71 protein-coding genes are annotated in these 104,625 nt (G+C 51.4%); 41 read left to right on the forward strand and 30 right to left on the reverse strand.

What is annotated here, in order from left to right; translation table 11 throughout:
* Positions 1–276: 276 nt before the first annotated feature.
* Positions 277–1,521 carry a hypothetical protein gene (locus VGN67_RS01280; protein ID WP_327484947.1) on the reverse strand — a complete coding sequence of 415 codons (1,245 nt, stop codon included), beginning with the start codon at positions 1,519–1,521 and terminating at the stop codon, positions 277–279.
* Positions 1,522–2,179: 658 nt separating this feature from the next.
* Between VGN67_RS01280 and VGN67_RS01285 the strand changes: the two genes are divergently transcribed.
* The 9 genes from VGN67_RS01285 (at position 2,180) to VGN67_RS01320 (ending at position 7,412) form a co-directional block, all read left to right on the forward strand.
* A complete protein-coding gene (locus VGN67_RS01285) occupies positions 2,180–2,659 on the forward strand; it encodes a hypothetical protein (protein ID WP_327484948.1) in 480 nt (159 codons plus the stop codon).
* A gap of 22 nt (positions 2,660–2,681) precedes the next feature.
* Positions 2,682–3,401 carry a hypothetical protein gene (locus VGN67_RS01290; protein WP_327484949.1) on the forward strand — a complete coding sequence of 240 codons (720 nt, stop codon included), beginning with the start codon at positions 2,682–2,684 and terminating at the stop codon, positions 3,399–3,401.
* Positions 3,402–3,438: 37 nt separating this feature from the next.
* Positions 3,439–4,032 (forward strand): hypothetical protein, encoded by a 594-nt coding sequence (locus VGN67_RS01295; RefSeq protein WP_327484950.1) that lies wholly within the window; start codon positions 3,439–3,441, stop codon positions 4,030–4,032.
* A gap of 47 nt (positions 4,033–4,079) precedes the next feature.
* A complete protein-coding gene (locus VGN67_RS01300) occupies positions 4,080–4,865 on the forward strand; it encodes a phosphodiester glycosidase family protein (RefSeq protein ID WP_327484951.1) in 786 nt (261 codons plus the stop codon).
* A 191-nt stretch (positions 4,866–5,056) separates the two neighbouring features.
* On the forward strand, positions 5,057–5,533 hold the full coding sequence (locus VGN67_RS01305) for a helix-turn-helix domain-containing protein (RefSeq protein ID WP_327484952.1): 477 nt from the start codon (positions 5,057–5,059) through the stop codon (positions 5,531–5,533).
* A 49-nt stretch (positions 5,534–5,582) separates the two neighbouring features.
* Entirely contained in the window at positions 5,583–5,828 is a 246-nt protein-coding gene (locus VGN67_RS24460) for a transposase (protein WP_414717278.1), read from the forward strand.
* A 141-nt stretch (positions 5,829–5,969) separates the two neighbouring features.
* Positions 5,970–6,155, forward strand: coding sequence for a hypothetical protein (locus VGN67_RS01310; RefSeq protein ID WP_327485016.1), 186 nt, complete (start codon positions 5,970–5,972; stop codon positions 6,153–6,155).
* The gene (locus VGN67_RS01315) at positions 6,082–7,077 is read left to right on the forward strand and encodes an IS110 family transposase (protein WP_327484953.1); all 996 of its coding nucleotides are present in this window, start codon (positions 6,082–6,084) and stop codon (positions 7,075–7,077) included. Before VGN67_RS01310 ends, VGN67_RS01315 begins: the two co-directional genes overlap by 74 nt.
* 23 nt (positions 7,078–7,100) lie before the next feature.
* Positions 7,101–7,412, forward strand: a complete 312-nt coding sequence (locus VGN67_RS01320) for a transposase (RefSeq protein WP_327484954.1) — start codon at positions 7,101–7,103, stop codon at positions 7,410–7,412.
* A 49-nt stretch (positions 7,413–7,461) separates the two neighbouring features.
* On the opposite strand, the gene VGN67_RS01325 is transcribed toward VGN67_RS01320, so the two are convergent.
* A complete protein-coding gene (locus VGN67_RS01325; RefSeq protein ID WP_327484955.1) occupies positions 7,462–7,836 on the reverse strand; it encodes a hypothetical protein in 375 nt (124 codons plus the stop codon).
* A gap of 598 nt (positions 7,837–8,434) precedes the next feature.
* Here VGN67_RS01325 and VGN67_RS01330 point away from each other — a divergent pair.
* The 22 genes from VGN67_RS01330 (at position 8,435) to VGN67_RS01435 (ending at position 40,625) form a co-directional block, all read left to right on the forward strand.
* On the forward strand, positions 8,435–8,845 hold the full coding sequence (locus tag VGN67_RS01330; RefSeq protein ID WP_327484956.1) for a hypothetical protein: 411 nt from the start codon (positions 8,435–8,437) through the stop codon (positions 8,843–8,845).
* A 760-nt stretch (positions 8,846–9,605) separates the two neighbouring features.
* Positions 9,606–12,647, forward strand: coding sequence for a TonB-dependent receptor (locus tag VGN67_RS01335; protein WP_327485012.1), 3,042 nt, complete (start codon positions 9,606–9,608; stop codon positions 12,645–12,647).
* A gap of 54 nt (positions 12,648–12,701) precedes the next feature.
* The gene (locus tag VGN67_RS01340) at positions 12,702–14,210 is read left to right on the forward strand and encodes a RagB/SusD family nutrient uptake outer membrane protein (protein WP_327484957.1); all 1,509 of its coding nucleotides are present in this window, start codon (positions 12,702–12,704) and stop codon (positions 14,208–14,210) included.
* A 260-nt stretch (positions 14,211–14,470) separates the two neighbouring features.
* A complete protein-coding gene (locus tag VGN67_RS01345) occupies positions 14,471–17,188 on the forward strand; it encodes a c-type cytochrome (protein ID WP_327484958.1) in 2,718 nt (905 codons plus the stop codon).
* A gap of 168 nt (positions 17,189–17,356) precedes the next feature.
* Entirely contained in the window at positions 17,357–18,073 is a 717-nt protein-coding gene (locus tag VGN67_RS01350) for a DUF1080 domain-containing protein (RefSeq protein ID WP_327485013.1), read from the forward strand.
* A 112-nt stretch (positions 18,074–18,185) separates the two neighbouring features.
* Positions 18,186–19,040: a sugar phosphate isomerase/epimerase family protein gene (locus VGN67_RS01355; protein ID WP_327484959.1), complete on the forward strand. Its 855-nt coding sequence runs from the start codon at positions 18,186–18,188 to the stop codon at positions 19,038–19,040.
* A gap of 94 nt (positions 19,041–19,134) precedes the next feature.
* Positions 19,135–19,962, forward strand: coding sequence for a sugar phosphate isomerase/epimerase family protein (locus VGN67_RS01360; protein WP_327484960.1), 828 nt, complete (start codon positions 19,135–19,137; stop codon positions 19,960–19,962).
* A gap of 134 nt (positions 19,963–20,096) precedes the next feature.
* Entirely contained in the window at positions 20,097–20,894 is a 798-nt protein-coding gene (locus tag VGN67_RS01365; RefSeq protein WP_327484961.1) for an alpha/beta hydrolase, read from the forward strand.
* Between the two features lie 15 nt (positions 20,895–20,909).
* Entirely contained in the window at positions 20,910–21,989 is a 1,080-nt protein-coding gene (locus VGN67_RS01370; protein WP_327484962.1) for an aldose 1-epimerase family protein, read from the forward strand.
* Between the two features lie 137 nt (positions 21,990–22,126).
* Positions 22,127–23,350, forward strand: coding sequence for a hypothetical protein (locus VGN67_RS01375; RefSeq protein ID WP_327484963.1), 1,224 nt, complete (start codon positions 22,127–22,129; stop codon positions 23,348–23,350).
* Between the two features lie 162 nt (positions 23,351–23,512).
* Positions 23,513–24,568, forward strand: coding sequence for a sugar phosphate isomerase/epimerase family protein (locus VGN67_RS01380; protein WP_327484964.1), 1,056 nt, complete (start codon positions 23,513–23,515; stop codon positions 24,566–24,568).
* Between the two features lie 83 nt (positions 24,569–24,651).
* Entirely contained in the window at positions 24,652–25,815 is a 1,164-nt protein-coding gene (locus VGN67_RS01385; protein WP_327484965.1) for a Gfo/Idh/MocA family oxidoreductase, read from the forward strand.
* 254 nt (positions 25,816–26,069) lie between these two features.
* Complete coding sequence (locus tag VGN67_RS01390; RefSeq protein ID WP_327484966.1) at positions 26,070–27,608, forward strand: sugar ABC transporter ATP-binding protein; 1,539 nt, start codon at positions 26,070–26,072, stop codon at positions 27,606–27,608.
* Positions 27,605–28,588, forward strand: a complete 984-nt coding sequence (locus VGN67_RS01395; RefSeq protein ID WP_327484967.1) for an ABC transporter permease — start codon at positions 27,605–27,607, stop codon at positions 28,586–28,588. The genes VGN67_RS01390 and VGN67_RS01395 overlap by 4 nt, the downstream gene beginning before the upstream one ends.
* A 239-nt stretch (positions 28,589–28,827) precedes the next feature.
* Positions 28,828–30,009, forward strand: coding sequence for a sensor histidine kinase (locus tag VGN67_RS01400; protein WP_327484968.1), 1,182 nt, complete (start codon positions 28,828–28,830; stop codon positions 30,007–30,009).
* A gap of 207 nt (positions 30,010–30,216) precedes the next feature.
* Positions 30,217–31,158 carry a sugar ABC transporter substrate-binding protein gene (locus VGN67_RS01405; RefSeq protein WP_327484969.1) on the forward strand — a complete coding sequence of 314 codons (942 nt, stop codon included), beginning with the start codon at positions 30,217–30,219 and terminating at the stop codon, positions 31,156–31,158.
* A gap of 101 nt (positions 31,159–31,259) precedes the next feature.
* Positions 31,260–31,808, forward strand: a complete 549-nt coding sequence (locus VGN67_RS01410; RefSeq protein WP_327484970.1) for an REP-associated tyrosine transposase — start codon at positions 31,260–31,262, stop codon at positions 31,806–31,808.
* 238 nt (positions 31,809–32,046) lie between these two features.
* The gene (locus VGN67_RS01415) at positions 32,047–32,634 is read left to right on the forward strand and encodes a hypothetical protein (RefSeq protein ID WP_327484971.1); all 588 of its coding nucleotides are present in this window, start codon (positions 32,047–32,049) and stop codon (positions 32,632–32,634) included.
* 221 nt (positions 32,635–32,855) lie between these two features.
* Positions 32,856–34,184: a rhamnogalacturonidase gene (locus VGN67_RS01420; protein WP_327484972.1), complete on the forward strand. Its 1,329-nt coding sequence runs from the start codon at positions 32,856–32,858 to the stop codon at positions 34,182–34,184.
* 203 nt (positions 34,185–34,387) lie between these two features.
* Positions 34,388–36,715 carry a PSD1 and planctomycete cytochrome C domain-containing protein gene (locus VGN67_RS01425; protein ID WP_327484973.1) on the forward strand — a complete coding sequence of 776 codons (2,328 nt, stop codon included), beginning with the start codon at positions 34,388–34,390 and terminating at the stop codon, positions 36,713–36,715.
* Positions 36,716–36,720: 5 nt separating this feature from the next.
* Complete coding sequence (locus tag VGN67_RS01430; protein WP_327484974.1) at positions 36,721–38,175, forward strand: DUF1501 domain-containing protein; 1,455 nt, start codon at positions 36,721–36,723, stop codon at positions 38,173–38,175.
* Between the two features lie 275 nt (positions 38,176–38,450).
* Positions 38,451–40,625: a c-type cytochrome domain-containing protein gene (locus VGN67_RS01435; RefSeq protein WP_327484975.1), complete on the forward strand. Its 2,175-nt coding sequence runs from the start codon at positions 38,451–38,453 to the stop codon at positions 40,623–40,625.
* A 51-nt stretch (positions 40,626–40,676) separates the two neighbouring features.
* Here VGN67_RS01435 and VGN67_RS01440 read toward each other — a convergent pair whose 3' ends face one another.
* Positions 40,677–41,357 carry an arylesterase gene (locus tag VGN67_RS01440; protein ID WP_327484976.1) on the reverse strand — a complete coding sequence of 227 codons (681 nt, stop codon included), beginning with the start codon at positions 41,355–41,357 and terminating at the stop codon, positions 40,677–40,679.
* 111 nt (positions 41,358–41,468) lie between these two features.
* Between VGN67_RS01440 and VGN67_RS01445 the strand changes: the two genes are divergently transcribed.
* From VGN67_RS01445 to VGN67_RS01455, 3 genes are all read left to right on the forward strand, one after another.
* Positions 41,469–42,152, forward strand: a complete 684-nt coding sequence (locus tag VGN67_RS01445; RefSeq protein ID WP_327484977.1) for an ABC transporter ATP-binding protein — start codon at positions 41,469–41,471, stop codon at positions 42,150–42,152.
* Positions 42,136–44,706: an ABC transporter permease gene (locus VGN67_RS01450; RefSeq protein WP_327484978.1), complete on the forward strand. Its 2,571-nt coding sequence runs from the start codon at positions 42,136–42,138 to the stop codon at positions 44,704–44,706. Before VGN67_RS01445 ends, VGN67_RS01450 begins: the two co-directional genes overlap by 17 nt.
* Positions 44,707–44,879: 173 nt before the next feature.
* Positions 44,880–45,644, forward strand: coding sequence for a GntR family transcriptional regulator (locus tag VGN67_RS01455; protein WP_327484979.1), 765 nt, complete (start codon positions 44,880–44,882; stop codon positions 45,642–45,644).
* A 7-nt stretch (positions 45,645–45,651) separates the two neighbouring features.
* Here the strand turns inward: VGN67_RS01455 and VGN67_RS01460 are convergent, their stop codons facing one another.
* The 12 genes from VGN67_RS01460 to VGN67_RS01515 all read right to left on the reverse strand — a co-directional run bounded on the left by VGN67_RS01460 (position 45,652) and on the right by VGN67_RS01515 (position 64,595).
* A complete protein-coding gene (locus VGN67_RS01460) occupies positions 45,652–46,362 on the reverse strand; it encodes an SGNH/GDSL hydrolase family protein (RefSeq protein ID WP_327484980.1) in 711 nt (236 codons plus the stop codon).
* A gap of 48 nt (positions 46,363–46,410) precedes the next feature.
* Positions 46,411–46,530 carry a hypothetical protein gene (locus tag VGN67_RS01465; RefSeq protein WP_327485014.1) on the reverse strand — a complete coding sequence of 40 codons (120 nt, stop codon included), beginning with the start codon at positions 46,528–46,530 and terminating at the stop codon, positions 46,411–46,413.
* Positions 46,515–46,739 (reverse strand): hypothetical protein, encoded by a 225-nt coding sequence (locus VGN67_RS01470; RefSeq protein WP_327484981.1) that lies wholly within the window; start codon positions 46,737–46,739, stop codon positions 46,515–46,517. Before VGN67_RS01470 ends, VGN67_RS01465 begins: the two co-directional genes overlap by 16 nt.
* Positions 46,729–46,935 carry a hypothetical protein gene (locus VGN67_RS01475; RefSeq protein ID WP_327484982.1) on the reverse strand — a complete coding sequence of 69 codons (207 nt, stop codon included), beginning with the start codon at positions 46,933–46,935 and terminating at the stop codon, positions 46,729–46,731. Before VGN67_RS01475 ends, VGN67_RS01470 begins: the two co-directional genes overlap by 11 nt.
* Positions 46,936–47,034: 99 nt before the next feature.
* Positions 47,035–50,025 carry a glycosyl hydrolase gene (locus VGN67_RS01480; RefSeq protein ID WP_327484983.1) on the reverse strand — a complete coding sequence of 997 codons (2,991 nt, stop codon included), beginning with the start codon at positions 50,023–50,025 and terminating at the stop codon, positions 47,035–47,037.
* Positions 50,026–50,033: 8 nt separating this feature from the next.
* Positions 50,034–52,976 (reverse strand): glycosyl hydrolase, encoded by a 2,943-nt coding sequence (locus tag VGN67_RS01485; protein ID WP_327484984.1) that lies wholly within the window; start codon positions 52,974–52,976, stop codon positions 50,034–50,036.
* A gap of 34 nt (positions 52,977–53,010) precedes the next feature.
* Positions 53,011–54,417 carry a sulfatase family protein gene (locus tag VGN67_RS01490; RefSeq protein ID WP_327484985.1) on the reverse strand — a complete coding sequence of 469 codons (1,407 nt, stop codon included), beginning with the start codon at positions 54,415–54,417 and terminating at the stop codon, positions 53,011–53,013.
* Positions 54,418–54,472: 55 nt separating this feature from the next.
* Positions 54,473–57,016, reverse strand: coding sequence for a hypothetical protein (locus tag VGN67_RS01495; protein WP_327484986.1), 2,544 nt, complete (start codon positions 57,014–57,016; stop codon positions 54,473–54,475).
* 35 nt (positions 57,017–57,051) lie between these two features.
* Entirely contained in the window at positions 57,052–58,485 is a 1,434-nt protein-coding gene (locus tag VGN67_RS01500) for a RagB/SusD family nutrient uptake outer membrane protein (protein WP_327484987.1), read from the reverse strand.
* A gap of 11 nt (positions 58,486–58,496) precedes the next feature.
* Positions 58,497–61,688 (reverse strand): TonB-dependent receptor, encoded by a 3,192-nt coding sequence (locus VGN67_RS01505; protein ID WP_327484988.1) that lies wholly within the window; start codon positions 61,686–61,688, stop codon positions 58,497–58,499.
* 70 nt (positions 61,689–61,758) lie between these two features.
* Positions 61,759–63,255, reverse strand: a complete 1,497-nt coding sequence (locus tag VGN67_RS01510; protein ID WP_327484989.1) for an L-fucose/L-arabinose isomerase family protein — start codon at positions 63,253–63,255, stop codon at positions 61,759–61,761.
* An 80-nt stretch (positions 63,256–63,335) separates the two neighbouring features.
* Positions 63,336–64,595, reverse strand: a complete 1,260-nt coding sequence (locus VGN67_RS01515) for an MFS transporter (RefSeq protein ID WP_327484990.1) — start codon at positions 64,593–64,595, stop codon at positions 63,336–63,338.
* Positions 64,596–65,009: 414 nt separating this feature from the next.
* Here VGN67_RS01515 and VGN67_RS01520 point away from each other — a divergent pair, with 414 nt between their 5' ends.
* On the forward strand, positions 65,010–68,522 hold the full coding sequence (locus tag VGN67_RS01520) for a PAS domain S-box protein (RefSeq protein WP_327484991.1): 3,513 nt from the start codon (positions 65,010–65,012) through the stop codon (positions 68,520–68,522).
* A gap of 3 nt (positions 68,523–68,525) precedes the next feature.
* Here VGN67_RS01520 and VGN67_RS01525 read toward each other — a convergent pair whose 3' ends face one another.
* Entirely contained in the window at positions 68,526–69,332 is an 807-nt protein-coding gene (locus tag VGN67_RS01525) for an NUDIX hydrolase (RefSeq protein WP_327484992.1), read from the reverse strand.
* Between the two features lie 105 nt (positions 69,333–69,437).
* Here VGN67_RS01525 and VGN67_RS01530 point away from each other — a divergent pair, with 105 nt between their 5' ends.
* Both VGN67_RS01530 and VGN67_RS01535 read left to right on the forward strand, forming a co-directional pair.
* Positions 69,438–70,415, forward strand: a complete 978-nt coding sequence (locus VGN67_RS01530) for a sugar phosphate isomerase/epimerase (protein WP_327484993.1) — start codon at positions 69,438–69,440, stop codon at positions 70,413–70,415.
* Positions 70,416–70,469: 54 nt separating this feature from the next.
* Complete coding sequence (locus VGN67_RS01535) at positions 70,470–71,243, forward strand: alpha/beta hydrolase (RefSeq protein ID WP_327484994.1); 774 nt, start codon at positions 70,470–70,472, stop codon at positions 71,241–71,243.
* A gap of 526 nt (positions 71,244–71,769) precedes the next feature.
* Here VGN67_RS01535 and VGN67_RS01540 read toward each other — a convergent pair.
* The 12 genes from VGN67_RS01540 to VGN67_RS01595 form a co-directional block, all read right to left on the reverse strand.
* Entirely contained in the window at positions 71,770–72,642 is an 873-nt protein-coding gene (locus VGN67_RS01540) for an alpha/beta hydrolase family protein (RefSeq protein ID WP_327484995.1), read from the reverse strand.
* Positions 72,643–72,923: 281 nt separating this feature from the next.
* A complete protein-coding gene (locus tag VGN67_RS01545) occupies positions 72,924–74,093 on the reverse strand; it encodes an esterase (protein WP_327484996.1) in 1,170 nt (389 codons plus the stop codon).
* 136 nt (positions 74,094–74,229) lie between these two features.
* Entirely contained in the window at positions 74,230–75,420 is a 1,191-nt protein-coding gene (locus tag VGN67_RS01550) for an alpha/beta hydrolase-fold protein (RefSeq protein WP_327484997.1), read from the reverse strand.
* A gap of 332 nt (positions 75,421–75,752) precedes the next feature.
* Entirely contained in the window at positions 75,753–77,141 is a 1,389-nt protein-coding gene (locus VGN67_RS01555; RefSeq protein WP_327484998.1) for a putative oxidoreductase C-terminal domain-containing protein, read from the reverse strand.
* A gap of 85 nt (positions 77,142–77,226) precedes the next feature.
* A complete protein-coding gene (locus tag VGN67_RS01560; protein ID WP_327484999.1) occupies positions 77,227–78,027 on the reverse strand; it encodes a glucosamine-6-phosphate deaminase in 801 nt (266 codons plus the stop codon).
* A gap of 55 nt (positions 78,028–78,082) precedes the next feature.
* Positions 78,083–79,312, reverse strand: coding sequence for an N-acetylglucosamine-6-phosphate deacetylase (gene nagA, locus VGN67_RS01565; protein ID WP_327485000.1), 1,230 nt, complete (start codon positions 79,310–79,312; stop codon positions 78,083–78,085).
* A gap of 13 nt (positions 79,313–79,325) precedes the next feature.
* Positions 79,326–80,084, reverse strand: coding sequence for a glucosamine-6-phosphate deaminase (locus VGN67_RS01570; protein ID WP_327485001.1), 759 nt, complete (start codon positions 80,082–80,084; stop codon positions 79,326–79,328).
* 9 nt (positions 80,085–80,093) lie between these two features.
* Positions 80,094–81,464 carry a sugar MFS transporter gene (locus VGN67_RS01575; RefSeq protein WP_327485002.1) on the reverse strand — a complete coding sequence of 457 codons (1,371 nt, stop codon included), beginning with the start codon at positions 81,462–81,464 and terminating at the stop codon, positions 80,094–80,096.
* 10 nt (positions 81,465–81,474) lie between these two features.
* Positions 81,475–82,827, reverse strand: coding sequence for a Gfo/Idh/MocA family oxidoreductase (locus VGN67_RS01580; RefSeq protein ID WP_327485003.1), 1,353 nt, complete (start codon positions 82,825–82,827; stop codon positions 81,475–81,477).
* Between the two features lie 81 nt (positions 82,828–82,908).
* The gene (locus tag VGN67_RS01585; RefSeq protein WP_327485004.1) at positions 82,909–83,913 is read right to left on the reverse strand and encodes a Gfo/Idh/MocA family protein; all 1,005 of its coding nucleotides are present in this window, start codon (positions 83,911–83,913) and stop codon (positions 82,909–82,911) included.
* A 177-nt stretch (positions 83,914–84,090) separates the two neighbouring features.
* A complete protein-coding gene (locus tag VGN67_RS01590; RefSeq protein WP_327485005.1) occupies positions 84,091–85,152 on the reverse strand; it encodes a substrate-binding domain-containing protein in 1,062 nt (353 codons plus the stop codon).
* Between the two features lie 221 nt (positions 85,153–85,373).
* Complete coding sequence (locus tag VGN67_RS01595) at positions 85,374–87,941, reverse strand: TonB-dependent receptor domain-containing protein (protein ID WP_327485006.1); 2,568 nt, start codon at positions 87,939–87,941, stop codon at positions 85,374–85,376.
* 306 nt (positions 87,942–88,247) lie between these two features.
* Between VGN67_RS01595 and VGN67_RS01600 the strand changes: the two genes are divergently transcribed.
* Positions 88,248–89,318 (forward strand): sensor histidine kinase, encoded by a 1,071-nt coding sequence (locus VGN67_RS01600; protein WP_327485007.1) that lies wholly within the window; start codon positions 88,248–88,250, stop codon positions 89,316–89,318.
* A complete protein-coding gene (locus VGN67_RS01605) occupies positions 89,315–90,055 on the forward strand; it encodes a LytTR family DNA-binding domain-containing protein (protein ID WP_327485015.1) in 741 nt (246 codons plus the stop codon). Before VGN67_RS01600 ends, VGN67_RS01605 begins: the two co-directional genes overlap by 4 nt.
* A gap of 112 nt (positions 90,056–90,167) precedes the next feature.
* On the opposite strand, the gene VGN67_RS01610 is transcribed toward VGN67_RS01605, so the two are convergent.
* Both VGN67_RS01610 and uvrA read right to left on the reverse strand, forming a co-directional pair.
* Complete coding sequence (locus VGN67_RS01610; protein WP_327485008.1) at positions 90,168–95,891, reverse strand: LamG domain-containing protein; 5,724 nt, start codon at positions 95,889–95,891, stop codon at positions 90,168–90,170.
* A gap of 296 nt (positions 95,892–96,187) precedes the next feature.
* Complete coding sequence (gene uvrA / locus VGN67_RS01615; protein ID WP_327485009.1) at positions 96,188–99,028, reverse strand: excinuclease ABC subunit UvrA; 2,841 nt, start codon at positions 99,026–99,028, stop codon at positions 96,188–96,190.
* A gap of 537 nt (positions 99,029–99,565) precedes the next feature.
* Between uvrA and VGN67_RS01620 the strand changes: the two genes are divergently transcribed.
* Positions 99,566–102,835, forward strand: a complete 3,270-nt coding sequence (locus VGN67_RS01620; protein WP_327485010.1) for a TonB-dependent receptor — start codon at positions 99,566–99,568, stop codon at positions 102,833–102,835.
* Between the two features lie 32 nt (positions 102,836–102,867).
* On the forward strand, positions 102,868–104,592 hold the full coding sequence (locus tag VGN67_RS01625) for a RagB/SusD family nutrient uptake outer membrane protein (protein WP_327485011.1): 1,725 nt from the start codon (positions 102,868–102,870) through the stop codon (positions 104,590–104,592).
* Positions 104,593–104,625: the final 33 nt, after the last annotated feature.

A 104,625-nucleotide genomic window follows, 5' to 3' on the forward strand; every position in this document is an offset into this window, starting at 1 on the left:
GTGGCTGCGCCCTCAGGATTTTGAAAGTAAAGCGGCGCTGCATTCGAGAGTAAACCATATTCTTGAAAATTATGGAAACCAGGTGTTTTCCATCCTGTTCTCAATCAAATAAATGTATGACTAAATATGACCCACTACTTAGTAATGTATAATTCTCCCATTACCGCCTTGTCCTCACTCTACTACCACCTCACAGCCACAGTTGGAAAAAATATTTACAGCAATACCTTAACAGGTAATGTTACTATACTGAAAATTTTGTTTTTTTTGATGTCCTTAATTGCCATTTCTGATTCCCTTTAAAGCTGTTTTATCGGTTCTACTCATTCTGAATGGGAAAGGGGGAAGCGGCCAATTCAAAGGAGATAGCTGAATATTTTCTGAAATTATGATTTTCTCTGGTGCAAGTTCGATTGCTAACGCCCTCCCTTTTTTATCTTCCTCAGCCGGAGCTACGTCTTTGATTAAATAAGCTTGTGCCAGGTTTTCTCCAATATTTTTCTCGAATGCATCTTTGATACGAGATTTCTTTTCATTAAAACTATTATTAACCGTACTAATAAGTTCATCGATTCTTTCAAGCATTTCTTTTAAGGGCAAATGTTCATTACTGATAAATTGGGTATGTCTTTCATGACCACTTACTACTAAATAAATTTTTAAAAGTTCCTCTCGATAATTCAGAAGTTCTGTTCGACTTACTCCTCTTTTATTATTTTTTCTTTGTAAAAGGTAAAAGAGATACAAAGTCTTCATTAAAGGATTCATAGGAATTTCCAAATTATCCAACTCTGGAAAAATGATCTGCCTGCGGCTATTCACCTTTATTATCCCTTCCCAATTGGCCCAGTCAAAACTTTCAAGATACTTCATTCTTTTCCTTAATCCTTCAAATGCTTCTGAGGCAGCATTTACAATATGTCTTTGTACTCCGCAATCCATTAATCGTTGCATACAGTCCTTACAGATATCAGCTGTCCTCATTTTCATTGCTATATCAGGTTTATGGCCGCAAAAATCATTCATACAGCCTCTCGTTATCATGTGTATACATTTTTCAGTACGCATATTGGCTATATTTAAATTCATAGCCTGCTGAAGACAATTAGCAATGATTTCATGAGCAACCGGAAATTTGTGATGGCAATTTTTGAAATAAGGCTCCCAATCGTCTGTATCAATAAAAATATTGCGGCTCTTATCAAATGAACTAAACCAATTTAGCTCATTCTTTTTAGTAGTTAGCAGCACTACTACCTCATTATCAGGTATGTTATTTTGTTTGCGGTAGTGCTTGCAAAGACCAAAAAGAATATCCCAGGGCACCATGGTTTTATATTCCTGTGTATCGGGTTCCTCTCTATCCTGAGACCAGAAATAAAAAAGGACTTCATCCGGGAATTGGTAGGGTTCTACCCTCTTAAAATTCCAGCCAGGCATTTGGAAAGAATCCAGGAGATCGGCAACTGCACCAAAATGTTCTTCTCTATAATCAGGGGCCCGAAGGAGATGTACGTTCATAATTTTTATAAATTAAGTGAGTAAAGTACAATAAAGCCGGAAAAAGCCGGACGACCAAAAAAATTTATCTAACGGTCGTTTTTAGGCCAAAAGCCTCAAATGCTATATTTAATCAATAGTGCAGACTGCCTTTTCTATAGTACAATAATTTTCCAGCTTCACCTCCTCAATCTGCCCAAACAAATCCTGCACAAATCCATTAATCGGGGTTTAAGTCTCAGTCGCCAGCATAGGAGCGAAGCTCACCACTCCATTTATTTTCCTAAGCCAGAAGAAGGTCAATCCTTTTTCTACAACCAGCTTAACCCTGGCCTCGGATGTGTCTTACCTAAGCACCCCCAGTAGGGTCCAGGTAGAGCGTCAAAATCTTAAAAAATGCCGTTGATGATACCCTCTTGACCGACCGGGTGGTGTCGCTGTTCGCAGGATTATAAAGGTTGTAAACAGGAATCTGGTGAATATTCATAAAGTGGGCTCCTTTGGTGAACAAGATATTTTTGACTTGACAAAGGTGCCAAATTGTATCTATTCCACTACCCTCCTTGCAAGCTTGCAGTTTGTAGTTCTTAAACCAGCTATTTGCTTGTTTTGTCACATCCTTATCCCCCAATAAGCCTTTATAAAATAGACAATTAAAATCTTAAATCAAACCCATGCTATGGAAAAAAAGATGCAGGAAGCAATCGAAGGTACCGTAGATATAAGGTATCTGTGCACGTATGATCACATAGATGCTGGCGAGTATGTGGCCATACTCTACAATCAGCGGAATCGGCAGGTCCCCTGTCAGTTCGTCAATGGAGAAACAGGAGCGGCTGATACTGTTCAATTTCTGTTTTCGTATCCCTGGTATAGAATCAAATCTCAGATTAGGATTGACTTTCAGCAGAAGGGGATAGTTTTCGACTGGCCGGGAATGAATTACTATGAAGTTAAACGCAGTGCTCTGGCGGACGGAGGTTTTGAAGTACGGGCTAATCTATATGTGCAAAAGAATCCGGATGCCTACATGGATATGTTTTCTATTACAATAACAATTCCCGGTCACCGTCCACCAGAATTTGAGGAGTTCGACCTGGAAAAGCTTCGCGATGAACTCCAAAAGAAATTTTTAGAAGATCACCCTGAATATGTTTAAAACTTTAAAACGACCAACTACTATGGACTTTCTTGAAAAATTAACTAAAGACGACATCCTGCACGGCCAATTCCCGCTACTGGAGATTTTAGATAATTCCTTCTACTACCCGGCTTGCGGTCTGGACGGCAGAGTAGTCAAATGGTACGCCCGGCATATTCAAAGCTTTATTTACTGCGATTATGCCATTAGCAAGGAGCGGTTTCTGTTAGAAATGGAAAATTTCATGGGCTACACTGTTTTCGGGCACCGTTCTGTACAGCAGCAGGAACTGGTCCCTAATGGCTGGTACCCAGTGCTACCCAGAGGGGCTGGTAACTTCAGGAAGTATGAGCATGTATGGGAAAAGCCTTTTTGCCATTGGGTAGTCTATGAGCGCAATGCTGAATTGGGTGAGGAGCATGGTCCTAAGCGATTTAGCCTGCTATTTATTTGTGGGGAGGGTGTAGCAACTTACCAGGCACTGTATCATACAAATCGAACATCTGCTAAAGCAGTAGCGATTATTCGGCCTGGGACGGGCTTTGGCTTTAACTGGACTAATTTCTACGAAGCTGAAAAGCCTCTTTACCAGGTAATGATGGAAAATCCATATGGCAGGCCAGATCTTGTCTTAGCAAGCACAGCTAATTTAAGGTGGCCGATGTATTCCTATTATGATGTAATCAGGACCCACGATAGGTTCACCGGGAACGTCACATTGTGGAAAAGTCAACATCAGGAAGAATATCATCTGGACTAGAAAGGTGCCTTTAAAATTACATCTAAACTGTACTACTATGAACTTCGCCCATTTTTTTTACCAGCAGATGCCGTCTTTACTACATCAGTATAGGGTCTTAACCAAGATTCGGGAGCGGCAGCCCGGCGATTGTAAGCATCACCATATACCGGCTAACCGCGCCTGTGAGCTGTGGTTTCCGGATAGTGATATATTTAGAAATAAGTACTTCTGGTATGCCTGGTACTTTGTGGATATTCTGGATCAGAATATCCATTCAAATTTCCCTCAAAATTACCCTCAGTATATTCAGAATATTGGCAGCCACTACCCAATTCCTATGAAAGGCGATGCTGGTTTTGGATGCTGGCGCAGGGTACCTCCTGCTTTTATTCTCTCAAAAGTTTTATTTGATGGGGAAGAGTGGACGAATGCCTGCCAGTTCTTCATTCAGGAGTGCGAGAACAGACTTCCAGGTATAGCTCATATTGAGTCTGCTGAATTCTTTGGGGCTTTATTGCAGGATAAAGAGTTTAACTCCCCCGGCATATATGGATTACCCCATGTTTCATTGCGACACGAAGAGAGGTTCGCTGAACTCATCAGCGCCCGCTACTTCAGCGAATCAATACGTGCTTTTGCACATGAGTAGTACGTTTTAGAATTTCCAACCCATTCACTTACACTAAATACACACTTATGAAAAAGACTATTATGCTCTGTGCCGTTGCTTTTTTATCAATCGGCAATACAGTACTGATGGATGGCCTGGGATGGGCCATTCAGCAAAAACATCATTATGCAGCAATCCGCGTTGGAAAAAAAGTATCCAGAGTATATGAGTCAGAGCGTTGCAAAATTGAAAAGATCGAGATCCGAAATAAATATTTGCTGGATGGTAGTGTAGGGATAATTACTATCAAAAAGGGGGCTATGGATTTTGAGGTAACCCGAAAGGTACCTCCAGGTGCCGACTTTTATGTTAACACCAACTTCTTCACCAATCAGGGCCCTATTGGTGAGGTTATCATAGACGGTGAACGTATCAGTAAAAAAGTCACCCGCGGAGGCTTTTTCTACGTAAAAAAGGGACTGGTAAATGTTCGTAAAACGCGCCCGGAGGGTGTAAAATATGCCTGTCAATCCATTATGATGGGAATAAAAGGTGGTGCTATTAATACAGCCATAATAAAATCAAAGAGAAGCAGGGAAAAGATATGGCGCGGTATGCTGGGTGTAAACAAGAAGGGCGATTTGGTTGTCATTCACTCTATGAACATGGGGATGATTAGTATGAAGCAACTATGCGATATTGGTGTTAAAGCGGGCATAGTCAATGGTATCGTATTAGAAGGTGGGTCTTCTTTGGAACTGCGAATACACGATAGAGGGTATATGTATGAGTATCAACCCGTACCTACCCTGGTCAAAGCCATAGCCGGTATACATAAGCCTTTCGTATTTGTGGCAGGTAGCTATAGATAATGGATACTGAGAAATTTAAGGATATGTTCAAATAAGTGTGTGATTCTCTCAAACCTTTAAATTGAAATGTATTACAATATCAGCCGTAAACATTTAAGCCTGAATTACCTCAGTCCAATGCAGTAAGAGAATCACTATTTTTGTCCTTTATTGATGAGTGAATAGAGGTGTAAAGTTTGTAAATTGCCATCATGAATGCAAAATACAAACCATCTGACTACGAAATACTACGCCGCCGCTGCGTAGAGTTAAAGGAATCGGGCTGGAAGCAGAAGGACATCGCCTCGGCTCTTGGGATGACTGAGGGCTGGGTGAGCCAGACTTTGAAAAAGTACCTAGAGTTGGGGCCGAATGGCCTGCTGGCCCGAAAGCCACCAGGCTCCCAACCCAAGCTGACACCGGAACAACTCTTAAAGCTTGTCGAGGAGTTAAATCTTGGTGCGGCCCACCATGGCTTCCCAGGCCACATCTGGACGCGTTCCCGCGTCAATGAACTGATTGGCAGGTTTTTTGGCGTCACCTATGACCCAACGCAGGTGGGACGCATTCTGAAAAAGGTGGGGTGGAGCTTGCAGAAGCCCACCAAAAAGGCCCGCCAGCAAAGCGAGCAGAAAGTCCAGCAGTGGCGGGAAGAGACGGTGCCGGAATTAAAAAAAAGCCGAGGATGAGAACCGTGTTATCGCCTATGTCGATGAATCGGGCTTCTACCTCCTCCCCCTGGTCAGCCGCACGTGGGCACCCAGGGGTCAAACGCCCATCATTGAGGAGAAGGCAGGCAAAGAACACCTTAGTTTGATCGCCGCCATGACCCCTAATGGAAGGCTGTACGTCGGCGGGCAAGACAAGGCATACAATAGTGAGGGGGTGATCGGCTTTTTGGAGTACCTGTGCCGCAGGTACCGCAGCAAGGACCTGATTGTGATCTGGCGGGGCCGCCCTTTAGATTCGCAGAACAAAAGTTAACTATAAAAAGTACAGTACCAAAGAGCCGAAGGTATGAGCGGTGAACTATGGGGCCGCCTATTAAGTAGACTTATCGCCGGAATTAGTCCCTCATACCTTTTCATTGATTGGTTGCTATTTAGAATATTAAGCATTGGGCTTATGAAAGGGATTAGCATTTCAATGAGTTCGGTTATTGATGTTTCACCTGAACCAGAGATAAATATGAAAAAGCAATGGTTTGTTGGTATTGATATTTCTAAGGCCACGTTAGATGCTGCGGTCTGTCAGAACGATAATCCGGACCAGTTCCTCCACCGCGACGGCGGCCCGGCAGCAATTTTCTAACACCACCTCGGGTTTTAAGAATCTACTTTCGTGGCTCAAAAAGCTGGGGGCTAACCAAAACAACAGCTTTGTGGGCATGGAACATACAGGTCATTACACGCTGGCCCTATGCTTTTTCTTACAGGAGAGGGAAATAACCTACACGCTGATCAGTCCGCTGCAGCTCAAAAAGAGCCTGGGCTTGGTAAGGGGCAAAAGCGACCAAGTGGATTCAAAAAGGATCGCCCAATTCATTTGCCTACACCAACGTCTGCTTAGGCCTGTGCGACTAGCTTCGGACTGTCTGTTAAAACTGAAGAACCTGATGGCCTTCCGTGAGCGGTTAGTCAAGAGCAACGCCAGCCTCAAAAAGACTCTTCAGGACTTGAAAGACACATCCGATCTAATTGATAATACGTTCATTATCAAACTATCAGAGAAGCAAAGAGAGCTCGTTGAGCAGCAGATTAGCTACACTGATAAGCAAATTGAAGTGACCCTACAGCAGGATGAGCAGGTCTGGAAGCACTTCGAGTTGGTTAACTCCGTAGTAGGCATTGGTCTAGTCACGGCCGTGGCCTTCTTAATTCATACCCAAGACTTCACTGCCTTCGATAATGGCCGACAGTTCGCCTGTTACGCCGGGGTGGCTCCTTTTGAGCATATATCGGGCATTAGCGTCAAAGGCAAGACCAGAGTCAGCCCCTTAGCCAACAAAAAAATGAAAGCGCTGCTAAGCAATTGTGCCGCTGCAGCTGTTCAGCACGACCCGCAACTGAAAGCATACCGCAGCGGCGGCCGCTATCAAAGAAAATTAAATGAAGGAAAACCTAAAATGACCGTATTAAACGCGGTCAGAGCAAAGTTGATTAACCGGGTATTCGCCACCGTCGACCGCGGTACACCCTATGTTACTATTAAACACTATCCCCAAGCAGCCTAAATGTAAATCTTAAAAAAATAATATTGCCTATTACTTGTTTTGATCTTAGAATTCCGGCGGACGGCGCGACCATTCCTCGCAGTCAAGCTATCAAGGACTTTTTGGTGCGCAAGAAGGGGCGCGTACACCTAGTGGCCCTGCCCGGATACAGCCCGGAATTGAATCCAGTAGAGTTGCTTTGGAGTCAGTTGAAAAGAGAGCTCAAAAACCGTGTGTTCCTTAACCTGGAAGATTTGGCCGAAGCATTGAAAGAAAAAATTGAGGAGGTCAGAAGAGACACTGAATTGTTGGTTTCATTCTCTCAAAAGAAGGAGGTGGCTTTCTTTAAAGGCTAATTCACTTATCAATAAAAAGGCTCTCATACATTTATGAGGCCTTTTTAGGTTACTTTTTTTCGAATATTATAAAATTTCCAGAGTATTCAACTCTTAATTTAAATCTTCTAGTGCTTCTCTCTACTATTTTATATGTTTCTTTTTCGGGTAGATAGAATGTAAGCTCTTCATTATTTTGGTCATATGACCAAAATAACTCTGGCCACTGTTGACCTTCTACTTTAACATTATGAGTAAGGCCTCCATTTTCTGAAAATGTAATATAGGACGGAAAGGATCTGACGGGTTTGGTATTCACTACCTTACTTAACTCCCAAGTGCCGATGAAATAATCTGAAACATTAGGCATAGGTATCTCACTTTGCCGTGTACATGAAGTGAGAAAGCAAGAAACTGATAGAATTACATAAAATAATGTTTTCATGTTATATTAAAGGATGATGTGACCGATGGCAAATTATTCATAAATCGCTGTATTGTTGATACCGTTTGATAAATTTATCTTGTACTCAGCAGTTCACTTTTCGTTTGTGGTTCTGTAGGACATTATTGTTTATTAGTAAGTTGTTTTACTTTATGACTCCAATTCAATTCCCGGAAAGCCTGTTAGTGTGCCAGGTCCTCCATGTTAATTATTCTCATATCCTTTCCTCAACAGGTGGCATTTTTAACTAATATAGGACTGTCTTCTCCTCGCAAATACACGCTGGCATCTGCTCAGATGCGGTTTCAATGCAACAATAGATGATATTACCTGATAAAAAGGGAGGCGCTCGCAAGAGCAAACGGAACACTTAAAGTGAATAGTTGCATATGGTTCAGAGATATTGAACCCCATTAGACTCAATTATGATTAAAGCGACCTTCTCAGTATTACAAAGACTTCATTTAAAAATTAGGGACGGGGCGAAAAGTAGGTAGCCTTCATCATAGAGCTTTAGAGAATAGTAAGGGTTCTTTACTGTACAATTGGTAAATTGTAACCTGTTCTTCCTGTGCACTGTACCCTATCCGTTAGCCTTATGAAGCTACTATATATTCTTCCCCTGTTGCTGTTAGGATGCACCAGGCCGACAGTGGAGCCGGAAAGGCCGATTTCGGTTATAACCAGCTACAAAGGCGAGATAACCGAGTACCTGGATGGAGTACGCACCAATACTTACAAAGATGAAATTTTAACTTTTGAGCCTTACGGTGAAAATAAGGTTAGGGTTCAGAATGGCTTCTCGCAGTACCCTACCGAAGGGGTACTAAATGGTCATAAAGTCACCTTTCCCAAAATCACGCACGGGCAGGTGGTGGAATACGGCTCCTGCCTTTTCTCGGGTAATGATCACTTGAACGTGACAATTGAGTACTTCATTGAACGCCCCACTTCTTATTCGCAAAACCTGCAGGTCGTAAAACTCGCGGGTACACTTACTAAACTATAAAGCGCCGGCCTTTAAAGTTCATTAGTCCGGGTACCGCTCCATGGACCGCTAACCAGAGAAGTACTACTTCAAGCCGGATTTGGATGACATGGAGTAAGGGAAAGAGGTACCCCTCGCCGCTTGTATTTAATCAACTATATGAAGGCGAAAGATAGTCCGGAAGCAGGCTAAGTAGCCCGACTGGTAAAATAAGCTTCAGCACCTGACACTACAGGATAGTAAAAGTAAGTATCGGTTGTAAATAGCACTTATTATTGCAAAAATGTAACTTTAAGAATGATGCCCCGAGCTGCTGTTTTGAAAAAAAATCAGGAAAGGCCCAAGAAGTAAAAAAGGCTGATTAGGAGCAGCAGACTCACTAAATCAGAGGGAGCAGGAGGAATACCTTCCACCGTTTACATATCTTAGTAAGCTACTGATAAGTAAAAACAGGCACAAGAATATCTTCTTTTGAAAAATCCGGTTGCAATTAATCGAGACACTTATAAGCTTTACAAACTAGCCTATGACATAACTTAACTTTATAAAAAGAACAACCGGCAGTGAGCCACCACAGCCGGTTGAGATTCCCCGCCCGTATCCCGTATCAGAGATTCATCCAAAAGATGAAGCAGGGCTTTATTGTCTTATTTTTTACAAAACAAAACCTGTCAAAATTATGAACGAATTGCGACAATTACAATTTTATGGTACCAGGTACCACTTCACCAGAATACTCCTTTGTGCAGTTTTAGCGGTTATCATACCCGTAACGGGTGCCATGGCCGGTACAGCTCTTCCGGCTACAACCGTAGTGGCCATGACAGTAAGGGGAACCGTGACCGACGAAGCCGGACAAGGACTTCCCGGCGTGAGTGTAGTACTAAAAGGAACCAATGCCGGTACCACCACCAATGCTAGCGGTGAGTACTCACTGACCGTACCCGACAACGGCGGGACGCTGGTGTTTTCGTACGTGGGTTTTCTGACGCAGGAATTAAACATCGGTAGTCAGACCACGCTTAACGTACAGATGAGTACCGATACCAAGGCCTTGTCGGAGGTAGTGGTAGTGGGGTACGGTAGCCAGGTAAAACGAGAGGTAACGGGAGCGGTACAGTCTATTGCGGGCAAAGAACTCATGGATATACCCGTGTCGCAGGTAACGCAGAAGCTCCAGGGGCGTTTGGCGGGTGTTCAGATCAACCAGACTACCGGAAAACCCGGTCAGGGTATGAACGTCCGGATCCGGGGGCAATTGTCGGTATCCGGGGGTAGTGATCCACTGTACGTTATTGATGGTTTCCCGATTACGGGTAACATCGGGGCGTTAAACCCCGACGAGATTGAGGATATTACCATATTGAAAGATGCGGCTTCAACCTCATTGTACGGTTCACGGGCGGCCAACGGGGTAGTACTTATTACGACCAAAAGGGGCAAAAGCGGCCAGACCAACGTGAGCTTCAACAGCTTTGTGGGTACCCAGGTAGTACCCATGAAGGGGCGTCTGCAGATGATGGATGCGGTGGAGTTTGCTCAGTTCAAGAAAGAGTACTACGAAGACGCAGGCCAGCCAGTACCGGCTGAGTTTCAGAACCCTGCCATGTACGAAGGGAAAAACAACGACTGGTACGACGCCCTGCTCCGCCGCGCCCCGATCCAGAGCTACAACCTGACCCTGACCTCCAATAAAGACCGGCTCAATACCGCGGTAGTAGCCGGGGTGTTTAATCAGCAGGGGGTTGTATTAAATAATGAGTACAAGCGGTACTCGCTGCGTATGAACTCAGAGTATAAAGTATCGGATAAAGTTACCATTGGATTCAATATTGCTCCGAACTACGTATACGATAATACGCCAAGAACCGACGGTGATCGTGGTACAGGTATTCTTTTTAACGCCCTGCACACCTGGCCGGTCATGCCGATTTACGACGATAACGGTGAATTGACGAAATTTAACCGTTTTCCGTCCAGCACCGGTAACATATTTGCCTACGCCAACTGGGTCCGGGCCGCTGATGAACTGATCAACGAGACCACGAGCACCAACCTGCTCTCCAATGGTTATATGGAGTACCGCCCCCTTCCGGGCCTGGTACTTAAGTCGACCATTAACGCCGAGCTTCTCAATTCCAAGTTCTTTTTCTTTAACCCGTCTACGGCGACCAGTGCCATCAATACGCCGGTACCTACCACGGCGGTGTCGATCCGGGAATATGTACAGGACTTTGGCTGGCTGAACGAAAACCTGGCTACCTACTCGAGGAGTTTTAACAACCATAATTTTGAAATACTGGCCGGCTATACCAACCAGCGCTTCAGCCGCGAATCAAGCCGTATTCAGGCCGACACCTACTCGGACGACCGTCTTCCTACGATTCAGGGTGCTATCAATGTTAACCGCGGTGGTACCAACAGCGGCGTGCAGGAGTGGGCGCTGACCTCGCTGCTGTCCCGCCTGACCTATAACTTCAAAGGCAAGTACCTGTTTACGGCTTCTATCCGTCGGGATGGCTCCTCGCGCTTTGGCTCCGACAACCGCTGGGGTACCTTCCCTTCGGTTTCGGCGGGTTGGGTGGTCTCGGACGAAGACTTCATGAAGAGCTTTCAGCAGATATCGTTTGCCAAGCTGAGAGGCAGCATTGGCGTAACCGGAAACAACAACATTGGTAACTACACCCAGTACGCGCTGATCAATAACACCGTCAACGCCGTATTTGGTAACAACGTAGCCGCCGGTGCCGTAGTAACCTCACTGGCCAACGCCAACCTCGGCTGGGAAACCACCCGGCAGCTGGATCTGGGCTTGGATTTGGGCTTACTGAACGATCGCATCCAGCTTACCTACGACTTCTACACCAAAAATACCACCAACCTGTTGTACGCCGTACAAATCCCGCAGGAGTCCGGATTCGGTAACTTCAATGATAACATTGGGGAAATTAAGTTCTGGGGACACGAGTTTGCGCTGACCACCCGTAACACCACCGGTAAGCTGCAGTGGACCACCAACGCCAACATTTCCTTTAACCGCAACCGGGTGATTGCCCTGGCCGAAGGTATTGACCGTGTGTACGGCCAACATCACATAACCCGGGTTGGATACCCGTTCGCGCAGTTTTACGGACACCTGGCAGACGGAGTGTACATGAACGCCGAAGACCTGAAAAATTCACCGGTGGTTCCGGGACGTTCTACCGTGGGTAGTATCAAACTGGTCGATGTGAACGGCGATGGAGTACTTACCAACGGAGGAAACAACGATGACCGTACTATTCTGGGTACTCCATTCCCTAAATTCATTTACGGAATTACCAACAACTTCCAGTACGGCAAATTTGACCTGAGCATTGTGGGCTCCGGCTCGTACGGCAACCAGATTTGGGTACGACACCTGTACAGCACCACTAACCTGGATGGTGTGTTCAACCTGATGAAAGAAGTGAAACACCGCTTCCGTTCCGAACAAAATCCCGGAAAAGGATTCTTCGGAACCACAGTGGGAGGTGGTACCGTAACAGGTATCGAGCGCGACTGGCAAAATAGCCGTTTCGTGGCTGATGCTTCCTTCTTTACCATTAAGAACATTACGCTGGGCTATAATATAGGTCTTCAGAATAAGTTCTTCCGGTCGGCGCGGCTCTATGCTTCTATTCAGCAGGCTGTGGTATTTACCAAGTACTGGGGAGGCCCCAACCCTGAAACCAGTGCCCAGGGCAATGGACAAGGCGATGGGGGTAACCTGAGCCCCGGAATTGATTTGTCCAACTACCCGGTACCGCGTACCTCGAGTATTGGCATCAACCTGAATTTCTAGGCTACAGCCTGAGTACTTACCTATTTACTTTCCTAATTCTAAATAATAGATAGAATGAAAAAAGCACTCTTGTTTACCTGTTTTCTGAGCTTGGGGCTGGTCGGTTGCGGCGAAGACTTCCTGACCGTAGTTCCCGAAACGGCGCTCAGTTCGGCGACTTTCTTTAAGTCCGAAGCTGACTTTCAGCAAGCTGTCAATGGAGCCTACGTACCTCTGCGGGGGATCCACAACGGGGCCTCCCTGCTACTGAGCGAGCAGCACTCCGACAACGCCCGCTACGTCCGTAACATCCTGTTTGGGGCTACCGAGAACCAGGGTAACCTGGCCGATTTCAACGTGCCTACGGCTAATGGTATCACAACCAACTCTAACGTCCTGAACGTATACCGTCAGAATTTTCAAATCATAGCCCGTACCAATCAGATACTGGCGGTTATTGATAATGTGGAAATACCGACGGCTTCTAAAAGTAACCTCAAGGGCCAGGCGCTTTTTCTGAGAGCATTGGCCTACTTCGACTTAGCGCGTTATTTTAACACGGCCCCTCTTCATCTTACTCCCGTTTCGGAGCGTAGTGAAGCGGCGCAACCGCTAGCTACCGGCGAGCAGCTGTATGCACAGATCATCAAAGATGCCCAGGAGGCAGTGACCCTGTTGCCGCCAAAATCAACGCAGGAAGCGGGCAGAGCTACCTCCGGTGCGGCAAGAGCCTTGTTGGCCAACGTGTACATGATTCAGAAAAAGTGGACCGAAGCCGAAACGGTACTTAAAGCCATTGTGACCAGCAATGAGTATAGTTTAATGCCTGAATACGAAAATGCTTTCTCCACCACTGCCGGCAATAAGAACAACAAGGAGTCGGTATTTGAAGTACAGTTTTTAGAGGGATCACAGGGCCTCAACGGAAGCTTTGTGTACAGTATGCTGCCTGCTCCCATGGCCCCCAATGAGCTGGTAACCATTACGGGTACCTCTAACCCGCAGCCCATTACCGGCGAAGGAAATAATGTCCCAACACCGGATATCATCGCGGCCTACGAGCCGGGCGATAAGCGCAAAGATGCCTCCATTGGTTTCATTACCCTCTCGGGCGCTTTGCACAAGGACAAGGTATTTCCTTATATTAAAAAGTACGCCAAACCCCACTCGTTGCACGGTAACCACGGCATGAACTGGCCTATCTACCGCTATTCGGAGGTACTGCTGTTCCTGGCCGAAGCCCTGATGGAGCAAGGTAAAGCAGGCGAAGCTAGTACCTACCTGAACCAGGTACGTAACCGGGCGGGACTGGCCAACACCACCGCCTCTTCGCAGGCGGACCTGCGCGCGGCTATCTACCAGGAGCGAAGAGTTGAACTGGCTTTTGAATCAAAACGACTGCATGACCTGGTAAGAACCGGTCGGCTCACCGAAGTAATTCAGGCCTACGGAAACCGGGTAAAAGCGGATAAGGCGAAGTACTATTATCCGGAGGCCGGCTTTGTGCCGGGTGATGCCTTCACCAACCTGAGTCCCTACTACGGACTTCCGGCCGCTGAGGCGGATCTGAGCCCCCATTTCTGAAATTTGAAACAAAAAAATACAGATAGGTACTTTGAATTCGGAAGAGGAGCCGTTTCTCTTCCGAATTCATTAAAAAGGTAGAGTTTTGCCTCATTACGTAAATACCCGGCAGCAAGTATGTTCGGGATAGAAAAAGCTTTTATAGATACAACCGATTTGCCAGAAAATAACCCGCTGAAAACGTAAGGGTAGTAACACCTGAAAGCTGTCATTAAACGCAAGTAGGTACCAGTACCTGAATTTCCTAAAATCCAACCTATATGTTTAACAAGAAATCATCCACCAGCGCGACCGCCATCAAGTCCATGCTGGGTCTGGGAGTAGTATTGATCATGGGGGCTGCCTATACCCAGATCAACAAAACCCAGCCTGCTCATACCGGGATTGATGATCCGAAGGTAGAGAAGCTCAAACTCCAGCCCGGCTTCAAGGCTGAGCATTTGTACAGTCCGTCCGAGAATAAGCAAGGGTCGTGGGTATCCATGGCTTTTGATGACAAGGGCCGCATGATCGTGTCTGATCAGTACGGCGCTTTGTACCGCCTAAAGATACCTGCTATGGGCTCTGGTACAACTAAGCCTGAAGTAGAGAAGCTCAAAATTGGTAACGCCACCGACACCCTCGGTATGGGTACTGCTCAGGGGCTACTGTATGCCTTCAACAGCCTGTACGTGATGGTCAATAACCGCGTCACCGAATCCCTGCCCCGCACCAGCGGCTTGTACCGCCTGCAGGACACCAACGGCGACGACCAGTTTGACAAGGTAACTATGCTGAAGGAGCTGGTCGGTAACGGCGAGCACGGTCCGCACAGTATTATCCTGTCGCCCAATGGAAAATCACTGTACGTCATTGCCGGTAACCATACCGACGTACCCCCGATGGACTGGTACCGTCTGCCCAAAAACTGGCAGGAAGACAATATTTTTCCGCTTATTAAAGACCCCCGCGGCCACGCCAACGACCGCATGGCCCCCGGTGGATGGATCGCCAACGTAGACCCCGAGGGCAAGCGCTGGGAGTTGATCAGCGCGGGCTATCGCAACGCCTTCGACATGGCCTTTGACGCCAACGGTGACCTGTTTGTGTACGATGCCGACATGGAGTGGGACTTTGGTATGCCCTGGTACCGCCCCACCCGCATTGTGCACGCCACCAGCGCCAGCGAGTTTGGCTGGCGGACCGGTAACAGCAAGTGGTCCGCTACCTACCCCGACAACCTGCCTCCGGTTATGAACATCGGACAAGGCTCGCCTACAAACCTTTTGCATACCCGCGACGCCAAGTTTCCGGCCAAATACAAGAACGCGCTGCTGGCCTTTGACTGGAGCTTTGGTATTGTACATACCATCCTGCTGAAGCCCTCGGGCTCAACCTTTACGGCCGACCACGAAGAGTTCCTATCGGGCATACCCCTGCCGCTGACGGATGGCGCAATCGGGCCTGATGGTGCTCTGTACTTCCTGACCGGAGGCCGTCGCCTTGAGTCGGACCTGTACCGCGTGTATTATGACGGTAAGGAACCCCTGAATAGCTCAGTAGCTACTACCCCGATCAACGAAGCCAACGCCCTGCGCCGGACCCTCGAAAAGTACCACACAGGTGGTCCCGACAAAGACGCCATTGCAGCCGCCTGGCCGCACCTCAACCATCCTGACCGCTTTATTCGCTATGCGGCACGTCTGGCCGTAGAGCACCAGCCGGTAGCCGAGTGGCAGGCCAGAGCCCTGGCCGAAAAAGACCCAGTGCGCCTGACTAATGCCATGATTGCCCTGGCCCGTCAGGGAACGCCTGAGCAGAAAAACGCGATGCTGAAAGCGTTGACTACCATCAACTACGCTTCCTTAAGCGAGCCCCAGCAGGTAGATGTTTTGCGGGCGTTTGAACTGGTGTTTGTCCGCATGGGCCAGCCCGACGCGGCCACCAAATCGCAGATAATTGCGTACCTGAACCCCAAGTACCCCGCCAAATCAGCCGAGTTGAACCGTTTGTTCAGTAAGGTACTGGTGTTTGTAGAAGCCCCCGGCGTGATTCCTAAAACCCTGGCGCTGCTCGAGAGTAAAGAACAACCCGGTGCCGCTACCTCCGGAGGCGTTACCGCTACTTCTTCCGCTGAACTAATCATGCGTAACCCGCAGTACGGACTGGATATCGCTGGTATGCTCGAGAAGATGCCTCCGGCCCAGCAAACCTACCTGGCTACCTCCCTGAGCGCCGCCAAAACCGGCTGGACACCGGAGCTGCACGATCGCTACTTCAAGTGGTACCGCAAGGCGTTCAACTACCAAGGAGGGCGCAGCTACATCGGGTTTATTGATAAAGCCCGCAAAATGGCGCTGAAGAATGTACCTGAAGCCAAACTGGCTCAATACGACAAGCTATCGGGGGGTGATCTGCTGACCCAAAATGGTAACGACCTGGCAAAAGCTGTGTACCCCAAAGGCCCCGGCCGGAGATGGGAGCTGGAGACGGCAGTGGCCGCGGTGGACGGAAAGCTGACGGGGCGCAACTTTGAGCAGGGTAAAGCCATGTACAACGCCATTACCTGCGGTCGCTGCCACGCGATTGGGGGCGAAGGTGGGAACATAGGTCCGGAGCTTTCTCAACTGGCTACCCGCTTTACTACGAAGGATATTCTGGAAGCAATCATTGATCCGCACAAAGCTGTTTCGGATCAGTACGCCGCTACCCAGCTGGTACTTAAAAACGGAGAAAGTATTGTAGGCCGCGTGACTAACGAAGACAAAACCACCTACTACGTATCACAAAATCCGTTTGCGCCGGATATGATCATGAAGGTACCTAAGAAGGATGTAGTTTCGAGCAAGTACTCGGCCGTGTCGATCATGCTGCCCGGCCTGATCAACAGCCTGAACGAAGAAGAGCTCAAAGACCTGATGGCTTACCTTACTTCCGGAGGAAACGAAAAGCACCCGGCTTTCTCGGCCGCCGCCGCTAAGCCACAGGGCGGAAGATAGTAACGCAAAAAAGGACAGAACTTCCAGCGAGTTCTGTCCTTTTTTTTTATTTTGAAGAGCTAAAATTTACTGCTTCTCAGTATTCACCAGGTATTCAACGATAGTATAATGTCCAGAAAAAATAACGTACGGTCTTTAGTGGGAGGAATTGCATTGGGTGTAATTCTCATGGGCAGCTGTGTCCCCCCGGCTACGAGCCAGAACAATGAAAAGGGCTTTAAATCCATATTTGACGGAAAGTCGCTCAAAGGATGGGAGGGCGATCCGGCTTACTGGCGGGTCGAGAACGGGAGTCTGATAGGGGAGATTACCCCCGACAAGCCTCTTAAGACCAATTCCTTTATCATTTGGCAGGGCGGACAGCCGGCCGATTTTGAGCTGAAAGGAGAATTTAAAATAACTGAAAGCGGTAACTCCGGTATCAACTACCGCAGCGAGCGCCTCACCGATATTCCGTACGCGCTACGCGGCTACCAGGCCGACATTGACGGTAAAAACCGCTACACCGGTCAAAACTACGAAGAGCGCAAGCGGACTACCCTGGCTTACCGGGGCGAAGTAGCCCGCATCAATCCCTATGAGGGGGAAGCTACTCCCGAGGCTGTAAGATCCAAAACAGCCAGAAATGCCTGGACGGGCAGGACGGTAACCGGCTCACTCGGTACATCAGAAGAACTGCAGACTAAGATTAAGCCGGAGGAATGGAACGAGTTTCACCTGGTCGCAAAAGGAAACCGCCTGCAGCACTACGTCAACGGAGTATTGATGAGTGATGTCACGGACGAAGATACCGTTAACGGAATGAAAAAGGGGCTGCTGGGCGTGCAGGTACACGTAGGACCTCCCATGAAGGTCGAGTACCGCAATTTGCGTATCAAGCAGTAAGTAGTGTTGATCCCCGATTTTGGGTCTAAATTTCCAACTGTGTTGCATCGGTAGTACTTTACTGCTAACTTTTCGGAGCTATAGTAAAGTACTACCTGATTTTTTGACCTCTATGAATAAAATTGGTTTTAATGTACTTGCCTGGTCGGCGGTGGTTTCGGATGATCTATTCCCCATCGTGGACCGTCTTAAAGAAATTGGCTACGATGGTGTAGAGTGTTTTGTGGGAGCGGCCGACGATCCGGCGGCTTACCAGCGTTTCGGAAAGCATGTCAGCGATCTGGGCCTGGGCATGACCGCCGTCACGGTAGTAGGGCCCGACACCAGCCCCATCAACGAATCGGCCGCCGTACGGGCCAGCGCCCTTGACCGCATCAAGTGGAGTATTGACCGCACGCACGACCTCGGGTCGCGGGTCTTGTGCGGTCCTTTTCATTCAGCGCACGCCTTTTTTGCCCAGCACCCCCCGCTCGAAGACGAATATAAATGGGCCGGCGAGGTACTTCACGCCGCCGGTGAGCACGCCGCCCAAGCCAATGTGGTACTGGCGCTGGAAGCCCTCAACCGCTTCGAATGTTACCTTTGTAATACCATGGAGCAGCTAACCCACCTGATCAGGTACGCTGACCACCCCCAGGTGCGGGCCATGTTCGACACCCATCACGCCAATATCGAGGAAAAGAACTACCAGAAAGCGCTGAGTACCATCGCGCCCGTACTGGCCCACGTACACATCAGCGAAAACGATCGAGGTACCCCCGGCGACGGACATATTCCCTGGGACGACGCCTTCGGTGGCTTAGCCGCCATCAACTACCGGGGCTGGCTGACCATTGAAGCCTTTTCCCGCAATGACCCTGATTTTGCTAATTCTATCGGGGTGTGGCGTGAGTATAACGATCCCTGGCATATCGCCGAAAACGGCCTGAGCTTTATCAGGCAAATGAGCGCGAGGCACGGTCTGTAAACGCCCGGCCCGTAACAACAAGTTGTTTCCCGGCTAAGGAGTGGTTCCCCATTTCTTCCGGAAATAGTACCTACCATTCAACCACAAATATAGAATGAGTGCAAATCTTCCCTTTCGTTTTGGTTCAGAGGTATATACCTGGTATATGAGCGGGAACGGAAAAACCCACCAGGGCCGTCTGGGCCACATGATTGAGATCATTGCGCAGGCGGGCTTTACGGGTATTCAACCTATTTTTTCCTGGATGGGCGAACTGCGCGACCCCCAACGGCTGGCCAATAAGCTGAAAGAGCAGGGCCTGGAGCTGGCCGCCCTGTCGCTGGCGCTGGAATGGAACGGGGCGGAGGAAACCGAAGCGGAACGCGCCGAAGCCGACGAGGCCATTGAGCTGCTGCGGCACTTTCCGGGGGCTATTCTGTGTACCGTACAAATCCCGACGGGTCGCCATGACCTGGAAAACCGCCAGCGCAATCTAGTCAATATTGTGAATGCAGTGTCGGCGCGGGCTACGGCTCAGGGTATTCCGTGCAGCTTTCACCCTAATTCCCCCCATACCTCCATCATCCGGACCGAAGAAGATTACCGGGTAGTACTGGAAGGCCTGGACACCTCTGTAACCGGCTGGACGCCCGACGTCGGACATATTATAAACGGGGGAATGGACCCGCTCGAAAAAATGAAAGAATACGCTTCCCTGATCAATCACATGCACTACAAAGACTGGGACGGTGCGCCGGAGTTTGCGCTGATGGGCCAGGGAAAAGTAGACTTGCTGTCTATTACCCAATGGCTCAAGGACCAGAACTATACCGGCTGGATCGTGTGTGAGGACGAAGGAAAAGAAGCCCTGGAAGATCCCGACTACGTTACCCTGCACGATGGCCGCTGGATCAATAATGAGCTTGTTCCGGCGCTTAAGTAGATTTTTGATTGCTGTAAGCTATAGGCTGTAAGCTTTCAGGTTTAAAAAGTACCTTAGTTTACATCGAAATTGAGTATAAATTAAATAACAGCCTAAGGCTTAAAGCATACAGCCTACAGCAGAATAGAATAAACATGCCATTTGTACAAACCAACGGAATACAACTTTACTACGAAGAACGCGGCTCGGGTGAACCGCTCCTGCTGATCATGGGCATTACCGCCGACGGATCAGTATGGGAGCCCCACGTGTCCGACTGGGAGAAGTACTACCGTTGTCTGCTTCCCGACAACCGGGGAGTAGGGAAGAGCGACAAACCTTCGGGCTCTTATACCACCGCCGAAATGGCCGATGACCACGCGGGCCTGCTGGATCAGCTGGGACTGGCGAAAGTCCGTGTAGTGGGGGTATCAATGGGAGGGGCTATCGCGCTGCAACTGGCGCTGCGACATCCCGATAAGGTAAGTTCGATGGTACTGATGTGCCCCTGGGCCCGCTGTGACGCTATGGCTAAAGGCATTTTTGAACACATGGTAGACTGTAAGGCGCGGTTTACGCCCGAAGAATTCAGCCTGTATATTCAACTCCTGATTTTCTCAAAGCAGAGCTGGGACAACGATGAGAAACGCGCCGGGCTGGAAGAGGGCCGCAAACAGGACCCACCTTACCCGCAACCCTTACATGGCCTGGCCGGGCAGGCCGCGGCCTGTATCAATCACCAGGTACTGGACCAGCTGGGTACTATACAGGTACCTACCCTGGTTATTGGCGGTCAGGAAGATATTTTCACGCCGCCCTGGATGGGGCAGGAAATAGCCGAAGCCATACCCGGTGCGGAGCTATTCCTGTACGAGAAATTAGGCCACGCTTTTCATTTTGAAGCAACCGAAGACTTTAACGCCAGAGTGAAGGACTGGCTGCAAAAGCATTAATCTGAAAAAGAATTGATGAACTATACAGAGTTAAGTACCCAAAACTGGCAGGATAAAATAGGTAACCCGGTTCAGCTGGGCGGCATAGAAACCTCGGTTCTGGACAACGGCTCCGGCCGGGGTACCCGCGTCGCCTGGATCAACACCGGTACGGGCCTGCGCTATAAGGTACTGCTGGACCGGGCCATGGATATTTATGAGGCCTTTTACAATCAGCATAGTCTGGCCTGGCTGAGCCACGTAGGTACCACCGCACCCCAGCCGTTTTCGGATGGCGGCATTGACTGGTTACGTACCTTCGGCGGCGGCTTGCTGGTTACCTGTGGCCTATCGCACGTGGGCGGACCCGAGTCGGATGAATACGGCGAACGCGGCATTCACGGCCTGATCAGTAATCTTCCGGCCGAGCTGGAATCCATTATTCAGCCCGACCCGACCCGGGGCCGGATGGAGATGAGCATTACCGGCATCATACGCGAAACCAAAGTGTTTGGGCCAAGTTTGGAGCTGAGGCGGACTATATCGGGTACCCTGGGACAGCCGCAGATACGCATCCACGATGAGGTCATAAACCGGGGTAACGCCCCGGCTCCGCACATGCTGCTGTACCACTTCAACCTGGGCTGGCCCCTGGCCGACGAGGGTACCGATATCCTGTGGAAAGGCTCCTGGCAACCGCGCCACGACCCGAGCCAGCACCGAATCTTTCGGGAAGGGGGTAATTTTCGGAAATGTCCGGCTCCTATGGAAGAGCACTCGGGTGCGGGTGAAGAAGTAGCCTTTATTGAACCCGAAGCTAACCAGTCCGGTGAGTGCGTGTGCGGCCTCTACAATAGTACGTTGGGTCTGGCGCTGACAATAAAGTTTCAGAAAGAGCAGCTCCCCTGGCTCACCAACTGGCAACACTGGGGAAGGGGCGAGTATGTGACGGGCCTCGAGCCGGGTACTCATCCGCCCATCGGGCAGGCCAAAGCCCGGGAGCAGGGAACCTTAATACAGCTCGAACCCGGCGAAAGCCGTAGCTACGATGTCGTACTGGAAGTGCTGGAGCAAACGGAAAGAATACAGGAATTTGTGGGTCAATTTTCAGCATAAACCGGTAGAAATGTAGCGGTAGCTGTTTATTTTATCAACTACCTGTTATTTAGTTTTTTGTTTTTTATAATTATTTATAAGTCAATTAGTTGAAATAGGCTGATGCCTAAGTACCTACTACCTAAAACCTATTTTTAATGGAAACAATGAGTAACGTGAGTGTAGCAGCAAAAGCACTGGAACAGGGCAAGGGTATTCTGCGCCTGGCTCCCACCTGGGTACCCCGGTCATTTTGTGTGCCGGGTCGCAGAATAAAACTACACCCCGACGACTACTACGTACTGGGCGGCGTGCGGGGCGGGATCGACGAGCGCTGGCTTTCTTCTACTACGCCCGCCAAAAACGGCCCCCTGACTGGTGAAAACGAGGGACTGAGTATGGTTGTGTTCAACGATGGTTCGCAGGAAATAAAAATGCTGCTCAAAGATGTAATCGACGAACTGAAGGGCGAGATTATCGGCGACCGCCTCTGGGATGAGTACCAGAGCTGGCCTATGTACTCCAAGTTTTTTGACAACATGGGGCCCCTGCCGCACCACATCCACCACAACGACGAGGAAGCAGCCAAAATAGGCCAGCTGGGCAAGCCGGAAGCCTACTACTTTCCCCCGCAGCTCAACAACCACGGCGGCGATTTCCCCTATACCTTTTTTGGCATAGCGCCGGGTACTACTAAGGAGGAGATTAAGGAGTGCCTGATGAACTTCACCAAAGGCGATAACAAAATTACGATGTACTCGCAGGCCTTCCCGCTCGTGCCGGGTACCGGCTGGGATGTACCTCCCGGTATGCTGCACGCTCCCGGTAGCTTATGTACCTACGAGCCACAGAAAGCCTCCGATGTTTTTGCCATGTACCAGTCGCTGGTCAACGAGGCCATTATTCCGGAAGAGCTACTCTGGAATGGTACCCCCGAAGACCGTAAGGGCGACTACGACCAGCTGATGGAGGTAATCGACTGGGAATTGAATACCAATCCCAACTTGCTGGAAACCCGCTTTATGCGCCCGATACCCGTGCGTGACCAGGCTGAAATGGAAGCCGAAGGCTACTCCGAAAGTTGGGTATGCTACCGCTCCGACGCGTTCAGCGCCAAGGAACTGACCGTAGCGCCCGGTGCCACTGTAACCATTACAGACAGCGCCGCCTACGGCCTGATCATGATGCAGGGCCACGGTACCATGGGTGTATGGGATATCGAAACGCCCGCCCTGATTCGCTACGGCCAACTGACAAATGACGAGTTTTTTGTGACCGAAAAAGCGGCCCGTGCAGGAGTGAAGATCGTGAACAAGTCTACCACCGACCCCATCGTGATGCTAAAGCACTTTGGCCCCGCTAATCCTGATTTAAAATTGTAAATACCTCACCGCAGCGGCGGGCCGCCCCCCTGCCCTTCTCCTGATAGGAGAAGGGAGATATTTCCCTCTCCTTAAAGGAGAGGGACTAAGGACGGTCCGCCGCCGCGGTGAGGTAAAACAACCAAAAGTTAATAAATTTTAAAACCTAAATTCCTACCTACCATGCCTGAAAATAACTATCCTAAATTACACAACGCTACCTGGCCCGGCATAGTGGGCAAAGGCGAAGGCTCCCAGCCGGTAATACCGTTTGATACCATGCTGGAAATGACCGCTAAGGCGGAAGTAGAGGGCAACAAGTTCGACGGCGTAGACCTGGGTTTATTGGGCCCCCACGTTGATATCGACAGCTCAGATGATGACATAAAGCGCCTGGCCGACAAGATTACCGGCTACGGCCTTAACGTAGGCAGCCTGGTGGCGCCCATCTGGGGTGGCCCCACGCTGGGCAGCGACGACGACCGCCGGACTTTTGTTGAAATGGTACGTAAAGCGTGCAACTTTGGCAAGATATTCCGCGAAGCGGGTATCCGTCCGTACGGCGTAATCCGGATTGACTCCGCTACTAATCCTGAAAGCTGGGCCGCTGATCCGGTTAATAATACCAAACTGATCGCCAAAACTTTCCGCGAAGCCTGCGACGTAGCCGCCGACTATAACGAAAAACTGGCTGCCGAGGGTGAAATCTGCTGGGGTGGAATGCACAGCTGGAAAACCATGATTGACACGCTGGAAGCAGTAGACCGCCCCAATATCGGCTTCCAGGCTGATATGTCGCACACGCTGCTGTACACCATGGGTTATAACCGTCCGGAAGACCGCATCCTGCCCGAAAACTTCGACTGGAACGACCGCGAAACGCTGACCGCCGCGCTGAAAAAGCTCACCAACGCCCTGCGCCCCTGGACGCTGGATTTCCACGTAGCCCAGAACGACGGCACCGTCCACGGTACCGGCTCCCACGATAAGACCGGCCGTCACTGCCTCGCCACCGACCCCAATGGGAAGCTGGATGTAGTACAGGACGCGGGTTTCTGGCTGCGCGACGAAAACGGCGAGCTCACCAAACGGCTGAAGCACATCTGCTGGGACGGCTGTATGTTCGATAATGAAGTGATGATGCAGCAGCAAACCTGGAACGACATTCTGGCTACGCTGGTGAAGGTACGTCAGAAGCACGGCTGGTACGAGCCTGAGCGGGAGAATGTAGCCTTGTAAATAGTATTTGCCTCCGGCCGGAAGTTCGCTGCTGGCCGGAGCACCTTTTCTATCCATTCCTTTAACCTTACTTTTCTTTACCAATGAGTGATAAAAAAGAAATCAGAATTGGATTGATTGGCTGCGGACTCATGGGCCGTACACACACAAACGGCTACAAACGCCTGGGCGACTTCTTTTCGGAATACGAGTACCGCCCCGTCCTGCAGGCGGCCTGTTCGCGCAGTGAGGACAAGGTAAAAGCCTTCGCCGAGCAGTGGGGGTATGCCTCCTACGAAACCGACTGGCGGGCCCTGGTAGCCCGCGACGACATTGACGCCATCGATATTTGTACCCCCAACGACACCCACGCCGAAATCGCCATCGCCGCCGCCGAAGCGGGCAAGATGATCTTGTGCGAAAAACCGTTGGCCCGTACGCTGGCCGAAGCGCAGACCATGGTGGATGCCATTGAAAGAACCGGCGTTAAAAATACCGTATGGTACAACTACCGCCGGGTACCCGCCGTAACGCTGGCCAAACAAATTGTGGATTCGGGTAAGCTCGGCAAGATATTTCACTACCGCGCCAACTTCCTGCAGGACTGGACCATCAGTCCCGACCTGCCGCAGGGAGGTACCGCCCTATGGCGTCTGGACTCGGATGCGGCCGGTTCGGGTGTGACCGGTGACCTGCTGGCGCACTGTATTGATACCGCTATGTGGATTAACGGGGGCATTACCGATGTATCGGCGGTCACTGAGACTTTCATTAAGGAGCGCGTGCATCAGGAGAGCGGTAAGGTACAGAAAGTAGGTATCGACGATGCCTGTATTTTCCACTGCCACTTCGACAACGGCTCGCTGGGCTTATTTGAATCTACGCGTTACGCCCGCGGTCACAAGGCGCTTTATACCTTTGAAATCAACGGCGAGCACGCGTCTATCCGCTGGGATCTGCACGACATGAACCGCCTGGAGTACTTCGACCACGACGACGACGGTATCGTACGCGGCTGGCGTTCTATTTTGGTGACCGACAGCGATCAGCCGTACATGGGTCGCTGGTGGATACCCGGTACCAGCATCGGCTACGAGCATTCCTTCGTGCATCAGGTAGCTGATTTCTTCAAGAGTCTGGAAACGGGCGAGCCTTGCCACCCCACGTTCCAGGATGCGCTGGAAACGCAGAAAGTATGCGAGGCCGTGCTGAATTCCGCCGCTGAAAAGAGCTGGAAGGATACCGGCGTAGCCTGGACGGAAAAATAAGCTGATTTGTTCTGCCTTATGCGGTGGTGGCGGGTACCTGAGGGTACCGGGCCGCCACCGCATTTATTGCAGCCTTAGTACCACCTTCTTTTAAGTACCTGTGTACCTATCCAATAGGAGATTAGGTACTTGTTCTACCAGTTTTCAGTGCAGTAAAAATAGGGTTCAGGGTACTTTGGACTCTGGTGCGTCGAATAATTTAGGTACCCGTTCTTTTTTGAAAAAGACATTTATAACTTCCTCTGCCACCGTCTATGAGCCACAGCCCGGACTACCTACTCAGCGTGCAGGGACTTTCCAAGTCCTTTGCCGGGGTGCGGGCGCTGGACCAGGTGCAGTTTCAGCTGAGGAGGGGAGAGGTACACGCGCTGATGGGCGAAAACGGCGCGGGCAAGTCTACCTTTATGCGGATACTGGTTGGGCTGGAAACCGCCGACGCCGGGGAGGTACTCTTCGAAGGCCGCCCATTGAAAATGGACCGGCAGTCGCTGCGGAAGGAGATTTCCATGATTCACCAGGAGATGCTGGTGGTACCTGAGTTGACGGTTGCGCAGAATATTTTTCTGGGTAAAGAGAAAAAGCGGTCTTTATTCGGCTTTCTGCCGGGGTTTACCAATGACCGTACCATGTCCGCCGAAGCGGAGGTACTGTTACAAAGACTGGGTCTGGAGCTGCACCCGGACACGCCCATGAAGTACCTCAGCGTGGCCCAGATGCAGATGGTCGAAATCGCCAAAGCCATCTCCAACGACGCCAAGGTACTCATCATGGATGAGCCCACCTCCGCCCTTTCCGACCGCGAAGTAGCCGCTTTGTTTACCGTCATCGAAGACCTCCGGCAGAAGGGCGTCGCGATCATCTACATCTCCCACAAGATGGAGGAGATATACCAGCTTTGCGATACCATCACTGTCCTGCGCGACGGCCGGTATATAGGTACCCGGCCCGCCGCCGAACTGGACAAAAACCAGCTGATTCAGATGATGGTCGGGCGGGAAATCAATGACCTTTTTCCGGCCTCCTCCGCCCGGCCGGGCGAGGTACTGCTGTCCGTCCGGGGGCTGAGCCGCAGCGGGAAATTCATCAACATTACTTTTGAAGTACATAGGGGAGAGGTACTCGGTATAGCCGGACTGATGGGAGCGGGCCGCACCGAAATAGCCCGGGCGCTGGTGGGGCTGGACAAGCCTACGGCGGGCGAGGTGTACTTCAAAGGAGTGCTTACCCCAATTGATTCTCCCCGCGAGGCCATCCGGCGGGGCATCGGGTACGTCAGCGAAGACCGCAAAGGTTTTGGTTTCATTCCCGCGCTTTCCGTAGTACATAACCTGACGCTTTCCAGCCTGCCGCGCCACCGCCGGGGGCTTTTTATAAGTACCCCAAGCGAAACGAGCGCGGCGGAGGCCATGATCCGGGAGCTACGCATAAAAGTAGCCGGACCGGACCAGAAGGTACTTGAGCTGAGCGGCGGCAACCAGCAGAAAGTAGTACTTGGTAAGGTACTGCTGACGGACCCGGAGCTGATTATCCTGGACGAGCCTACCCGGGGAATTGACATTGGGGCCAAGCAGGAAATTTACAAGCTCATTACCCGGCTGACCGAAGCGGGTATGGCCGTAATCCTGATTTCGTCCGAGCTTCCCGAACTACTCGGTCTGTGCGACCGCGTACTGGTGGTGTCCAAAGGAAGACAAACCGCGCTGCTTTCCAAAGAAGAAATAACCCAGGAAACCATCATGAAGCACGCGATGGAATTTTCTAAACCCGCTGACCTACTACTAAACGAGGAATGAAAAATACAGTCACTGCCTATTTCAACCGCTCCGCGGAGCGCACCGTCGTCCAGCGGCGAAGTATCGGCAAGTACGGGCTGCTGCTGGCCTTTATCCTGCTCTGCGTGCTGCTGTCGCTGCTGACGCCCCGCTTCCTGACCGTCGCCAATCTGACCATTATCGTCACGCAGGTATCTATCAACGCCCTGCTGGCTTTTGGCGTCACGTTTGTGATCCTGACCGGCGGCATTGACCTGTCTCTGGGCTCTATGGTGGCCGTAACGGGCGTAGTGGCAGCTACCTTCGCCCATCCGGATACCTACCCGCTTGTAGTACCTATCGGGGTAGGCTTACTGGCGGGGGTACTTTTCGGGGCGCTTAACGGCTTCGTCATTACCCGCAGCCGGGTTGCTCCCTTTATCGTCACGCTGGGTACCATGACCATCGGCCGCGGCCTGGCTCTCATCATCAGCAAGGGCCGGCCCATCTCCAACCTCTCCGATGGGTTCAACTTCATCGGGGGCGGGCACTTATTCGGTATCCCTTTCCCAATCATTATCCTGCTAATCGCCTTTGGTGTCTGTTCGCTGATTTTGAATAAAACAGTCCTGGGCCGCTACATCTACGCCATCGGGGGCAACGAGCAGGCCGCCCGCGCGTCGGGAATTCAGGTAAGCCGGGTCAAAATGTGGGTCTACACCATCAGCGGGCTGCTGGCCGCCGTGGCCGGTATCGTACTTACTTCCCGCATTACCACCGGCCAGCCTAATGCCGGCGTTGGGTTTGAACTCAGTGCCATTGCGGCGGCTATCATAGGCGGTACCAGTACTTCGGGGGGCAGCGGTACCATGGCGGGTACCTTCATCGGCGCTCTGCTCATCGGGGTCATCAGCAACGGCCTCGACCTGCTCAACGTCACCTCCTACTACCAGCAGGTAGTTATGGGTGCTATCATCATCGGAGCCGTGGTATTGGATGGCCTGAACCGGAAACGGTTATAGACTTTGCCTGACACATAATTTAAAAAAGTACCTTTGCGTTGCTGATTTATTTTGAGGCGATGAATTAAAAAGTAACTCCATTACGCCAAAGCGGCAACAAAAGGACCCTTCCCAAAGTTAAGTGGGAGCACTTGACGTATACAAGCCACAGGAAGCAGTAGAAAGTACCCGGGTACTACAAAACTTTGGAAATCATTAGCAATTAACTTTCACTTAACTTTTCTATTGAAAATCTTTACATGAGCGAAGAAGAAGAAATGGACAATGCTGCAGCACGACCCATTGCCATCGAAGAACAGTTTCGCATCATGGCTGATACGGCCCCGGTGATGATATGGATTTCCGGAACGGATAAACTATGCTATTTCTTTAATCAGGGGTGGCTGAATTTTACCGGACGCAGTATGCAGGAGGAATACGGAAATGGATGGGCCGAAGGCGTTCATCCTGATGATTTTGATCGCTGCCTGCATATTTACATCAGCCATTTTGATCAGCAAAAAGAATTTAAAATGGATTACCGCCTCCGCAGGTACGATGGGACTTACCGCTGGATTCTGGACCACGGGGTACCGCGCTACACCGCTACCGGCGAGTTTGCGGGATTTATTGGCTCCTGTGTGGACATAGAAGAGAAAAAGCAGGTTGAGGAGAATCTGGAAAAGATAGTACTCCAAAGGACCAGGGAACTCCAGCAGGCTATTAACGAACTGCAACGATCGAATAAAGAACTGGAACAGTTTGCCTACGCAGCTTCTCATGACCTGAAAGAGCCAGTGCGGAAAATACTGATTTACAGCGAATCTATCCTTTCCGGCCCCAATACTTCGGAAAAGTCGGTGGCTAAAATTCAGGATGCGGCCCGGAGAATGACAGCCTTAATGGACAATCTTCTGGATCTTTCCAAAGTGGTACGGGATGAGAAATTATTCCGGGAGGTGGATCTGAACGAAGTACTTAGTGAGGTGAAAAATGATCTGGAACTATCTATCGCTGAAAAAGGGGCCCTGGTAACCAATGATAAGCTCCCCACCATCAAGGCCATTCCGGCGCAGATGCGGCAGCTTTTTCTAAACTTAATGAGCAACGCCCTCAAATACAGCAAAGAAAGTATTTCTCCGAAGGTCCATATTTCAGCAGACATAGTTCAAAGCCCGAATCGGAATGTTTCATACACGTTTGATCCAGGGAAAAGATACGTGGAAATAAAAGTGGCGGATAATGGTATTGGCTTTGAGCCTCAGTTTTCAGAAAAAATCTTCGCTATTTTTCAGCGGCTCCATTCAGCAGAAAAGTTTCCGGGAACGGGCATTGGGCTGGCTCTATGCAAAAAAGTGGTGCAAAACCACGAAGGAGAAATCTTTGCTGAATCAAGTGTGGGCAAAGGGGCTACTTTCCGGATTATATTGCCGCAGGTGTAGCAGTACTCCCGCTTCCTGATACCCCGGTTTTTAAAATCCATTATGCTCTCTGATTTGTAAAAAATACTCCCGGCTGCCCCAGTCAACTCCTTTGCGAAAACAGGGGTAAATCGTATAAAACTTTATCTTTGGCTTGTATACCGGCTACCTGGTCGGGAATAGGTGCCATTTTGCCTTTTTTATCTAAATTAACCCGTATCTCGTACCATGAAAAGTACCCCTTCTATTCTTCTTCAGATTAGCATTCTGTTCCTGGGCCTTGCCATAGCAGGCTGCAACCAATCCGGCGACACGGGCGGACAAGACAAAGTTGTAGTAGGCGTATCCATGCTGAGTATGCAGAATGAATTTATCGTGAACGTGGCCGATGAAATAGAAAAGAAGGCGGAAGAAATGGGCGTGGAACTGATCACGGTCGACGCCGAGCGCTCGGCGCTGAAGCAGATCGAACAGGTCGAAAGCTTCATTGCCCAGGGCGTGGACGCCATCATCATGAATCCCTGCGAGGTAGAGGCCAGTTCACCGGCGGTTGCCAAAGCTTTGGCCGCCAAGGTACCTATCATCAACGTCAACTCCGCCACCAGCGCCACACCTACCGCCTTCATCGGCTCCGACGACGTGGAGTCGGGCCGGATAGCCATGGAGTACATTGCTCAACGGCTGGGTGGTAAAGGCAATGTTATCATGATTCACGGGTACATGGGCCAGGCCGCCCAAATTCAGCGGGAGCAGGGCGCGCGCGAAGTACTCAGCAAGTACCCCGGTCTGAAACTCATTGCCCACCAGACCGGCGAATGGGACCGCGCCAAGGCCATGTCGCTCACCGAAAACTGGATTCAGTCGTACGGCGGACAAATCAACGCCGTGTTTGCCCATAATGACGAGATGGGTATGGGAGCCGTAAAGGCCCTCGGCGACGCCGGTATGAAGGACAAGGTAGTAGTAGTCAGTATTGATGCCATTCCGGATGCGCTGCAGGCCGTGAAGAAAGGTACCCTCGACGCCACCGTTTTTCAAAATGCCGAGCAACAGGGTTCCCAGGCCATCGAAACGGCCATTAAAATCGTAAAAGGTCAACCTTATGACCAACAGGTACTGGTACCTTTTCAATTGGTGACGAAGGAGAATGTGGGCCAGTATATGAAGTAGCCGGTTGGAAGCTAACCCGTGCCACGGTTTCAAACCATGGCACGGGTCAGCTTCTAACTGCTCCGCTACCGCCAGTTTGCAACCTCCGCTACGGCCAGTCTGTGACCGCGCGGCGTCCGCTGGTGGTAAAAGAGGGTGGGGTATATTTTGTCACCATGACCGTTGTCGGCTGGATTGATCTGTTTACTCGCAAGGAGTATCGGGATATTTTCCTCGAAAGCGTACGCTACTGCCAGAAAGAAAAAGGTTTGGTTGTATATGCCTGGTGCATCATGTCTAACCATATTCACCTAATCTTAAGAGCGGAAGAGGAGAATCTTTCGGATGTAATTCGTGATCTTAAAAAGTTTACGAGCAAAAAGTTTTTTGCTGCTATTGAGGCGAATCCGGAAGAAAGTCGACGCAATTGGATGCTCGCCATATTTCGTAAGAGTGGTGAGTTCAACAATAATAACGTTAATTTTCAGGTGTGGCAGCAGCACAATCAGCCCATTGAATTGTATTCGCCTGCTGTACTCGAACAAAAGCTTAATTATATTCACGAAAACCCCGTGAAAGCGGGCTGGGTAGAAAATTCGTGGGAATACCTGTACAGTAGCGCCCGTGATTATGCAGATCAAAAAGGATTACTGATGATTGAGTTGATTTAGTATTTTGGATGCTACAGTCTTAGACTGTGATTATGTTTAGCCACCAGCGGACGTCGCGCGGTCGCAGACTGGCGGCAGCAGAGGAAAACGACCGCTTTCTTTACTGTTTTTAATTTTATCCCAACTACCCATATCAACAATTAGAAGTTTTAACAGCAGGGTATAAGGAAAGATATTGATAAAAAGGCATATTTGACTATCAAATTACTTTTTAACCTTGATCTAGGTACCATTTATAATGAGTAATAGCTCTAATTCTCAAAAATCAATAGAAGTAAGAACCTCTGTCGGAGGCATGAGTTCACTATTGGTTATGTTTCTAATTGGTGATTTCTTGTTCTTTTTTTGGGATATGGAAACAAATAGTTTAACATTACCAGCCTTTTTTCTTCATTATGTTTCAGTTGTACCTATAATCTTCTTTGTAGTGCTCAATAGTATAACATTTTACCTTATATATAAAATTTTAGACCAAAAGGTAAAACTTAAAGTAAATAATGAAGGAATTTGGAACATAGAATATGGTCTTGTTCAATGGAGTAATATATTCTCTTTTCAAAGTGAAAGAGAATATATCCGCCCGGGAAATACATACTTCTTAAAGCTTGTATTAAGAGATAATTCTGAAATTAACATTTCAGACAAAACAGCCATGTCTTCCAAAAGCATCTTGAAATATCTACCCCTAATTTCCCAGGAAGAAAATGTTTTGTCTATTAGTTACTATGATTTGGAAATGAGTGAACCCTTTCCAAAAGTCAGACGTATAGTAGAACACTATGCAGAAATGTATAATATACTAGATTTGGGACACTTAAATGATTAATAAGAACCCTGTTAAAGCGGGCTGGGTAGAAAACTCGTGGGAATACTTGTATAGTAGCGCCCGTGATTATGCAGATCAAAAAGGATTACTATCGATTGAGTTGATTTAGTATTTTGGATACTACAGTCATAGACTGTGATTATGTTTAGCCACCAGCGGACGCCGCGCGGTCGCAGACTGGCGGCAGCAGGTTTTTTTTATTACTATTAGTTTTCTTCACAATGAGATATATCTGTATTCTGGCACTTGCCTTTTTTTGCCTGACCTCAACTATCCACGCACAGCAAAACCAGAATAATGTTTTCCCCGACGGCACCCCCATGTCCGACTGGTTTCTGGATTATACGAAAGTAAAACTGAGTAGTTTGGGAAAGCAGTTTGTCATTACTGACTTTGGTGTCAAACGGGATAGTACCCTGGTGCAGACGCGGGCTATTCAGAAAGCTATTGACGAAGCTGCCAGGCGGGGCGGAGGCGTAGTGGTAATCCCGAAGGGTACCTTCATGAGCGGAGCCCTTTTCTTCAAGCCCAAAACCCACTTGTACGTTTCCGAAGGAGCCAAACTGAAAGGCTCGGATAACATTGCGGACTATCCCAGCATGCCTTCGCGGATGGAAGGACAAAGCCTCGAGTACTTTCCGGCCCTGGTCAATGCCTACGGCGTGAATGGATTTACCATATCGGGCAAAGGTACCCTGGATGGCAACGGACTCAAGTACTGGGAAGCTTTTTGGCAGCGGCGCAAGGAGAATCCGCAGTGTACCAATCTGGAAGTAAGCCGGCCGCGGCTGGTCTTTATCTGGAACAGCAATGACGTGCAGGTACAGGACGTAAACCTGCACAATGCGGGTTTCTGGACCAGCCACTACTACAAGTGCTCCAACGTAAAAATTCTAGATCTGCACATTTCTTCGCCCCATTCTCCGGTCAAAGCACCCAGCACCGATGCCATTGATATTGATGCCTGTACCAATGTGCTGATCAAGGGCTGCTACATGTCCGTCAACGACGACGCCATCGCGTTGAAGGGCGGCAAAGGTCCCTGGGCTGACACCGACTCTACCAACGGGGCTAACAAAAATATCCTGATCGAGGACTGTGAATTTGGCTTTTGCCACGCGGCCCTGACCTGCGGAAGCGAAGCCATTCACAATAAAAATATCGTGATGCGAAACTGCAACGTGCAGGAGGCCATGCGGGTATTGTGGCTCAAAATGCGCCCCGACACTCCTCAGAAGTATGAGTACATAAGGGTAGAAAATATTACGGGTCAGGCCCATAGCCTGATCTACGTGAAGCCCTGGACACAATTCTTCGACCTGAAAGGCCGTAAGGAGGTACCTTTATCGTACTCGGAACACATTACGCTGAAAAATATTGACATGAAATGTGCGGTTTTCTTTGACATCGCCATCACCGAATATGACAAATTAGCGCAATTCAGCTTTGAAAATTTGAAAATAGAAGCCAAAAACGGTACCTACAACAAGAGCATCATCAACGGCCTTACTTTTAAAAATGTGGTGGTGAATGGGAAACAGGTACATTGAAGTTTGTTCCGCGGTCTGAGTACTTCGGAGAGAAAGCTCGTGGCAGTACCTGTACAGTAGTGCGCATGGTGCCGTATATCAGGTAGCCTGTAAAATAGTAGGTGGTGTAGGGGCTTGGTTTACAGTAAAAAATACAAAAGTTTGCTTTAATACTACAAAGGCCGGCAAAGGAAAGCCCATCCTGGAATCACTATTATACTGGTATGCGCAGGAAACTATATGTATGGATTTGTATCGCGGCTGGTATTGTTTGTACTATACAGGCCTGTACGACAGGTTCTTCCGGACTGTCGGATGAATCGCTGCCCGACGAGGTAAGCTACAACTTCGACATTCGCCCCATCCTTTCCGATAAATGCTACGCCTGCCACGGCCCCGATGCCAACAAGCGGGAGGCCGGTTTACGGCTCGACATGGCCGACAGTGCGTATAAAGCGTTGGCCGATAATCCCAAAGCGCACGCTATTGTTCCCGGTAAGCCCGAACTTTCCGATGTCTTTCTCCGAATTTCCTCTCAGGATAGTACCTATCTCATGCCTCCGAAGGATTCCAACCTAAAACTGACGAAGCGGGAAATTGATTTGATCGAAAAGTGGATCAAACAGGGGGCCAAATACGAAAAGCACTGGGCGTTTGTGGTACCTAAGAAACCCGCCATGCCCAACGTAAAAAATGAGGACTGGCCCCGCAACGAAATCGACTACTTTATCCTGCAAAGGCAGGAACAGGCGGGACTGAAGCCCAACGAAGAAGCCGACAAGGAACGCCTGCTGAAGCGGCTCAGTCTGGACCTGACCGGCCTGCCACCCAGCCTGACGCTGATGGACCAGTTCCTGGCGGACGAGAGTCCCAAAGCCTACGAAAAAGCAGTAGATCAACTCTTGAAAAACCCCGCCTACGGGGAAAAGATGGCGCTGTACTGGCTGGATCTGGCCCGCTACGCCGACTCGCACGGCTACCAGGACGACGGCTACCGCACGCAATGGCCCTGGCGCGACTGGGTTATTCACGCCCTGAACAAAAACCTACCCTACGACCAGTTTGTGACCTGGCAGCTGGCGGGCGACCTGCTACCCAAGGCTGACGAACGGGTAGCCAAAGAACAGCTATTGGCTACGGGCTTCAACCGAAACCATAAGATTACGGAAGAAGGTGGGGTGATTCCCGAAGAGTACCGCGTATCCTACGTCACCGACCGCACCGACCTGCTGGGCAAAGGACTGCTGGGTGTGACGGTAGAGTGCGCCCGTTGTCACGACCACAAGTACGATCCGTTCACGCAGAAAGAGTACTACCAGCTCTACGCTTTTTTTAATAATGTAGAGGAAAAAGGAATAGAGTCGGTAATTGGCGGGCCCGAAACCTACGCCAAGAAACCGCTCATGGAAATCAGTAACGAAGACGTCAAAAGCATCCTGACCTTTATCAATAAACCCGATACCAACCGCCTGATCGTGTCGGTGATGGGGGATCTGGACACGCTTCGGAAAACGTTCATACTCAACCGGGGCGAGTACGATAATCCGGGCGCGGAAGTGGAGGCCGGTACTCCAGCCTCTATTTTACCTTTTAGTACTAAGTACCCCAAAAACCGGCTGGGTCTGGCGCAGTGGATGTTCGACAAGAGCAATCCGCTCACTGCCCGGGTGGTGGTCAACCAGGTATGGCAGGAGTTATTCGGAAAGGGACTAGTCAAAACCTCCGGCGATTTTGGCATGCAGGGCGACCTGCCCTCGCACCCCCAGCTACTTGACTGGCTGGCGGTTGATTTCCGGGAGCACGGCTGGGACATGAAGCGCCTGGTCAAACAGATGGTACTTTCCGCTACCTACCGGCAGTCGGCGGTGATCACCGATGATGAGCTACGCGCCGATCCGGATAATATCTTGCTGGCGCGTGGACCACGCAATCGGCTCCACGCGGAGTTTATTAAAGACCTGGTACTATCCAGCAGCGGATTACTCAACAAAACCATTGGCGGTCCATCGGTAAAACCCTACCAGCCCGCCGGGCTATGGGAGGGGGCTACCTCGGGGCGGGGGCTACTCTCTACCTACAATCAAGACCACGGTGGCGCGCTGTACCGACGAGGTATGTACACGCTGATCAAGCGTACGGTACCACCGCCTTCCCTGGGTATATTCGACGCCAGCAATCGGGATCAGTGCGAAGTCAGGCGGTTAAAAACCAACACGCCTCTGCAGGCGCTGGTCATGATGAACGACCCAACAGTACTGGAAGCCTCCCGGGTACTGGCTACGCGGCTGTTGCAGGAAAAGAGTGCTACACAGGACAAGATCAGCAAGGCCTTCCGGCTTATTGTGTGCCGGAAGCCGACCGAAAAAGAGCTCTCGGTACTTACTGCCTACTACGATAAAGAACTAAAAAAGCTGGATGTGACTACCGCCCAAAAAGCAGTGGCCGTAGGAGAGTATCCCCTGCCTTCCAACGTGAATAAACGGGTACTGGCGGCGCTGATGCGGGTAGTGAACAGCCTGTATAATCTGGAAGAAACCATTACGAAAACCTAGTCGGTATGGAAAAGGAAATCCTGGAACACGGTATGAACTTCAACCGGCGTCGCTTCTTATCCACGCTGAGTCTGGGGCTGGGGAGTGTGGCCCTGGGGTCACTGATGATCCCGGATCTGTTCAAAGGTGGTGGTAGGGACGAAGAGGGATTAATGGTCGGCATTCCGCATTTTGCACCAAAAGCCAAGCGGGTCATCTACCTGTTTCAGAATGGGGCACCTTCGCAGCAGGAACTGTTCGATTACAAGCCCAAACTACGCGACCTGATGGGGCAGGAAATTCCTCCCTCGGTACTGGGTACCCAGCGCCTTACCGGCATGACGGCCAATCAGGATTCGTTTCCATTGGTGGGTTCTTTTGTTGATTTCAAACAGTACGGCGAATCCCGTGCCTGGGTCAGCGACCTGATGCCCTATACATCCAAAATCGTAGATGATCTGTGCTTTGTGCGGTCTATGTACACCGAAGCCATCAACCACGATCCGGCCCTGACCTTTTTACAAACCGGCTCACAACAGGGCAACCGGCCCAGCATGGGCGCCTGGCTGAGCTACGGCCTTGGCAACGAAAACAAAAATCTGCCTGACTTTACGGTACTTCTTTCGCGGGGCATCGGCAATGGGCAGGGCGTTTATTCCAAGCTGTGGTCAAACGGCTTTTTGGATTCTATTCATCAGGGCGTGCAGTTCAGTAAGGGCGAAGATCCGGTGCTGTACCTGCGCGATCCGGAAGGAATGGACCGGCACGACCGGCGGGCTATGCTGGATAATTTGTCTGAGCTCAATCAACTGGCCTACGACGAATTTGGAGACCCGGAAATTACGGCCAAGGTGAAGCAGTACGAAATGGCCTACCGCATGCAGACCGCCATTCCCGAAGTCATGGATTTGTCCAAAGAATCGGATGATATTATCAAGCTCTACGGACCCGACTGTCTGGTACCGGGTACCTACGCCGCTAACTGCCTGCTGGCGCGCAAGCTGTCCGAAAACGGCGTCCGCTTCGTGCAGCTGTACCACCAGGGCTGGGATCAGCACGGGAATCTACCCATGGAAATTGCCAGTCAGGCCAAGGACGTGGATCAGGCCTCGGCGGCCCTGGTAACCGACCTGAAGCAACGCGGGCTACTGGACGAAACGCTGGTAATCTGGGGTGGGGAGTTTGGTCGTACCAGCTATACCCAAGGCAAGCTGACCAAGGATAATTACGGCCGCGACCACCACCCACGCTGCTTTACGATCTGGATGGCCGGCGGGGGTATTAAACCGGGTATGGTCTACGGCGAAACGGACGAGCTGGGCTATAACATCAGCCGCAATCCGGTACACGTCCACGATTTTCAGGCTACAGTGCTGCACCAGCTGGGCCTGGACCACGAAAAGCTGATTTTTAAACATCAGGGACGCAGGTACCGCCTCACCGATATTTCGGGAAAAGTGGTGAGGGATATTATTAGCTAGAAACTGTTAGGTATTAGCGGTTAGCTTTTAGCTTGACTTGTTACTAGAAATTTGATGCTCGTACGTAAAATAGAAACTTTAACAGCCCTCTCATAAGCCACCGCTCGGGCGGCCCCGCTTGCGCTGTGGGCAGTTGTGCGTGAGCCTTGCGCAGTCCCACAGAGCACAGAGGCGTTGAGAGGGCGGGGCCCGCCCGGAGGAGCGCCTCCCGGCCGTGAGGGCAAAAGCTGGCATCGCCTTAACGTCTGAATTAAGTCAAAAGAAAAGAGTTCTTTATGAACAGAAAAGTCAAAGGCATTGCCGAACAGGTACTTATTGTAGCCGGAATCTTCATCCTGTTTTTACTACTGGTCGAAGACCGGCTGGTGGTACCCCTATGGCTGCAGGCCGTAGGAAGAATGCACCCTTTGCTCCTGCATTTCCCTATTGTGATTCTGCTTCTGGCGATGGGAATGGAGTTTTTTCGCTTCAATAGTACCTACTCAAGTCAGCCCTTTTACCGTTCTTTCTTGAATAACCTACTCTTGTTTGGCGCCTTAACGGCGGCGTTGACGGTGATCATGGGCCTGTTTCTGGCGCGGGAAGAAGGCTATTCCGGCGAAGTACTGCAGTGGCATAAATGGACTGGTGTGGGTGTGTTCGGGCTGACTACCCTGTTATACTTCTGCCGCCATGTAAGCTGGTACGGGACTACAGCGGCCCGGGGCGGGGCCGTCCTGACGGTGCTGCTGCTGTTGACGGCCGGGCACTACGGCGCTACCCTCACCCACGGTGACAGCTTTGTGGTTGCTCCCCTGATTACCCTTGAGGAGGAAGCCCCGGTACCCCTCGAAGAAGCTTTGGTATTTGACCACGTCATCCAGCCCATCTTTGAGCAAAAGTGCGTGAGCTGCCATAATCCCGAAAAGAAGAAAGGCAACTTACTACTTACCGACGAAGCGTCCATTCGGAAAGGCGGAAAAACAGGCGAGCTGTTTGTTCCCGGCAAGCCGGAACTGAGTCTGTTTCTGCAGCGCATTCACCTGCCTGCGGAGGAAAAAAAGCACATGCCTCCCAAGGGCAAGGTACAGTTGACCGAGGAAGAGATGGCACTGCTATCCTGGTGGGTGAAAGATCGGGCTGATTTCAATAAAAAAGTACTGGACCTGCCCCCAACGGATTCTTTACGCCTTGTTGCCACCCGGTTATTCAACTCGGGAAGTACCCGGGAGCTTTACACCTTTGCCGCGGCGGACGAAGCCACTATACATAAACTCACAACCAACTACCGGACCATTGCTCCCCTGGCCCGCGAATCGCCCGCTTTGTCCGTTAATATTTATAATCAAAATGACTATACCCCGGAGAAGTTAGAGGAACTGCATGAACTGCGGCAGCAGATCGTGTTCCTGAACCTCTCGAAGATGCCCGTTAAGGACGCCGACCTGAAAAAGATCAGTCAGTTTGAAAATCTGCAAAAGTTGAATCTTAATTTTACGGATATTACTGGTAAAGGCCTCAATGAACTGGCTTCTTTAACCCGGTTAAAGAGCCTCTCACTTTCGGGTACTCAGGTCACCTACACAGATTTGCGGAAACCTCTTCGTTCCTTCAAAAGTCTGCAGACGGTGGCCGTATGGGATACGGGGCTGAGCGAATCAGAAATAACGCAGCTGCAAAAGGAATTTCCCGGCGTCCATTTCATCGCCGGCTTCAAAGACGATGGACAGAACCCCCTCACGCTGAATCCGCCCCAGGTAGGTAGCAGTTCCACTATTTTCAAGGAGTCAATGCCATTGCAACTGGAGCATCCGATCCGGGGCGTGGAGATCCGCTATACCACCGACGGCACCGAGCCCGACAGTGTGCATTCGCCCGTATTTAAGGAAGGCGCTGTGCTTGGTACAAGTACTTCCATCAAGGCCAAAGCCTACAAGGTGGGCTGGTTGGGAAGCAAAGTGGCGCAATTTGATTTTTACCGGGGTACCTACCGGCCCGATAGTGTACGACTGCTGTTTCCACTTAACCGGGTACATCAGGCCGAAGGCGCCGATACTTTTTTCAATGAGAAACTGGGTACTTTTAACGCCAACAGCCCCGCCTGGGCCAATAACTGGGCGGGCGTCCGGGATAACGACATGGCCTTCATTGCCGAATTTAAAAAGCCAGTCACTATAACCTCCGTAGCCCTGCGAACGATGGTGGAGCCGGAAACGGGCATCTTCCCGCCCGCTGCGGTGGAGGTATGGGGAGGTACCTCAGAATCCGGGATGAAGCTGCTAAGTACTCTCAAGCCCAGGGTACCTACCAAAGACACCAAACCGTCACTCACTGCGTACGAGGTTACCTTTAAGCCCCAGACGGTTTCCTACTTAAAGATCGTAGCCAAACCCCTCGCCAAGAGGCCCGAGTGGCACAGCGGTAAGGGAAAGCCGGCACTGCTGCTGGTGGATGAGGTGTTTGTGAACTGAATCTACCCGTGGCACAGCTCAAAGCAGTGCCACGGATCAGATCAGTAGGTACTACACCACTTCCCGCAGGACCTCCCACACATTGTCAGCCAGGATACGGTGACCCTCGGCGGTGGGGTGGATACCGTCGCGCTGGTTGAGTTTTACTTCACCACCCACACCTTCCAGCAGGAAAGGGATCAGCATAATATTATTCTTTCGGGCCAGCTCGGGATACAGGCCCCGAAAATCAGTGGCGTACTTCGCGCCCATATTGGGGGGAATCTGCATACCGGCCAGAACTATTTTGGCTTCGGGGTATTTGGCTTTTACCTTATCAATAATGGATTGCAGGTTTTTGCGGGTTTCGGCGACGGGTATACCCCGCAGGCCGTCGTTACCACCCAATTCCAGCACAAAAACATCGACCGGCTGGCGTAGAACCCAGTCGACGCGGCTGTTGCCCCCGGCGGAAGTTTCGCCGCTGTTGCCGGCGTTGATTACTTTATAGGGCATATTTAAGGAGTCGATCCGTTCCTGAATCAGGGCCGGAAAAGCTTCGGAAGATTCCAGACCGTAGCCCGCAGTGAGGCTGTTACCAAAGAAAAGAATGGTTTTTATGGGTTGTTCAGCAGCGCTGGAGTCAGACTGAGTAGCAGCCGGTTGTTGGACAGCGGCTTCCTGTTTGTTATTATTACAGGAAACTAGCCCAATTGTCCAACAAAACAGGCTGAAAAAGATTAATTTATTCATAAGGTACTGTATTTGAAAGTTTGATCGAATACTTTGTAAACAAATAAAGGCTGCAAAAGCTCAGAAAAAAACCGGAAATATCCGGGACGGCAAGATAATTTAAAACCCTTCATGGAATCAATACTTACGTTACAACAGGTTAGTAAAATATACAGGAGTGGCAACCGGGACCTGACGGTGCTGGATGGAGTCAATTTTGAAGTACCCGTCGGTTCGACAATGGCCATCGTCGGGCCTTCCGGCAGCGGCAAAACTACCTTGCTGGGCCTCTGCGCCGGACTCGACCGCGCCAGCTCCGGTAGCGTGCAACTGCACGACACCCGTCTGGACACGCTGAACGAGGACCAACTGGCGGCGGTACGCAACCGCTACGTTGGCTTTATCTTTCAGAATTTCCAGCTACTGCCCACCCTGACCGCCCTCGAAAACGTAATGGTACCCCTGGAACTGCGGGGCGAGAAAAATATTCGCCCCCGGGCCCTGGACCTGCTCGACAAAGTAGGCCTGGCCGACCGCAGCCATCACTACCCCACCCAGCTCAGCGGGGGCGAGCAGCAGCGGGTGTCGTTGGCGCGGGCTTTCTCCAACAAGCCCCAGATCTTGTTTGCCGACGAACCCACCGGTAACCTCGACGCCGAAACCAGCGAAAAAGTAGTACATCTGCTCTTTGACCTGAACAGAGACGCGGGTACCACGCTGGTACTGGTAACCCACGACCTGGACCTGGCGGCCAAAACCCAACGTATTATTAAAATAAAAGGAGGCAGGATCAGCTCAGATGAAAGAGTCGGTTGAAAACTCGGATGAAATCTATAAAGAAACAATGAACTTCCCCTGGCTCTTACAAATGGCCTGGCGCGACAGCCGTCGCAACCGGGCCCGGTTGCTGTTGTTTATATCGTCGGTGGTGCTGGGAATAGCGGCGCTGGTGGCGATATACTCGCTGGGCGACAACCTGCGGCAGAATATTGATAACCAGGCGGCCTCCCTGCTGGGCGCCGACCTGGAACTTTCGGGCAACCGGCCGGCCGGGCCGAAGATGCAGAAGCTGATTGATTCGCTGGGTACCCGGCGCTCCGAAGAGCGGAGCTTCCCCTCGATGATTTATTTCCCTAAAAATGGCGGCTCACGCCTGGTCCAGATCCGGGCGCTGCAGGGGGAGTTTCCCTACTACGGCGCACTGGAAACAACTCCCGTTTCGGCCTCCGGGGCTTTCCGAAACCAGCGACAGGCCCTGGTAGACCAAACCCTGATGCTCCAGTATGAGGCGCAGGTGGGCGATTCCATTAAGGTAGGGGAGGTCACTTTCGCCATTGCGGGGGTACTTCTGAAAGCACCCGGACAAACGGGCATTTCTACCACAGCGGCGCCGTCGGTGTACATTCCCCTGCGTTATCTCAGCCAAACCGGCCTGGCTCAGAAGGGGAGCCGGATCAGATACAAGTACTTCTTTGAACTGGCTCCGCAGACAAATGCCGCCCAATTGGTTAAAAGAATTAAGCCCCGCCTGGATGTGGAGGGCATGAACTACGAAACCATTGAAAGCCAAAAAGAAGACACCGGCCGCTCTTTCCGTGACCTCACCCGTTTTCTGTCGTTGGTAGGTTTTATAGCGCTGCTGCTCGGCTGCATCGGCGTAGCCAGTGCCATTCATATTTATGTGCGCGAAAAGCTCAATTCCATTGCGGTGCTGCGCTGTATGGGGGTGAAGGCGTCGCAGGCTTTCCTGATTTACCTGATTCAGATCACCGGTATCGGTATCGTCGGATCATTGCTTGGGGCGCTGTTAGGTACCCTTATCCAGCAGTTTCTGCCCCTGGTTATCCAGGACTTCCTGCCCATCGAGGTCACTACCGATATATCCTGGGCAGCCATAGGGCAGGGTCTCGCGTTGGGGGTACTTATCTCCATTTTGTTTGCCCTGCTGCCCCTGCTATCCATCCGCAAAGTGTCTCCGCTTACGGTACTTCGGGCCTCGTTTGAGCCGACCCGGCGGGAAAGAGATCCACTAGCGTGGCTGGTCTACGGACTTATCCTGCTGTTTATCTTTGGTTTTACGGTTTTGCAAATGAAGAACTGGCGGGAGGCGCTGGTCTTTACGGGCAGTGTTCTGGCCGCTTTCTTTGTACTAATCGGGATGGCCTCGTTGCTGATATGGCTGGTGCGCCGGTTTTTCCCGACCTCGTGGAGCTACCTGTGGCGGCAGGGGCTGGCCAACCTCTACCGCCCCAACAACCAGACCGTCATCCTGATGGTATCCATTGGCCTGGGTACCGCTTTTATCTGTACGCTCTTTTTTGTGCAGACAATACTACTGAGCCGGGTTACGCTGTCGAGCAGCGGCAATCAGCCCAATATGGTTTTGTTTGATATTCAGGCGGCGCAGCGGGAACAGGTACTGGCGCTGGCCCGGCAGCAGGGCCTGCCCGTGGATCAGACAGTACCTATTGTGACCATGCGGCTGGAAGAAGTAAATGGCTATACGGCGGCCGAAGCCCAGAAGGACACTACCATTGACGTACCCCGCTGGCTCTACGGCCGGGAGTACCGCATAACCTTCCGGGATTCCCTGACCCCCTCCGAAAAAGTAACGGAAGGCGCCTGGCAGGGGGTAGCTCCCGCCCCCGGCCTGCCGGCTATTTCGCTGGAACAGGGCTTTGCCCGGCGCAGTAACATCAGCTTGGGCGATACGCTGAGCTTTAATGTACAGGGTAGTCTGATATCTACCGTAGTGGGTAGCTTCCGCGAGGTAGACTGGAACCGGATTCAGACCAATTTTGTGGTAGTGTTCCCGACGGGTGTACTCGAAGATGCGCCGCAGTTTCACGTACTGCTCACCCACGTACCTTCCCAGGAGGTGTCGGCGCGGTTTCAGCAGGCTATGGTGCGGCAGTTTCCTAACGTATCGATCATAGATCTAGGGCTGGTACTGAAGGTACTGGATGACCTCTTCGAGAAAATAGGCTTTGTCATCCGGTTTATGGCGGGTTTCAGTATACTGACGGGGCTGGTGGTACTGGTGGCGTCGGTGTTGATCAGCAAATTTCAGCGTATTCAGGAAAGTGTGCTGCTGCGTACGCTGGGGGCCAGTCGCCGGCAGATTTTTGCCATTACGGCGCTAGAGTACTTTTTCCTGGGGGCTTTGGCCGCTGCTACGGGTATTCTGCTGGCGTTGGCGGGGAGCTGGGCCCTGGCGCGGTTTAGTTTCGAAACCGAGTTCCGGCCTGAGCTGCTGCCGGTGCTGGTTATTTTCGGGCTGGTTTCGCTGATTACTGTATTTATCGGGCTGATCAACAGTCGGGGCATCCTGTCGCGGCCTCCGCTGGAAGTGCTAAGGCAGGATGTGTAAAAGGAGCGTATTATTAAAGATACTAATTGCTCACTTTCGGGCTATTTGTCTATTTTTACATTATTAGTTCAAAAACCTCTGTTTCATTGCTCGCTCTCAACGGCCGATTGCAGCGTAAATCTATTGATCCTTCTCATATTAGTATTTTCTAGACACCCAGACTAGATAGCAAAATGAAGCCCAAATTTATCGCTATTAGTGAAAATATAATCCAAAAGATACAGTCCGGAGAGCTACAACCCGGGGATCAGGTACCCTCTGAGAATGAATTGATCAAGAATTATAAAGTAAGCAACACTACCGCCCGCAAAAGTCTGCTGGATATAGAGTCCAAAGGCTGGGCCAAACGAATAAAAGGGAAAGGTACTTACGTACTGAACCGTACCCGCGACCACCACCTGATCCGTACGCTGGGCTCCGTCTACGCCACCCGCCGCGGGTTTAATGAAAGCCTGCTCGCGGAGGGGTTTCAACCCAAAAATCTGGTGCTCGAAAAAACGATTCTGCCGGATGGGATTTCTTCCGAGATCGGGGGGAAACATTTTATCATAGACGGGCCGGTCCTGAAGATACACCAGCTACGCTACGCCGACGAAGAGATTATCAAGGATGAGTTGAAGTATATATCTCTGAAGCTCTGCCCGAATATCAACCGGATGCCTACCGAAATATCGTACTTCAAGGTGTATGAAAGTACGTATCACCTCAAGATTGAAGAAGTAAAGCAGACGCTGAGCGCGGATATCATGAAACCTGATTCGTTGGAAAATAACTTTGACCTGCGAAAGGCCACCCCGATGTTTATCTTAGACAGCGCCGTTGTGTGTACCAAAAGCAAGGTGGTAGAAATCGAACGTTCCTACTACCGGGGCGATAAGTACAAGTTTGCCATCATTGCCAATCCGGACTACAATGACAATGAGCAGAAGGAAGGCTAAGTCTTCTTTACTTTTTCTCAATTAGCCACTGCGCAATAGCATTAGCTATGATCTGGTGGCCTGTCAGATTGGGATGATTGACGTGCGACATATACTCTTTCAGGTTGCCGCTGGCGGCTATTTTTTTGAATTCAGCATACGGATCAGCCAGCCCTACTCCATATTGTTTCGCCAGCTGCCGGATTTGTTCGGTATGCGGTTCCAGCGGATTATCCGCCGCCAGCAGGTCAACCCGCTGGTCGGGGGACGGTGTTACCAGAATCACTTTGATGTTCTGAGCCAGCGCCTTTTTGATCATGTCTTCCCAGGCTTCTTTCGCTTTTTCCAGCCCCATAAACCGGTCGTTCAGGGCATAGTCAATCAGGAGTACGTCGGGCCGGTGTACCAGTACTTCCTTTTCCAGCCGCTGGTTGCCTTTCTGCGAGTTCTCGCCGCCGATGGCCGTTACGATCACGTTTATCACGGCGTAGGGGTACTGTTCTTTAAGCTTCTTCAGGACCAGGTGCGGGTACGACTCCAGTGTATGTACTTCGTGGTCGTGCCAAAAACCAGCTGGTACCGAGTGCCCGTGGAAAACAATGTTGACCGTCCGGTTTTTGGGCCATACCGCATTCAGTTCTTTCTTTACATCGGCCAGGTACTGATCAGGGTCGGCAATTTGGGCCTGGGCAGGTACCGCCAGTCCCAGCATAGTAAGCAGAATGAGGAAAATTCTCATGATTGAATAGGAATACTGTATGGATAAGTGGCTAACGAGCGGGGAGATTCAATCAGGGATATATTTTAAAAGTTCATCCAATTCTTTATCGCTGATATTTTCCTTTTGGGATTTGTCATAAATTGAAAGGAGATAAACTGAATTTTCAGCAACTACCAGATTAATGATAAGCCTTGCTCCGCCCGATTTACCTTTTCACTTGGAAGCACGGCCATACGTATCCTGAAGCAGTCTTTACCGATGGGCGTACCTTGCTGGGGATTTTCTTTAAGTACCTGCACTAATTCCAGCAGTTCTTTCTTTAAAGAAGCATACTTTTTGATTAATCTTTTGGCCTGTCTCTCAAAAACGGCAATGGATTTTACATTATAACTCATTCAGAAAGTCTTCTGCATTACGAGCTTCTTTCTTGCCGGTCCGGATCAGTTTCATTTCTTCAACCGCCTCCCTTATTTCTTCCATCAGCAGAGCTTTGGCATCAGTAAGGGGCGTTGCTTTTACATAGCTAATGCTATTAAGTACTTCCAGCAGCGAGGATGCTTTATGGTCGGGTATATCTAACAGTACTTTCATTTCATAAACTAATTAATAGCTACCAGGCATCACAATTTCTTGCCAGTTTGGTCCAGCTGTGTAAAGATAAACATACACTTTGATAAATGCCAGCAGGTATCAGGGCTCAACGATTTTTACCTTCATCAGCGTCACCGGCCCCAGCAATCCCGATTTCTTGAGCGGCACTTCTCCCCAGGGTGTCAGGTTTTTGTTGGCTTTTACAATGTTGGTATTCGTGAATTTTTCGCCCGTCAGCGCATCGCCGGTCATGCGGTTGGACCAGGTATTGGCTACTTCTACCTTTAACTTATTTTCTCCCTCTTTGACGGCGTCGGTAATGTCAAAGCGGTGCGGTTTTGACCAGGTAATGCCCATTGGTTTATCGTTTACCCATACCTCGGCTACTTCGGCTATGTCGCCCAAATCCAGGTATATGCGCCCATCCTTTGGGAGCTGGTTAATTTCAAAAGATTTATCATACGCCGCTATACCCGAAAAGTGCCGTATGCCTTTATCGGGAGCCTCGGTCCAGGATATAAGTTTGGAGAAGGTGGTTTTGTCGGGAGCGCCCCAGTTTTTGGGGAATGTGAGGTTCCAGGCACCCGTCAGGGTAGTAACGGGTGATAGTACCTCTACCCGCTGCGAGGCCGATCCTTTTTTTACCTCAAAAGATTTATTCTCCAATGAATAAAAACCGTTGGCTGTGTAGTGTATTCTGGGTGGATTACCGTTGACGCTAGCCACGGACTGGTAGTGTGCGCCGGGCTTCTCGTTGGTGAACGCTACAAAGTAAGAACCGAAGGGTGGAAGGGTAAGGGGCAGCCTGGTTAAATTTCCGGCCTGATCATAGATTGAAACAGGAGCAATCTCACCCGTTTCAGGATTCCACAGCTCAGGGGCTTTATTCTTCTGCCGGAAGCTGACGTTATGCGACACCCACTGGTCGGTAGTATTGCGGATCAGATAAAAATCATTACCGTTTTTGGCGTAGTGGATGTAGTCCAGGGTACCTGCCTGCTGGTCTGGATAACTGAAGTCAGGGGCTACCTGTAAAGCGGCCAGTACCTGAGCGGGTTTAGCATTGGCGTATATTTTTCCATTTTCACGCGCTTTGGGGTTGAAGGTACTGGTGGTCCAGAGCTGATTGGCGGCGGTAGCTACCTGGGTGCTGGCCTGGGGCTGGCGATTCAGGCCGGCGGAGCCTGCGGGCTTCTGCCCTACAATAATAGCGCCCTGCTGAGCCAGTACCCTGAGCTTCGCCAGTGCCTCCGGATTCATCTCTGATTCATTTCCAACCGTAAGTACCTTGTATCGGCCTACGCCAGGTAGTACCAGTTCTCCCTTGTCAACCGTCAGGTCTCTGATAAGTACTTCAGTATTAATAATCTCGTAATCATAGCCCGGCCCGACGCTGAACCGGGTGTTCTTGGGCGGTACCAAGTTAGGTACCTTATCGCCGTAGTAGTAGAGTACATCCGCCACAAAATCGGTGTTTTGCAGGATGTAGGAAATGCGGCTCAGGTACTCGTTGAAAGGCCTGATCTTGGGCCACCAGGCGCGACGGTCGTTGTAGTGGGTACCGGCAAAGTAGGCAATACCTGGATACCCGAAGCCCGTAGGATTGTGGGGAAATCCGTGAATGACCAGCCGGTTCATTCCTTCGCAGAAAGCGCGGTCAGCGATGACCTTCAGGTCAGCGGGGCCTTCCTGCCAGTCCCAGTAGCTGGTAAAGGCTTCTTCCTCCACCATACCCCGTTTATAAATATGGGAGGCTGCGGCAATCTCCTTCACCAGCCAGATCAGATCCACCACGCTATCCTTGTCAAAGAACGTCCGGTTGTACCAGAATTCACCGCGCGGAATGTCCAGCGACCCCAGCGCTTTGAGCGTTTCGACGGGAATGTGGTGCAGGTGCCCCGGTCCACCGGCTTCGGACGTGATTTTGAGTCCGTACCTGTTGCAGATTTCCTTTGACTTCCGGTAGTGATTGTTGATCATCAGCTCCGAGAAGGTCTTTGTAAAATCAAAGTTGAAGTCTGCCTGGGTTTTCGCGTCAAACAGCTCAGGATTGTAAATGGCCGGAATGAACTTGTAAATATCGTAGCCGTGCAACTGCCGGAAGGTAACGGGCAGCGACGAGGTCCAGGTAAATTCCTTGGCTTCGTAGCTGGCCAGGTACAGGTACTTCAGAGCGCTCTTGCTGAAATCTCCGAGGCGGGGCTTCAGGCGGTCAATGAAGTACATCAGGTGCATTTCGGTGGCCGTCGAATCAAAGTGGTCGATAATCGGCCCGAGTGAATTAGGCGTGGGCCGAATCAGCTGCTCACCCGAGTTGGAGCAGACGTAGCGATACACGTCCCAATCTCCGGCAGGTGCTTTCCAGGAAAGTATTTCGGACTTGGGATCAAAGTACCTGGTCACGTTGATGATCGTAGAAGTATCAGTCAGATTTTTGGCACCGGCCGGGAGGGCAATCACCGCCACTTCTTCCCGGTACACGGGCTTGCCCGATGCGTCATATTCAATCTGGCGAGGTTTGCCGTTACGGTCGGGTGTGATGGTCGGAAAGGGTAATTTAACTTTCGCGGCAGTAGTACCGTTTACAGGAGTTTTGGAAAAGTAGAGCGTTTTGGCCGCATATTTAGGTTGTACCCAGCTTCCGCCCGCGTTCCAGCTGCTGGCCAGGTTCAGGCCCACTTCCAGGTCCAGTTTACCAGCTTCCTTAATGGCCATTTCGATCACATCCAGCGACTCGTTACCCATATAGGCCGGTCCGGCGGGGATGATGCCGTTGGGGTCGCTGGCGGGTGGCAGGCCTATTTCAAATATATCCACGCCACCCAGTCCGGCGTTTTTGATAGCCAGCAGCTCCTCTTTAAGGCGCACCTTATCCACGTAGCCATTGAGCCACCACCAGTACACCTTGGGACGCGCCTGAGTAGGTGGACTTTTAAACCCCGCTTTCAGGGCCGAAAGCTCCGTATCCGCTTTTCTGGGGGTACTGAAAGAAAACAGAACACCGGCTCCCAGCAGGACAAGCAGGCTGAGCAATTTCCAACTGCCCATCCGCTTCAGAAGAAGAAAGCCAGAATTTAGGGGGCTTGCCATTAGAGTACTTAGTTAACGGGTTGAACATGCTGAATCGTAACGGGGCCCATCAGGCCGGATTCTACCAGGGGCGTTTCCGACCACAGCAGCTCCCGGGACCCCCGTACTTTTAGGTTGGTGCGGGTGTAGTTTTCCTTTTCGTTGATATCGCCGATAATCCGGTTCGACCAGGTATTAATTACCTCCACCCGTAACGAGTTTTCGCCTGGCTTGATGGCGTCGGTGACGTCGTAACGGTAGGGAGCAGCCCAGGTAATACCCAGTGGCTTACCGTTCAGCCACACTTCGGCTACTTTGCCCACCTTACCCAGATCCAGGTAGACCCTGCCCGATTGATTAGCCGGTTTATTGTAGCTGAATGTTTTGGTATACATACCGGAACCGGAGTAGTGCGCTAGTCCTTTATCTGGTGATTGGGTCCAGGAGATGAGATCCGGGAAAGTAGCCTTTTCGGGTGCACCCCAGCCCTTGGTAAACTGCACCTCCCACGCCCCTTTGACAGGCTGGACCTGAATGTTATTCGTTACTTTTTTAGAAGTTGAAGTACCCGTTAACTCGTAAGAGCCATTCTCCATAAACTGCAATCCCTGAGGAGTATACATAAACAGGGGCGGGTGCGTAGAGGCTGAGGTTACGGCCTTGTAGTGGGGCGTACTACCTCCTTTGGTAAAGACAACAAAGTAAGAGCCATAGGGGCCGAAGCTTAAAGGTACTTCCATATAGTCACCTGCCTGATTAAAGACATTGATTGGAATAGCCTCGCCCGTTACCGGATTCCAAAGTTCGGGCGATTTGCCCTGCTGCCGGAAGGAAACGAGCCGCGCTACGGACTTGTCGCTGGTGTTACGAACGAAGTAAAAATCCAGATCGCCTTTTTTATGGTGGATAAAGTCAAGTACCGGCTGACTTTTTCCCATGTAGTCCAGCCGCTGTGATCCTTTGTCGGGGTAGTCAAAATCGGGCTTTACGTTAATGGCCTGTAGAATCTGTAGCGCCGGAGCCGTGAACACTTTTCCTTTTTTCAGGTCATTTTGGCCAAATGCCCCTGATCCACTCCATAGCCGGTCGGCTACGGTTTGGCTGGCTCCCCATACTCCGGTAGGTTTGGTACCGGTAATAATGGCGCCTGCCCTGGATAGTTCTTCCAGTTTCTTGAGTACCGCTGGGTCATTGCCCACTATTTCGTCCAGTGCCAGTACTTTAAACTGTGCCCCGTACGGCAGGGTGAGCAGCCCGTCTTTGACGGTAAGGTCGTTCAGTAGTTTTTCGGTATTAATAATTTCGTAGTCATACCCGGAGCCGACGGCAAAGCGGGCGTTTTTGGGCGTGCCGAAGTTAGGTACCTTGTTGCCGTAGTAGTAGAGTACGTCGGCGGCAAAGTCGGTCACCTGCAAGACGTACGATACCCGCGCCAGGTAGTCGTTGAAGGGTTTAACTTTGGGCCACCAGGTAGTTTTGACGTTGAAGTGGGTACCGGCGGCGTACACATTGCCCGGAAAACCTTCCTTTGTGGGATTATGGGTAAAGCCATGGATTACGGCCCGGCTCATGCCTTCGCAGAAAGCCCGGTCGCCGATGGGGCGCATGTCGCCTGGGCCTTCCTGCCAGTTCTGAAAACTGGTGAAGGCTTCCAGTTCGGTAATCTTGCGCTGGTAGAGGTGCGAAGCGGCCGCAATCTCCTTGACCAGCATTAGCAGGTCAATGCTGTCTTTAGTGTCGTCGAGCCGTTCGTGGTTGATCCAGAACTCCCCGCGGGGAACATCCAGTGAGCCTAAGGCTTTGATGGCCTCTACGGGTACATTGTGCAGCGGTGGGCCCGGCCCTCCCGATTCGGAGATCAGGTTCAGCCCGTAGCTGTTGGCAATTTCTTTTCCCTTCCGGTAATGATTGTTAATCATCAGCTCCGAAATGGTCCGGTTCAGGTCCTGCCGGAAACGGTCGGTAGTAGAGGGGTCGAAGGCGGTTTTGTTAAAAATATAGGGAAGAAACTTCGCTACGTCGTAGCCGTTCAGCTTCCTGAACTCACTGGCAAGTGATGGCGTCCACAGGGCATTTTTAGCTTCAAAGCTGGCCAGGTACAGGTTTTTCAGGGCCGTTTTTCGAAAATCACCCAGTACCGGTTTCAGACGATTGATGAAGTACATGAAGTGCATCCGGGTAGCCGTGGAGTCGAAATGATCGATGATGGGCCCTTTGGAATTAGGACTCGGCAGCAGCAGCGGGTCACCTGAGTTGGAGCAGACGTAGCGGTGGATCTCCCAGGAACCAGTGGGTACCTGCCAGTTCAGCGTTTCGGTTTTTGGGTCAAAAAAGCGGGATACATTGACGATCCGGGTGGTATCCAGGTAGGTACCTCCGGCCTGAACCGGAATGGCCAGTACCGCTACTTCCTGCCGAAACAGGGGCTTGCCATCGGCCCCGAACTGAATCAACAGATCAGCTCCTTTGGCATCTTTTCGGGGTATGTCCGGGAAAGGTACCTGAATAGTCTGTCGCCCCGGCTTCTCCACTTTTATTTTAGAAAAATAGAGTGACTTCGCCGCGTACTCCGGCGTGACCCAACTACCTCCCGCGTTCCAGCTACTGGCTAGGTTCAGACCCACTTCCAGTCCCAGTTTTCCGGCTTCCTTTATGGCCATTGTGATCGTGTTCAGTGACTCATCGCCCATAAAGGCCGGCCCCGCGGGTACTAGTCCGTCAGGTCGGAAGCCTATCTCGAAAATATCCACGCCACCCAGTCCAGCCTTCTTGATACTCCGCAGTTCTTCTTTGAGCAGGGTCGTATCGGTATGCCCGTTGAGCCACCACCAGTACACCTTGGCCCGGGAGGTACCCTGGGGATCTTTGAAACCGGCCTGGAGGGTTTTCAGATCCTGAGCAATACTGGTACCTGCCATCCAGCAGGAGGTAAGAAGCAGGAAAGTCAGGGATTTAAAAGTATATTTTTTCATTTCTTTAAGGATTTAGAGAGGATATAGGCGACGGTCAGGGAATTGGAATACTATCCTGGTTTTTGACCATCCACTGATTCAGACTCTTTTTGAGCCGGGCCTTTACCGGCTGGTAATTGGTCTCGTAGGCTAGGTTTTTGGTTTCGCCAGGGTCGTTCCACAGGTCGAACAACTGCTCGTTGTGGGTGCCCTGGTTGTACACATTGTACTTATAGCGCTGGTCCCGGATCATACGGGCGTGGCGGGATTGATTCTCTTTATCATCTTCCAGTTGCACGACCACGTGCTCGCGCAAGGTAGCGTCAGGATTTTCCAGTACTTTACGAAGGCTGGTACCGGTAAACGCTGGCGGATTAGGGATACCGGCGTAGTCGCACAAAGTAGGAGCCAGATCAATGTTCGACACCAGTTGCTTCCGGTCGATTCGTCCTGCGGGGATATGGCCTTTCCAGCTAATGCCAAACGGAACCAAAACGGCTTCTTCATAGAGACTTAGCTTTGCGGCCCATTTGTGCGCCGCCGACCCGTCGCCGTGGTCGCTGGTGAACACGATAATCGTATTGTTATCGAGCTTCTGTTCGCGCAGAGCGTTCATGATCTTTCCAATTTCCCCATCCACCTTTTCTGCAAACCGGTAGTAGTGGTACAGGTAGGCCCGCCAGTCGGCTTCGTTGTAGTGCTGGGTTCGGAGCAGTTCGTCGCCGTAGTGGTCCATCAGCCGCTTCTCTTCCAGCCACTGGGGCTCCTTCATGGGAGGATCGAAGTTAGGAGGCAAAGGAGGCAGCGAAGCTTTAATCTCCGAGGCTTTGGCATAATTAGCAGGCTGGCGGGGTACGTGACAGATGTCGTGCGGGTTGTGGAGCGACACCGCCAGCATAAAGGGCTTGGAATCTTTATAATTCTTTAGGTATTTGACGGCGGCGTCGGCAATAGGTCGGTCGGTATCTTCCCCCAGTTCCCAGGACTTGGCCAGGGATTGGAAAGGAATGACCTTGAATCCATTTACAGAGTCTTTGCCCGATTGGGCGGGGTATGATTCGGGCAAGTGCCACTTACCGGTCCAGGCGGTGTTATAGCCCGCTTTACCAAAAATAGTACCAATGGTCGGAATGGAAGGAGAGATATAAGCCGAGTTGTTCCAGACCACGCCGGTTTCGTGAGGCATCCGGCCCGTAATGAGGCTGCTCCGGGAAGGACCGCAGACGGGCGAACTGCAGTAGGATTCGGTAAAATAGACGCCACGTTTGGCCAGGGCGTCCATGTTAGGCGTTTTCAGATTGGGATTCCCCATCAGGCTCAGGCAGTCATTCGTCTGCTGATCGGTCATGATGATCAGGACATTGGGACGCTGGGGAGCAGAAGTGGGAGATGTAGTCTGAAAACCGTATAGCAGGGCCGCCCCTGCGCATAGCATAATCGATAATAAACCTGTCTTCTTCATTTCACAACTAATTTTTTATGTCAAATAGTCATTTGTTCCGCGCGGAGGCGGCTGCTTACCAGGATACCACCAGGTTTCCGGTTATATTCTCTACTACATAGTGCTTCCCGAATCGATCTTCTCCTTTCCGGAAGGTAATCTGACCGGTTTTCCAGGGATAGGAGGAATTGACATAAGCGTGAAATTGCTCGTCAGTGACCTGCGGTTCGGCGTAGATTCGCACCGTAGCGTTTTTCAGACCGTCTACGCTGTATCGCTTGGTAATACCCTTCTGCCCGGAATGAAGCTCCTTGAACGATACGATACCATCCTGCTGCTCCACGAATACCCGGCTTTCGCGGTTCCAGGAAGTAGGCATGGTGTAGGTAGAGCTCCCTTTATCCAGTTTGGTTTCCAGTCCCAGCAACAGCGGGGCGCCCTGCTGGAATCTGAAGCGCTGCCTGATGGTACTGTTGGGATTATAGCCCGAGAACATAAAGGCATTGTTAGAACGGGCTATGGTCAGCACCGGATTCTTGATGGTAGGGTCCTGCTTTTCTACCACATGGCTAATGCCAAACTCGGGCAACACGTAGCGCAGGTGCAACGGACCGATGAAGTACTTATCCGGCTCGTCAGGGGTGAGCAGGCGGCCGCCCGTAAAACTGCTGGAGTTAGTACCCCGCAGGTAAGCGACTTTTCCGCCCTGCCATTCGGGTTTAGTCCTGACCCACACCGCATCGCGGCTTTTACCGCCCTGCTCTACCTGTACCAATAGTTTGGTGCCGGCGTCGTTGCGGTTTTTCAGTGAGGTACGAAAGCCACCGCCGCTGAACAGCGGCCGGTGGTTGATGACGTTGGGGTATCCTTTTTCCAGTATATCCGTTGTGTAGCTGGTCTTTATTTTAAATTCACCTTCGAGCGGAGCTTCATTTTTCTGATTTAAAAAATCCAGAAAAGCCGGACTGGAATGATCCGTCGGGCCAAAAATGATCAATTTGCCTCCTTTCTGCACAAATCCCATCAGGGCTTTTTCCAATGATGATCCCGCGTCCGGCGCGATCGTTACCAGCGTGGACTCCCGGAAGTACTCTGGATTATTAGCAAGTACAGACTGAAAGGAGCTTGTGGAAATGACCGTATTCAGCGGCAAACCATTGTTGATCGCCTGCCGGATGTACCAGTCGCCGTAGTAGACTTCCGCTAAGCGCTCCTTGGACTGATACGCCCATTTGTGGTACTCATCGAAGGGGTACACCCATACTAGCGGGCCCGGAGCGGTCGGAGAGTCGTAGCGGGCTTTCAGAATGTGTGGCGTTACTTCATCGGGTACCTGGGTGGGCATTTCGCCCAGTGAGTTATCAATGGTCAGGAAGTTCAGGTGCGTTGGGATACCAATTTTCCCGTTGGCATCAATCCGGCTGACGGCCATGGGCAGGTAAATGTCGTGGGGTTCGCGCCCGTAGCGGTCCAGCCAGGGGCTGTTGAGCCACCATGGGTCGTGAGTATAGTACCGAAACAGGAAGCGGTTGTCGGGCAGCTCGGCCATGCGGGACATGTAGCCTACCATTTCCAAACCAAAATCACCATCTAGTGCGGCCCAGGGAGAGTTAGGCGGAGGCAGCATGTTGTAGCCACCCTCGTAGATCTGTTTCAGGTTGACCGCGTCGCGCGCCAGGTCGGCACCCACCGACAGGTTGGTACCTCTCGTCTGAATCTGGAAGTGGGGGCATTCCTTACGGAAGAGCTTCCAGAATTCGTTGATTTTGGCGGTTAGGCCAGCCAGTTTTTCCTGCTCAAATTCTTTACCCGTGAAGGTAGCTCCGGTAGCCGACCAGCCCTCGGCCCCAAAGCCGAACCCGTTGCTGAACCAGATGTAATCGTAGCCCAGGTCTTTCAGAAAATGCTGGCTCTGGCGACCGAAAAATGTACCAAAGGGGGTATTGGCCGGAATACCCGTGGGGAAGCCGGCGTAGGAGCCTTTATCGGCATTCAATACCGAATAGCTACTTACAAAGCTCTTGTGCCCCATGGCGCTGCCGCCCAGTATTTCCGGATGCTTTACGTACTTGAATTCCGACTTGGCAAACTCAGGACCGGGATCAAAGGTTGCCCCCACCAGAACAGGCTTACCCGTTACCTGCTTGCCTACTTCTTTTAAAGTTTGAATAATAAATTTAAGATCGCCGTACGTAAAAGCGGGTGGGTTTTCCATGTAGAGGTAGGCCCGCTCGTGGATAGACAGTTCTTCCGGTCCCGAGCCTACTTCGTGTTTGGTATTGGGGTTGCCCAGGTACCTGGCCCATTCGAGCGGTTGACTCAGGGTACCTTTGTAGTCCACTATTTCGGAGCCATCGCTGGTCCAGAGCATCACGGACACCGTATCGGTATGGCGAAGCAGTGAGTGCCACTGGGTAAACATCTCCGTAGCTACCTCCCGGATGTAGGCTTTATCGTTCTTCTTGAATGGTTTCAGGGAAGCCTCCAGCGTAATGTTGTTGAAGGACTTCCCTTTCAAAGTTGAAATACTGCTCTGAGCCTGGACGGGCTGCGGAAAGAATCCGCAGCCCATAACCAGACAAAAGAATAAGAGAAAAGGCTTTAAAAGGAATAATCGCATAGCTAGCTTCCTGTATTGTGGATTCTTTTTCAGTTTTAATACCCCGGATTCTGACCCAGATTCGGATTAATATCAATTTCCCGCAAAGGAATGGGCATTAGTAATTCATGATTCGCAACCGTAAATTTCAGTCCATTGTCCTGGAAGTACTTATTCATTACTGCCTGTAAGCGTCCGGTACGGACGAGGTCAAACCAACGGTGGCCTTCCAGAAAGAACTCCACTCTCCGTTCCTGCTCGAGCGCCAGCGCTATTTCCGATTTGGACAGGCCAGACAGGGGCTGAAGTCCCGCACGGTTTCTGACCATGTTCAGGTAGGTAAAGGCTTCCTGGGTATTGCCGGTTTCGTTGAGCGCTTCGGCGTACATCAGCAGTACGTCGGCATACCGCAGGGCGGTAAAGTTGATACCGCCATCACCCACAATACCGGTGGTGAAATCCACAAACTTGAGCCCGTGCAAATCTCTTTCGTACCGGCCCGTAACCAGCCGTACCGAATCCCCGATGGAAGCCCTTCTTCTAAGATCGCCCGCTTCGTAGGCACTGGCCATCTGGCGGGTAGGCAGGACCCGTCCTGAACCCTGCATATTTCCCGGAAACATGGCCATGTCGAAACGCGCCGGGGTGAAAATGCTTGAAAAGGAGTTACCTTCTCCTACATTACCCGCCAGGTACTTGATTTCAAAAATAGACTCCGGCAGTTCGTCGTTGCCGTTGATAAACAGCCTCCGGTATTCGGACTGCAGCGAGTATTTTTTCATATCAATCACCTCCTTCAGTACGTTTTTAGCCTGCTCGTATTGCTTGGTGGTGAGATACACTTTGCCAAGCAGCGTTTTGGCAGCTCCGGCTGAGGCCTGTGACTTGCTGGCGAGGGTTACACCATTCAACAGGCTGGCTGATTCGGTCAGGTCCTTAACAATCAGATTGTACACGTCACTGGCGGGCCTTCTGGTCATGTCGAAGTCCATGATTTCATTGGGACTTCGGAATGCAACCTCCACAATGGGTACATTCCCAAACAGACGAACCAGATAGAAGTAACTATACGCCCTTAAAAATAAGGCTTCGCCCCGGAACTGGTTCTTCTGGGCTTCGGTCAGGTTGACCGCGTCCAGACGGGACAGAATGTTGTTACTTCGGGCAATGGTGGCAAAGCTGGTAGTCCATACCGTATTCAGAAAGCCATTGGCTGGAGTTGGATTCATTTCATCCAGTTCCGTCTCGGCCACGGTGGGGGACGTCCACCTGATTTCGGCATTATCGGTAGTCAGGTCACCCAGGTATACAATAGCCGCATCGTGAAGGCCTTGCAGCCCGGCGTAGGTACCGGTAAGCGCCGTTTCAAAATCCTGGGCATTCTTATAGAACGACACCTCGTTTATCTGGTACTCCGGTTGCAGCGACAGAAAATCGGAACAGGAAACCAGCCCCAATCCCAAACACATGAAAGCGATATATTTTTTCATAGTAGTAGCTATTAAAAAGTTGTTTTGATACCCAGGGTGTATGTACGGGGAAGAGGATAGTTCAGGTAATCAATACCCGCATTCACCACATTATCCCCAGCAATACTTGACTCAGGGTCATAACCCGGATATTTTGTGAAGGTATACACATTAGCAACGTTAGCGTAAACGTTCAGATTATTCAGCCTCATCCGCTTTGTGAGGGTTTGGGGCAGATCATACGACAACTTGATGTTTCTGATCCGGGTGAAGGAATTTTCAAACAAGAAGTGAGAAGAAGTACCAAAGCCCAGGGCATGATTACTCCGGATAGCTCTGGGCATAATCCCATCACCCGGATCGGCCTCCGATCTCCACCTTCTGTCCGTACGTATCAGGTTGTTCTGTACCGCCGTAGCTCCTAGCAGGGCTGCACCGGCATCAATGTAGGTATAGGCACCCTGCGATCCTACCAGGCTTACGCTCAGGCTCAGATTGCCCAGGGTGAAGTTGTTGTCCAGTCCCCAAGTAAAATCAGGCCAGGGACTACCCAAAACCTTGCGGTCGCTTTGATTGATGACCCCGTCTCCGTTGACATCCTCAAATTTCAGATCGCCGGCCTGGGTTCTGGGGTGCTGCAGGGCGGCTCCGTCCAGTTCGGCGCTGTTCATAAATATACCAAGCTTGTTGATCAGGTAAAAGCTGGAAATAGGCGAGCCCACCTGGGTGATCTGGTAGGCCGAGTTGGCTATTCTTCCTCCCTCGGTAGCCAGTTTAAGAACTTTGTTCCGGTTATGGCTGAAGGTCAGGTTTGTGTTCCACGCAAAGCTCTTACTTTGAACGTTCAACGACTGTACACCAAGCTCGAAGCCTTTGTTTTCAATGTCTCCGATATTCTGGGTGGAGCTGTTGAATCCGGAAGCGGCGGGTAGCTGCACGGCCAGCAGCAGATCGGTTTTTAAATCTCTGTATACATCCGCAGTCACCGATACCCGATCTTTGAACAGACCCAGATCCAGGCCTATGTTGGTTTGCCTTGATTTTTCCCACGTCAGGTTATCGTTGGATAAGGTAGCGGGAACCAACCCTGGATTGAGGGCATTGTTCCGGATATAGCGGGTGGTGGACAGCAAACCGATATGGGTGTAGTCACCAATCTGGTTATTTCCCGAAATACCATAGCTGGCCCTGAGCTTCAGGTTGCTGATAAACCCGACCTCTTTCATGAAATCCTCCTCGGCCAGGTTGTAGCCTACGGAAAACGAGGGGAAGGAGCCCCACCTGGTGTTTGAGCCAAACCTTGAACTACCGTCTCGTCTTATGGTAGCAGTAAACAAGTACTTGCCCGCATAGGAGTAGTTGACCCGGGCCATCACCGACAGCAGGGCCCACTCGTTAACAATTTGGGTGCCCGCATTGACAATACCGGCTGAGATGAACGGCACATATTCCGTGGGAAAATCCGAGGCGCCGACCGATACCCGGTCGAAACGGTTTTTCTGCGCCGTGAAGCCCACCAATCCATTCACAAAATGCTTGTTATTGAATACCCGGTTGTAGGTCAGGGTGTTTTCATTCAGCCAGTTCAGGTTTTCGGATTTGGACACACCCGCTGAGGCTGGGTAGTTTAGGGTCGTGAAGTTGGGTACGGCCGAGGAGCGCCACAGCTTGATGTTGTTAGAACTAAAGTTTACGCCAATTGAGCTCCGAAACGTAAGATCGTTGGTTAAAGAGAATTCCACAAAATTGTTCGTCACCACATCCATGACCTTCCGGCGGTCTTCAGTGCCTTCGCTTACTGCCAGTACGTTGGCCAGAAAACCCAGCCCATCCGTTACATCGGCCTGATTGAAATAGTAGCTGCCGTCGGGATTATAGACAGGAATGGTGGGGGAGGCCGCCAGTGCATTACTCAGGAGTCCGCCCTGACCATAGTGGGATTCGGTATTGGCAAACCGGCCGTAGCCGTACGACCCAAACGTGGAGGTACCTACCTTGATCCGCTTGGTCACCTGGGCATCCACATTGACCCTCAGATTAAAGCGGTTATAATCAGAATTAATAATAATCCCCTCCTGAGAGAAGTATCCACCTGATATAAAGTACCGGAGCTTGTCAGTGCCGCCGTTGGAAGAGACCTGCAGGTTCCGGACCGGGGCTGTCCGGAAAATTACATCCTGCCAGTCGGTATTGGTGGTGATAGACTCCGGATTTCGGAATTCGGGTCTCACACGGGTAGAGGCCGATCTCACTGAGTTAGGGTCGGTTGCCTTGCCACCGGCGTACACCCAGGCATTATCCCGCCCGTCGGCCACGTATTCGGCATACTGTTGGGCGTTCAGCATGTGCAGTTTGTTAGCTACCTCCTGAAATCCGTAGGAGGCATCCACACTGATCTGTGACTTACCATAGCTGCCCCGCTTGGTCGTAATAATCACCACCCCATTGGCTCCTCTGGAACCATAGATGGCCGTGGCGGACGCATCTTTCAGGATTTCTATGGATTCAATATCCGATGGATTGATGGAAGCCAGGGGGTTGACGCGGTTGCTGGTATTGCTGGCCATACCGGCCGAAGAAAAGCTATTGCTACCGTAACTCCGCATGTCGGAGCCCCCGCCGCCCGAGCCAATGGCAAAACCATCAATTACGTACAGGGGTTGATTGCCACCCGTAATGGAGCTAACGCCACGGATTAGGATATTAACGTTGCCACCGGGAGCACCCGTGGTTTGGGTCACCTGCACGCCGGGCGCCTTTCCCTGAAGCATCTGATCAAAGCTACTCGCCGAAGGCTGAATCAGTTGTTCATTCGAAATCTTGGTGATTGATCCGGTCAGGTCCTTTTTTCGCTGGGTACCGTAGCCGACTACCACCACATCCTGTAGTTGCTGCATATCGGGTTTAAGCGCTACGTCAATAACAGAGCGACCATTTACCGGAATCTCCTGGAAGCTGTACCCGATAAAACTGACCACAATGGTAGCTCCCGGGGATACGCTCAACTGAAAATTTCCGTTGGCATCCGTGCTAGTGCCACTAGTGGTACCCTTCTCGGCAATAGTAGCTCCGACCAAAGGAGAACCATCTTCAGAAGTCGTTACCTTTCCCCGAACAACCTGCTGTCCGGCCGACTGAGCACTGAGTTCATGGAACGAAGCGGCCATGCTCAATACAAAGCCCAGGAGCAACAGCGCTAAACGATGCTTGAAAAATTGTATCATGGTTAAATGGGTTAGGTGTATAAAATTCAAGGGTTAGGAGGGAAGGTATAAGGGTTTAGGTACTTCTCACTTAGTTGATAATGACCGACTCAATGTTGAGGTAATTGGCGATTTTTTGGATGGTACCGGCGTGGTGTCCGATGCCCAGCGCGAAGTGGTGGGTGGGGCCTTCCTTCATCCAGCGTTTCAGGAAAGTCCGGACATCCGGCTTGAAAAAACCGCGGGTATTGGTATTACCGGTAGGGGGTATAGGTCCTTTGATGGATTCTCCTTCGGCGATTACAAATTTGAATTTACCCTCGTAGGTAGAGCTGATACTCAACATCGTGATTGGGCCTTCCTTGATCTGGAATTCTACTCCCGCACCGAAGCCGGGTTTGCCGTGGTATTTTTTCAGACTTCTCAATACCGGACGTCCTTCGGCAATGGCAATATTGTGCGGCCCATCGTGACCCACCAGGACGAAGTCTTCCTTGAAGTCTACCGGATGAAACTCGGCGAAACTTCCACCGATTCCCAGCCGTTCCATAATGAGCATCGCAATGCAGGTTTTCAAATCCGACTCACCGCACATGGGAAAGCCCGCTCCGGTAAGCAGTGAATTGCCCACGATAAGGTTGGACATGACGATCCGGGTATCACTGCCGTCTTCGCCGTCGTAGTAGTAGGCCAGGGCATCCAGGTTTTTTTCTTTGACAAATTTTTCCAGGGCTACGGTTACCTGCGCCGCTATGTGCAGATCAGAATCTTTGAGCTTTTCGGATATAGGGTCAGATACCGGATCGGGCGTATCAAAGAAGTCCAGGATTCGCTCCTTAACCGGTTCAATTTCTTCGTCAGTGGCCGTGCGGAACTTCGTCACGATCTCGTGTGCTTCGCACTGTACGATGTGGGGGCTGAAATGGGCGGTAAGCATGGTTGAGTCCGAGTGCATATCCAGCATGGCTTCGATGGGGTGCCCGATGTGGCCGATACGGGCCGTTTTCAGATCGTGCAGTACCGCCGCGATCCGACAGTACTCTTCAATTTCGGCCTCGGCCGCCGGATCGTCGTGGAGGGTACCTATAATCATCTCTGGTACCTTCTTTCCCATCCGGACCGCTACCCCGGCAAACTCAGGCAACGAACAGATGTCATCGTTGTACAGCTGTAGATAGGTGGAGGCATTGGCGTAGTCCAGTGCTTTGTCCGGCTGCAGCGCCACCAGTACTATGGGCGTATCAAGACTCTTGATAATGATTCCGAAGGTACTGGAGGTAGCATAGGTGAGCATGTCACAGAAAATGAGATCAAGATTGGCCGCCTTTAGCTTAGGTACCAGTTCGTAAGCTTTATTGACATCATCAACCAGCCCAAAGTCAATTATGTCCACCTGGCTACCGGTACTTATCTTTTCTATAAAGACTTCCTGCTTCTGCATTAGCTGGTCCAGCAGGCCATCGAACTGACCCCAGTATTTGAAATAGCCAACCCCAAATACGCCGATCCGGGGACGGCTTTTCTTGCGATGCCCAATTGACAGGGAACTCTCTTCGGGGGCTATCTGTACGTCTGTGTGATTTTTCATTATCTATGTTTATTTCTAAAAAGTTAGTGCACTAAGATAAAACTGACAAAATTTTTTACGCTACATAAAGGTACCTTGCTTCAGGCCTTGGCAGGCTCCATGGGACGGAATACTGATTCGTATAAAGGTTTTATTTTGGGTATGAACAGGATAAAGACAATGAAAGCCAGCGGGTACAGAAGTCCGGAAGCTATCCAGAGCGGACGGTAGGAATAGTTCTGAATAATCAGACCCATGAGGGGATTGAGCAGCAAACCCGACACCGCCCCGGCGGTACCACTTAGGCCTACTACCGTTGAGGTAGCCCCTTCGCCGAAAATATCAGATATAGAGGTAATATAGTTGGTGATCCAGAAGCCGTGGGCAAACATAAACACTGACATCAGGGCGATGGCCACCTCTACCGAAGCTACCCATTCGATCATGGGCGCTACCAGAGTCAGGGCAGCAGCTACACCCATAATAGATTTGCGGGCTCTGTTGATGGAAAAGTTATTTTTGATAAGTTTATCCGAAAGCCAGCCCCCGATGATGTTAGCTACGCCCAGCGCCAGAAAAGGAATCCAGAAAAGACTGCCGATGCGCTCAAAGGAAACATGCCGGACCTCACTGAGGTACTTGGGAATCCAGAACATAAGGAAATAAAATACGGGGTCCAGCAGAAAACGAATCAGGATAAAGATCCATACTTCTTTGTTTTTTAGTAGTTTAGCGAACGGAATCGCAACTTTTGCTTCTTTCGGCTGCTGAACCGCTACGGGTTGAACTGTTTCTGGTTTTTTCTGCCACGGAATAAATAACCATACCACTACCCACACCAGGCCCACCAGACCCGGTATGATAAAACCTCCGCGCCAGCCGTACAAATTGGCTACCCAGATCGTAAGCGGAGGAGCTATAACCGCCCCGATGGCCGAGCCGCCAATAGCGATACCGTTGGCCAGTGCCCGCTCTTTTTTATCAAACCACTCGTATACCGTTTTGGCCGCGCCCGGGAAACACCCACCTTCGCCCATACCCAGTAAGAACCGGAAAGCCAGCAGTTGGGTGACGCTGGTCATGAATCCGTGCAGGCAGTTGGCGATAGACCACAAACCCACCGACAGGGCAAGTCCGGTTTTGCCTCCGATCTTATCAATGAGCCTTCCCCCCAGCGTAAACATGATTGCGTAGCTGATCAGAAAACTGGTGTTGATCATGCCGTATTCCACATCCGTTATGGAGAACTCCTTCTGTATTTTTATGATAGCAATGGAAAGTACCTGCCGGTCCAGGAAGCTAAGTCCGGTAGCGACAAAAAGAAGCGAAACAATAAACCAGCGGGTAGAAGTGTTTTTCATTTTGCTTAACGCACTAAGTATGATTAAACAAAGCTATAAGCCAAAGCTGAGAAAGTCAAGCGATGTAGCACTTTTATTTTAATAAATTGAAATATATTTATCAGGGTAATCGTAATAGAACTTTCCCATCGCCCATATGTAGTTATACTCTCAGCAGTGGAGTACTTACTAAGGTACCAGGTACTCTTCCCGGTTAGCAGGTAAGTAGCAGTTTGGGAAAAAAGTGGAAAGTATAGGTCCGACTATAGTTTTGGGAACTGGTAGTCCAGCAGTTTATTTAGATGATTTTTAGCCACTATTCTTTACCTTGCATTTTGTGGCTTGATACTAGTAGGTACTTAGCCTGCTCAGAACATGTTGAAAGCCAGTAGTTATAAACAAGGCAAGTTGTACAGCCAACTTTTATCAATATAAATGACCAACAGAGATTATTCATTCGAAGGCCCCGCCGCCAAAGCGCAAACCACAGCCAGTACTGGCGCGCCCCGGGAAGCTTTCTGGGACTGGGACGTAGCCTCTGACCGGATCTGGTGGAACGAAGGGTTTACTACTTTGTTCGGCTACAATGCCAAAGAACTCAAACCCGGTGCTGAGACCTGGAACAACTGCGTCCATCCGGAAGACAGGGAGCGGGTGCTCATTAGCATTAATAAGGTTATTGAAAAAGGGGGGACTGAATGGTCGGAAGAGTACCGGTTTCGGCGGGCCGATGGCTCCTACGCCTACGTGTTTGACCGTGGCTATACGATTCAGATAGACCAGAAGCCCGTTCGGATGGTAGGGTCAATAAGTGATATTTCTGAGCGCATAGAGCTACGGAAGGCACAACAGCAAAGCGAGGATTGGATGCGCTTTGCGCTGGAGGCGGCCGAACTGGGTACCTGGACCTACAATCCTGCTACCGGGGCAGAAGTATGGGATGACCGTTGCCGGGAAATTTTCGGTGTTCCGAAAGGTAGCGGACCCGCCCAGAACGGTTATACTATGCAGCAGGTGCACCCGGACGATGCTGATCGTTTATGGAAAACCGTTCAGGCAGCCATGGACCCCGTTACCGGAGGAAGCTACCATTCGGACCACCGCATCATTGATGCCACCACCGGCAAGGTCAAATGGGTACGTAGCCGGGGGAAGGCTTTTTTTACGTCCGAAGGTGTACCTTATAGTTTTGCGGGTACCATCATGGACATTACCGAAGAAAAGCGCAAGGAGGCCGCTCTGGCTAATGTAGAGAAGCGCTTTCAGGCTGGTTTTGATAATGCCTCACTGGGTATTGTCATTGCGGACCTGAGCGGAAAACTTATCCTCGTCAACAAGGCTTTTAACCGGATGATCGGCTATGCGCAGGAAGAACTTTACCAGGGCTGGTTTACCGAAATCACGCATCCGGACGATCTGGACAAAAGTAAAGAGCAGGTACAACGGCTGATGACAGGTGAGGCAGACTCTTTTTTTCTGGAAAAGCGCTACCTTCACAAAGAGGGACGGGTCATCTGGGCCACGATTCACACCACGCTTCTCTTTGATGAGCAAGGAAACAGAGATTGCTTTTTTTCTATCATACAGGATATTACGGCCGAGGTGGCCTTGCGGGAAGAGCAGCGAAAACTACTGGCACTGGTTGAGAACAGCGTAGAACTGATGTCTATCCTGGAGCTGGACGGTCGCAACTCCTATATCAACAAAGCCGGCATGGATATGCTCGGTTTTGAGAATGAGCAGGAAGTACTGGAAACGTCCATTTCGGCACTACACGCACCGGAGCATTTTGAACTGGTAGAAAAAGAGGTACTTCCTTCGCTTATGGAAAAAGGACGCTGGTCAGGAAGTATGCTGGTCCGGCACCTCAAGACGGGTGAAATTTTTCCAGTCTACAACAATACCATCCGGATCGATGACCCCCTTACCGGCCAGCCCTTAGCCGTAGGGGCCGTTATGCGGGATATGCGACCCGAGCTGGCGGCTCAGGAAGCGCTTATCACAAGTGAAGAACGCTTCCGGAATATTATTGCTCAGGCACCCGTTGCCATTGGAGTGTTCAGGGGGTTGGATATGGTCATCGAATCAGCCAATGAACCTATTCTGGAGCTATGGGGCAAGGGGCCGGAGATTATAGGAAAACCTCTGTTACAGGCCCTGCCGGAAATAAAAGGCCAGGGGTTTATGGAGCTGCTCGAGGGGGTATATACTACTGGTAAACCCTTCTTTGGGTATGAAATACTGGCCCGGCTTAACCGCAGGAATCAGCTGGAAGATTGTTATTTTAACTTTGTATACGCACCCCTGCGGGAAGCCGGAAATACAATAACAGGAGTAACAGTTATAGGCTCTGAGGTAACCCAACAGGTAGTGACAAAAAGAGAGCTGGAAGTAAGTGAAAAACGATTCCGAAATCTGATTATTGATGCGCCTATGGCTACGGCGGTCTATGCCGGTCAGGACATGGTCATCCAGTTAGCTAATGAGGCCATGCTTAAGCTATGGGGTAAAGACGAGTCCGTCATCGGGAAAAAAATAGCTGAGGCAATTCCGGAGCTGGAAGGTCAACCTTTCCTGGGAAAACTTGCTCAAGTGTACAGGTCAGGCCAGGAGTACCATGGTAAGGAAGATAAAGCCGATCTGGTCGTAGACGGAAAGCTGCAGTCATTTTATTTTAACTATACTTATAAACCTTTGCATGATGCGGATGGAAAAGTTTACGCCATCCTGAACATGGCCGTAGATATAACCTATCAGGTGGAGGCCAGGAAGCAATTGATGGAGGTAGAAGAAAGCCTGCGGGAAGCTATTGACCTGGCTGAACTGGGAACGTGGAGCATCTATCCTTTAACCGGTAAAATTGAATACTCGGAGCGGGTAAAAGAATGGATCGGGGTGATTGACCGGGAGGTAACCCTGGAAGATATTGCCATGAGTACCCACGAAAAAGACCGGGCACGCACCAGTGAAATATCACAGAGGGAATTAGCTCCGGAGGGAAGTGGCAAGCTGGATATGGAGTATACGATTGTAAATCGGCAAACCGGACAGGAACGAATTCTTCATACCCAGGCCCGGGCGCTCTTCAACGAGGAAGGGCAAGTGTACCTGATGCGGGGTACCTCGCAGGATATCACCGCGCAGCGCCTGACCCAGCAGGAACTGGAGAGACAGGTAGAACTCCGTACCGAACAGCTGCAGAAGTCTAATAACTACCTCCTGCAGTCGAACCAAGAGCTGGAGCAGTACGCCTACGTCGCATCACATGACCTGCAGGAACCCCTGCGCAAAATCCGGATCTTCTCGGATATGCTGGGCAATATGAAGGGGCTGTCTGAGGAGGCAAAAGATACTCTGTCCAAAGTCATCAGCTCATCTGAGCGGATGTCATTGCTGATCAAGGACTTGCTCGAGTATTCCCGTCTGCTCAAATCCGAGATAAAAATACTTGCCACCCCGCTCACCGAAGTACTTGAAAAGGTAGTAGATGATTTTGAACTGACCATTGAGGAAAAACAGGCCCGGATCGAATTAGGGGAACTCCCCACCATAGAAGCGGTACCCCTGCAGATGAATCAGCTGTTTTATAATTTATTAAATAACGCCCTTAAGTTTACCAGGGAAAGCGTACCGCCGGTTATATCCATTCAGTGCAGAAGGCTCTCGGAGCAGGAAGTGCAACACCACCAGCTGCCGCCTGTCCAGTGTCCCTACTACGACATCACCTTTACCGACAACGGTATTGGCTTCAGCCCTGAATACGCCGAGCGTATCTTTGAGGTATTCAAGCGTCTGCACACCCGGGCGGTTTATCCCGGTTCGGGAATAGGGCTGGCGTTGTGCCGTCGGATTGTGCAAAACCATCAGGGGTACCTGTACGCCGAATCAGAGGAGGATAAAGGCTCTGTATTCCACGTAATTCTGCCGCAAAAGCAGATAGAGGAATAACGACTACCACCCACCCTGCAGACCTTGCTGCAGGGCCTGCTGGTACTTTTCCTGATTGAAGCGATACAGGTAGGGGGCTTTGTGGGCAACGCCGCTGCGGCGCTCGTCCAGCCGTTCCAGTATATCATAGGTCAGCATTTTCCGTTGAAAATTCCGGCGGTCCAGTTGCTTACCCAGAATAGTTTCGTAGAGTTTCTGTAGTTCGGGCATCGTAAATTTTTCGGCCAGCAGGTTGTACCCAATGGGCTGGTAGGCCAGCTGCAGCCGCAGGGCTTCCAGCGCCTTATCCAAAATCTGATTGTGGTCCTGCATGAGCGCGGGTACCTGCTGAAGATCCCACCATTCACAGGCGTCGGAGTTGTTGTCGGGGCGGGGCGTAGCACTGGAATACTCCACCAGCGCGTAAAAGCCCAGCGTCATGAACCGCTGCAGAAACCAGTGACTTCCGTCGAAAGGTACCTGTCTCTTTTTCAGTAATTCAGCATTAAAGTCGTGCTTTGAGCGGCCAGGTTGGCCAAATAAGTGGAACTGTCGCAGGAAAATATTATCCAGTCCCGTACGGGACTGGAGTACCCGTGTAGCCGCGTCTTCCACATCTTCTTCTTTCAGTACAAATCCTCCGGGTAAAGCCCAAATATCTATGTGCTTCATTTTGAGCAAGAGTACCTTAAGTTGGTTCTCGTGGAATCCAAAAATGACACAGTCGACCGAAAAACCGGGGTGAAACAGCTCCTGACCCAGTTCCAGTATATCTTCTTTTGCTTTGTCCACTACCTTATTGCGAAGAGGTTTAAAATTATTAGAACTCAATTTTAACAATTTAAAATTAAAGTACGAACTTTGTGTCCAAATTACGCAATGAAATTGTCTAATTAACCAGTTCAAGCTCAGTCCTTACTTTACCATTTACTAAGTATGCAAAATAGAAGAGATTTTCTCAAAAACGCAGGCGCTGTTGCCCTAGGTGGCCTGACTCTGCCTCAGCTGTCTCAGGCGACTAATTTGTTCGGTATAAGCGCTCCCAAGCCCATAGGTATTCAGTTGTTTACCCTGTTCCGCCCCATGAACGAGGACCCCAAAGGTACCCTGGAAAAGGTAGCGGCGGTGGGCTACAAGGAAATAGAGTCGGCTTTCAGCACCCGCGGAGGGTACTATGGGTATAAACCCAAGGAATTCAAAGCTCTCGTGGAAGACCTGGGTATGACCTGGCGGGCCCACCACGCCGGAGGCGCTCCGTTCCGCCGTCCGGCACCGGCTCCCGGAGCGGCGGCTCCCGGAGCACCGGCTCCCGCAGGGGCGCCTGCCGGTAACAACCAGCAGCGCCCTATGAACATGCCGCCCATGCTCAACCTGCGCGATAACTACCAGCAGCTCGTAGACGAAGCGGCGGAAGCCGGGCTGTCGTACCTGGTATGTGCCAGCACGCCGGTAGGTACTTTAGAAGAAATCAATAACTCTATTGCAGTATTTCAGAAGACAGGGGAAGCGGCCAAAAAAGCGGGCATCGGCTTTGCCTACCACAACCACGCTACCGAGTTTGACGGCGTGGAAAGTGCTGGTGGTAAGACTCCTTATGAGCTCATCCTGTCGCAGACGGACAAGGACCTGGTGAAGATGGAGCTGGACCTGGCCTGGGCTACCAAGGCCGGTAAAGACCCCGTGGAGCTGTTTAAGCAGCAGCCGGGCCGCTTCCCGCTCTGGCACGTAAAAGATATAAAGCAGGACCTCAAAACGATTACTGAAGTAGGTACCGGCGTTGTAGACTTTAAGCGCATCTTTGCCGCCGCTGACTTAGCTGGTATGAAGTACTTCTTCGTGGAGCAGGACATGGCGCCTCAGCCCATTGAGAACATTACTACCAGCTACCAAAACCTGAAAAAGGTTGTGGCGTAAAGCTTTACCCGTACTTCTAAATTCAACAAATCAGCTTTAACTTTTAAATAATCCATGAATACAAAAAGACTCTTGTTCGTAGCTACCCTGCTGCTGTGCCTGTCTATGGTGCCTTTTACCGATGCTACGGCTCAGGCTGCTAAGGGCAAACAACCTACTTATGTGCTAGTACACGGTGCCTGGGGTGGTAGCTGGGCCTTCAAGAAAGTAGATTCCATGCTGACGGCGAAAGGGTACCTGGTATATCGTCCTTCGCTAACGGGACAAGGCGAGCGGGTACACCTGGCTTCGCAGGACATTAACCTCACTACCCACATCAACGACGTGGTGAACATGATCTTATTCGAAGACCTGCACGATGTAATCCTGATGGGCCATAGCTACGGTGGCATGGTAGTAACCGGCGTAGCCGACCGCGTACCCGACCGGATTAAGCGACTGGTGTACCTGGATGCCTTCGTACCCAACGATGGGGAAAGTGCTTTCAGCGCCCAGGGCAGCCAGGCGGATGGTATGAAACGAATGGAAAAGGATGGCTTTCTCGTACCAGCCTGGGTAAAGGCCGACCAGAAGCCTCCGATGGATGTACCCCATCCTATCAAAACCCTCACGGAGCCTATCTCGCTGAAAAATGCGGCGGCGCGTCAGATCCCGGCTACGTACATCCTGACCGTTGATCCCGGCAAAAAGCCCGAAGAGGATGGTTTCTTTAAATATTCCGAACGCGCCAAACAACGCGGCTGGAACCACATCCAAATGACCGCCGACCACAACCCCCAGTGGTCCAAACCCGCAGAGCTGGCAGAGTTACTGGATAAAGCGAAGTAGCGTGCTGTTTACCTAAAACAGAAAGTCCCCAAGGCGCTGGTGCCTTGGGGACTTTCTGTTAATTCTTACTTATAGCTTTTGTTTTGGCTCTTCCGGGTAATGCTGTTGCTTGCCCTCCTCCGCCGGGCGGGCGGCGCTCTCCCCACGCCTCCTTACCCTGCGGGCCTGCGCGGGGCTCACGCACAAATGTCCACAGGCTAAAGTCAGCTTAGGGGAGAGCTGAGAAATTTGACAGAGTGCATTAGTAAGAAAAGAGATACATATTTAAAAAAACCATAAGTACTATCTCTACTTAACATGAACTATGCAATCTCTAACAGCCCTCTCATAAGCCGCGGCTCGGGCCGCCCCGCTATATTTATGGCCAGTGTGCGGCTGGCAAGCGCAGGGCCATAAATATGCCAGCGGTGTTGAGAGGGCGGGGCCCGCCCGGAGGAGCGCCTCCCGGCCGTGAGGGCGAAAGCGGGCAGTACCCAAAGGATTTAGATTTTAACTTAAAACTCCATAAGCTTACATTAAAAACCCATCAAGGAATAACACTCCCGTTCTCCCTAAGTACCTTATGAAAAAACAGTACGTGATAGGGGAGAGAATTTTCCCAGTAGTCCCAGGTATGGCCGCCGGGGCGCTCGATGTAATCATGGGGTGTTTTGTTATACACCAGCCGGCGGTGTAACTCACGGTTGGGCTCAATCAGAAAGTCATCTACCCCACAATCAATAATCAGCCTTACATCATTGGTCTTCATTTTCTCCGCCATGTACACGACCGAATGTGCGGCATACTGGTCAGGCGTGGCTCCCTTAGGCCCCAGGATGCGCTCAAATCCGGGAGCAATCTGCTTGGCAAACTCAGGAGTTATTTTCCAGGTATCAGCGTTCAGATCCAGCGCTCCGCTCATACTACCGGCGGCGCAGTACAATTCCGGGTGCCGCCCCGACAGCAACAGCGCACCGTGGCCACCCATGCTGAGGCCCGTAATAACCCGCCCCTTGCGGTCGCGGATGGTGCGGTAGGTCTTATCAATCTTCTCTACGACTTCTTTGGTGATGTAGGTTTCAAACTGGTTGTCTTTCTGAATCGGGCTGTCCAGGTACCCGCCCAGCCGTTCGCCCTCGGGGGTTATGATAATCAGGTTGTACTGGTCGGCCAGCTTGTGCAGCAACATTTTGTCGGGCGTATTGGATAGCCAGTCGCTGAAACGCCCGCCGCCCCCGTGTAGCAGGTACAGTACCGGGTACGGTTTGGTACTATTAGCGTAGGAATTGGGTAGTACCACCGCGGCCTTGTAGGTCTTGCCCATGGCGGCGCTGGGTATATCCAGCGAGTCTACCTTCGCCCCAAAAGAAAAGGTAGACAAGCCCAGCAGGCTGACGAGAAAGAGGTGTACGAGTTTCATTATTTTATTCAGTAGTGTACGAAAGATTGTAAATCCAGCCCCAGCGACGGCGGCCGCTGCCGGGCGAAAGCTCAGTAGAAATGGGTAGACAGAGTAGATTTTAGCCCCATCGGCGGCCGCCGCGCGGGGCGTCACATGTAAGGCCAGGTGTCGCCCCGATGGGGGCTTAAAACTCTCATAGTCAATAATCTGCTACTAAGGTTATGCCCCTCCGGGGCCGCTTTTATACCAAATATAAATCCTTCGTACACCATTGTTACTTTATTCAGCATGTGATTCCATTACTTAAATAGTACTTGCGCGTACTCATTGAGGTACTGCCGCCAGTTAATCCAGGTGTGGCCACCTTCGGTTTCTTTGTACTGGTACTTGATCTGGTTCTTGTCCAGCAGGGACTTGGTCTTATTGCTGGCATCCATCAGGAAATCATCCTTACCAATCTGCAGCAGGAACAGCTTCTTGTTCTTATTGAAGTTCGGGTCTTTAAGCGCCTTGGCGTATTTATTTTCGGCTACATCAATGGTAGGACCGAAGAAGCCAGAGCTCCACACGCCTACGTAGTTGAACAGGTCGGGATTGGAGAGGGCCAGATCCAGTGTCTGCAGACCACCCATGGATAGTCCGGCAATGGCGCGGTTTTCGCGTCCGGACAATACGCGGTAGGTTTTCTCGACATAGGGCATTACTTCCTTAGTCAGCTCGGCCGTGTACAAGTCGGTCATCTTGTTCATACGGTCGGTCTGAGCGGTACCCGCCGGGAAAGCCGAAGCGGGCATACTGCCGTTGGGCATTACCACAATCATGGGCTTTGCTTTGCCGGAAGCAATCAGATTGTCGAGAATAAAGCTGGCGCGGCCAATGGAGTTCCAGCCCGAGTCGTCGTCGCCACCGCCGTGCAGCAGGTAAAACACGGGGTACTTCGAAGTACCTTTCTCGTAGCCGGGAGGCGTGTACACGTGCATGCGCCGCATCATATCCAGGTTGCCGGACTTGTACCATACCTGCCGTACCTCGCCGTGGGGTACCTCTTTGTTCTCCTGAAAAGCATTTTCGGCACCGGGTACTATCATCACGTTTTCCAGACTATTGATGCCCTGCTTAATGACCGCGTTCTTGGGGTCAACGGTACGTACGCCGTCCACCATCAGGGTGTAGGTGTAGTAGTCGGGCCGGAGCGCTCCGGTTGTTACCGACCACACACCATTATCACTTTTGGTCAGCGGGAGGGGCTTGCCGGGTGAGAAATCACCGGATACGGTTACCTCGCTGGCTTTGGGCGCGTAAATGCTGATAGTCGCTTTTTTATCGCCCGATACCCGGGGCGACTGTAGGGTATCGTTGGGAGTCGGCTGCCGCTGCTGGTTTTGGGCGGTTGCCTTGGGGGTACCTGCCAGTGCCACGGCTGTCAGGCTCATGACCAGGGTTAAGGATAGCTTTTTTGTCAGGTTCATATGGGATAGGTTTGAAAGTGTCGCCCCTCTGGGGCTCTAAATGTTGATTAATTAGTTTTCTACTGAAGTGTAACCCCGCTGGGGTTATGCTCTTTGGACTGATTTGGCTAACTATAAATACTCATAAACTCATACACTACTTCGCACTACTCCGCCACAGGTTAGGCAGGAACTGGTAGTACAGCAGGTGACGCCAGGTACCCCAGTCGTGCGAGCCGTCGCCACCGACGTAATATTGGTGCTTCACGCCGCGTTTTTGCAGCGTCTCGTGCAGGGCCACCGCCCGTTTACCGATGGTTTCTACTTCACCGGTACCCTGGCCCAGAAACAGGTAGTCTACTTTTTTATTGACATCCGGGTCATTCAGAAAAGAAGCACTGGTTTTCTCCGCCTCAAAATCGCCCGCGCTCAGTACTCCAAACGAACTGAACAGGTCCAGATTCTTAAAGCCGACAAACTGTGTATGGCGACCACCCATGGAGAGTCCGGCCAGGGCGCGGCCCCGCCGGTCGGAGCGGGTGCTGTAGTTTTCGTCGACAAAGGGTACTATCTGCTTCCGGAGTTCCTGTTCAAATAAGTCAAACGTAAGCTCGGTGTGCTTTGGGTCGCCGCGGTGGATAACCTGGTTGTTGGGCATGGCGATAATCATGGGTACCGCTTTGCCTTCGGCAATAAGGTTATCCATGATGAAATTGGCCCGGCCGTCGAGGCTCCAGGTAGAGGCCAGCTCGCCGCTGCCACCCAGCAGGTACAGTACCGGGTACTTCTTCTTGGCATCGTAGCCAGGAGGCGTATAGACGTAAATTTCCCGTTCCCCATTCAGTACATCCGAGTGGTAAATGTGGCGGGTAACGGCGCCGTGGGGTACGGGTTTGGCATCGTAGTAAGCGGGACCTTTACCATGTACCACCAGATTACTCCAGCCGGGCTGGTCGGCGAAGCCGGTGAGGGTGTTATTAGGGTCGGGTACCGTCACGCCGTCAATGATGAACTTATACACATAGATATCCGGTTTAACCGGCCCCACTTTTAGCGTCCAGGTACCGTCGTCGCCTTTCTGGAAGGGTACGGGTGCTTTGGCTCCAAGCGCCAGGAGCATAGGGCCACCTGTGAGAGCTACTTCCCGGGCGTCGGGTGCTTTCAGCCGGAACGTTACGGTCTGGTCGTCGTGTACTTCGGGTGAAATAACACTGGCTCCGAAGGGAAGCAGGTTCCGGTCGTTCTTCTGCGGGTTCCAGTCGAGGTTGACGTGCGCCTGCTGTGCCTGTACCAGGCTGCTTCCAGCCAGCAACAACAGAGCGGGGAGTATTTTATGAAATAGATTCATGATGGTAAGAGTTGAACGACCTGATAGCTTTGTGTCAAATTTACAAAAAGATTTATACTGCAAGTGAAGTACCTGCTTATTTAGAAGAATATTTTGATAAAATATAATGTATTAATGCCAGTGAACTTGGCTAGTAAAGGAAAAGATAGTAGTACCAACAACGGCTAAAAACATTGCTTAGTTAAATACCATATATCCGGTATTGACTGGCGCTTAATGTTCCTGCCAGCCGACTTGTAGTTGGTGAAAAAACACCAACTACGGCCTAAATCCACGAAAAAGCCCGCTCCTGAGCAGAGAGCGGGCTTTTTTAGGTACTTTGAAAAACTGCCTTATTGTGACTGGCCGTTGGTGGCTTTTTTCAGCGCCTGGGTGGTGGTGTAGTACTTGGCGAGCATGTTAGGTACTTCCCAGGCGGGTAGTTCACCAGCTTTCAGATACTCCATGTACTTCTGGGCTACCTGCGAGAAGTGCGCTTCGTGGCCTACGTCGTACTTCTGCGGTACTACTACTTCCCAGCCCTGTGGTGTTTTCTTCAGGTCAATGCCAGGGTACTTTTTCTGTACCTCGGCGAAGGCGGTCTGGAGAGTCCGCTGGTAGCTGACGTCGGAGCCGATGGGCTCAATGTACAGAACAGGTTTGAAATTTTGCTCCTGACCCTGACGGATAATCAGGTTGGCTTTGGAGCCGCGCATGATCGAGTAGTGGGTGTCGCCGGTACCTTCGGGCGCCTCAAAATCCCATTTGACCAGTACCTTCGCGTGGACCCCTTGGAGGGTATAGTTCATTTCGCCGTTGGAGAATACCTGTAGGGTACTATCTTTTGTGCCCTTGCGCAGGTAGTCGGGGTACTCGTTGAGCTTGGTTACCCGCTTAAACTGGCTGGGGGTAATGGTGGTAGGCCAGCGCCGCGACGAAATTATCTGAATATCCTTCTGGTAGTCCAGCGCCGTTTCGGGGAAGCTGGCCCACTGCACCAGGTCTACCAGGTGGGTCGTTACGTCGACCATGCCTTCACCCTGCTGGGTAATGTCAAAGAACCAGGCCGGACGCACAATAGGGTCGCCGGAGATGTACTTGAAAATGTGGTGCACACTTTCCTTCACTACGGCAGGCTCCTCCGCGGTACCTTTCTGTAACTGCCCAAACACGGCCGGTATGTTGGCCAGCTCCCGCTGCAGCGCGTTGCTGATTTCGTACCGCTCGGTCATGATGTCGTAAAGTAGTACATCATTTTTCTCCGCGCTGGCAAACGCTTCTTTCAGCAACTCAAAGCCTTCGGCGTTGATGGCCATAGGCTTGTCAGCCAGTACGTGCAGGCCTGCGTCCACGGCCCGCTTGATGTAGCTGGTTTTTTTCTGGTTATTACCGGCCAGTACTACGATGTTCCCCGGCTTTTGCTCAAGCATCTTTTCCATGAAGTCCGTCCCGGTGTAGGTCTTCTCTTCCCAGGTCGTGGGTTCTTCTGTTCGGGCGTTGTACTTCTCAATCTTGTCCAGGTAGGAGGCTACGTCGGGGCCTTCGGGAGCGTATACATTCACCACGGGGCTTATGCCTTCGTACATGTACTTTTGTACCAGCGCGGCGTGGAAGTGGCCGGGGTCTACGACCATCAGGCCAAGCGGCTGATTGCTTTCATCCGTTGCTTTCATAGTCTGGCATCCTTGCGCAGCTACCAGGGCGGTAGCGAGGAGGGAGGGAAGTAGGGCTTTGATTTTCATGAAAAGTAGCTTTTAGGAATTAGGTTGTTAGCTGCTAGCAAATGTAAGGTACTACATGCTAAGTAGCTTTACCTGCATGTAGTTCTTAGTTTAAATCTGATTCTAACGAAAAGGCCGCTCCCTTAGTCAGAAGCTTAGCGCTGTCCTGGTCAATAAACAACGTGGCGTTGGGGTGCTTCCGTAGAATAGTTGACGGGTATTTTTCGCTGATGCCCCCACAGAGGGTATGGAAAATAGCGTCGGCTTTGTTGGGGCCGGGTACCATGCAATATACATAATTGGCGGCCATCAGAGCCGGTACCGTGAGCGTCAGGGCGTAGCGGGGTACGTCGTCGAGGCTGGCAAAGCAGCCGTCGTTGACCTGCTGCTGCCGGCACGCCAGGTCCAGGTCTACTACCTTCACCCATTTTGGGTCTTTAAAATCAGCTACGTGCGGGTCGTTGAAGGCGATGTGGCAGTTTTCGCCTACGCCCATACATACAATATCTACCGGGTACTGTTCAAGTAGTTCAGAATATCGGAGGCACTCCGCTTCGGCATCTTCGGCGTTACCGTTGAGGTAATGTACTGTCTGAAAAGGTACTTTATCGAAAAGCCGCGTGCGAAGGAACTGGCCAAAGCTTTGGGGAGCTTCGGCAGGTAGTCCAATGTACTCATCCATATGAAAAGCTACTATGTTGCCCCAGTCAATGCCTTCTTCTTCGGTCAGGGCAGCCAGAAACTCATTCTGGGAGGGAGCGGCGGCAAAAATCATGTTCACGGTTTCCTGCGTTTGCAGCAGTTCCCGTATTTTATCACCTACATTCCGGGCGGCTTCCCGGCCCATTAGCAGCCGGGTTCCGAATTTATTTACTTGTAACGTATCTACTTTGGTACTATCCATCATTTATTTAATTTCAGGTGGGATGCGAAGATTTTGTTTCTATTCAATAATTGGTACATCAGATCGCTGGACCGCCAGCCGCTGGAACGCCAGCCGCTGGACCGCCAGCCCGGTGATAGATGACCTTACCCATGACTATGGTGGTTTTTATATTAATATTTTCGTCAAAAATGACCAGATCTGCGTCTTTGCCCGTTACCAGCGAACCCTTCCGGCGGTCGAGGCCCATGATGCGGGCGGGGGTAGCGGTGGCCATCCGGACGGCGTCCAGCAAGGGTACTTCGGCTTGCTGAACCATGGTACGTACCAGGCGGTCGGCGGTGGCGACGCTGCCGGCAAAGGCGGTGCGGTCGGGCAGTTTGGCTACGCCATCTTCTACGATCACTTTTAAACCGTTTTTCAGTGAACCCAGGGTACTTTCGCCGGGAGGCATACCGGCAGCACGCATAGCATCGGTAATGAGAGCGATACGCTCGGCACCTTTGATTTTGTAAACAAGTTTTAGTAGGGGAGGGGGCAGGTGTACGCCATCGGCGATAATTTCCACATCCATTTCATCAATCAGAAAAGCGGCTTCCACCGCTCCCGCGTACCGGAATGCATTCCGGCGTGTCACGCCCAGCATACCCGAATACAGGTGCGTTGCCAGGTTGTAGCCCTGCTCAAAGGCTTCCAATACCTCCTCATAGATGGCATCGGTGTGGGCCAGAGCCGCCAGTATTCCTTTTGAACGCAGGTACCTGCCAAATTCGATGGCACCCGGCCGCTCGGGGGCGGCGCTCCACCGGAGGATGGACGAGGAGTGGGCCAGTACCTCGCGGTACTCGGCCGGGTCCGGGTCGCGGATGTAGCGCGGGTCCTGTGCCCCGCGTTGATTCATGGCGAAGTAAGGGCCTTCCAGGTGCATACCCAGCAGCTGGGCTCCGGCGGTGTTGTTGCGGGTAGCCTGCTCAAAAAGGTCCAGCGTACGCAGCAGGTCTCTCTTTTCGCTGGTGAGGGTGGTAGGTACCATAGCGGTAGTACCGTATTGGGCGTGCAGTTCAGCTATTTTCAGGAAAGCCTCTTCACTGCCATCCATAAAATCATATCCGCCGCCGCCGTGGATATGAATATCAATAAAGCCCGGCGCTACGTACCGGCCCGCAGCGTCTATCTCAGTGGCGTCCGGTACGTCAATATTTCTTTCGCTTATTTCCGCGATGGTACTTCCGGTAACTACCAGAGTACCGCCCCGTATAAGGCGGTAGGGCGTAAGGATAGTACCGTTCGTTATTTTTAGTGGCTTCATCCAACGGTTATTTTTACTCCATCTGAGCAGTCACTACATCCGAAAGCAGACTGGCCGAATCCTGGTCGAGAAAGAGGGAGCAGCTGGGGTGGGTGCGTAAAATACCGGCTGGGTACAGGTTGCTCACCGGCTGCTCGAGGCAGTCTTTAACCGCCGGGGCCTTTCGCGCATCGGGTACCGAGCAAATAATGTGTTGTGACTTCATGATTTGCCGTATAGACATACTGATCGCCTGCGCAGGTACCTCCGCCAGCGAAGCAAACCACCCTTCGCCCAACTGCTGCTTCCGGCAGGGTTCATCCAGATCCACTACGATATACGGCTGCTCGGTGTCGAAGTCGGCGGGGGGGTCGTTAAAGGCCAGGTGGCCGTTTTCGCCGATACCCACCAGCGCCACATCAATGGGATGCTGCTCAATCAAAGCGCCCAGACGAGCACATTCTTCTTCGGCGTCGGCTTCGCCATTAATGAGGTGGGCGGCTTGTAGCGGAGGTGCCTGGTCCAGAAAGCGTTCCCTGAGGTACTTACGGAAGCTAGCCGGGTGCGTAACGGGCAGCCCCAGGTACTCATCCAGGTGAAACATCACTACTTTACTCCAGTCAATAGCCCGGTTTGCTATGAGTTGCTGCAGCGTTTCGAACTGGCTGGTGCCGGTAGCCAGAATGATATGGGCAACGCCTTTTTCGGCGATAGTACGCTCAATTAGCCCGGCCGCCAGCGTACCGGCTGCTTCACCCAGTCTCTGTGAGGTATCAGCTATCTGAATTTTCATAGAAAGTTTTTAATTTGTACTGACACCGACGTTACCCGTTGACCACTGCCGGAACTGGTGCCCGATAAATGCATAAAATACCAGGTAAAGATAGCAGGGAAGAAGTACCCAGTAGGCGGTACGGACATCGTAGAGGTCGGCCAGGTAGCCGTAAAAAAGCGGCATGATGGCGTTACCGCACAGGCCCATAATCAGGATGGAAGCACCCAGCTTGGTGAATCGCCCCAGCCCGTCCAGCGCCAGCGGCCAGATGCCCGCCCACACCAGCGAATTGGCGAGCCCGAGCAGTACCACGAACCAGATGGAAATATCGGCTTCGTGTCCCAGAAAGCTGACCCGCCCGCTGGCAAAAATAATAAGCAGGGTAAATACCGCCCCCAGCAAAGTACAGATGCGCAGCGCCGTGACCTGGCTAAGTACCTTTGGTATGGCCGAAATACCTAACAGGTACCCACAGATAGTCACAGCCAGGGTATACGAGGGAAATACCTTGGCCTCCAGCAAGCTGATACCCATGGAGTTGGCGTAGGGAATAATAGTGTCAATAGCGATAACCTGAGTACCTACGTGCAGGAAGATGGCCAGCGCGCCCAGGATGAGGTGGGGGAACTGAAAAATGCTCTTTTTGGTGGCGTTGGCGGTAGCCAGTTCGGGGCTTTCCTGTTCGGTATTAATTTCGGGCAGGGGTGAGTAGCGCACAAATAACCCTAATCCCACCAGCACCGTACCGACCGTAGCGTAGGGTACTATGACCCGCCGAATCAGCTCATCCAGCGCCGCGTTGCGTGCGGCCTCACTCATTTCTGCCAGCTGCGCAAACAGCGCCGTATCGGTAGGGCGAAGGATGGCGGCCGCAAACAGGATAGGAGCCAGAATACCCGCCCCTTTGTTGCAGATACCCATGATACTGATGCGCTGCGCGGCCCGTTCCTGGGGACCCAGAATGGTGATGTACGGGTTAGCCGCCGTTTGCAGAATAGCCAGCCCCACCCCAATGGTAAATAGCCCCAGCAGAAATATTTCGTAGGTACGGACCATGGCCGCCGGCACAAAGATGAAAGCTCCCAGCGCCATTACCCAGAAGCCCACCATCATTCCTTTCTTGAAACCTACCGCTTTCAGCAGGTAGGACGCCGGAACCGACATGACGAAGTACGATATATAGAACGCAAACGCCACCAGGTACGACTGAAAGCTGGTGAGCTCGCAGGCGATCTTGAAATAGGGAATCAGGATAGCATTGACCCAGGACACAAAGCCGAATATAAAGAACATCAGCCCTATGATAAAAATAGAGACGATGGTATCGCGCTTGCTGAGTGAGCTTACGTCTACCGTAACGGGTGGCTGTCGGACGGTGGCAGTTTTAGGGCTTATCATGGTTTTTGACTTAAACAGTAGGTTCCCATCCACGCTGATACTCCCTCTTCCATAACTTCATAGCCGCCGGGTTATTTTTGATATGTCCGTTGGTAGGGTCGGTGTGGAGGGTACTTTGTGAGCGCAGGGCTATGTTGCCCAGCTGACAAAGCAGCGTACTCTGGTGGCCGCCCACGATGTCGGAGGTTTGGGGGGTACCTTTGCGGATGCCGTCAAAGAAGTTCTGAATATGAATAGCGTCCAGCTTCTGCGAGGGATTCATACGGTCGCGGGCATCGATGGCTATGTCATTCTTGACGTCCTTCACCAGCTTATTGTTCAGGTCGTATACCTTGTAGGAGTTTCCGCCTTCTATATATACGGAGCCGGTGTCGCCGTAGAAAATCACGCCTACGCTGCCGTCTTCAATGTGCTTGCCGTTACAGCTCCGGCCTTCCCAGGTCATGCTGGTGTTGTTGGCAAATTCCATCGTAATGACCTGCGTGTCGGGTGTTTGCCAGTCGTCCTGGTAACGGTAGCGGCCCCCGGCGGAGGTAACGAGGGTTGGGTACTCCACGCCCAGGCCCCAGCGCATGAGGTCCACCATGTGGGTACCGTTGTTCAGGGCTTCGCCGGTGCCCCAGTGCCAGAACCAGTGCCAGTTGTAATGTAGTATGTTGTCCCGGTAGGCCTGGCGCGGCGCCGGTCCCTGCCACAAGTCATAGTCCAGCCAGGAGGGTACGGCTACTTCTTTGCCAATACCAATAGAGGGGCGGTTGTTGGTATACCAGCCCTTGGCAAAGTATGGTCGGCCTATAATGCCGTTCTGTACCTCGGAGATGGCTTCCGCCACTTTGGGCCAGGAGCGGCGCTGGTTCCCCATCTGAATTACGTTTTTATACTTCTTCGCGGCCGCTACCAGTAGCTCACCCTCGTTGGGGTTGTGGCTGCAGGGCTTTTCGAGGTACACGTGCTTACCGGCTTTGGAGGCCAGAATAGCCGCCGGAGCGTGCCAGTGATCGGGCGCTGCTACGACCAAAGCGTCCAGATTTTTATCTTCCAGCGTTTTGCGAAAATCGGTTTGGGCCTTAGGTCTGGAATTCTGTATTTTTTCTACCGCACCGATACACTTGTCAGCCGCCCGCGAATCTACATCAGATATATAAAGTACTTCGCAGTTAGGCTGCAGGGCGTAGTTGCTGGCGAGGGCAAAGCCGCGGCTGTTTACACCCATCACCGCAACTTTGACGCGCTCATTGGCACCGAGTATGCTGGCGTAGCTCTTGGCGCTAAAACCGGGCAGAGCGCCACCTACGGATAGGGCCGCGGCTCCCGTTACAGTTTTCTTGATAAACTCCCGGCGCGATTCGTTAACACTTTTCATATAGGCAGGTTTTAGGAAATTAGCTATTTGGTTAAAATAAACCCGAAAGGGTAATTATAAAGGTTTAGGAATAGGTACTTGTCAGGATTTCCGGGCTTTGGTCATGACGCTTTCCAGCGTGACCGTAGCGCCGTTGCGGCGTTTGCTTTCGTCGGCCGCTTCCATAAAGGCGAATATCTCAATGGTTTCTTCGGGTGTAACCGGCACGGCCCCCGTTTCAAAGTACTTCACTATGTCCAGCAGCAGGGGCTGATAGCCATTGTACGGGCCCAGTACTACGTTTCCCTTCTGGGTAAATACGGTACCGCCGTAGTCGTGCTTGCCCGTGCGCGTACCCCGGAAGGTACCCACGCGGCCATCCTGCCAGGTACCTACCACAATATCGGTGGTATCGTTATGGATGCGGTTTACCTGTTTGCAGCCGGTACCCATCACGGTAAATAAAGTCTCCACGCCATGAACACCGTACCAGAACAGGTCGGGGTGGGTTTTTTCCAAAACGGCCGGGCTGAACGTATCCGCCCCCAGTACTTCGCTCTTGTTCACGCCCTCTATACCCTTAATGTACCTCAGCGAAGAAGCCGAGAATATAGGTACCTGGTATTTTTTGGCGGCTTCGTAAATGGCCACGGCGTCGGTGAGGGAAGCCGCAACGGGCTTATCAATGAACATCCGTTTACCGGCTTTCAGCACGGGCAGGGCTTGCTCCAGGTGCAGGCGACCGTCGTTGGTTTCCAGCAAGACTACATCCACCTTTCCCAGTAGTTCCTGAATAGAACCGACTATTTCCACGCCCAGCTTCTTCACCTCTTCGGTATAGCCGGGTATCCGCTTCACGCTCGATTCTATATCCTTACTCCCCTGCGGATAGGCGGCGGTAACCTTGTACCCCATCAGTTCCGGCGCGGCATCGGCGGCGTTGAGCAGCTTGGTAAAGGCGGTGCTGTGGGAGGTGTCTAGGCCAATAATACCTATCCGTTTGCCCGCGAGGGTACCAGAGGCAGACAGGCGGCCTGACAGGCTTAGCCCCAAACCAGTCAGGGCGGTAGCTTGCAGGAATTTTCTTCGGTTAAGGTTAGAGGCCATGCCAAATAATGGTGTTTAGGAATAGTAGTAGTAATGAAAAGACGCGGCTTACGGGTACGTACCCGTAAATTCCGAAAAATTTTTGCTTATTGAAAGCCTACCGGTGATTTAAACAACGAAAACCCGCTGATTTGCCCAAAAATAGTAGTACAGAGTAATTGACTATGTTGTGCTTATCTAATTGCGATAGAAAGCGTAATTACTTCTGGTAATGATGTCAATGGGCATGAAGTACTCCTTCTCTACTCCCGCCGAAAGTACCAGAGTCTGGTACAGCGCCATCACGCCGCGGTACCCCTGCTCTTCGGGTTTATGACAAATCAGAAAATCAATGGTACCTTTCTTTAGGTACCTGATGTTCTCCGGCAGGTAGTCGTAGCCAATCAGGAATTTGTCGGCCATACCTTTGCCTTCCAGAAAGCGGGCCACCGAGGCCACCCGCGAGTTGGTCACGAACCAGGCCGCCACGTCCGGGTGCTGGTGCAGGGCACGGGTCAGTTCGTCCTGTACCGAAGGGTAGGCGGTTTGCCGGATGTCAATCCGGACAATGGGATTGGCCCGGTTGGTTTCTTTAAAAAAGCTTCGGAATCCTTCTTCAATCTGAGGGTAGTTGAAGTTATCTACTTCCCGCGAAATATTTACCACCAGTACTTTGTCGGTACTATTTGGCAAGCCGTAGGTGAGGAGCTGGGCGCTCAGGTACCCGCTCTGGAACAGGTGGGGGCCAATGTAACACAGGTTGTCCTGTTTAGGAATAGTGGAGTCAATAAACACGTAGGGCAGGGCCCGCTGTTTACATTCCTGAATAAAGGCTGATGACTCCTCAACAAAAGAAGGAGAAAGTAAAACGCCATGTACTTCCTGCTCAAGAATAGCGCGGGCCTGCTGCCGGAAAGACTCTTTATCGTTCAGGTCAAAAAAGTAGGGGCGTACCACCACACCATACTGCTTTATTTCGGCTTCGGCCCGGCGGATACCCCGCAACGGAGCCTCCCAGAAATTAGTTTCGTCGGAAACAGCGGGTAGTAATATGGCTACATGAATCGTCTTTCGGGAAGCCAGACGGCTGGCCAGTATGTTGGGCTGGTAGTCCAGTTCCTGAATGAGTTCGTTGATCTTGCGCCGGGTTTTGACCGAAACGCCGGTGCGGTTGTGAATAACCCGGTCTACGGTGGCAATGGAAACGTTGGCCCGGCGGGCAATTTCTTTGACGCCGATCATCTCTTTGTCTTTTTTCATAAAGTAGGTTGGCGTGGGCTGCGCCTGCGTATGGAATAGTAAAAGGTAAAATGGTACACTTTCTATTATATACGGACAAAGTTTACCACTAAGTTGACGGGTTTGAGGCAATTGGCCCCGACAAAAGTTATTAAGGAAAATAAAAAAAAGACTCCCGACAGCGCCGGGAGTCTTTTTGAATTACTTTCTCACATTAGTATTTTATTACCTTTTTAACATTATTAGCGTGGACGCCCGCCCCCATTGCCTGCGGCTGGGGCCGCTGGTTGTTGACCTTCGCCGTCGCCACCGCCGGCACCTTTCACGTCATCGTTATTAACGGACTTCCGGTTGCGACGGGTGGGAGCGTCAAAACTCATTTTACCAAGCTTATACTGGAAAGTAACCCGTACTCCCCGATTGTACAGCAGGTTGGTGCTGGACTGGCTAAAAGTAGGCGAAACAAATTCGTTTCTGGTTTTGAAGGCGTCGGCCAGGAAGTTTTCCGTAGCCAGACCCAGGCTGCCTTTCTTATTGGCGAAGTCTTTCTTGAAGCCCAGGCTATAGAAAGCGAAGCCGGTCTGAGATCCCTGCAGCTGCACATCGCGCCCCCGGATAAAGCTCATTCCCTGTATACCCCAGCCTTTGTTCAGCGTGACGTTAGTGAAGAAGCGACCCGAAAGTACCAGGCCTTCGTTTTTGGCGAATAGTGCGGGGTCAGGACTGTTATTGGTCAAAAACACGTAGTAGCCATCTAATCCGCCACCTATCTGCCATTTAGAGAACAAAGTCACGTTTCCGAAAATATTGGCACCGTAGGTTTGCTTCTGGCCAATGTTGCCGTAGGTAGTGGTAATTACCCCACGCTCGTCGGTAGTCCGGATACTCTCGATGGAGTTGTTGGTCGTGCGGGCAAATATGGTGGTATTAATAAACACCGACTTCTTGAACCAGCTGGTACCGGCTTCTAGCTGGTCGGTCAGCTCGGGTGCCAGGTTAGGGTTACCCACCGTGATGTTCTGGGGGTTGGCCGCGTTAATGTTAGGGTTTAGGACTTGAATACCAGGGCGCTGCAAACGGCGGTTGTAGCCCAGCTTAATGGTTTTGCCACCTTTCAGCGTCTTTGATACGTTGACACTGGGTACCAGGTTACCGTAGGCTGGAATATTCAGATCGGCTTCTCCCTGGTCGGCGTTGATGGTGGTATACTCGTAGCGGCTGCCTATCTTAAATGAGTACTTGTTTTTGGTAGTGTAGGTATAGGAGAAGTAAGAGGCGGCTACGTTCTGGTCGTAGTTCAGCTCGTTGGCCGGGCGGGGTACATTCAGAGAGCTGTAATAGGAAAAGTCGCTCAGTACCTGGCGCATTATAGCCTTTCCTCCGAATTCAAACATCTGGTTTTTCTTGATTGGGGTCTGGTAGTCGACCTGTACGGTACTTTCCTGGTTGTAGCTGCTGTTGCGGTTACCTTCCTGCCCAATGATTTCTCTCAGCGTATTATTGTCCGAGAAAAGGTCGGCGTCGAAGTTATTGGTCCGGTTGTTCCGGCTAAACTGCGTCAGAATGCTTACTTCCTGCTGTGGTTTTTTAAGAGTTTTGATATAGTCAATGTTTACATCCACCGTACCCGACAGGTCTTTTACGTCCACGTCGCGGTAGGAGGTAGACGTACCTGGTGTAAGGGCCACCGTACGAAGGGTCGTAATACCCTGGGTTGAAAGCTGATTGCGGGTACCGTAGCGGATACTGGCCGTCAGGGAGGAGTTCTTGTTGATGTCATAGTCCCAGCTCAGGTTGTAGGAGCCAAACAAGTCGCTGTTGCGGGAGTCGGTAAACTGGCGTGTCGAAAAAGGAGTGGTAGCGCCCCGGCTCTGCTGCAGGCTTTCGGAGTAGCCTTTCTGGTTGTAGTTGGCACGTCCGAAGCCGCTGAGGTTAAAGCCCATTTTGCCGGCGCGGTAGCTACCCCGCAGACCCAGCATGGAACCCCGGTTACCGGCTCCGCCGTTTATGTCCAGCGTAGCGCCCTGCAGGGTGTTTTTCTTGGTAATAATATTGATAATACCGGCAGTACCTTCGGCGTCGTATCGGGCCGAGGGAGAGGTAATTACTTCCACCGATTTAATCATATCGGCGGGTATTTGCCTGAGGGCATCGCCCACGCTGCTGGCAATAATAGTAGAAGGCTTATTGTTTATCAGTACCCGCACGTTGGAACTACCCCGGAGCGATACGTTGCCATCCAGGTCAACCGTAAGCATAGGTACCTTGCGCATGACGTCGGTGGCATCACCGCCCTTGCTGGTCAGGTCTTTTTCGGCGTTAAAAACCAGGCGATCAACTTTTTCTTCAATGAGGGCGGCTTGTCCTACTACCTCTACTTCTTTCAGCTGTACAATGTCGGGCGTAAGTACTACATTGCCCAGTTCCACATCGGTACGGCGGTCAATGGTGATATTCTTTATCTCTTTGCCTTTGTACCCTATAAATGAAATAAGTAGCTTGTAATCGCCGGGAGCTATTTTAGTAATGACAAATTTTCCTTTATCATCCGTAGTAGTACCGTCAACAGGCTTATTACTTTTAACTTCAATCAACGAAATAGCCGCAAATTCAACAGGTTGGCTGGAAACGGAGTCCACGAGTACACCGCTAATTTTGCCGTTGCCGCGGGGCGTTGTATCATCGGCCGTGCCGGGAATAGCGGTAGATTGTTGCTGGGGGCGTCCGCCGGGAAAGGAAGGTGCTTCCTGCGCATAAGCCGAAAAGGCCAGGCCGGTAGAAAGTAGCAGGGAGTAGCAAAGCTTATTCATGGCTTTAAACAGGTAATAGTAATAGTTATGTATTTGTGAGAATTAGTTAAGCAAAACAACAAGCCGGAGCCGTATTAAAAAAATACAATAGACGGCTCGTAGGGGAATATAGACAAACGGCCGTTTTTAACCGATGATTTCGGGATAGTGGTAATATGCCCTACTTTCAGTCCGTTTATAGACCCAAACCGGATTTCAATCGGTGTACTGATACAACTGGTCGATTGCATTGGCTGCTCTGAAAAGTCCTATGTAAGATTGTATCCTTTATCCCATGATTTACATGACATTAACCGGATTTTCTATATGACATCCTTTTCTCTTTCCCGTAACTTTTCCCTGCTGATTCATGTATTGGTATGGGGGGTGCTGGGGCTTTCGCTGCTTCTCTTCCAGCCGCTTACCTGGCGGGTCGAGTTGCCCAGCGAGTTCTGGATCAAGCAGGCAGTACTGTTTTCGTTACTTGTTACCGTATTTTATCTTAATTACCTGCTATTGGTGCCCAGGTTGCTGTTGCGCAACCGGCTCGCCCTGTTTATTACCTTAAATGTAATTACCGTATTCATTGTCGCATTTCTGATTCAGCGGGTAGAGGTATGGATAAACCTGCGCGAGATGCTGGAAAAGGCTTACCGGGCCCGGGCGGCCAACGGCGTGGTAAGGAGCGAAAAATGGATTGACTTTTTTTCCCTTATCCTTGCGTTGATGGTACTGGGGATCAGCACCAGCGTCACCGCCGTGCAAAACTGGCAGCGGGACATGCAGCTCCGGCAAAATCTGGAACGGGAGAAGACCAAGTCGGAGCTATCGTTTCTGAAGGCGCAGATCAACCCGCACTTTTTCTTTAATACCCTGAACAACATCTACGCGCTGACGATTGTAGATGGCGAAGCGGCCCGGGAGGCCCTGCACAAGCTTTCGCGTATGATGAGGTACGTCCTGTACGAAACCCAGAACTCCACAGTAATGCTGAGCAACGAAATAGCCTTTGTACAGGATTATATTCAGCTCATGAAGCTACGGCTAACCGACAAGGTAACGGTAAAGTTTGAGCAGCCGTCCCCCCTGCACGATGTACCCATAGCGCCCATGCTGCTACTGCCCTTCATCGAAAATGCCTTCAAACACGGCGTTAGTGCCATTGAGCCCAGCAGTATCCTGATTGCGATCCGGCAGCACGGAAAGCAGCTGCACCTGGAAGTACAGAATTCAGTTTTTACCGAAAAAAAAGTTACCTTAGATGATAGTAACGGTATAGGTCTGGTGAATACCCGCCGTCGGCTGGATCTGCTGTATCCGGATGGATATAAACTGGCCGTTGACGAGAGTACCCCGGATAATAAGTACCGGGTCCATCTGAAACTTGAGGTAGCCTGATGCTGACTTGTATTGCTATTGATGACGAGCCACTGGCCCTGGGACTGGTGTGCGCTTTTATCGAGAAAACTCCTTTTTTAAACCTGGTAGGGCGCTATTCCAGTGCCGTCGATGCACTACAGGGGCTGGATCAGCACGAGGTAGACCTGGTATTTCTGGATATTCAGATGCCAGACCTGACGGGAATTGAACTGGCGCGGGTACTGGATAAGTCGGCCGAGCGCGTGCCGCGTATTATCTTTACTACGGCCTACAATCATTTTGCCCTTGAGGGTTTTCGGGTCGACGCCCTGGACTACCTCCTGAAGCCGTTCAACTACGAGGAATTTCTTAGGGCTGCCACCAAGGGGAAAGCCTACTTTGATCTGGTTCATCGTGCCCAGCCTGCTACGCTGGCTCCGGTACCCGATATGCGGGACGAGTATCTGTTTCTGAAAGTTGAGTATCAGCTGGTGCGGGTAGCTTTTGAGGAAATTTTGTACATAGAAGGGCTGAAAGACTACGTAAAGGTTCACCTGAAAAGTGATTCAAAGCCGCTGCTGTCGCTCACCAGCCTGAAAGCTCTGGAAGAAAAGCTGCCGTCTGCGCGCTTTATGCGCATTCACCGGTCTTATATCGTAAGTCTGGACCAGATTGGCTCCGTTACCCGCAACACCATCCAGATCGGCGACTCAACCATCCCCGTCAGTGAGCAATACAAAGAAAACTTCAATCAGTTTCTGAGCCGCTGGACCTGAGGTGGCTACCGGGCCGTGGCCTACTCCCCCGGACTGGCGTCCGGGGTTACAACATCGGTCGTGCCTCCGGCACTATTCCTTTTTAGGGTGTAGAATCCGTCTACACACACTTTTATTTAATATTGAAAGTACCCAGATTTCCTCCGCTCCTGAAGTCGAGTTTCCCCTGCAGCTGCATGCTGTTTACTTCTCCCAGGCTACCTTCCAGGAAAATCGTGTGGTCTTTATTGATAGTGATGTCACTATATCGGGTAGGGATACATCCGTCCGACCAGCTTCGGGCATCAGACCACGGTCCTGAGTTTACGCTCTGGAGGGCATCAATGCGTTGAGCGGTAGTGGTGGATGCAACGGTTGTTTCGCAGCCCTTGCTGTTCTCAACGGTGGCTTTGTAGGTACCGCTCTCTTTCACCGTAAGGCTGATTTTGGTTTCGTCGGCAATAAGGCTATTGTTGCGTAGCCACTGAACAACATTGGAGCCAGTCGGGGCATCTTTCACTTTCAGCTCCATTGAAGAGCCCGAGCAGAACCGGGGACCGCCAATGGATTCTATTTTGAAAGTAAAGGTTTCTGCATCACGGGTTACCGATAAAGCTGCCGACGCCGGGCTGGTACTGGTGGCAAGCGCGTTACTATTGTAGCCGGTTACTTTACAGGTAGCGGTGTACTGGGTAGTACTACCCGGTTGTACATGCACGAACAGGCCTTGCCCTCCACTGCTCCAGTCGACCGTGCCCGGGCAGCCAAATGCCTGGAGAACAGCGGGGTTTCCTTCGCAGGAAGAAGCAGTAGTAGATTCAGTACAACCTTTGAGCTGGATAATCCAGAAGTCGGAGCCGCCCTTGGAGCCCTGGGTTTTTTCACTGTTCGCATTGGACTCCGACAGTCCGCCCAGTATATACCCGCCCGTGGAGGTACTATGGGCACTGAACAGTTGGTCTTTACCCGTACCTCCCATGGTTTTATCCCATTGTTTTTTTCCGGTGGTATCAACCTTAACAATCCAGTAATCTTCGGCCCCGAACGAATTTTGGGTTTTGTCGCCGGAGAGTCCCGAAGCGGAAGTACCTCCTAACAGAAAACCTTTGTCAGGGGTAGGAAGCAGCAGAGCAAGCTGGTCGAAACCACTTCCGCCAAATGAATTATCCCACTGTTTGGTGCCTTCAGCGTTAATTTTCAGCATCCAGTAGTCAGCACTACCGCGACTGGCACTTGTTTTGTCCTGAGCAGCACCGGAGTAAGAAGTACCCGCCAATACATAGCCTTTGTTGTCGGGCGCAGGCTGGAAGCCCTGGAGAAAATCATTGCCCGAGCCCCCGTAGGTTTTGTCCCACAGTTTAGCACCCTGGTTGTTGAGTTTGATAACCCAGAAATCGTAGCCGCCTTTGGAGGGTTCCGTTTTTTCGCCGGAGCTGGCCGAGTTGGAAGTACCTGCCAGGAAAATAGTGCCATCGGCAGCGACCCGGATGGTGGAAAGTACTTCCGTGGCCGAGCCCCCGTAGGTTTTATCCCAGAGTTTATCTCCCAGTAAGCCGTCAATCTTTAAGAGCCAGTAGTCGGAAAGACCCCGGGCGTTTTCAAACTTATCAAAGCTTTGTTGAGAGGTTGAGTAACCTCCCAGCAGAAAATTGCCGTCGGTAGTAGCAGCCAGGGAAGTCAGCTTGTCAAAACCTTCTCCCCCGAATGTTTTATCCCACAATTTATTTCCCTGGGCGTCAATCCGGATAACCCAGAAATCTTCGTTGCCTTTGGAAGTTTCTGTTTTATCCCCGCTTCTTGCCGAATTGGAAGTACCTCCTAACAGGAAGCCCCCGTCAGCCGTAAGCAAAGCAGCCCGGAGCGAATCGGTACCGTTGCCGCCAAAGGTTTTATCCCATAACTTATTGCCCGCGGCATTGACCCGTACGATCCAGTAGTCAGCGCCTCCTTTTGAACTGGCTGATTTATCACCGCCTTGTCCAGAGGAAGAAGTACCTGCCAGAAGGAAGCCCCCGTCCGGCGTAGGAAGTATTTCCCGGAGGCCTTCGTGGGCACTGCCCCCCAGAGTTATATCGGATAGCTTCTGGGGAAGCTCGCGGTAGCACTTGCTTTGGGCAAGCGTAGTGAGCGGAGAAGCCGCCTTGTACAGGAACAGCAGTACTCCGGACTCGTCGCTGTTATCGGTGGCTAAAATACACTGAGCCGAGTAGCGGGTAGTTTGGGTAGCATTGACGCGCAGAAACAGACCTTTCTGACCGTTGCTCCACAGTACTTCACCGGGGCAACCGTAGGCCATCAGTACCGCCGACTGACTGACTTCGGTAGTGGCCAGGTAAGAGCTAACGGGGCAGTCAGACAGCTTGACGATCCATATATCGGGCTCAGCGCCGCTGAAAGAGGTAGTTTTTTCAGCACTGATATCAGAGGAGGAAGTCCCTCCCAGAAGGTAACCACCATCAGCCGCTACCTGAATACTGTACAGAATGTCCGTACCGCTGCCTCCCAGGGTGCGGTCCCACTGCTTTTCGCCTTCGCTATTTATTTTGATAAACCAGAAGTCGGAGCCGCCGCGGCTGTTCTCGGATTTATCGCCACCGGTATTTGACATGGAGTATCCGCCCAGCAGAAAGCCTCCGTCAGGCGCTGGTAGAATACGGGTAAGTCCGTCTTCCTCAGTACCTCCGTAGGCCTTATCCCATAACTTTTGTCCATTGCTGTTGATCCTGACCACCCAGTAGTCGCTGCTCCCTCTGGAGGCATCCGACCGGTCACCTGTTCTTCCTGACTCAGACCCACCTCCCAAAAGAAAACCTCCGTCGGTAGTCAGGACAATAGACGTCATTATATCGCTGGTGCTCCCCCCAAAGGCCTTATCCCAAAGCTTGTTTCCATTGGCATCCGTTTTGACTACCCAGTAGTCATTTCCTCCCTTTGAATTTTCTGACTTGTAAATGGCATCCGTAAATAGATCCTTGCTAATATTCGAGTCAGAGTAGCCTCCTAGCAGGTAGCCCCCGTCAGGAGCAACAGTTATCGCTGTCAGGACTTCATTCTCAAATCCCCCGTATGTTTTGTCCCATAGTTTCTTCCCGCTCGCATCCAATTTAACAGTCCAGTAGTCGGTCTTTCCGACACGGTTGGCCGTTTTGTCCGGATTATTGGAGCCTGCGCCCGAGTCAGAGTAGCCACCCAGCAGGAAGCCGCCATCTGCTGTCGTTATCACAACTCTTAGATTATCAGTTGCAGTACCTCCTACCGTTTTGTCCCATATCTTATTTCCTGAACCATCAACTAATACAACCCAATAGTCATAGCCTCCTCGTGAGCTTTCTGTTTTATCACCACTTACGCCTGACTTGGAACTGCCTCCCAGCAGGTAATTACCATCCAGCGTAGGTACTATCGAAAATAGTTCGTCATCGTCGTTACCACCCAGTACTTTTTCCCACAGCTTATTCCCGAAAGCATCGATTTTTATTATTAGATAATCTTTTTTGGTAGCGATAATAGGGTTTCCGAAAACATCAATACCATATGGTACGTGGGTACCTCCCAGTACAAACCCTCCGTCCAGGGTCGGCAGTGTGACGCGAAGCTCTTCAAACAAATCCTTACCAAAGCTTTTGTCCCACACTTTTTGTGGTACACCTGTGCAACTGAGCGCGCGGGCCGAGGTAATGGGGGCGTTGGACACGGGGATAATAGTAGCGCAGTTTACTTCCTGCTGATACAGTTGCGATACCTCGCCTCCTGAAAGCGCACGGTTATAAATCCGAATGTCGTCGAGTTTTCCTTTGAAGTACTTGTTCCAGACCTGGTGGTGGCCAATGCGCAAAGTACCCGAGCCGGTCAGGGGAGCCAGCCCCCCCAGGTCGCTGTCGCGGTAGATGGTCGCCTCGGAGGCCAGGGAACCATTGAGGTAAATTTTCATCTGGTCGGCTTCTATCATAGCGCCATCGGTGCCCTGCCAGGTGGCTACCACCTGCACCCACTGATTGAGCAGGCTGGTGTAAGGGATCTTTTTGGCTTTTAGAATATGGTCGCCGTCCAGGGCAAAATTTAACTTGAAAACACTGTTGTCTTTGGTGTCTTTATCAAAAAACAAGGTAAGGCTTCGGGCGGGGTTGTCGCGGGTTTGCTCGGGGCCGCGGTTCTGGCTGATGGTGATCTGCGTCTGATTGGGGTCCGAAACAAACACCCAAGTCGAAAAGGTATAGGCCGTCAGGTTGGTTTGGGTGTAGGAGGTAGTAATGTAGTCATCTTCCCCGTCGAAGGAGAAGGCGCGGTCGGGGCGTCCGCAGCGGTCGGTGGTCAGGGTAGCGCCATTGACCTGCCCGTTGTAGCCATTGCCGCTGGCGTCGTTGGCCTGGCCGTCAAAGGGGTAGTGGAGTATGAGGTCGGCAATGTCGGCAGGGCATTCTTTTTCTTCCTGCCATAGTTGAGCCACCTCAGTACCCGAAAGAGCCTGGTCGTATATGCGTATATCGTCTATTTTACCCTTAAAATAGGTATTCCAGACCTGGTGGTGGCCAATGCGCAAAGTACCTCCTCCGGTCAGGGGAGCCGTACCTCCGCGGTCACTGTCGCGGTAGACGGTGGTCTGGTTCACGACCGAGCCGTTGAGGTAGAGGTTCATCTGCTCGGTTTCTATCATGGTGCCGGTTGCGCCCTGCCAGGTAGCTGCTACATGCACCCACTGGTTGAGCAGGGTGGCATAGGGTACCCTTTTGGTCTTAAGAATATGATCACCGTCCAGTCCAAAACTTAGTTTAAAGGCGTAGGCGTCAGCCGGATCTTTTTCAAAGTACAGCGTCAGACTTCGGGCGGGGTTGTCGCGGGTTTGCTCGGGGCCGCGGTTCTGACTGATGGTGATCTGCGTCTGGTTAGGATCAGTAATGTAGACCCAGGCCGAAATACTATAAGCGTTTAGATTGGTTTGGGTGTAGGGGGTAGTAATATAGTCGTCGACGCCGTCGAAGGCGTAGGCGCGGTTGGGGCGTCCGCAGCGGTCAGCCGTCAGGCTAGCGCCGTTGACCTGTCCGTGGTAGCCATTGCCGCTGGCGTCGTTGGCCTGGCCGTCAAATAAATAATGGGCTACGGGTACGGGAGCAGGAGGAGCTTCGCAGACTTTTTCCTGCTGGTGTAACTGAGCAACTTCGGCGTCGGAAAGCGCACGGTTATAAATCCGGATATCGTCGAGCTTTCCTTTGAAGTACTTGTTCCAGGCTTGGTGACGTCCAATCAGCAGTGTACCGTTTCCGGTGACAGGGGCGTTTCCGGCGCTATTGACACTCGCAGGTGTAGCGGCAGCGGCCAGTACCCCGTTGAGGTAGAGCTTCATCTGAGAGGCTTCAATGGCGGAATTGGCTGTTCCCTGCCACACGCCTACCACGTGTACCCACTGGTTGAGCAGCGACGCGTAGGAAAGCTTCTTGGACTTGAGCATGTGGTCGCCATCCAAACCAAAGTTAAGTGTGAAGGTGCCGTCGGTTTCGCGGTCAAAGTAGAGCGTCAGACTGCGGGCGGGGTTTTCAAGGGTTTGTTCGGGGCCGCGGTTCTGGCCGATGGAGATCTGCGTTTGGTTAGGATCAGAAATATATACCCAGGCCGAGAAGGTGTAAGCCGTCAGGTTGGTTTGGGTGTAGGAGGTAGTAATGTAGTCGTCGACGCCGTCGAAGGAGTAGGCGCGGTCGGGGCGTCCGCAGCGGTCAGCCGTCAGGGTGGCACCACTGACCTGGCCGTTGTAGCCGTTGCCACTGATGTCATTGGCCTGACCGTCGAACGTATAGTGAGCCACCGGAGCTGTGCTTTGGGACTGAGCACGTGGTGTAATAGCAGTTACAAGTATAAACAACAAAAAAAACCGGCATCTCATCATTTTCAACAATAATTTGGGCTTACGAGTAAATTGCTTTGAGATAGTTAGGTAACCATTTCAGTATTTTGGAGGTAGCAGTGTGTGTTAATCCGGAAAAGTCAATGGGCACTCTGCTGCGGTAAGCCACCTGCTTATGAGTTCTTTGAAATCATAAATCAGTTACATGCCGGCAGTTGATATGTTGCCAAACAACTATCGGGCCAAAAACAAAAGCCGGGTGAATTTTTCACCCGGCTTTTGTAACCTTTTGTAAAAATTATTTTTGCTTGAGATTCTTACCCCTTCAGCTCCTCTTTCAGAAACTTCCCCGTAAAGCTTTCCTTAGCCTTGGCTACCTTTTCGGGGGTACCTTCGGCCACAATGCGGCCACCCATGGCTCCGCCTTCCGGCCCGATGTCCACTACATAGTCAGCTACCTTAATGATGTCCATATTGTGCTCGATGATAAGTACCGTGTTCCCTTTCTCCACCAGTTTCTTTAAAACATCAAGCAGGTGGCGAATGTCCTGGAAGTGAAGACCCGTGGTAGGTTCGTCAAGGATGTAGAGCGTCTTGCCGGTATCACGCTTGGAGAGCTCTTCCGACAGCTTTACCCGCTGGGCCTCCCCGCCCGAGAGGGTAGTAGCGTGCTGGCCGAGGGTGATGTAGCCCAGCCCCACGTCGTTGAGCGTTTGTACCTTGCGCAGGATGCGCGGCTGATTTTCAAAAAACTCCAGCGCCTGCTCCACGGTCATGTCCAGTACATCGGCCACCGACTTACCCTTGAAGCGTACCTCCAGCGTTTCGCGGTTGAAGCGCTTGCCCTTGCAGGTTTCGCAGGCGATGTGTACGTCGGGCAGGAAGTCCATTTCAATCTTTTTCATACCGGCCCCTTCGCACTCTTCGCAGCGGCCGCCTTTGACATTGAATGAAAAGCGCCCCGGCTTATAGCCCCGGATTTTGGCCTCGGGCAGCTCGGCAAAAAGGGTACGGATATCGGTGAATAAGTTAGTATAGGTAGCCGGGTTGGAGCGGGGGGTGCGGCCAATGGGCGACTGGTCCACCTCAATCACCTTGTCAATGTGTTCCAGTCCTTCGATGCTCTTGTAAGGCAGCGGCTCGCGGCGTGATTTGTAAAAATGCCGGTTGAGGATGGGAAACAGGGTTTCGTGAATAAGCGACGACTTGCCACTCCCGCTCACGCCCGTCACGCAGCTCATGGTACCCAGGGGTAATTTCAGCGTGACGTTCTTGAGGTTGTGTCCGGTACAGCCCTTCAGTACCAGCGTATGGCCGTTGCCCGGGCGGCGCTCAGCGGGTACCTCAATACCCCGGCGGCCGCTGAGGTAGTCGGCCGTCACGGAGCCATTCCTCAGAAACTCTTCGGGATTGCCCTGGCCCACAATCTGTCCGCCGTGCCGTCCGGCGCCGGGGCCCACGTCCACGATGTAGTCCGAGGCCAGCATCATATCTTTATCGTGCTCCACCACCAGTACCGTATTGCCCAGGTCACGAAGGTTCTTGAGCGACTGGATCAGCCGGACGTTATCGCGCTGGTGCAGCCCAATGCTCGGCTCATCCATAATATAAAGTACCCCCGTGAGCTGAGTACCTATCTGCGTGGCCAGGCGAATCCGCTGCGCTTCCCCGCCCGATAGTGTTCGCAGGGCGCGGTTGAGCGTTAGGTACTCAAGTCCGACGTCCAGCAGAAAACCAACCCGCTTCCGGATTTCTTTCAGTACCTCGTGCCCGATAACCTGCTGGCGGCCGCTGAGGCGGTCTTCCAGCCCCACCAGCCAGTCGGCCAGTTCCCGGATATCAATCTGGGCCAGTTCGGCTATGTTTTTATTATCTATTTTAAAATGCAATGACTCCTGCCGCAGCCGGGCTCCGCGGCAGTCGGGGCACTCCCGGATGACCATGAAGTCTTTGAGCCAGTCCTGAATTTTGTCGGTACCGGTTTCCTGCTGGCGCTTCAGAAAGCTGATAATGCCGTCGAATTTGGTATCCCACTCGGTACCGGGGTACTTCTTGGAAGGTAAAGGTACCGGTTCATCGCTCCCGTACAGGATGACCTCCATGGCCTCCGGTGGTAGTTTTTCGAGGGGCGTACTCAAGCTGGCCTTGTGTTTTTTTAGCAACGTTTCCAACTGCTTAAAGATCCAGGCGTCGCGGTATTCACCCAGCGGCGCTATACCACCGCGGCTGATGCTGAGGGAGCGGTCTGGCATTACCGACTCTTCGGTAATCTCCTCCACTACGCCCAGGCCCTGGCAGGTGGGACACCAGCCGTAGGGAGAGTTGAACGAAAAACTGTTGGGGGCGGGGTCATCGTAGCTGATGCCCGACTCGGGGTCCATCAGGTTCTGGGAAAAGTAGTACACCTCATTGCTGGCATCCAAAATCATCATAGCGCCTTTGCCCTGCTTCATGGCTGTTGCCACCGACTGACTCAGGCGGTAACGATCATCGGCTTTAGGTATAACGCGGTCTACGACTATTTCTATGTCGTGTACCTTGTAGCGGTCCAGCTGCATTTTGGGTACTATGTCCTGTACCTCGCCGTCGACCCGTACTTTGGTGTAGCCCAGGCGGGCTATTTGTACGAACAACTCGCGGTAGTGGCCTTTCCGACCTTTCACCACCGGAGCCAGCAGAGTGGTTTTTTGTCCGCCGAACTGCGTAAGTACCTGGTCGATGATCTGGTCCTGCGACTGCTTCACCATGCGGCGGCCCGTTACGTACGAGAAGGCCTCGCCGGCGCGGGCGTATAGTAACCGCAGGAAGTCGTAGATTTCGGTGACGGTACCTACCGTGGAGCGGGGGTTGCGGGAAGTTGTTTTCTGTTCGATGCTGATGACCGGCGACAGGCCGCTGATCTTGTCCACGTCAGGGCGCTCCATTTCACCAATAAAGCCCCGGGCGTAGGCCGAGAAACTCTCCATGTAGCGGCGCTGTCCTTCGGCGTAAATAGTATCAAAGGCCAGCGAAGACTTGCCACTGCCGCTGATACCCGTTACAACTACCAGCTTATTCCGGGGAAAACTTACGTCTATATTCTTGAGGTTATGCTCACGGGCGCCCTGTACTTCAATCTGGTCGTGGCCTGTTAGTTCAATATCATTCAGCTGTTTCAAAGCGTCAAATCAGTAGGTTAAAAAATGGAGGAAGAGTGGTGTCTTCAACTAAAGGTAAACGCTAAATATAAAGGATGGGTTCGTAATTATCTTGGATGAATCCAGAATGTTAACCGGACTTTTCCGGACGAGAATTATACGTATATATAAAAGCGTTCCCCTCGCCTCTATTTCCTCTCCGTTTCATTTCTCCTTCCCGGACTCCGAATGCCGTAGGAAATCAGGGCTGCCTTTTAAAAGCTCATAGAGTACACCCGACTGTCAACTCAGTTGGTGCAAAATTACTATGTCACGAATCCCGCATTCAACCTTCTGACGATTAGTTGCATAGTGTTTTTTGTAAGTTACTTTGTTCTACTTAGTTTACAAATTGGCCTCTGTTTAGTAGTTAGGAGCTTTTGGAGAAAAAACTAGATTAAAACTTTATTAAAATTTGATTAACTATGGTTAGATTCCTCACCACCTGCTACTTTCACACCTTGTATTAAGTATACTATTCTCATCGAAACTTTTACTCTAACCCCCAAACATGCCTCTATGAAAGAAGGTGTACGACTCACAGTCCGCTGGGCTGTATTAATGCTGCTCATGGTGAGTAGTGTATTTGCACAGGCGCAGGAGCGTCGCATTACCGGAAAGGTAAGTACCTCCTCTGACAATCAGGGGCTACCTGGTGCCAACGTGCAGGTAAAAGGGACTACCGTAGGAACGGTGACGGATGCCGACGGACAGTTTTCCCTGTCAGTGCAAGGCAATGATGCTGTCCTGGTTATTTCTTCGATTGGATTTATGAAGAAGGAAGTACCGGTCAGGAATCAGAGTACAATCAATGTATCGCTGGATGAAGACGTAAAGAGTTTGAGCGAAGTGGTAGTAACGGGCTACGGTACCCAGTCTAAGCGGGACATTACCGGAGCGGTGGCTACCATTGATGTAAAGCAGGCGCTGGCAGTACCCGCCAGTAACCTGGCACAGGCCATGCAGGGCCGGGTAGCCGGCGTAAACGTGTCCAACGACAACTCACCCGGAGGGGGAGTAATGGTGCGTATACGGGGTTTCGGTACCATCAATGACAACTCCCCGCTGTACATCATCGACGGTACGCCTACTAAAGGAAATTTGAGCTCCCTAAACCTGAATGATATTGAATCGATGCAGGTACTGAAGGATGCGTCGGCGGCTTCTATTTATGGTTCACGCGCCGGTAACGGAGTAGTGATCATCACAACTAAGAAAGGAAAAGCCGGCAAACCTACGCTCTCGTATGATACCTACTACGGTACCCAGAGCGCCTGGAAAGGCCTGGACCTGACCAACACCCAGGAGCACGCCGATATATTGTGGAAGTCACGCATTAATGCGCTCAATACGCTTAACAATGGTATCGCTACTCCTAATGCGGGCCAGAGCGGACTCATTTACCCCAGCAACGCTCAATTTGGCAAGGGAGCTACTCCGGTTATTCCAGATTATATTCTACCTGGAGGCGCTATGGAAGGCGATCCCCGTGCTGATCCAGCCCGCTATGTGTATGATCCTTTTAACCCAAGTTCGCGCTATCTCATTGCAAAGGCCAATAAGGAAGGTACCGACTGGTTTGGGGAGATGTTCAATCCGGCTCCTATTCAGAATCATCAGTTAGGAGTGTCAGGTGGTAATGAGAACGGACGCTATGCTATGTCGCTCAACTACTTCGATCAGAAGGGTATTATGCAGTATACCTACTACAAGCGGTATTCGATCCGGGCCAATACAGAGTTTAACGTAACCAAACGGGTACGGGTAGGCGAAAATTTCCAGATAGGCCTTGACGAGCGCGTGGGCCAGACCGGCGGAAACCAGAGCGAGGGAAATCCAATCTCGTTTGCGTATCGTATCCAGCCTATTATACCGGTACGTGACATCAAAGGTAATTTTGCCGGTACTTCGGGTCCCGACCTGGACAACTCGCGTAACCCTATTGCTGAACTATGGCGGAACAAAGACAACGTAGGCCGCAATGTACGCCTGTTTGGTAACGCCTTTGCTGAGGTTGACATCCTGAAAAACCTGACGGCCCGTACGCAGTTTGGTTTGGATTATAATCTGTTCAACCTACGTAACTATCGTGCGGTCGATCTGGAGTCTTCAGAAAACGCGGGAGCTAACCAACTGGACCAGACCAACAACTATGACTGGACCTGGACCTGGTACAACACCCTGACCTACAAGACCAGCTTCATGGACGACCGTCTGAGCTTTAACGTCGTGGCAGGTACCGAATCTATCAAAAGCTTCTTTGAGCAATTTACGGCCCGTCGTCAGCGCTTTGCTTCGGATGATATAGAAAACCGCTACCTGGATGCCGGTAACCCTGGTACTTCGGTCAACGCAGGTTTTGCTTCTGACTGGCGTATTGCTTCGGAGTTTGCCAAGGCCAACTTCTCGCTGGATGATAAGTACCTGCTGGATGTAACTCTCCGCCGCGACCGCTCTTCGCGCTTTGCGGAAAATTATCGGGTTGCTTACTTCCCGGCGGTATCAGTAGGATGGCGCTTGTCTAATGAAGAATTCATGAAGGGATTGACCTGGCTGGATGACTTCAAGCTACGTGCGGCCTGGGGACAAACTGGTAACCAGGAGATTGGTAACTACAACCGCTTCGGAATATTCGGTACCAACGCGGCTCAGAACTTCTATGACCTGAATGGAAACAGAACATCCGCTGTACAAGGCTATGACCGTACCCAATTTGCCAACCCTAACGCACGCTGGGAAACTACCACTTCGACGGACATAGGCTTTGACGCAGTATTACTTAAAGGAAAGCTGGACGTTAATTTCGACTGGTACGACCGCCTCACTACCGACATGCTGTTCCGCCCGGATGTACAGCGTACGCAGGGGGTAGCTACCGTACCTTTCCAGAACATTGGCTCTATGCAGAACAAAGGGGTAGAACTCGGGCTAAACTATAATGGAAGCGCTTCAAATGGCGATTTCCGTTACTCCGTTGGGGCTAATATCTCTACTTATCGTAATAAAGTAATCACGCTGACCGGCGATCCGGCTACGCAGTACTTTGGTTTCACGACGCGTCTTCCACCCATGAGCGTAACCCAGGCAGGCTACCCCATTGGGTCTTTCTTTGGCTATACCATTGACGGATTTATCAACACTGACGAAGAAGGCAAAGCATTACCCGTTCAGTTTGGGGGTGGTGTAAACAACAAAGCGGGTAACTTCCAGTTCCGCGATATCAACAATGATGGTATCATTAATGCTTCTGACCGGAGCATCATTGGCAGCCCTCACCCCGACTTTACCTACGGGATCAACGTCAGCACCAGCTACAAAAACTTCCGACTGGACTTGTTCGGACAGGGAGTACAGGGCAACCAGATCTTTAACTACGTACGCTACTGGACCGACTTCCCCACCTTTGGCGGAAACCGCAGCAAGCGGATGGCCTATGAATCGTGGGAGCCGGGCAAAACCAACGCCAAGCTGCCGATCCTGCGCTCTAACGACGTAATATCCAGCCAGCCTTCTACCTACTACCTGGAAGATGGCTCATACCTGCGTCTCAAGAACATCCAGTTGACTTATGATATTCCGGCAACTGTACTGTCTAAATTAGGGATTAGCAGGGCTTCTGTCTATATACAGGGTCAGAACTGGTTCACTTTCACAAAGTACACAGGTCTGGATCCTGAGATTAACCTGCGCAGCTCGAGTGGCACTGACCAGGACCGCCAAATCGGAGTTGACGAAGGTGCATATCCGGCCTATCGTGCTACACTACTTGGTTTAAACCTTAGTTTCTGATAGTTGTAGATAACTTTTTTAAAGAAAAAACAATGAAAAAAATAACCTATATAGCAAGTTTTCTCCTGCTGGGATTGGCTACCTCCTGTAGTGATGAATTTCTGGAAACGCGTCCCAAAGCCGCGCTTTCCATAGAAACGCTCAAAAACCGCGCGGGTATCAACTACCTCCTGACCGGCGCCTACGCTCTGGTAGATGGCGTAGGGGCGGGTACTACCTCCTGGCACGGCTCGGCCGACAACTGGATCTACGGCAGCGTTGCCTCCGACGATGCCTACAAGGGTACTATCGCCGGTGACCAGCCCGAGATTTCCCTGATTGAACAAAAGCTGATCCAGCCCGATAATAACCACTTCCGCGGCAAGTGGCAGGCGGTGTACGACGGCGTGGCGCGCAGTAACGACGTCATGCTGCTGGTAGATCAGGTAGAGGAATTGACTGAGGCCGAGAAAACCCAAATCAAGGCGCAGGCGCGCTTTTTGCGGGGGCACTACCACTTCGAAGCCAAGAAAATGTGGAACATGGTACCCTACGTCGACGAGAAGGCCTACAATCCTGACGACCTTACCAGTACTCGTGTATCCAATGACAAAGATATTTGGCCGAACATTGAAGCGGATTTGAAATTTGCTCTGGATAATCTGCCGGAAGTACAGACCCAGAAAGGTCGGGCTACCAAATGGGCCGCAGCCGCTATGCTGGGAAAAGCTTATATGTTTCAACGGAAATGGGCCGAAGCCAAAGCTCAGTTTGATGCTATTGTAAACAGCGGCCGCTATAAGCTGGTAGATCGCTACAGCGACAACTTCCGGGCCTCGACCAACAACAACGCCGAGTCGGTTTTTGAGGTACAGCACTCGGTTAACGACGGAGCGCCGGGCGGTGAAAACGGTAACCAGGGCGCTACGCTCAACTACCCTTACGGGGGAGGCGGGGTTACTACCTGCTGCGGTTTTTACCAGCCTACCCAGAACCTGGTGAACTCCTTCAAGACCAAAAACGGACTCCCTCTGATTGACACTTACAATAACTCTGACGTGAAGAACGATCAGAATATTGAAGTAACGCAGGCGTTTACGCCCGACGAGGGAGAATTTGACCCCCGCCTCGACCATACCGTAGGCCGCCGGGGTATTCCCTTCCTGGACTGGTTTGTGCATCCGGGCAAATCGATCATTCGTGACCAGGCCTACGGCGGCCCTTATTCGCCCCGCAAGCACCTGATGTATCGTTCCGACGTAGGTACCAATACTTTCTCGGGTAACCCCCGCCTCAACGCCAATAACTACCGCATGATCCGCTACGCCCACGTGCTGCTGATGCTGGCCGAAGCCGAAGTAGAGCTGGGCAACCTGGTGCGGGCCCGCGAGCTGGTCAATCAGGTACGTCGCCGGGCGGCCAATCCGGACGGCTTTGTACGGACCGCCGACGGCAAGCCTGCCGCTAACTACGTCATCAAAGAATACGCCGAAGGCGATCCGGCTTTCAGTACTGCTGCCAACGCCCGTGCGGCCGTTCGTTTTGAAACGCGTATTGAGCTGGGTATGGAAGGCCACCGGTTCTTTGATCTGGTTCGCTGGGGTATTGCCGATCAGGTACTGAACGCCTACTACGCTACCGAAAAGAACAAGCGGACGTACTTTAACGGGGTCAGCTTTGTGAAAGGCAAGCACGAGTACTACCCACTTCCTTTGCAGGAAATAGTAAACTCACAGATGGGTGGTAAACCTACTCTGAAGCAGAACCCGAACTACTAGTGTGAGGTATTTTTATGCAGAAGCGGGGGGGGC

Source organism: Telluribacter sp., from assembly GCF_035998675.1.
In the GTDB taxonomy this organism is placed as follows: Bacteria; Bacteroidota; Bacteroidia; order Cytophagales; family Spirosomataceae; genus Telluribacter.

Coding starts and splice junctions, on each gene's coding strand:
- VGN67_RS01280 (WP_327484947.1), bottom strand. CDS start 1,521: ATGAACGTACATCTCCTTCGGGCCCCTGATTATAGAGAAGAACATTTT.
- VGN67_RS01285 (WP_327484948.1), top strand. CDS start 2,180: ATGGAAAAAAAGATGCAGGAAGCAATCGAAGGTACCGTAGATATAAGG.
- VGN67_RS01290 (WP_327484949.1), top strand. CDS start 2,682: ATGGACTTTCTTGAAAAATTAACTAAAGACGACATCCTGCACGGCCAA.
- VGN67_RS01295 (WP_327484950.1), top strand. CDS start 3,439: ATGAACTTCGCCCATTTTTTTTACCAGCAGATGCCGTCTTTACTACAT.
- VGN67_RS01300 (WP_327484951.1), top strand. CDS start 4,080: ATGAAAAAGACTATTATGCTCTGTGCCGTTGCTTTTTTATCAATCGGC.
- VGN67_RS01305 (WP_327484952.1), top strand. CDS start 5,057: ATGAATGCAAAATACAAACCATCTGACTACGAAATACTACGCCGCCGC.
- VGN67_RS01310 (WP_327485016.1), top strand. CDS start 5,970: ATGAAAGGGATTAGCATTTCAATGAGTTCGGTTATTGATGTTTCACCT.
- VGN67_RS01315 (WP_327484953.1), top strand. CDS start 6,082: ATGCTGCGGTCTGTCAGAACGATAATCCGGACCAGTTCCTCCACCGCG.
- VGN67_RS01325 (WP_327484955.1), bottom strand. CDS start 7,836: ATGAAAACATTATTTTATGTAATTCTATCAGTTTCTTGCTTTCTCACT.
- VGN67_RS01330 (WP_327484956.1), top strand. CDS start 8,435: ATGAAGCTACTATATATTCTTCCCCTGTTGCTGTTAGGATGCACCAGG.
- VGN67_RS01335 (WP_327485012.1), top strand. CDS start 9,606: ATGGCCGGTACAGCTCTTCCGGCTACAACCGTAGTGGCCATGACAGTA.
- VGN67_RS01340 (WP_327484957.1), top strand. CDS start 12,702: ATGAAAAAAGCACTCTTGTTTACCTGTTTTCTGAGCTTGGGGCTGGTC.
- VGN67_RS01345 (WP_327484958.1), top strand. CDS start 14,471: ATGTTTAACAAGAAATCATCCACCAGCGCGACCGCCATCAAGTCCATG.
- VGN67_RS01350 (WP_327485013.1), top strand. CDS start 17,357: ATGGGCAGCTGTGTCCCCCCGGCTACGAGCCAGAACAATGAAAAGGGC.
- VGN67_RS01355 (WP_327484959.1), top strand. CDS start 18,186: ATGAATAAAATTGGTTTTAATGTACTTGCCTGGTCGGCGGTGGTTTCG.
- VGN67_RS01360 (WP_327484960.1), top strand. CDS start 19,135: ATGAGTGCAAATCTTCCCTTTCGTTTTGGTTCAGAGGTATATACCTGG.
- VGN67_RS01365 (WP_327484961.1), top strand. CDS start 20,097: ATGCCATTTGTACAAACCAACGGAATACAACTTTACTACGAAGAACGC.
- VGN67_RS01370 (WP_327484962.1), top strand. CDS start 20,910: ATGAACTATACAGAGTTAAGTACCCAAAACTGGCAGGATAAAATAGGT.
- VGN67_RS01375 (WP_327484963.1), top strand. CDS start 22,127: ATGGAAACAATGAGTAACGTGAGTGTAGCAGCAAAAGCACTGGAACAG.
- VGN67_RS01380 (WP_327484964.1), top strand. CDS start 23,513: ATGCCTGAAAATAACTATCCTAAATTACACAACGCTACCTGGCCCGGC.
- VGN67_RS01385 (WP_327484965.1), top strand. CDS start 24,652: ATGAGTGATAAAAAAGAAATCAGAATTGGATTGATTGGCTGCGGACTC.
- VGN67_RS01390 (WP_327484966.1), top strand. CDS start 26,070: ATGAGCCACAGCCCGGACTACCTACTCAGCGTGCAGGGACTTTCCAAG.
- VGN67_RS01395 (WP_327484967.1), top strand. CDS start 27,605: ATGAAAAATACAGTCACTGCCTATTTCAACCGCTCCGCGGAGCGCACC.
- VGN67_RS01400 (WP_327484968.1), top strand. CDS start 28,828: ATGAGCGAAGAAGAAGAAATGGACAATGCTGCAGCACGACCCATTGCC.
- VGN67_RS01405 (WP_327484969.1), top strand. CDS start 30,217: ATGAAAAGTACCCCTTCTATTCTTCTTCAGATTAGCATTCTGTTCCTG.
- VGN67_RS01415 (WP_327484971.1), top strand. CDS start 32,047: ATGAGTAATAGCTCTAATTCTCAAAAATCAATAGAAGTAAGAACCTCT.
- VGN67_RS01420 (WP_327484972.1), top strand. CDS start 32,856: ATGAGATATATCTGTATTCTGGCACTTGCCTTTTTTTGCCTGACCTCA.
- VGN67_RS01425 (WP_327484973.1), top strand. CDS start 34,388: ATGCGCAGGAAACTATATGTATGGATTTGTATCGCGGCTGGTATTGTT.
- VGN67_RS01430 (WP_327484974.1), top strand. CDS start 36,721: ATGGAAAAGGAAATCCTGGAACACGGTATGAACTTCAACCGGCGTCGC.
- VGN67_RS01435 (WP_327484975.1), top strand. CDS start 38,451: ATGAACAGAAAAGTCAAAGGCATTGCCGAACAGGTACTTATTGTAGCC.
- VGN67_RS01440 (WP_327484976.1), bottom strand. CDS start 41,357: ATGAATAAATTAATCTTTTTCAGCCTGTTTTGTTGGACAATTGGGCTA.
- VGN67_RS01445 (WP_327484977.1), top strand. CDS start 41,469: ATGGAATCAATACTTACGTTACAACAGGTTAGTAAAATATACAGGAGT.
- VGN67_RS01450 (WP_327484978.1), top strand. CDS start 42,136: ATGAAAGAGTCGGTTGAAAACTCGGATGAAATCTATAAAGAAACAATG.
- VGN67_RS01455 (WP_327484979.1), top strand. CDS start 44,880: ATGAAGCCCAAATTTATCGCTATTAGTGAAAATATAATCCAAAAGATA.
- VGN67_RS01460 (WP_327484980.1), bottom strand. CDS start 46,362: ATGAGAATTTTCCTCATTCTGCTTACTATGCTGGGACTGGCGGTACCT.
- VGN67_RS01470 (WP_327484981.1), bottom strand. CDS start 46,739: ATGAGTTATAATGTAAAATCCATTGCCGTTTTTGAGAGACAGGCCAAA.
- VGN67_RS01475 (WP_327484982.1), bottom strand. CDS start 46,935: ATGAAAGTACTGTTAGATATACCCGACCATAAAGCATCCTCGCTGCTG.
- VGN67_RS01480 (WP_327484983.1), bottom strand. CDS start 50,025: ATGGCAAGCCCCCTAAATTCTGGCTTTCTTCTTCTGAAGCGGATGGGC.
- VGN67_RS01485 (WP_327484984.1), bottom strand. CDS start 52,976: ATGAAAAAATATACTTTTAAATCCCTGACTTTCCTGCTTCTTACCTCC.
- VGN67_RS01490 (WP_327484985.1), bottom strand. CDS start 54,417: ATGAAGAAGACAGGTTTATTATCGATTATGCTATGCGCAGGGGCGGCC.
- VGN67_RS01495 (WP_327484986.1), bottom strand. CDS start 57,016: ATGCGATTATTCCTTTTAAAGCCTTTTCTCTTATTCTTTTGTCTGGTT.
- VGN67_RS01500 (WP_327484987.1), bottom strand. CDS start 58,485: ATGAAAAAATATATCGCTTTCATGTGTTTGGGATTGGGGCTGGTTTCC.
- VGN67_RS01505 (WP_327484988.1), bottom strand. CDS start 61,688: ATGATACAATTTTTCAAGCATCGTTTAGCGCTGTTGCTCCTGGGCTTT.
- VGN67_RS01510 (WP_327484989.1), bottom strand. CDS start 63,255: ATGAAAAATCACACAGACGTACAGATAGCCCCCGAAGAGAGTTCCCTG.
- VGN67_RS01515 (WP_327484990.1), bottom strand. CDS start 64,595: ATGAAAAACACTTCTACCCGCTGGTTTATTGTTTCGCTTCTTTTTGTC.
- VGN67_RS01520 (WP_327484991.1), top strand. CDS start 65,010: ATGACCAACAGAGATTATTCATTCGAAGGCCCCGCCGCCAAAGCGCAA.
- VGN67_RS01530 (WP_327484993.1), top strand. CDS start 69,438: ATGCAAAATAGAAGAGATTTTCTCAAAAACGCAGGCGCTGTTGCCCTA.
- VGN67_RS01535 (WP_327484994.1), top strand. CDS start 70,470: ATGAATACAAAAAGACTCTTGTTCGTAGCTACCCTGCTGCTGTGCCTG.
- VGN67_RS01540 (WP_327484995.1), bottom strand. CDS start 72,642: ATGAAACTCGTACACCTCTTTCTCGTCAGCCTGCTGGGCTTGTCTACC.
- VGN67_RS01545 (WP_327484996.1), bottom strand. CDS start 74,093: ATGAACCTGACAAAAAAGCTATCCTTAACCCTGGTCATGAGCCTGACA.
- VGN67_RS01550 (WP_327484997.1), bottom strand. CDS start 75,420: ATGAATCTATTTCATAAAATACTCCCCGCTCTGTTGTTGCTGGCTGGA.
- VGN67_RS01555 (WP_327484998.1), bottom strand. CDS start 77,141: ATGAAAATCAAAGCCCTACTTCCCTCCCTCCTCGCTACCGCCCTGGTA.
- VGN67_RS01560 (WP_327484999.1), bottom strand. CDS start 78,027: ATGATGGATAGTACCAAAGTAGATACGTTACAAGTAAATAAATTCGGA.
- nagA (WP_327485000.1), bottom strand. CDS start 79,312: ATGAAGCCACTAAAAATAACGAACGGTACTATCCTTACGCCCTACCGC.
- VGN67_RS01570 (WP_327485001.1), bottom strand. CDS start 80,084: ATGAAAATTCAGATAGCTGATACCTCACAGAGACTGGGTGAAGCAGCC.
- VGN67_RS01575 (WP_327485002.1), bottom strand. CDS start 81,464: ATGATAAGCCCTAAAACTGCCACCGTCCGACAGCCACCCGTTACGGTA.
- VGN67_RS01580 (WP_327485003.1), bottom strand. CDS start 82,827: ATGAAAAGTGTTAACGAATCGCGCCGGGAGTTTATCAAGAAAACTGTA.
- VGN67_RS01585 (WP_327485004.1), bottom strand. CDS start 83,913: ATGGCCTCTAACCTTAACCGAAGAAAATTCCTGCAAGCTACCGCCCTG.
- VGN67_RS01590 (WP_327485005.1), bottom strand. CDS start 85,152: ATGAAAAAAGACAAAGAGATGATCGGCGTCAAAGAAATTGCCCGCCGG.
- VGN67_RS01595 (WP_327485006.1), bottom strand. CDS start 87,941: ATGAATAAGCTTTGCTACTCCCTGCTACTTTCTACCGGCCTGGCCTTT.
- VGN67_RS01600 (WP_327485007.1), top strand. CDS start 88,248: ATGACATCCTTTTCTCTTTCCCGTAACTTTTCCCTGCTGATTCATGTA.
- VGN67_RS01620 (WP_327485010.1), top strand. CDS start 99,566: ATGAAAGAAGGTGTACGACTCACAGTCCGCTGGGCTGTATTAATGCTG.
- VGN67_RS01625 (WP_327485011.1), top strand. CDS start 102,868: ATGAAAAAAATAACCTATATAGCAAGTTTTCTCCTGCTGGGATTGGCT.